General features: G+C 43.6%; 109 protein-coding genes and 3 tRNA genes (2 of these 112 only partly in view). 58 read left to right on the top strand and 54 right to left on the bottom strand.

The window, feature by feature from the left end:
* The 4 genes from nhaD (MN199_RS02180) to MN199_RS02195 all read left to right on the top strand — a co-directional run.
* Positions 1-1,193 carry the 3' portion of a sodium:proton antiporter NhaD gene (gene nhaD / locus MN199_RS02180; protein ID WP_132581895.1) on the top strand. Its footprint begins 262 nt before the window's first position, so only the last 1,193 of its 1,455 coding nucleotides appear in the window; its start codon lies beyond the left edge, outside the window; the stop codon is at positions 1,191-1,193.
* 82 nt (positions 1,194-1,275) lie between these two features.
* Positions 1,276-2,718 carry a sodium:proton antiporter NhaD gene (gene nhaD / locus MN199_RS02185; RefSeq protein ID WP_418338062.1) on the top strand — a complete coding sequence of 481 codons (1,443 nt, stop codon included), beginning with the start codon at positions 1,276-1,278 and terminating at the stop codon, positions 2,716-2,718.
* Positions 2,719-2,782: 64 nt separating this feature from the next.
* The gene (locus MN199_RS02190; protein WP_335738280.1) at positions 2,783-3,133 is read left to right on the top strand and encodes a putative quinol monooxygenase; all 351 of its coding nucleotides are present in this window, start codon (positions 2,783-2,785) and stop codon (positions 3,131-3,133) included.
* A gap of 80 nt (positions 3,134-3,213) precedes the next feature.
* The gene (locus MN199_RS02195) at positions 3,214-3,621 is read left to right on the top strand and encodes a DCC1-like thiol-disulfide oxidoreductase family protein (protein ID WP_335738281.1); all 408 of its coding nucleotides are present in this window, start codon (positions 3,214-3,216) and stop codon (positions 3,619-3,621) included.
* Between the two features lie 19 nt (positions 3,622-3,640).
* On the opposite strand, the gene MN199_RS02200 is transcribed toward MN199_RS02195, so the two are convergent.
* From MN199_RS02200 to MN199_RS02210, 3 genes are all read right to left on the bottom strand, one after another.
* Positions 3,641-4,366, bottom strand: coding sequence for a DUF3379 family protein (locus tag MN199_RS02200; RefSeq protein ID WP_335738282.1), 726 nt, complete (start codon positions 4,364-4,366; stop codon positions 3,641-3,643).
* On the bottom strand, positions 4,359-5,021 hold the full coding sequence (locus tag MN199_RS02205) for a sigma-70 family RNA polymerase sigma factor (protein WP_335738283.1): 663 nt from the start codon (positions 5,019-5,021) through the stop codon (positions 4,359-4,361). The genes MN199_RS02200 and MN199_RS02205 overlap by 8 nt, the downstream gene beginning before the upstream one ends.
* Positions 5,022-5,117: 96 nt before the next feature.
* Positions 5,118-5,393, bottom strand: a complete 276-nt coding sequence (locus tag MN199_RS02210) for a hypothetical protein (RefSeq protein WP_132581905.1) — start codon at positions 5,391-5,393, stop codon at positions 5,118-5,120.
* Between the two features lie 146 nt (positions 5,394-5,539).
* On the opposite strand from MN199_RS02210, the gene MN199_RS02215 reads away from it, so the two are divergent.
* Entirely contained in the window at positions 5,540-7,933 is a 2,394-nt protein-coding gene (locus MN199_RS02215) for a Lon protease family protein (RefSeq protein WP_132581907.1), read from the top strand.
* A 5-nt stretch (positions 7,934-7,938) separates the two neighbouring features.
* Here the strand turns inward: MN199_RS02215 and MN199_RS02220 are convergent, their stop codons facing one another.
* The 11 genes from MN199_RS02220 to MN199_RS02270 all read right to left on the bottom strand — a co-directional run bounded on the left by MN199_RS02220 (position 7,939) and on the right by MN199_RS02270 (position 22,354).
* Complete coding sequence (locus MN199_RS02220) at positions 7,939-8,517, bottom strand: GNAT family N-acetyltransferase (RefSeq protein ID WP_335738284.1); 579 nt, start codon at positions 8,515-8,517, stop codon at positions 7,939-7,941.
* An 83-nt stretch (positions 8,518-8,600) separates the two neighbouring features.
* Positions 8,601-10,124: an apolipoprotein N-acyltransferase gene (lnt, locus tag MN199_RS02225; RefSeq protein ID WP_335738285.1), complete on the bottom strand. Its 1,524-nt coding sequence runs from the start codon at positions 10,122-10,124 to the stop codon at positions 8,601-8,603.
* A 35-nt stretch (positions 10,125-10,159) separates the two neighbouring features.
* Positions 10,160-11,032: an HlyC/CorC family transporter gene (locus MN199_RS02230; RefSeq protein WP_335738286.1), complete on the bottom strand. Its 873-nt coding sequence runs from the start codon at positions 11,030-11,032 to the stop codon at positions 10,160-10,162.
* Positions 11,033-11,064: 32 nt separating this feature from the next.
* Positions 11,065-11,526, bottom strand: a complete 462-nt coding sequence (gene ybeY / locus MN199_RS02235; RefSeq protein WP_335738287.1) for an rRNA maturation RNase YbeY — start codon at positions 11,524-11,526, stop codon at positions 11,065-11,067.
* Positions 11,526-12,530, bottom strand: coding sequence for a PhoH family protein (locus MN199_RS02240; protein WP_132581915.1), 1,005 nt, complete (start codon positions 12,528-12,530; stop codon positions 11,526-11,528). Before MN199_RS02240 ends, ybeY begins: the two co-directional genes overlap by 1 nt.
* 44 nt (positions 12,531-12,574) lie before the next feature.
* Positions 12,575-14,008: a tRNA (N6-isopentenyl adenosine(37)-C2)-methylthiotransferase MiaB gene (gene miaB / locus MN199_RS02245; protein ID WP_132581917.1), complete on the bottom strand. Its 1,434-nt coding sequence runs from the start codon at positions 14,006-14,008 to the stop codon at positions 12,575-12,577.
* Between the two features lie 92 nt (positions 14,009-14,100).
* Positions 14,101-14,949 carry a DMT family transporter gene (locus MN199_RS02250; protein WP_132581919.1) on the bottom strand — a complete coding sequence of 283 codons (849 nt, stop codon included), beginning with the start codon at positions 14,947-14,949 and terminating at the stop codon, positions 14,101-14,103.
* Positions 14,950-15,058: 109 nt separating this feature from the next.
* A complete protein-coding gene (locus MN199_RS02255; protein ID WP_335738288.1) occupies positions 15,059-19,588 on the bottom strand; it encodes an EAL domain-containing protein in 4,530 nt (1,509 codons plus the stop codon).
* 110 nt (positions 19,589-19,698) lie between these two features.
* On the bottom strand, positions 19,699-20,673 hold the full coding sequence (locus MN199_RS02260; protein ID WP_132581923.1) for a cobalamin biosynthesis protein: 975 nt from the start codon (positions 20,671-20,673) through the stop codon (positions 19,699-19,701).
* A 1-nt stretch (position 20,674) separates the two neighbouring features.
* Positions 20,675-21,385, bottom strand: a complete 711-nt coding sequence (gene mtnN, locus MN199_RS02265) for a 5'-methylthioadenosine/S-adenosylhomocysteine nucleosidase (RefSeq protein WP_132581925.1) — start codon at positions 21,383-21,385, stop codon at positions 20,675-20,677.
* A gap of 81 nt (positions 21,386-21,466) precedes the next feature.
* Complete coding sequence (locus MN199_RS02270; RefSeq protein WP_132581926.1) at positions 21,467-22,354, bottom strand: pirin family protein; 888 nt, start codon at positions 22,352-22,354, stop codon at positions 21,467-21,469.
* 203 nt (positions 22,355-22,557) lie between these two features.
* On the opposite strand from MN199_RS02270, the gene MN199_RS02275 reads away from it, so the two are divergent.
* On the top strand, positions 22,558-23,094 hold the full coding sequence (locus MN199_RS02275) for a hypothetical protein (protein ID WP_132581927.1): 537 nt from the start codon (positions 22,558-22,560) through the stop codon (positions 23,092-23,094).
* Positions 23,095-23,122: 28 nt separating this feature from the next.
* Here the strand turns inward: MN199_RS02275 and MN199_RS02280 are convergent, their stop codons facing one another.
* Positions 23,123-23,575 carry a methylated-DNA--[protein]-cysteine S-methyltransferase gene (locus MN199_RS02280; protein WP_335738289.1) on the bottom strand — a complete coding sequence of 151 codons (453 nt, stop codon included), beginning with the start codon at positions 23,573-23,575 and terminating at the stop codon, positions 23,123-23,125.
* Between the two features lie 160 nt (positions 23,576-23,735).
* Here MN199_RS02280 and MN199_RS02285 point away from each other — a divergent pair, with 160 nt between their 5' ends.
* From MN199_RS02285 to MN199_RS02295, 3 genes are all read left to right on the top strand, one after another.
* Positions 23,736-24,074, top strand: a complete 339-nt coding sequence (locus MN199_RS02285; protein ID WP_335738290.1) for a HopJ type III effector protein — start codon at positions 23,736-23,738, stop codon at positions 24,072-24,074.
* Between the two features lie 128 nt (positions 24,075-24,202).
* Positions 24,203-25,444: a DUF819 family protein gene (locus MN199_RS02290; protein WP_132581932.1), complete on the top strand. Its 1,242-nt coding sequence runs from the start codon at positions 24,203-24,205 to the stop codon at positions 25,442-25,444.
* A 27-nt stretch (positions 25,445-25,471) separates the two neighbouring features.
* Positions 25,472-26,557, top strand: coding sequence for an AI-2E family transporter (locus MN199_RS02295; protein WP_335738291.1), 1,086 nt, complete (start codon positions 25,472-25,474; stop codon positions 26,555-26,557).
* A 72-nt stretch (positions 26,558-26,629) separates the two neighbouring features.
* Here the strand turns inward: MN199_RS02295 and MN199_RS02300 are convergent, their stop codons facing one another.
* Together MN199_RS02300 and MN199_RS02305 are read right to left on the bottom strand one after the other, a co-directional pair.
* On the bottom strand, positions 26,630-26,824 hold the full coding sequence (locus MN199_RS02300; protein ID WP_132581936.1) for a hypothetical protein: 195 nt from the start codon (positions 26,822-26,824) through the stop codon (positions 26,630-26,632).
* Positions 26,825-26,963: 139 nt separating this feature from the next.
* On the bottom strand, positions 26,964-27,614 hold the full coding sequence (locus MN199_RS02305; protein WP_335738292.1) for a DUF2726 domain-containing protein: 651 nt from the start codon (positions 27,612-27,614) through the stop codon (positions 26,964-26,966).
* A gap of 238 nt (positions 27,615-27,852) precedes the next feature.
* Here MN199_RS02305 and aceB point away from each other — a divergent pair, with 238 nt between their 5' ends.
* Positions 27,853-29,457, top strand: a complete 1,605-nt coding sequence (gene aceB, locus MN199_RS02310; RefSeq protein ID WP_335738293.1) for a malate synthase A — start codon at positions 27,853-27,855, stop codon at positions 29,455-29,457.
* 117 nt (positions 29,458-29,574) lie between these two features.
* Here aceB and MN199_RS02315 read toward each other — a convergent pair whose 3' ends face one another.
* Positions 29,575-30,513 carry a LysR family transcriptional regulator gene (locus MN199_RS02315; protein ID WP_132581942.1) on the bottom strand — a complete coding sequence of 313 codons (939 nt, stop codon included), beginning with the start codon at positions 30,511-30,513 and terminating at the stop codon, positions 29,575-29,577.
* A 227-nt stretch (positions 30,514-30,740) separates the two neighbouring features.
* Between MN199_RS02315 and MN199_RS02320 the strand changes: the two genes are divergently transcribed.
* The 9 genes from MN199_RS02320 (at position 30,741) to gpt (ending at position 40,680) form a co-directional block, all read left to right on the top strand.
* Positions 30,741-32,336, top strand: coding sequence for an isocitrate lyase (locus tag MN199_RS02320; protein ID WP_132581944.1), 1,596 nt, complete (start codon positions 30,741-30,743; stop codon positions 32,334-32,336).
* Between the two features lie 178 nt (positions 32,337-32,514).
* Positions 32,515-35,277, top strand: coding sequence for a hybrid sensor histidine kinase/response regulator (locus tag MN199_RS02325; protein ID WP_132581946.1), 2,763 nt, complete (start codon positions 32,515-32,517; stop codon positions 35,275-35,277).
* Between the two features lie 144 nt (positions 35,278-35,421).
* Positions 35,422-35,497: transfer RNA gene (locus MN199_RS02330), tRNA-Phe, on the top strand.
* Positions 35,498-35,558: 61 nt separating this feature from the next.
* Positions 35,559-35,634, top strand: a tRNA-Thr gene (locus MN199_RS02335).
* Positions 35,635-35,652: 18 nt separating this feature from the next.
* Positions 35,653-35,728, top strand: a tRNA-Phe gene (locus tag MN199_RS02340).
* A gap of 143 nt (positions 35,729-35,871) precedes the next feature.
* Complete coding sequence (locus MN199_RS02345) at positions 35,872-38,037, top strand: prolyl oligopeptidase family serine peptidase (protein ID WP_335738294.1); 2,166 nt, start codon at positions 35,872-35,874, stop codon at positions 38,035-38,037.
* A 215-nt stretch (positions 38,038-38,252) separates the two neighbouring features.
* On the top strand, positions 38,253-39,467 hold the full coding sequence (locus tag MN199_RS02350) for a phosphopentomutase (RefSeq protein WP_132581950.1): 1,215 nt from the start codon (positions 38,253-38,255) through the stop codon (positions 39,465-39,467).
* Positions 39,468-39,476: 9 nt separating this feature from the next.
* Positions 39,477-40,178 (top strand): purine-nucleoside phosphorylase, encoded by a 702-nt coding sequence (gene deoD / locus MN199_RS02355; RefSeq protein WP_132581952.1) that lies wholly within the window; start codon positions 39,477-39,479, stop codon positions 40,176-40,178.
* 31 nt (positions 40,179-40,209) lie between these two features.
* Positions 40,210-40,680, top strand: a complete 471-nt coding sequence (gene gpt, locus MN199_RS02360) for a xanthine phosphoribosyltransferase (protein ID WP_132581954.1) — start codon at positions 40,210-40,212, stop codon at positions 40,678-40,680.
* Positions 40,681-40,705: 25 nt separating this feature from the next.
* Here gpt and MN199_RS02365 read toward each other — a convergent pair whose 3' ends face one another.
* From MN199_RS02365 to queF, 8 genes are all read right to left on the bottom strand, one after another.
* Positions 40,706-40,924, bottom strand: coding sequence for a VF530 family protein (locus tag MN199_RS02365; protein ID WP_132581956.1), 219 nt, complete (start codon positions 40,922-40,924; stop codon positions 40,706-40,708).
* Between the two features lie 67 nt (positions 40,925-40,991).
* Positions 40,992-41,999 (bottom strand): isocitrate dehydrogenase, encoded by a 1,008-nt coding sequence (locus MN199_RS02370; RefSeq protein ID WP_132581958.1) that lies wholly within the window; start codon positions 41,997-41,999, stop codon positions 40,992-40,994.
* A 162-nt stretch (positions 42,000-42,161) separates the two neighbouring features.
* Positions 42,162-43,568 (bottom strand): hypothetical protein, encoded by a 1,407-nt coding sequence (locus MN199_RS02375; protein ID WP_335738295.1) that lies wholly within the window; start codon positions 43,566-43,568, stop codon positions 42,162-42,164.
* Positions 43,555-43,986 (bottom strand): DUF3192 domain-containing protein, encoded by a 432-nt coding sequence (locus MN199_RS02380; RefSeq protein WP_335738296.1) that lies wholly within the window; start codon positions 43,984-43,986, stop codon positions 43,555-43,557. The genes MN199_RS02375 and MN199_RS02380 overlap by 14 nt, the downstream gene beginning before the upstream one ends.
* 2 nt (positions 43,987-43,988) lie before the next feature.
* Positions 43,989-44,798, bottom strand: a complete 810-nt coding sequence (xni, locus tag MN199_RS02385) for a flap endonuclease Xni (RefSeq protein WP_335738297.1) — start codon at positions 44,796-44,798, stop codon at positions 43,989-43,991.
* A complete protein-coding gene (gene ppnN / locus MN199_RS02390; RefSeq protein ID WP_335738298.1) occupies positions 44,799-46,157 on the bottom strand; it encodes a nucleotide 5'-monophosphate nucleosidase PpnN in 1,359 nt (452 codons plus the stop codon).
* A gap of 33 nt (positions 46,158-46,190) precedes the next feature.
* Entirely contained in the window at positions 46,191-47,744 is a 1,554-nt protein-coding gene (locus tag MN199_RS02395) for a GGDEF domain-containing protein (RefSeq protein ID WP_165907369.1), read from the bottom strand.
* 176 nt (positions 47,745-47,920) lie between these two features.
* Positions 47,921-48,763: an NADPH-dependent 7-cyano-7-deazaguanine reductase QueF gene (gene queF, locus MN199_RS02400; protein WP_335738299.1), complete on the bottom strand. Its 843-nt coding sequence runs from the start codon at positions 48,761-48,763 to the stop codon at positions 47,921-47,923.
* A 74-nt stretch (positions 48,764-48,837) separates the two neighbouring features.
* Between queF and syd the strand changes: the two genes are divergently transcribed.
* Complete coding sequence (gene syd / locus MN199_RS02405) at positions 48,838-49,389, top strand: SecY-interacting protein (protein ID WP_335738300.1); 552 nt, start codon at positions 48,838-48,840, stop codon at positions 49,387-49,389.
* Here syd and MN199_RS02410 read toward each other — a convergent pair.
* A complete protein-coding gene (locus MN199_RS02410; protein WP_335738301.1) occupies positions 49,374-50,153 on the bottom strand; it encodes a Zn-ribbon-containing protein in 780 nt (259 codons plus the stop codon). The two genes, syd and MN199_RS02410, sit on opposite strands and share 16 nt — an antisense overlap.
* A gap of 2 nt (positions 50,154-50,155) precedes the next feature.
* A complete protein-coding gene (locus tag MN199_RS02415; RefSeq protein ID WP_132581976.1) occupies positions 50,156-50,443 on the bottom strand; it encodes a hypothetical protein in 288 nt (95 codons plus the stop codon).
* A gap of 188 nt (positions 50,444-50,631) precedes the next feature.
* Between MN199_RS02415 and MN199_RS02420 the strand changes: the two genes are divergently transcribed.
* The 3 genes from MN199_RS02420 (at position 50,632) to MN199_RS02430 (ending at position 52,093) form a co-directional block, all read left to right on the top strand.
* Positions 50,632-50,991 (top strand): DUF3192 domain-containing protein, encoded by a 360-nt coding sequence (locus MN199_RS02420; RefSeq protein ID WP_132581978.1) that lies wholly within the window; start codon positions 50,632-50,634, stop codon positions 50,989-50,991.
* A gap of 120 nt (positions 50,992-51,111) precedes the next feature.
* Positions 51,112-51,765 carry a GNAT family N-acetyltransferase gene (locus tag MN199_RS02425; RefSeq protein ID WP_132581980.1) on the top strand — a complete coding sequence of 218 codons (654 nt, stop codon included), beginning with the start codon at positions 51,112-51,114 and terminating at the stop codon, positions 51,763-51,765.
* Positions 51,766-51,778: 13 nt separating this feature from the next.
* On the top strand, positions 51,779-52,093 hold the full coding sequence (locus tag MN199_RS02430; protein WP_335738302.1) for an Mpo1-like protein: 315 nt from the start codon (positions 51,779-51,781) through the stop codon (positions 52,091-52,093).
* Positions 52,094-52,105: 12 nt separating this feature from the next.
* Here MN199_RS02430 and MN199_RS02435 read toward each other — a convergent pair whose 3' ends face one another.
* Positions 52,106-52,405 (bottom strand): DUF3301 domain-containing protein, encoded by a 300-nt coding sequence (locus tag MN199_RS02435; RefSeq protein WP_132581984.1) that lies wholly within the window; start codon positions 52,403-52,405, stop codon positions 52,106-52,108.
* A 109-nt stretch (positions 52,406-52,514) separates the two neighbouring features.
* Here MN199_RS02435 and MN199_RS02440 point away from each other — a divergent pair, with 109 nt between their 5' ends.
* From MN199_RS02440 to MN199_RS02450, 3 genes are read left to right on the top strand one after another with little or no spacing between them, the layout of a single operon-like run.
* A complete protein-coding gene (locus MN199_RS02440) occupies positions 52,515-52,835 on the top strand; it encodes a YqcC family protein (RefSeq protein WP_132581986.1) in 321 nt (106 codons plus the stop codon).
* A complete protein-coding gene (truC, locus tag MN199_RS02445; RefSeq protein WP_335738303.1) occupies positions 52,832-53,644 on the top strand; it encodes a tRNA pseudouridine(65) synthase TruC in 813 nt (270 codons plus the stop codon). The genes MN199_RS02440 and truC overlap by 4 nt, the downstream gene beginning before the upstream one ends.
* Positions 53,626-54,072, top strand: coding sequence for a flavodoxin (locus MN199_RS02450; RefSeq protein ID WP_132581987.1), 447 nt, complete (start codon positions 53,626-53,628; stop codon positions 54,070-54,072). The genes truC and MN199_RS02450 overlap by 19 nt, the downstream gene beginning before the upstream one ends.
* Here the strand turns inward: MN199_RS02450 and cysZ are convergent.
* Positions 54,069-54,830: a sulfate transporter CysZ gene (cysZ, locus tag MN199_RS02455; RefSeq protein ID WP_132581988.1), complete on the bottom strand. Its 762-nt coding sequence runs from the start codon at positions 54,828-54,830 to the stop codon at positions 54,069-54,071. The two genes, MN199_RS02450 and cysZ, sit on opposite strands and share 4 nt — an antisense overlap.
* A gap of 216 nt (positions 54,831-55,046) precedes the next feature.
* Here cysZ and MN199_RS02460 point away from each other — a divergent pair, with 216 nt between their 5' ends.
* Positions 55,047-55,241, top strand: coding sequence for a hypothetical protein (locus MN199_RS02460; RefSeq protein WP_132581990.1), 195 nt, complete (start codon positions 55,047-55,049; stop codon positions 55,239-55,241).
* Between the two features lie 56 nt (positions 55,242-55,297).
* Here the strand turns inward: MN199_RS02460 and panC are convergent, their stop codons facing one another.
* The 6 genes from panC to dksA are packed head-to-tail and all read right to left on the bottom strand — an operon-like array spanning position 55,298 to position 60,408.
* Complete coding sequence (gene panC / locus MN199_RS02465; RefSeq protein WP_132581992.1) at positions 55,298-56,149, bottom strand: pantoate--beta-alanine ligase; 852 nt, start codon at positions 56,147-56,149, stop codon at positions 55,298-55,300.
* A gap of 5 nt (positions 56,150-56,154) precedes the next feature.
* Entirely contained in the window at positions 56,155-56,946 is a 792-nt protein-coding gene (gene panB / locus MN199_RS02470; protein WP_335738304.1) for a 3-methyl-2-oxobutanoate hydroxymethyltransferase, read from the bottom strand.
* Positions 56,947-56,997: 51 nt separating this feature from the next.
* A complete protein-coding gene (folK, locus tag MN199_RS02475) occupies positions 56,998-57,492 on the bottom strand; it encodes a 2-amino-4-hydroxy-6-hydroxymethyldihydropteridine diphosphokinase (protein ID WP_132581996.1) in 495 nt (164 codons plus the stop codon).
* Positions 57,493-57,494: 2 nt separating this feature from the next.
* The gene (gene pcnB, locus MN199_RS02480; protein WP_335738305.1) at positions 57,495-59,003 is read right to left on the bottom strand and encodes a polynucleotide adenylyltransferase PcnB; all 1,509 of its coding nucleotides are present in this window, start codon (positions 59,001-59,003) and stop codon (positions 57,495-57,497) included.
* A gap of 60 nt (positions 59,004-59,063) precedes the next feature.
* Positions 59,064-59,945 carry a tRNA glutamyl-Q(34) synthetase GluQRS gene (gene gluQRS / locus MN199_RS02485; RefSeq protein ID WP_335738306.1) on the bottom strand — a complete coding sequence of 294 codons (882 nt, stop codon included), beginning with the start codon at positions 59,943-59,945 and terminating at the stop codon, positions 59,064-59,066.
* 13 nt (positions 59,946-59,958) lie between these two features.
* Positions 59,959-60,408, bottom strand: a complete 450-nt coding sequence (dksA, locus tag MN199_RS02490) for an RNA polymerase-binding protein DksA (protein ID WP_132582002.1) — start codon at positions 60,406-60,408, stop codon at positions 59,959-59,961.
* A 257-nt stretch (positions 60,409-60,665) separates the two neighbouring features.
* Here dksA and pepB point away from each other — a divergent pair, with 257 nt between their 5' ends.
* The 6 genes from pepB (at position 60,666) to MN199_RS02520 (ending at position 71,449) form a co-directional block, all read left to right on the top strand.
* The gene (gene pepB, locus MN199_RS02495) at positions 60,666-61,958 is read left to right on the top strand and encodes an aminopeptidase PepB (RefSeq protein ID WP_132582004.1); all 1,293 of its coding nucleotides are present in this window, start codon (positions 60,666-60,668) and stop codon (positions 61,956-61,958) included.
* Between the two features lie 65 nt (positions 61,959-62,023).
* Positions 62,024-64,468, top strand: coding sequence for an ATP-dependent helicase HrpB (gene hrpB / locus MN199_RS02500; protein ID WP_132582006.1), 2,445 nt, complete (start codon positions 62,024-62,026; stop codon positions 64,466-64,468).
* Positions 64,465-66,744 (top strand): penicillin-binding protein 1B, encoded by a 2,280-nt coding sequence (gene mrcB, locus MN199_RS02505; RefSeq protein WP_335738307.1) that lies wholly within the window; start codon positions 64,465-64,467, stop codon positions 66,742-66,744. Before hrpB ends, mrcB begins: the two co-directional genes overlap by 4 nt.
* Positions 66,745-66,762: 18 nt before the next feature.
* On the top strand, positions 66,763-68,916 hold the full coding sequence (locus MN199_RS02510) for a winged helix-turn-helix domain-containing protein (protein WP_335738308.1): 2,154 nt from the start codon (positions 66,763-66,765) through the stop codon (positions 68,914-68,916).
* A gap of 120 nt (positions 68,917-69,036) precedes the next feature.
* Positions 69,037-69,264: a hypothetical protein gene (locus tag MN199_RS02515; RefSeq protein WP_335738309.1), complete on the top strand. Its 228-nt coding sequence runs from the start codon at positions 69,037-69,039 to the stop codon at positions 69,262-69,264.
* Positions 69,265-69,370: 106 nt separating this feature from the next.
* A complete protein-coding gene (locus MN199_RS02520) occupies positions 69,371-71,449 on the top strand; it encodes a winged helix-turn-helix domain-containing protein (protein WP_335738310.1) in 2,079 nt (692 codons plus the stop codon).
* 10 nt (positions 71,450-71,459) lie between these two features.
* Here MN199_RS02520 and hemL read toward each other — a convergent pair whose 3' ends face one another.
* The 4 genes from hemL to MN199_RS02540 all read right to left on the bottom strand — a co-directional run bounded on the left by hemL (position 71,460) and on the right by MN199_RS02540 (position 76,028).
* Positions 71,460-72,740, bottom strand: coding sequence for a glutamate-1-semialdehyde 2,1-aminomutase (gene hemL / locus MN199_RS02525; protein WP_335738311.1), 1,281 nt, complete (start codon positions 72,738-72,740; stop codon positions 71,460-71,462).
* 43 nt (positions 72,741-72,783) lie between these two features.
* Positions 72,784-73,797, bottom strand: coding sequence for an aspartate carbamoyltransferase (locus MN199_RS02530; RefSeq protein ID WP_132582015.1), 1,014 nt, complete (start codon positions 73,795-73,797; stop codon positions 72,784-72,786).
* Between the two features lie 93 nt (positions 73,798-73,890).
* A complete protein-coding gene (locus MN199_RS02535; RefSeq protein ID WP_335738312.1) occupies positions 73,891-74,325 on the bottom strand; it encodes a CopD family protein in 435 nt (144 codons plus the stop codon).
* On the bottom strand, positions 74,322-76,028 hold the full coding sequence (locus MN199_RS02540; RefSeq protein WP_132582019.1) for a chloride channel protein: 1,707 nt from the start codon (positions 76,026-76,028) through the stop codon (positions 74,322-74,324). The genes MN199_RS02535 and MN199_RS02540 overlap by 4 nt, the downstream gene beginning before the upstream one ends.
* 165 nt (positions 76,029-76,193) lie before the next feature.
* Between MN199_RS02540 and erpA the strand changes: the two genes are divergently transcribed.
* Positions 76,194-76,535: an iron-sulfur cluster insertion protein ErpA gene (gene erpA / locus MN199_RS02545; protein WP_132582021.1), complete on the top strand. Its 342-nt coding sequence runs from the start codon at positions 76,194-76,196 to the stop codon at positions 76,533-76,535.
* Between the two features lie 46 nt (positions 76,536-76,581).
* Here erpA and MN199_RS02550 read toward each other — a convergent pair whose 3' ends face one another.
* Complete coding sequence (locus tag MN199_RS02550; protein ID WP_165907370.1) at positions 76,582-76,755, bottom strand: hypothetical protein; 174 nt, start codon at positions 76,753-76,755, stop codon at positions 76,582-76,584.
* A 248-nt stretch (positions 76,756-77,003) separates the two neighbouring features.
* Between MN199_RS02550 and MN199_RS02555 the strand changes: the two genes are divergently transcribed.
* Positions 77,004-77,246 (top strand): helix-turn-helix domain-containing protein, encoded by a 243-nt coding sequence (locus MN199_RS02555; RefSeq protein WP_132582023.1) that lies wholly within the window; start codon positions 77,004-77,006, stop codon positions 77,244-77,246.
* A 17-nt stretch (positions 77,247-77,263) separates the two neighbouring features.
* On the opposite strand, the gene MN199_RS02560 is transcribed toward MN199_RS02555, so the two are convergent.
* The 5 genes from MN199_RS02560 to MN199_RS02580 all read right to left on the bottom strand — a co-directional run bounded on the left by MN199_RS02560 (position 77,264) and on the right by MN199_RS02580 (position 81,352).
* On the bottom strand, positions 77,264-78,598 hold the full coding sequence (locus tag MN199_RS02560) for an AmpG family muropeptide MFS transporter (RefSeq protein WP_132582025.1): 1,335 nt from the start codon (positions 78,596-78,598) through the stop codon (positions 77,264-77,266).
* A 66-nt stretch (positions 78,599-78,664) separates the two neighbouring features.
* Positions 78,665-78,985, bottom strand: coding sequence for a hypothetical protein (locus MN199_RS02565; protein ID WP_132582027.1), 321 nt, complete (start codon positions 78,983-78,985; stop codon positions 78,665-78,667).
* Positions 78,986-79,039: 54 nt separating this feature from the next.
* On the bottom strand, positions 79,040-79,630 hold the full coding sequence (locus MN199_RS02570) for a peptidylprolyl isomerase (protein WP_335738313.1): 591 nt from the start codon (positions 79,628-79,630) through the stop codon (positions 79,040-79,042).
* A gap of 1 nt (position 79,631) precedes the next feature.
* Positions 79,632-80,186: a YajG family lipoprotein gene (locus MN199_RS02575; RefSeq protein WP_335738314.1), complete on the bottom strand. Its 555-nt coding sequence runs from the start codon at positions 80,184-80,186 to the stop codon at positions 79,632-79,634.
* A 2-nt stretch (positions 80,187-80,188) separates the two neighbouring features.
* Complete coding sequence (locus MN199_RS02580; RefSeq protein WP_132582033.1) at positions 80,189-81,352, bottom strand: methyltransferase; 1,164 nt, start codon at positions 81,350-81,352, stop codon at positions 80,189-80,191.
* Positions 81,353-81,375: 23 nt separating this feature from the next.
* Here MN199_RS02580 and MN199_RS02585 point away from each other — a divergent pair, with 23 nt between their 5' ends.
* Complete coding sequence (locus MN199_RS02585) at positions 81,376-82,008, top strand: alpha-ketoglutarate-dependent dioxygenase AlkB family protein (protein WP_335738315.1); 633 nt, start codon at positions 81,376-81,378, stop codon at positions 82,006-82,008.
* Between the two features lie 126 nt (positions 82,009-82,134).
* Complete coding sequence (locus MN199_RS02590) at positions 82,135-82,473, top strand: BolA family protein (protein WP_335738316.1); 339 nt, start codon at positions 82,135-82,137, stop codon at positions 82,471-82,473.
* A 21-nt stretch (positions 82,474-82,494) separates the two neighbouring features.
* Here the strand turns inward: MN199_RS02590 and MN199_RS02595 are convergent, their stop codons facing one another.
* Positions 82,495-82,938 (bottom strand): hypothetical protein, encoded by a 444-nt coding sequence (locus MN199_RS02595; protein WP_335738317.1) that lies wholly within the window; start codon positions 82,936-82,938, stop codon positions 82,495-82,497.
* A gap of 263 nt (positions 82,939-83,201) precedes the next feature.
* On the opposite strand from MN199_RS02595, the gene fabV reads away from it, so the two are divergent.
* The 11 genes from fabV to MN199_RS02650 all read left to right on the top strand — a co-directional run bounded on the left by fabV (position 83,202) and on the right by MN199_RS02650 (position 95,469).
* A complete protein-coding gene (gene fabV / locus MN199_RS02600; protein WP_132582039.1) occupies positions 83,202-84,395 on the top strand; it encodes an enoyl-ACP reductase FabV in 1,194 nt (397 codons plus the stop codon).
* 320 nt (positions 84,396-84,715) lie between these two features.
* Complete coding sequence (locus MN199_RS02605) at positions 84,716-86,053, top strand: Na(+)-translocating NADH-quinone reductase subunit A (RefSeq protein WP_132582041.1); 1,338 nt, start codon at positions 84,716-84,718, stop codon at positions 86,051-86,053.
* A gap of 2 nt (positions 86,054-86,055) precedes the next feature.
* The gene (locus MN199_RS02610) at positions 86,056-87,261 is read left to right on the top strand and encodes an NADH:ubiquinone reductase (Na(+)-transporting) subunit B (protein WP_335738318.1); all 1,206 of its coding nucleotides are present in this window, start codon (positions 86,056-86,058) and stop codon (positions 87,259-87,261) included.
* Positions 87,254-88,039, top strand: coding sequence for a Na(+)-translocating NADH-quinone reductase subunit C (locus MN199_RS02615; protein ID WP_132582045.1), 786 nt, complete (start codon positions 87,254-87,256; stop codon positions 88,037-88,039). Before MN199_RS02610 ends, MN199_RS02615 begins: the two co-directional genes overlap by 8 nt.
* Positions 88,032-88,661 carry an NADH:ubiquinone reductase (Na(+)-transporting) subunit D gene (locus MN199_RS02620; protein WP_132582047.1) on the top strand — a complete coding sequence of 210 codons (630 nt, stop codon included), beginning with the start codon at positions 88,032-88,034 and terminating at the stop codon, positions 88,659-88,661. The genes MN199_RS02615 and MN199_RS02620 overlap by 8 nt, the downstream gene beginning before the upstream one ends.
* A 10-nt stretch (positions 88,662-88,671) precedes the next feature.
* Entirely contained in the window at positions 88,672-89,280 is a 609-nt protein-coding gene (nqrE, locus tag MN199_RS02625; RefSeq protein ID WP_335738319.1) for an NADH:ubiquinone reductase (Na(+)-transporting) subunit E, read from the top strand.
* Positions 89,281-89,298: 18 nt separating this feature from the next.
* Positions 89,299-90,531: an NADH:ubiquinone reductase (Na(+)-transporting) subunit F gene (gene nqrF, locus MN199_RS02630; RefSeq protein WP_132582051.1), complete on the top strand. Its 1,233-nt coding sequence runs from the start codon at positions 89,299-89,301 to the stop codon at positions 90,529-90,531.
* Positions 90,532-90,593: 62 nt separating this feature from the next.
* Positions 90,594-91,619, top strand: coding sequence for an FAD:protein FMN transferase (locus MN199_RS02635; RefSeq protein ID WP_132582053.1), 1,026 nt, complete (start codon positions 90,594-90,596; stop codon positions 91,617-91,619).
* A gap of 10 nt (positions 91,620-91,629) precedes the next feature.
* Positions 91,630-91,842, top strand: coding sequence for a (Na+)-NQR maturation NqrM (gene nqrM, locus MN199_RS02640; RefSeq protein WP_132582055.1), 213 nt, complete (start codon positions 91,630-91,632; stop codon positions 91,840-91,842).
* A gap of 109 nt (positions 91,843-91,951) precedes the next feature.
* Positions 91,952-94,585, top strand: coding sequence for a hybrid sensor histidine kinase/response regulator (locus MN199_RS02645; RefSeq protein ID WP_335738320.1), 2,634 nt, complete (start codon positions 91,952-91,954; stop codon positions 94,583-94,585).
* Between the two features lie 41 nt (positions 94,586-94,626).
* Positions 94,627-95,469, top strand: coding sequence for an HDOD domain-containing protein (locus MN199_RS02650; protein ID WP_335738321.1), 843 nt, complete (start codon positions 94,627-94,629; stop codon positions 95,467-95,469).
* A gap of 11 nt (positions 95,470-95,480) precedes the next feature.
* On the opposite strand, the gene MN199_RS02655 is transcribed toward MN199_RS02650, so the two are convergent.
* On the bottom strand, positions 95,481-96,380 hold the full coding sequence (locus tag MN199_RS02655) for a recombination-associated protein RdgC (RefSeq protein WP_132582061.1): 900 nt from the start codon (positions 96,378-96,380) through the stop codon (positions 95,481-95,483).
* Positions 96,381-96,430: 50 nt separating this feature from the next.
* On the bottom strand, positions 96,431-98,173 hold the full coding sequence (locus tag MN199_RS02660) for a sensor histidine kinase (RefSeq protein WP_335738322.1): 1,743 nt from the start codon (positions 98,171-98,173) through the stop codon (positions 96,431-96,433).
* Positions 98,174-98,355: 182 nt separating this feature from the next.
* On the opposite strand from MN199_RS02660, the gene MN199_RS02665 reads away from it, so the two are divergent.
* The 7 genes from MN199_RS02665 (at position 98,356) to ung (ending at position 105,920) form a co-directional block, all read left to right on the top strand.
* Complete coding sequence (locus MN199_RS02665; RefSeq protein WP_132582065.1) at positions 98,356-98,721, top strand: response regulator; 366 nt, start codon at positions 98,356-98,358, stop codon at positions 98,719-98,721.
* The gene (locus MN199_RS02670; RefSeq protein ID WP_132582067.1) at positions 98,718-99,332 is read left to right on the top strand and encodes a chemotaxis protein; all 615 of its coding nucleotides are present in this window, start codon (positions 98,718-98,720) and stop codon (positions 99,330-99,332) included. The genes MN199_RS02665 and MN199_RS02670 overlap by 4 nt, the downstream gene beginning before the upstream one ends.
* On the top strand, positions 99,332-100,267 hold the full coding sequence (locus tag MN199_RS02675) for a sensor domain-containing diguanylate cyclase (protein ID WP_335738323.1): 936 nt from the start codon (positions 99,332-99,334) through the stop codon (positions 100,265-100,267). The genes MN199_RS02670 and MN199_RS02675 overlap by 1 nt, the downstream gene beginning before the upstream one ends.
* A 285-nt stretch (positions 100,268-100,552) precedes the next feature.
* Positions 100,553-103,012, top strand: coding sequence for a bifunctional aspartate kinase/homoserine dehydrogenase I (gene thrA / locus MN199_RS02680; protein ID WP_335738324.1), 2,460 nt, complete (start codon positions 100,553-100,555; stop codon positions 103,010-103,012).
* A 2-nt stretch (positions 103,013-103,014) separates the two neighbouring features.
* Positions 103,015-103,971, top strand: coding sequence for a homoserine kinase (gene thrB / locus MN199_RS02685; protein WP_335738325.1), 957 nt, complete (start codon positions 103,015-103,017; stop codon positions 103,969-103,971).
* Between the two features lie 9 nt (positions 103,972-103,980).
* Positions 103,981-105,264 (top strand): threonine synthase, encoded by a 1,284-nt coding sequence (gene thrC / locus MN199_RS02690; RefSeq protein ID WP_335738326.1) that lies wholly within the window; start codon positions 103,981-103,983, stop codon positions 105,262-105,264.
* Positions 105,264-105,920 (top strand): uracil-DNA glycosylase, encoded by a 657-nt coding sequence (gene ung / locus MN199_RS02695; RefSeq protein ID WP_335738327.1) that lies wholly within the window; start codon positions 105,264-105,266, stop codon positions 105,918-105,920. Before thrC ends, ung begins: the two co-directional genes overlap by 1 nt.
* A gap of 41 nt (positions 105,921-105,961) precedes the next feature.
* Here the strand turns inward: ung and MN199_RS02700 are convergent, their stop codons facing one another.
* The 3 genes from MN199_RS02700 to tal all read right to left on the bottom strand — a co-directional run bounded on the left by MN199_RS02700 (position 105,962) and on the right by tal (position 108,847).
* Positions 105,962-106,135 (bottom strand): DUF3545 family protein, encoded by a 174-nt coding sequence (locus MN199_RS02700; RefSeq protein WP_132582077.1) that lies wholly within the window; start codon positions 106,133-106,135, stop codon positions 105,962-105,964.
* Positions 106,136-106,233: 98 nt separating this feature from the next.
* Positions 106,234-107,868 (bottom strand): glucose-6-phosphate isomerase, encoded by a 1,635-nt coding sequence (gene pgi / locus MN199_RS02705; protein ID WP_335738328.1) that lies wholly within the window; start codon positions 107,866-107,868, stop codon positions 106,234-106,236.
* A 28-nt stretch (positions 107,869-107,896) separates the two neighbouring features.
* Positions 107,897-108,847, bottom strand: a complete 951-nt coding sequence (gene tal / locus MN199_RS02710; protein WP_132582081.1) for a transaldolase — start codon at positions 108,845-108,847, stop codon at positions 107,897-107,899.
* Positions 108,848-109,053: 206 nt separating this feature from the next.
* Here tal and MN199_RS02715 point away from each other — a divergent pair, with 206 nt between their 5' ends.
* The 3 genes from MN199_RS02715 to MN199_RS02725 all read left to right on the top strand — a co-directional run bounded on the left by MN199_RS02715 (position 109,054) and on the right by MN199_RS02725 (position 112,842).
* Positions 109,054-110,670, top strand: coding sequence for a response regulator (locus MN199_RS02715; RefSeq protein ID WP_335738329.1), 1,617 nt, complete (start codon positions 109,054-109,056; stop codon positions 110,668-110,670).
* A 23-nt stretch (positions 110,671-110,693) separates the two neighbouring features.
* A complete protein-coding gene (gene yaaA, locus MN199_RS02720; protein ID WP_132582085.1) occupies positions 110,694-111,470 on the top strand; it encodes a peroxide stress protein YaaA in 777 nt (258 codons plus the stop codon).
* Positions 111,471-111,543: 73 nt separating this feature from the next.
* Positions 111,544-112,842, top strand: coding sequence for an inosine/guanosine kinase (locus MN199_RS02725; protein ID WP_132582087.1), 1,299 nt, complete (start codon positions 111,544-111,546; stop codon positions 112,840-112,842).
* A 4-nt stretch (positions 112,843-112,846) separates the two neighbouring features.
* Here the strand turns inward: MN199_RS02725 and MN199_RS02730 are convergent, their stop codons facing one another.
* Together MN199_RS02730 and MN199_RS02735 are read right to left on the bottom strand one after the other, a co-directional pair.
* On the bottom strand, positions 112,847-114,478 hold the full coding sequence (locus MN199_RS02730; protein WP_335738330.1) for an FMN-binding glutamate synthase family protein: 1,632 nt from the start codon (positions 114,476-114,478) through the stop codon (positions 112,847-112,849).
* A 54-nt stretch (positions 114,479-114,532) separates the two neighbouring features.
* Positions 114,533-115,343: the 3' portion of a S66 peptidase family protein gene (locus tag MN199_RS02735; RefSeq protein ID WP_335738331.1), read on the bottom strand. It continues 245 nt past the right edge of the window; 811 of the gene's 1,056 nt are visible here — the last part of the coding sequence; its start codon lies beyond the right edge, outside the window; the stop codon is at positions 114,533-114,535.

Here is a 115,343-nt window from a genome sequence, read left to right on the forward strand (position 1 = left end):
AATCAGAAGCCGCATTTCGTCACACGTTACTAGAGTTTTCTGAGTTAATGCTGTTTTTGTTGGTAGCCATGACCTACATCAACGCATTAGAAGAACGTCGATTATTCGATGCATTACGCAGTTGGATGGTACGAAAAGGGTTTACTTACCGTCAGTTGTTTTGGTTAACTGGCTGTTTGGCCTTCTTTATTTCACCGGTCGCCGATAACTTAACGACAGCATTACTCATGTGCGCGGTGGTAATGAAGGTTGCAGAGGGCGATAAGAAATTTATTAACTTGTGTTGTATCAATATTGTTGTCGCCGCCAATGCCGGTGGTGCGTTTAGCCCGTTTGGTGATATTACCTCATTAATGGTTTGGCAGGCTGGCTTCTTACACTTTGCTGAGTTTTTTGCGCTATTTATCCCGTCATTAGTTAACTTTTTAGTGCCGGCACTGGTAATGAGTTGGTTTGTTGAAAATCGAAAACCTAGTGCGGTATTAGAAGATGTTGAGCTTAAACGTGGTGCGCTGAGAATCTTAGTTCTGTTTCTATTAACTATTGCCACCGCGGTAACTTGTCATGCCGTATTGCACTTGCCGCCAGTGCTAGGGATGATGACTGGTTTGGGCTATTTACAGTTTTTTGGTTATTTTTTACGGGTGTCTTTACCTGGTTCATTGGCGCGCAAGAAGGCACTGGCTGAGCGCGCTGGTGACGAAGAGCGCATTCGCTCGTTAGGTCAGGTGGTGCCCTTTGATGTGTTTAGTCGGGTAGCTCGCGCAGAATGGGATACCTTATTGTTTTTCTATGGCGTAGTAATGTGTGTTGGTGGGCTGGGCTTTATTGGCTACTTAGCCATGTTATCTGATGTGTTATACACGCAGTGGGATGCAACATCAGCCAACGTGGTGCTGGGCTTAATATCTGCAGTAGTCGACAATATTCCCGTGATGTTTGCCGTACTTACTATGCAGCCCGAAATGTCGCACGGTCATTGGTTATTGATTACCTTAACGGCGGGGGTGGGCGGTAGCTTACTTTCTATTGGTTCTGCCGCTGGTGTCGCACTTATGGGGTCAGCCCGCGGCGCGTACACCTTTATTGGCCATCTAAAATGGGCCCCAGTAATCTTTTTAGGCTATGTCGCCAGTATTTTGGTGCACTTTTGGATAAATAGTACCAGTTTTTCAGTTTTTAGTGCGGGTTGAGTAATTTTTTTATGCAAATTGCTTTATAATGCGCCGCCCGGTATCCACTGGGCGCCATTCTTCCAGAACTGAGGACAAAATTGTGAAGCAGTCTGTGCTGTACCTGTTGATATGCGCGTTATTCTCTCCTGCTGTTTTTGCCACTACCGGCGAATTAAATCTGACTTTAGCTCCCATCGGCATTATTTCGCTGGTGTTATTTGGCCTTGCATACCTGCTGGTAATGGCTGAAGAAAAAATTCATTTGCGTAAATCAAAACCTGTACTGGTAGCCGCAGGTATTATCTGGGCACTTATTGCCTGGAAATATATGCAGGAAGGCATCCCAGGTGTGACATCGGACGCGTTTCGCCATGCCTTGCTTGAGTTTTCTGAGCTGATGCTATTTTTGTTAGTCGCTATGACCTATATCAATGCGCTGGAAGAGCGCCGTTTATTTGATGCATTACGTGCTTGGATGATCCGTCGCGGTTTTAGCTACCGTACATTATTCTGGATAAGCGGTGTGCTCGCCTTTGTTATTTCCTCTTTTGCTAACAACATGACCACCGCAATGCTGATGTGTGCTGTGGTAATGAAAGTAGCAGAAGGCGATAAACGCTTTATTAACCTTACCTGTGTCAATATTGTCATTGCCGCCAATGCCGGTGGTGCCTTTATTCCTTTTGGTGACATAACCACCCTAATGGTGTGGCAAGCGGGTATCGTTACTTTTAACGAATTCTTTACGTTGTTTATACCGGCAGTAGTTAACTATATCGTGCCGGCAATTATTATGAGTTTCTTCGTTGAAAGGCGTTATCCTGCTGCATTACAAGAAGAAGTAGAGTTAAAGCGCGGCGCGCTGCGTATTTTGACTTTATTCCTAATTACTATTGCCATTGCTGTGCTTTACCATTCTTGGTTAGATTTACCGCCGGTACTAGGCATGATGACAGGTTTAGGCTTGCTACAGTTCTTTGGCTTCTTCTTACGTAAAACCTTGCCAGGTTCACTGGCGCGTAAAAAGGCCATGGCTGAACGTAACGGTGATATGGAGCGTATTCGTTCATTAGGTCAAGTTGTACCTTTTGATGTGTTTAACCGTATTGCGCGCGCCGAGTGGGATACCTTACTGTTTTTCTATGGCGTAGTAATGTGTGTTGGCGGTTTAGGTTACATAGGTTATTTAGAAATGTTGTCGGTTAGCTTATACGGTGGTGGTAACCCAACAACAGCCAACGTTATTTTAGGTTTAATGTCGTCAGTGGTTGATAACATTCCTGTTATGTTTGCAGTGTTAACCATGCAGCCTGATATGTCACACGGCCAATGGTTACTTATTACTTTAACGGCAGGTGTTGGTGGTAGCTTACTGTCTATTGGCTCTGCTGCAGGCGTGGCGTTAATGGGCCAAGCCCGTGGATATTATACCTTTGTTGGCCATTTAAAGTGGGCGCCGGTAATATTACTTGGCTACGCCGCAAGTGTGGCAACCCATTTATATTTAAACGCCGACTTATTTGAAATATTTGGTCGCCCTTAGGCAACGAGTATCAGCCCTAAAGTACTGCTAATTGTAGTGCATTAGGGCAAAATGAGGACAAGGTATGTCGAAAAAAGTTTATTGTATTGCGCAGTTTTTACCTAAAGAAGGTAAGGCTGATGAGCTATTTAACGTATTACAAGGCTTAGAACCAAATACTACGCGCGAAGACGGTTGTTTGCAGTATGTTGTAACACGGCAAATCAGTAGCCCGTTTGCTGAGGGTAAAAGTTTCCCTATCGCGTTTAACGAAATTTGGGCCGATATCGCTAGCTTTGAAGCTCACTGTCAGCGTAAAGAAATTACCGAGTTTTTTGCTACCTACTGCACTGCAGAAACCGGTTTAGCGGCAGACTGGAATGTTTGTATTTACAGCGACGAGCCGGTAAATTTTGATGCACCTAAGTTAGCTTAGCTATACTGGTTAATGTTGAACACCGAGGTTATTACAACGTAAAAGCCTTGGTGTAATAAACAATATAACTGGAGCTAAATGTGCCAACACCCGTCGAAATATTACTTATTTATGATAAAGACTGCCCAGTGTGCAATGCGTTTAGTCAAGTCGTGCGTATTCGGCAGAGTGTGGGTGAGCTAACGCTGATAAATGCGCGCGAGAATAGCGATATTTTGGCGCAAGTGACTGCGAAAGGCTTTAATATTGATCAGGCTATGGTGCTTAAAATCGGCGATAGCTGGTACAGCGGCGCCGATGCGATGCATATGCTTGCGCTTATTAGCAGTCAATCTGGTTGGTTTAATCGTTTAAATTATTGGCTATTTAAATCGCCAACTAGGGCAAAGTACCTTTACCCAATGTTGCGCGGATGCCGAAATCTGCTGTTAAAACTACTTGGTAAGAGCAAGATTAATAATCTTGGCAGCGATGATAGCCATCGCTGATGTAGAAAAATTATTAAACTTAAGCAGAAAAAATAAGCTTTTCGTTCAGTTTTTTCGGTAATTGCTGTAAATCATCAATATTACTACTTACTATCACGATATTTGCTTTAGGCATTGCCATGGCCAACCCTAAATACTGTTGATCTGAAAATTGGGCAACAAAATCAAGTTCTGCCTGTTGAGGGACGACAAAAATGGTGGCGTAACCCGTCGCGGTTTTTACGGCGAGATGCAGTGAACGTATACCTTCGAAGGTGCAGTAACGCGCGTATATAATGTCATCTTGCCAATTGTCTAAGTGCGCATCAAAGCTAGCAAGTTTTAAATTTACGTCAGCTAGTGATTGTGTACTCGCCTGTTGTAATAATTTCGCTTCTTCTTTGTGTACATGCGCCAGCGCATGCTCGCCAATATTGCTTATTGTACTGTTGTTATAAAGCTGAATGCCAAGCGTAGCAAATAGCGCGATACTGGCTGCCATGGTTAGTGGTACAAACCAGCTGCGTTGAATTTTAGTTGACGCCTTTGCCAGTTGTGCGTTATTTGCTATCGGTATTTGCAGTAAACGTTCGCTAAGCATAGGCGGAATTGGCACCTGTAATGCATCATCTAAAGCCAAATGTTGCTGTTGTAATTCAAATGCAAACTGCGCTAAATCGGGATCTTGAGCTATTGCTGCTAGTACCTTGGGCTCAGTACTAAACGGGTTCACTAATAATATTTGTTGTAAGGTTAAATTATCCATGACTAGGCTCCCGTTGTGCATTAAGGTTATCACGCAGCATGTTACGGGCGCGAAACAAGCGGGTGTTAACGGTATTAACATTTAGCTGCAATAACTGAGCAATTTCGTCACTGCTAAAACCGCCAAGCGCTTGCAGTACTAAGGGTTCTCTATATTCCTCTGCTAACGCAGCAATATGACGGCGTAATATTAAGTTGTCGTAATTTTGCTCTGCACTTAGCTGTTCGGTGTCAGCTAAACTGTCTTGCTCAGTGGCATCATCATAAGCAAATTGTTTGCGCTCAAAGCGGCGCGCATTTTCACGGCGTAATATAGTAATTAACCAGGCTTTTGCCGCATTGACGTCTAATAGGCTATCGAGGTTTTTCCATGCGCGTAAGAAGGTTTCTTGTGTAAGATCTTGCGCAACTTCGCGATCTTTCGTTAGCCAAAAGCCATAACGAAAAATGTCTGCATGGTAATGTTGCACCAATAGCTCATAGCGCTGCTGCTTATTATCCGTTAATTGAAATACGGCGGCGCTACTGGCAATAGGAGTGTTGCTTTGGCTTGATTTAATAAGTTGCTCACTCATAGATAAAGCGTCATTTGCCGCTGAGTTAGCTGCTAGCCTAACGTTATTTTGCCGTGCTGGCAAAAAATGAACATTGCCCATGATTTAAACTTATATACGCGTTTAATTGAGCTATAAGAACGGAGGATGAAAAGAAATATTTCAGCGGTTCATTAATTTATCCTTCTTGATGATAAATTAATGAACACGATATAAACGACAGAAAAAGTCGATAACGGCATCAGCATCTAGGCTACTGAAACGAACTTTACGTTTAGCCATAATGGCTTGGCCTAATGTTTTTAACGAATGCTCTAATGGTAAACCACAAGGGCGCTCTAGTTCATGATCAGCAAATAAGAAGTTTAACGCTGTGCTCGCATAAGATTTACCCGGTGCGATAGATACCAATTCTAGTTCTTGTAAACGCACACCTAGGTTGCGAATTTTCTCTAAACGGTAAGTCTCATTCATGGCTGGCTCCGTATTCTCTTTGCTCTGTTAAGCAGCGTATCGACCAGATAAGCAGATTCTTTAATTAAACTAAAAAATGACCAGCACAGCAGCACGACTTTTTGCTAGTATAGCCGCCATAAATGCTGGTTTAGCTAAGGTAATACATGACCCAACACCCACACCCATTGGCATTGACGGTACCGCAACTCGGGCCGCAACTGGATAGCAAACTGATTCAACAGGCACTAGATATAAAGCAGTTAACCCCTGCTTTTATCGGTCAAGACCGCGCTAAGTCGGCGCTGGCTTTTGCCATTGGCATGGATATGCCGGGTTATAACCTGTATGTAATGGGTGAGGCAGCACTTGGCCGTTTTACGCTGGTGCAGGACGTGTTGCAGCAAGCGGCTAGCGAAAAGGCAACGCCAGAGGAATGGTGTTATCTAAATAATTTTGATGACGAGCGCGTACCTAATACGCTGCGCTTACTCCCCGGTGAGGGCAAAGTTCTCGTTAAAAAAATGGAAGCATTAATTGATGAGTTGCTAGATACCTTTCCTGCCGCTTTTGATAACCCTGGTTATCAGCGCAAGAAAAAGGCGATTGCTCGCTCGTTTGATGACAAATATGAACAGGCCATTGAGCTGGTAGAGAAAAAGGCACTAGAAAAGAATGTTGTGCTGTATGAAGAAAATGGCGCAGTAAGCTTTTCGCCAATAATTGACGGTAAACCGCTGGATGACCAAGAGTTTTCAAAGATAACTGAAGAACAGCGCCAGTATTTCTATAGCTTAGTCAGCGAGCTTGAAACCATATTAAACGAGCAACTTATTGAGTTGCCGCAATGGAAGCGCGAGCTGTCAGAAAACCTACGTACTTTAAGAAAAGATACGATAGAACAAGCAATTAAACCGCTGCTAAAACAATTAGAGCATGATTATGTTTCTACTCTTGGTGTGCAACGTTATATTCGTGAAATGCGTAGTCATCTGGTAAAAGCCGTACTAGAGCTGATGCCAGATGATTCTGAAAGCGAAAAGCTCGAAGAGTCAGACAATCGTGAGATTTTTATTGAAGAATTTGTACCCAACGTGCTGGTACATTTTGAAACCATGTCTGGCGCGCCAATTATTTTTGAACCCAACCCCAGTTATGGCAATTTATTTGGTCGTGTTGAATATAATTCGGCCAGTGGCAACCAATATACTAACTATCGAATGATCCGGCCAGGTGCGTTGCACCGTGCTAATGGTGGTTACTTAATTCTTGATGCAGACCGTTTACTGCCACAACCCGCGCTGTGGGATGCGTTAAAGTTAGCGCTAAAATCTGGTGAGTTATTGATTGATACTCTGTCGGATCATGCGGTAACTAACTCAACTATTATTACGCCCAAAGCCATACCGTTAAACGTTAAGGTGGTATTGCTAGGGTCGCGCGATCTGTACTACTTGATCCAAGACGTCGATGATGAGTTTAATGAGCTATTTCGCGTATTGGCAGACTTTGAGCATTATTTGCCTTATACCGAGCAAACTGTTAGCTACATGACCATGCAAATTCGTGAGCAAATGCGGGCACTGGATATTGAAGAGCTTAGCGCCGGTGGTTTAACGCAATTGCTCAACTTTAGTTTTCGCCAAGCAGAGCATCAGCGTAAATTGTCAGCCCGATTTGCCGATGTATTAGAGCTAGTGCGTGAGGCTTGCTATTACGCAGTGCAGCAACAGTGCAGCAGTTTAACTGAAGCCCATATTCTGCAAGCATTAAAAGGTAAACAGTATCGTACCGGCCGTATTAGTGAGAGCTTTTTAGAGGATATTCAAGAAGGCCAAATATTAATTGACACCGACGGTTTAGCTGTGGGTAAGGTTAATGGTTTGACGGTACTTGAAATTGGCGATACTGCATTTGGCACACCGGCGCGAATTAGTGCCACTGTGTTTGCTGGCTCTAGCGGCGTGATAGATATAGAGCGTGAAGTCGAGCTAGGTAAGGCGATTCACTCTAAAGGCGTATTATTATTAACGGGCTATTTAGGCGCCAAATATGCGCGGGAATTTCCGCTTACGTTATCGGCAAACATTGCGCTGGAACAAAGCTATGGTCATATTGACGGTGATAGCGCCGCGTTGGCTGAAGTGTGCGCGTTGTTGTCTGCAATAACAGATTTGCCAATTAAGCAAAGTTTGGCCGTTACCGGTTCAATTAACCAACATGGCCAAGTGCAATCTATAGGCGGTGTAAATGAAAAAATAGAAGGTTATTTTCGTCTATGCCAAAGCCGAGGTTTAACCGGTGAACAAGGCGTTATTATTCCCGCGAGTAACCAGCTTAATTTAGTATTAAACGACGAAGTAATTAATGCGGTAGCGCAGCAGAAGTTTCATTTGTATGTGGTAAAAAACGTAGATGAAGCGCTAACCTTGTTAATGGGTGTTGAAGCCGGCGAAAAAAATAGCCGTGGTCAGTATCCCAAAAAATCTGTTAATGGCCGTGCATTAAAGCGTTTAGCTGAGATAGCAGACATTGTTAATGGTGAAGCAGAAGAAGAATAATGGCGTTATAAAGCAGTAAAGGCGTCAAGATATAATACCTTGCCGCCTTTACCCTGTAATGCGGCCTCTACTAGCGGTAACAGCATAAAAGTGTTGCCTAACGCCTGCACTGGGCTGTGAATATTAAAATTAACGGCAGGCACAAAACCAAAACGCGAGTAGTAGCTCGCTGGGCCTAGTACCACAACTGCGGTAATGCTTTGCTGGCGGCAGAGTTCTAAACCGGCGCGCACCAGAGCCGAACCAATGCCATGATGCTGTAACACATTACTCACTGCCATAGTGGCTAGTGCCATTAGCGGGGTATTGCCGGATTGCTCTAGTGTTGCTGGGGCAAATAAAATATGGCCAACAATTTTTCCGTGCTGCTCGGCTACTAGAGATATACAGTTGTTACAGGCCTGGCGCAGTGAGTTAATTACGTTAACGTTAGTATTATTATGAAACACCGTTTGTGTAAGCAGAGCTACCGCATCCGCATCTGCGGCTGTTGTTAGGCGCACACTGGTATCATAACCCATGGCGTGCCAAGTGCTGTTGCGGCGGCGCTGCAAAGCGCGGTTGATGTTGTGCAGCAAGGTCATAACAAATGCCAACAAAGCAAAGCGTGTGTTTAGTCTACCGCACTGAGCGGGGTTCTCAAGTGAAACATGCCATAACCCTAGGTTTAAATACTGCGCTTGTTGCGGCGCCAATGGCCTAACGCAAATAGCATTAACAGTACTAAGCACAGTATCCGTAAAGGCGTATCACCATAGTGTGTGTAAGGTGTAATGCCTTGGGTTAAGCGTAACTGATCTGTCAGTGCAGCTTCACTAAACTGCGGCGCTTGTGCACTGATATTGCCGCCAGCATCTACAGTCGCGGTAACGCCATTGTTTGTCGCCCGAAGCAACGGTCGGCCAAATTCTAATGCTCGCATTTGCGCAATTTGTAAATGTTGATGCGGGCCAATACTGTCACCAAACCAGCCATCATTACTTACCGTTAGTAGCAATTGCGTATCATCAGTCATATTGGCAGCAATTTGCTCTGGAAAGGCAATTTCAAAGCAAATTGCCGGTAATAGGTGGTAGCCATTTGCGACTAAGTTGGGTTGCACATAACTACCTCGAGTAAATGAACTCATGGGTAAGTCAAAAATGGGGGCTAACTTACGTAGCCAGTTTTCAAAGGGTACAAACTCGCCAATAGGCAGTAAATGGTGTTTGCTATAACGATTACCATGGCCATAAAAATAATCGCCATCACTGGAGTCTGAATCGCGCTTACCTAACACAATAAGGTTATTCCACGCCTGCTGGGTTTTAAAGTTGTAATCTAAAATGCCAGTTATTACTGCTGTGTTGGCATAAAGTGCAGCACGATTTAAATTGTTGAGATAGGTTTCTGCTTGCGGTTCTAATTGAGGAATAGCCGCTTCTGGCCAGATCACTAAGTCGGTTTTAAAATGTGGTCGAGTTAAATCAAGGTATTTGAGCATGGTCGGCCACTCTTGCTCTGGCGCCCAACGTAGCTCCTGTTTAACGTTGCCTTGTACCAGCAGAACAGATAGCGTTTTGTCGCTGTATTGCCAGCCGCTAAAGGGCTTAAGTGATGGGCTCAACGCAAAAACAATACCCGCAATAATAACATAGCTATAACGGCTAATAGCACGCTGCGGTTGCAGCAATTGTGCAAGGGCAGCCGCGGCAAACGCTAACACAAAGCTAATGCCGGTTTCGCCAATTAATGGTGCTAAATCTTTTAAGCCGGCTGACGTTTGGCTATAACCCATGGACAACCATGGAAACCCGGTAAGTAATACACTACGCAGCCATTCGGCTAGTGCCCAGCACACGGCAAACAGTAAGGGGGTAAAAGTAATGGAACGCAGTTTATAACTAAGCCAGCTGGCCAATGCCGGAAATAACGCAAGGTAACCAACCAGCAACGCCATAAGCGCTAAACTGCCTATTAGCGGTAGGCCGCCAAACTGGTCAATACTAACATGCACCCAGCTAACACCAACGCCAAACCAGCCTAAACCAAAACTAAAACCCCGCAGCCAAGCTTGCTTTGCATTAGTGGCGTGTTGTAAATAAAATACTAATAGTGCCAGCGTTAACACTGGCAGCCACCATAGCGTAAATGGTGCAAATGCTAGCGTAGTTGCGCCACCTGCTAGTATCAGTAGCAGGTAAGGCAGCATGAGTTTAAATCGAGTATTAATGTTGGCCAAGAGTGTTAGCTTTCTTCAGCCATGGCAGGATCTTTAGCGCGGATGACTTGCAGTTGCACTAAGCGCCGGCTGTTAGCTTTATTCACTTTAAAGGTTAAGCCTTGTAGTTCAATGCTCTCACCTTTAGTCGGCATATGGCCAAAGGCATGCAATACAATACCGCCAATGGTATCCGCGTCCTCTTCGTCAAACTTGGTATTAAATGATTCGTTAAACTCGTCTAGAGGCGTAAGCGCGCTAACTTGGAATACGCGAGAGGCCATTTTTTTAATGTCGTCTTCTTCGTCGTCGTCGTGTTCGTCTTCAATTTCGCCAACAATTTGTTCGAGAATATCCTCAATGGTTACTAAACCCGACACACCACCATATTCGTCAACGACGATGGCCATGTGGTAGCGTTTTTGCCGAAACTCTTTTAATAGCGCATCTACTCGTTTGCTTTCAGGAATAATTACCGCTGGGCGCAGCACATCACGCAGATGCAAATCGGCCGCGTTTGGCATAAGCGCATGTTGCAGTAAATCTTTTACCAGCAGTATACCTTCGATATGGTCTTTATCTTCATTCACCACGGGATAGCGACTGTGGTTATTTTCCATCAAAATGGGCAGCATATCGGCAACGGAATCATCTATGTCGATGGTTGCCATTTGTGAGCGGGGCACCATAATATCGCGTGCCCGCATACTCGATACCTCTAGCACGCCTTTTAACATACTTTTTGTATCGGCATCGATCAGGCTACGTAGTTCAGCCTCGTTTATAATTTCTTGTAAATCTGAAATATCTTGTGGCTCTGCATTAAAGATACTGGCGATACGCTCTAACCAGGACTTACCGGCAGAACCACGACTAGAGTGGGGGTTATCGTCACTCATGGGTGAACTATTACTCCAAAAAATAAAAAAACCTATTCGTCATCCAACAAATAGGGGTTAGTAAAGCCAAGTTGCTGCAATATGGTTACTTCTTCAGTTTCCATTTGTTCAGCATCATCGTCATTTATATGGTCAAAACCTAATAAATGCAAGCTTCCGTGTACGACCATATGTGCCCAGTGGGCAGTTAGCCTTTTGCTTTGTTCTTTCGCTTCGGTCACTACTACGGGGGCACAAATAACTAAATCGCCCAATAATGACAATTCAATACCTGGTGGGCATTGAAACGGAAAGCTTAACACATTAGTGGGTTTGTCTTTACCGCGATAAGCTAAGTTAAGCTGTTGGCTTTCATTGTTATCGACAATACGTACGGTAACTTCAGCCTCTGCTTGAAACGGCAATATAGCAGCTTCTAACCATTGCTGGATCTCTGTCTCTAACGGCAGATTGTCTGCTGTGCTAGCCAATTGTAAATCAAGAATAATGGCCATTATTCACCTTTAATTGCAACAGTAGCGGCAAGTTTGGCTGCTTCGTGGGCTTCATAAGCCATAACAATACGTTGCACTATTGGGTGGCGCACCACGTCCTTGGCATTAAAGTGATTAAAACTAATTTCTTCAACATCACTAAGCACATCAATAGCGTGTTTTAACCCAGAATATTGGCCCCGTGGTAGGTCAACCTGAGTAATATCGCCAGTAATAACTGCTTTAGAACTAAAGCCAATACGGGTTAAAAACATTTTCATCTGTTCTACCGTCGTATTTTGGCTTTCGTCCAGAATTATAAAGGCATCATTTAAGGTACGACCGCGCATGTACGCCAATGGCGCAATTTCAATTACGCCGCGTTCAAGATACTTTTCTACTTTTTCAAAGCCGAGCATTTCAAATAATGCGTCGTATAGTGGCCTTAAATATGGGTCAACCTTTTGTGCTAAGTCACCGGGTAAAAAACCCAACTTTTCGCCAGCTTCTACTGCTGGGCGAGTTAAAATAATTCGTCGCACAAAATTACGCTCTAACGCATCTACCGCACAGGCTACCGCCAAGTAAGTTTTGCCTGTGCCGGCAGGGCCAACACCAAAGCAGACATCGTGACGCAGCACGTTACTTACGTAAGCGGCTTGGTTTGGGTTACGCGGCTTGATCAGACCTTTTTTAGTTTTAAGGCTAAAGTCAGCATGTTCGCCATCTTGCTGCTCGTATTGAATATCGTAGTTCTGACTAATTAATAAATGCACTTGCTCTGGTGTTAGCTCAGCATTGGGCGCTGCTGTAGCTGCATATAACTGTTGCAATACATCTAGCGCTGCGGCGACGTTATCCGCAGGCCCTGAGATTTTCAGCTGGTCATCGCGATGACTAATGTCTACCAATAACCGTCGTTCAATATGACTTATATTGTCGTTAAACGGGCCACATAATAGGGTTAAACGTCTGCTGTCGGCGTTCTCAAGCGTTAAATCTGCGGTATGTAAGGTTGTAGTCAAATGCTTGCCTCAGTGCAAAAAGGGGGCATTAAAGCCCCCAGAAGTTATGGTGTAAAGGTAGCGACGCCAATAGCATTAGCTACCGGTTCGGTTTTTTGTCTGGCTAAAATTTGCTGTGGGCTAATTTCTCGGCGCAGGCCCATATCTTGTTCGGTACGCAGCAAATCGCCACGTAAAGAATTACTAAATACATCGGTAATTTTCACGTCAACAAATTGGCCAATCATCTCGGGCGAGCCTTCAAAATTAACCACGCGATTGTTTTCGGTGCGGCCGGTTAATTCCATAATGTTTTTCTTGGATGGGCCCTCAACCAAGATGCGTTGTTCTGTGCCCAGCATACCGCGAGCAATACGCAGTGCTTGCTGGTTTATACGGTCTTGCAGAATGTATAGCCGTTGCTTTTTTGCATCTTCGCTTACATCGTCAGGTAAATCGGCAGCCGGTGTACCTGGGCGAGCACTGTAAATAAAGCTAAAGCTCATATCAAAATCGATAGCTTGGATCAAATCCATCGTCGCTTGAAAATCGGCATCATCCTCACCAGGAAAACCAATAATAAAGTCTGACGACATGCTTAAGTTTGGCCGAACACGTTTTAATTTACGAATTTGCGATTTGTATTCTAATGCGGTGTGGCCACGCTTCATTAGGTTTAAAATACGGTCTGAACCCGATTGTACCGGTAAATGTAAGTGGTCAACTAATTCAGGCACATCGCGGTACACTTCAATAATGTCATCGGTAAATTCTACTGGGTGTGACGTGGTGTAGCGAACGCGGTCAATACCATCAATAGCCGCCACTAAACGTAATAGCTCAGAGAAATGGCAGATAGTGCCGTCATGTTTTTCGCCACGAAACGCATTTACGTTTTGGCCTAATAGGTTTACTTCCCGCACGCCTTGCTCGGCTAATTGGGCGATTTCAAATAATACGTCGTCTAATGGTCGGCTAACTTCTTCGCCACGTGTATACGGCACTACGCAAAAGGTACAGTATTTAGAACAGCCTTCCATAATGGAAACAAAGGCGGTAGGGCCATCGGCTCTAGGTTCTGGCATACGGTCGAACTTTTCAATTTCTGGAAAAGACACGTCAACTACTGGCGATTTTGAGCCGCGTACTGAGTTGATCATCTCGGGTAAGCGGTGCAAAGTTTGTGGGCCAAAGACGATATCGACATAGGGCGCACGTTCACGAATAGCCGCGCCTTCTTGCGAGGCGACACAGCCACCAACACCGATAATTAAGCTTGGATTTTTTTCCTTTAGCAGACGCCAACGACCTAGTTGGTGAAATACTTTCTCTTGCGCTTTTTCGCGAATAGAGCAGGTATTTAGCAGAATAACATCTGCCTCTGCAGCTTCTTCAGTCAGAGTAAAGCCATGAGTGGCATCTAGCAGGTCAGCCATTTTTGATGAATCGTATTCGTTCATCTGGCAGCCCCAAGTTTTAATGTGCAGCTTTTTGCCCATTGCGTGTAATTACCTGTATCGTCACTTGGAAAAAAGGGAGCATATTTTAGCCTGTTCGCGCCTTCGTTGCCATAGCTTGCGTAAAACAGTCGTCAGAGTAATTTTTGCCTAGTGGTTATGTAGCCCGCATACAGAATAACCAAAACGCCACTAAGCCACGCTAAGGTTACAGGTTCTTGCCAAAATAAATAACCAAATAAGCCGGCGAAAATAACGCTGCTATAGGTCCACATGCCTATATCGCTGGCGGGCGCGATGGCATAGGCACGTGTCATGGCAAGTTGGCCAATAGCCGCCAATATACCCATGGCAACAAAGGCAAACCATACGGTATTGTTAAGCGGTTGCCAATAAAATGGCACCGGAATAGCCGATAATATTGCCGTAAGTAAGGAAAAATAAAATACGATGCGCACCGCAGGTTCAGTATCAGACATATAGCGGATGGTGGTTTTAGTAACTGCAACTAATACCGCAGATAATAAGCCGACTAATAAAATGGCCTCGGCATTGCCGTAATTGGCTGGCATTGCCAATACCACGCCAATAAAACCTAATAAAATACTAAATAGAGTTAAACGGCTAGGGCGCTCTTTTAACCAAAATCGGGCGATTATTGGCACAATAAAAGGTGATAGCAACAATACCAGCATGCCTTGAGCTAGTGGCAAACGCGCTAACACATAGAAGAAACAGTACATGGAGATAATGCCGGTTAATGCTCGGCTAAGATGTAAATACCAGCGGTTTGTTTTTAATAAGCTAAAACCATGCTTATACAAAAAAGGTAGCATCAATATTAAGGCGAAAAAGTTACGAAAAAAGACTACTTGAACTTCTGATGCTGTGCCGCTAGTGAATTTAACAATAGCGCCAATGCCGGCAAAGCAGGCTTCTGCCAATAATAGGAGTAGTGCCCCCTTAACTAACGGCGATAGCATAAATAACCTGAATACAGACTAAGATAACGCAGTATATCAGACCGGTTAGCCTTAGCCGTAGTAGCGGCGTAATTATTGTCGCGTTGCTGTAGCACCCTAACGCAGTGCGTTAGGGTGCTAACGTTTGCTGTTGTAAAAACGCCATTACTTGTGCACTTGGCATAGGTTTGGCAAATAAATACCCTTGAATAAGGTAACATTGTCGGCGGCTGAAAAACGCCAGTTGTTGTTCGGTTTCAACGCCTTCAGCAATGCAGTACATACCTAGGCTGTTAGCCATACTGAGTATGGCTTCTATTATGGTTTCATCGCTGCTATCAATGCCAATGTCTTTGACAAAGCTACGATCGATTTTAATGCCATCGATCGGAAGTTCTTTTAAGTATTTTAACGATGAGTAACCGGTGCCAAAATCGTCAAGGGCAAGTTGTATACCTAACTTACTTAAAGCCAACATGGTTTCTATGGCGCTTTCATGATCGCGCATTAATGCACTTTCGGTAATTTCATAACGTAAGCAGCTAGCAGGTAAATCATATTTTTGTAGCAGTTCTTGGGTATGCTCAGCTAGCGCGGGTTGCTCTAAATGCTGGGTAGATAAGTTAATAGATAAATATATTTTATGGCCGTTGTCATGCCAGTGTTTTAAATCTTGCAGCGCGCGCTCGAGTAACTGCTGCGTCATTTGAATAATTAAACGTAGTTCTTCAGCCAGTGGAATAAAATCTGATGGTGGGATCATACCTTCAGTGCTCTGCCAGCGCAGTAATACTTCAGCACCAACGATTTTTTGACTTTGGCTATTAACGATAGGTTGATAATAATTAATAAACTCATCATGTTGTAGTGCTTTGCGTAAACGAGTTTCCCGAGCAAGGCGCATATGGGCTTTTTCGTTCATTTCTGCAGTGAAAAACTGGAAATTATTACGACCCGCTTCTTTAGCATGATACATAGCAACGTCGGCATGTTTTAGTAATGCCGCCGCTGTTACGGCATCTTCAGGATACACCGCAATACCAATACTGGGTGATACACCAACGTTATGTGTGCCAAGCAACATGGGCTCGCTGATTATGGTCAGCATTTTACGTGCGACGTGGCTAATATTGTCTTGGTTTTTATAGCCTTCAAGTAGGATCACAAATTCATCGCCACCAAGCCTCGCTACCGTGTCGCTGTCGCGTAACGCCAGCGTTAAACGTCGTGCTACTTCTTTTAGCAGTAAATCACCAATATCGTGGCCTAGCGAGTCGTTAATTTGTTTAAACTTATCAAGATCGATAAAACACAGCGCCAAGCTACGCTTGTCTCGCTTTGCTTGGTCAATACCGTGGTAAATTCGATCCATTAACAGCGCTCTATTAGGTAAGCCGGTTAATGCGTCATAGTTAGCAAGATAACGCAACTCGTCTTCTGCTAGTTTTTGTGCGGTGATATCGGTAAAAACTAAAACGAAAAAACTTTGTTGCTGCTCGCCAATTGCACTGATATTAATCAACGTAGGCCGTTCTCGGCCATCAGGTGTAATAACCAACTCTTCACCTTGCCAATGCTCACCGCTTTTTAATGTATTTAACAATTTGGTGTAAAAACGCCGCCGCACCAGGCTGATACCAAGATGGTGGGTACGTGGTTGGTCAATATATTGTTCTAAGTTACCAAAAGCAGTAGCGAACGATTGGTTGGCGGCAATGACGCGTTGTCGGTGATCTAGAATCACTACCCAGTCACGAGTTTGCTGAAACGCTTCACCAAACAAGCGTGCTTTTTCTTGGCTGGCTCTGGTTTCTGTAATGTTACTAAAGGTGCCATGCACACGTAATACATTGGCATTGTCGTCTTGTAATGTCGCCTTACCTATATCGCGAAACCATAACCACTGTCCGTCGTGATGTTGCATCCGGTAAGTGCAATCAAAGTGTTGCTCGGGTTGCTGAATAAAGCGCAACCATTGTGCTTGGTAATTTGCTTTGTCATCAGGATGAATTAATGCTTCATGCTGCGACAAGGTCATCGGATCCATCTTTTCTTGATAGCCAAGCATGTTGTAAATACGTGAAGCATAAAATAAATTATTACTGGCTTGCCATTCCCACGCGCCGCTATCAACGGAGGCTAACGCTTGCCTTAATTGTTGTTCACTTTGCTTAACATTGCGGTAGGCTTGGCGAATAAGTTGTTGTTGTCGGCGTCTTATGTTTAACAGATAAACGCAAATAATTAATATACTTGCGGTGTAACCCGCAATAGCCCAGCTAGACAACCACGGGTTGGCTGAGATACGTAAATATAACCTAGCGGGTTTGCTTTCAAGCCCACTGGTTGGCGATATTGCCGTAACGTTAAAAGTATAATCACCACTGTTTAATTGCGGAAAAACAACTTTGCCGGATGATTGCAGTGGGTACTGAATGTCTTGTCCGCCTTCTAACCAAAAGCGATATTTCATTTTATGTGCATCACGAAAATTCATGCTGCTGAAATTCAGTTCAATGCCGTAATCTTTATAGGATAAGTCGACGTGCCGCTCATTTAGATTACCATTCAGGTTTAATTTATTGCCGGTTTGTGTGCTAATAGCGGTGATAATAATATTGGGTTCTTTCTCTTCGGTGATAAGTGCTGCGGTATTTACCAGCGTAACGCCCCGCATACTGCCAAAGGCTAAAGTGCCGTCGGCTAATTTTACTGATGCTGAGCCATTATACTCGTGGGTTGGTAAACCATCAGCTTTAGTAAATTGTTCAATTTGTAATGAGTTAGGGTTTAATCTTGCTAAACCATGATGAGATGAAAACCAGACATTGCCTTCAACGTCATATTGCAACGCGTAAGCTTTATCAGAGCTTAGCTTGTTGTCGTCAAAGCGATGACGTAATGCTAATGTCTGACTATCAAACCCCAGTATACCAAGGCCAGCGAAGCCAACCCAAAGCGTACCGTTTTTGTCAGTAACCATGGCGTCAGCTTGGCGATTAAGTTCAGGTTGGTAATGTGGATGCTGATAAACTAATTTGACATGGCGTTGTTGGCTATCATAAAGCCAAAGTTGATCGGCAGCACCGAGTAATAATTGTCCCGAGTTATTAGTTGCACCAACAAAGCGACCAAATGCAATACCAGCAAAAGCCATATCTAGCTCGGGCAATGCAACTAATTCACCAGAGCTAGGGGTGTAACGAAAAAAAGCGTTATCGCTAACAAAATAAAAGTGCTGTTTATATTGGTAAACAAGGCTTAAAGGCTTGGCTAAACGCCTCGCGTCATTATCGCTGTTGGTTGGCGGTAAACTAAGCTTGCCAAGTTCAGAGTCGAAATATCTTAAACCCTCTGGCGACTGTATCCATAGTTTGCCCTTAGTATCTGGGTATATATTGACGATAGAACCAGCGTGCCAGTATGATTTTACATCTTCGCTAACCAAATACTGGGTAATGTTATGACTAGCTAAATCTAGTTTATTTAAACCATTGCTGGTGCCGACCCAAAGCGTATTTTTCCCATCAGAAGCCAAGGCAAACACCTTTTCGCTGCTAAGGCTGTTAATTTCGCCCGGTTGTCGGTTTATATTAGTAAACGCTTTGCTGCGTGGGTGCCAATAATATGCGCCATCATCGCGCGAGCCTAACCAGTATCCGCCGTAGTTATCGGCAGCGATATCCATAATATTGTTGTCGAATAAATCAAGCCCGCTTTCAGTAAAACGCAATACTGTAGCGGTGGTATTGTTGTTAACATCAAATTGATACAAACCCATCTCGGTTGCAATAAGGGCTTTATCGTCTTGCCATAATATTTGCCATATATTGTGGTGAGCAATGTGCTGTATTGGGGTATAGGGTGTGTTATCACGCAAATAACGTTGTACATCGGTATAGGCAATACTATATAAGCCTTCGACGGCACCAACCCAGATGCGGTCGTGTTTTAGCGCTAAGTATTTAACGTGTTTTTGGTCGTCATTATTGGCTAATTCAGTGTTTGCCATCTCGGGTGTAAGATGGGGTAAGAAGGTGTGCTGTTTACTGGCATAGTCAAGAAAGTACAAGCCATTAAATGCGGCAATAAAAATATTACCGTCATTGACTAGTAAATCACGCAGCCAGCCGTCTTTAATGCCGTTAGCTGATAAACTGAAAATTTGCTCGGGTATGCCAGTAGCCAGTGATAATTGATATAACGCATCGCCCATAATGAACAAGAGCGTTTTGTCATCGTATTCTTGTAATGAAATTATGCTGTGTTCGTTGGTCAGCTCATTAACAGCGTCTTTGGGACGAGGCATAAAGAGTTCAAATACCGACGATTGACTGTTAAATAAGTAAATACCAGCGTTGTCAGAGGCGGCCCATATTCTGCCTTTTGAATCTTGTAGCAACTTACTAAACGACAGTTCTTTTAGCTGGTAGCCTTCCGCGGTGATGTGACTTATTTTGGTACTACCGTAGCGATTAATTCCGCCATTAGTAGCAATCCAGAGAAAACCGTCGTTATCTATTAGTAAGTCTCGCACTGAGCCTTGAGATAAGCCTTGATCCGGAGTCAGTGGCCGCAATATTGGCGCAGCGGAAAGGCTGCAAGCCGTTAAAGTAAGAAATACGGTTATGCAGCGCAAGAAATGCGGCAAAAAATTCACTTAAACTCCTGACTCATAGCGTTATTAATGGCACTGCGCTACTGTTATCGTATTGGCAAAACATATAACGATAATGTGTAGCTGTCCAGCATTCTAATTTTAACTGTTATTTAGTAAGTTCGGTGCCACACCAGCTGTAATACGCTACTGCAGGCAATAATAATCAGCAAACATAAATGAGAAAACTGTAATAGCTTTACTAGTGCGCTGATATCAGCAGCGTGCGGTTCGTGTTGCTGCACTATTTTACTACGTTGTTGTTTTTGTGCTCCATAGTATACAGGGCCACCTAAACTGCGGCGCGTTGCAACGCTGGCGCAGCACAACAAATAAAAAGAATAACGGTTTATATTTAATCTTGTCTGCCGACACTGACGGTAGCAGCGGATAACACCAAACTGAATAGCTAATAACAATGTTGCACATAACTTGGGTACTGCACTTAATGTATTACCAACAAAAGCCACTGGTGCAGCAAAATAGCGATAAACGCGGAGCTTTGTGTTCCATTGCTGTTGCAACTCTAACACTAAACGGTAGCCAAGAGCGGCAAGACCTCCACCGAGTAAAAACCAAAACAGTACGCCGATAAATTGGCTTGCCGAGCGTAAAGTTAAACTTTCTAATATTGCCTTGCTGATGCCCATTGCGCTTAGCATGCTGGTCTGACGGCATAATAATGTTTGCGCCTGCTCACGCGCTAACGTTAGCTGGCCAGCTTGCAAGCGCTGTTGTATAGCATAGGCCTGTTGCTGCTTAGTATGCCAGTCTAAACTGCAATACAATAACAACGCGTCCAATATTAATGGCAACTCAGAAAACAGATAAAGGCTATATACTAATGCCATAGGCAGTAGCCACGCCAACAACAATGCTAAGCTGCCCGATATCAGTAACTGCTTTGGTGAACGGTTAGGATCTGGGTTAACTTTTATCGCTAGTCTGGTTGCTAGATGACTAAATAGCGTTAGTGGATGATACAACACTGGCAGCGGAAAAATACGCGCTGCCAACACCACAACTAATAGCAAAGCAGGATAGGTTGAAACACCTTCAGGCCAGATTAGGCTATTAAACCAAGGCATCTTATAACGTAACGCTACTTAGGCGACTTAATAACTCAAGCACCATCGCAGAACTGTTTTTCGACGCAACCTCAAGGTAGGCTTCAAATGATTGTGGTGATTCTTTGCCCGCAATATCGCTTAAACTTCTAATTACAACAAAAGGCGTATGTAGCATGTGGCAAACTTGAGCAATAGCTGCGCCTTCCATTTCTACTGCCAACATAGTAGGAAACTGCTGACGAATAACATTAATACGCGCCGGATCGCAAATAAAGCTGTCGCCAGTGGCAATGAGACCTTTTTTTGTTTTACAAAAACCTAAGGCTCGAATGCTTTGTTCAGCCGCATTAATTAATAACGGGTGGGCATTATATGCTGCTGGCATCTGTGGTACCTGGCCAATTTCATAACCAAAAGCGGTAACATCAACGTCATGATGGCGCACTTCGGTGCTTATTACGACATCACCTACGTTAAGATCTGGATCAAAACCGCCAGCTGAACCGGTGTTAATAACCGCGGTAGGTTTGAAATGTTGGATAAGTAAAGCCGTAGCCAGCGCTGACGCTACTTTACCAATGCCTGATTGCACTAACACAATTTGAACATTAGCTAAACTACCACAATAAAAAGTATAACTACCTAGCGTGGTGGTCGTTACGTTGTTAATTTGCTGGCGCAGCAACGCCACTTCTGGCTCCATTGCGCCGATAATGCCAATTAAGTGCATGCTTTATTCTCTTCAGTGACAAAGGCGCTAGTATAAAGCGCCATGAAAAGAAAAGCCCGTTTCTGATGCGTTATCTGCAGTTTATTGTTGTAAGGTAATGCTTTGCATTGTGCTGTCAACGGCAAGTTTACCCTGTTGGTAGTCAAATATTGCCTGTTCAATTTCAGCCGCAGTGTTCATTACAAAAGGGCCATATTGCACTATCGGCTCACCAATGGGTTGTGCGGCTAATATTAGTACTTTAGCGGCGTGCTCGGCGTGTATTAGCAGAGTGTTGCCTAAGCTTAAGATACCCGCCTGATGCAATGGAACTTGCTGCGTGTCGGTTTCAGTTTGTACGCTAACAGTACCAATATAAGGGTAAATAAAAGCATTGTGCTCTGCTGGTAGCGTCAAGCTAAGGCTTTGTCCAGCATTTAAGTGCACGTCATAATATTGTGGTTCGGTAGTTAAGCCTTGAATTGGCCCACTTAACTGTTGGTTATTCGTGTGTAGTGTACCTGCAACAACCTTAATACTGCCCTGCAACAGCTGAAGTGTCGGGATCTGCTCGGGCGTAATATCGACATAGGCTGGTGCCTTCATTTTTTCTTTGGCTGGTAAATTAAGCCAAAGCTGAAAGCCTTGCATTACACCCGCTTCCTGTTGTGGCATTTCAGAATGAATAATACCACGACCGGCCGTCATCCACTGCACGCCACCGCTTTTTAAATGCCCTTGGTTGCCTAAATGATCTTGATGCAGCATATGGCCATCTAACATATAGGTTACGGTTTCAAAACCGCGATGAGGGTGGGGCGGAAAACCTTTAATATAATCGCCGGGTTGATCTGAACCAAAAAAATCCAGCATTAAAAATGGATCTAACCTCGTGTGCTGGTTTTGGCCAAGGCTGCGTTTAATTTTTACACCGGCACCGTCAGACGCGGCAATTGAAGGAATTAGACGCACTAAGGTACGATTTGTCATGATGTACTCCGCAAGGTTTTTTCTATTAAACATCATGGGAAATATAAATAAAACCGCATAATTTGCCATTAATTTATCTATAAAAGCGAATGGTTGCACTGCGAGTAGTTCAGCCAGCGTTAATTCGTGAGCACTAAGCTAACGTCATTAAAACAAAGCAGTACCTAACATCCCTCATCTAGGGGAAAACAAGGAGCAATAAAATGAAAAAGTCATTAGCATTAGCGAGTATTGTAGCATTAGCGTTTGCAGCAGGTGCGCAAGCTAATATCAAATGGGATTATGTAGGCGCTGGTTATACCGACATGGGTTCTGATGGCCCTTATATTGAAGGTTCATTCCGTGTAGATAACAACTGGGTAGTAGACGGTAGTTATACGCGCTTATCAGAAGGGCAATTTGATGCCAACCTAGTTCAAGTGGGCGCAAAGTATTTAACTGGTTTTAAACTAGATTTCTCGCCTACTACACAAACTTACGTTTTAGCCGGTATTGAAAATGCATCTGGCGATGCAGACGATACAGGTGGTTACGGTGGTGTAGGTATGCGTCATCCACTAACTGCACAGGTTGAGTTGTACTCTGAAGCTACCTACCACTCTATTGGCGATAATTACGGTAGTTTAGCCGGTGGTATCGCATTTTATTTAAGCCCAGATTGGGCAATTCGTAGCAATATCGCATTAAATAGCGGCGATACAAAAAATGAATTCCGTTTTGGTATGTCATACCAATTCTAATTTAGATTTAAGCTTTAACGCACAGCGCCTATTGGCGCTGTTCGTGTTTTAGCAACCAAGTTTTTTTATCTAGCCCACCATTGTAACCGGTAAGGGTGCCGTTCGCGCCAATCACTCTGTGGCAAGGTACCACTATTGCAATTGGATTGCGGCCATTAGCACCGCCGACTGCGCGCACGGCTTTGATATTATTAATCTGCTGTGCAATGTCACCATAGCTACGAGTAGTGCCAAAAGGGATGTCGCATAGCGCATGCCAAACTTGTTGTTGAAATACGGTACCTGTAGCGTCAAGTGGTAAATTAAACTGATTAAGTTCACCGGCAAAATAAGCGCTTAACTGCAGCGCTGCCTGCTTGGTTAAGCTTGAGGTGTTGGTAGCCGATAGGGTGCTGCTAACAAAAGCAATTTCAGTGATACCCTTGTCGTTAGCCTGTATTTTAATGGGCCCAAGCGGGCTATCTATATATTGAGTAAACACTGGGTAACCTCCAAATTTATAGCATTGCCGAGCAATAACGTGGTCTAAGCATATTATATGACAATAGTGACTGTTCCTATTGGTTGTATTGCGAAGTTTGCTGGGTGCGCTTAGTATTACCGCTGGAGAGTTTTATGGACGGTATTGCATAGGAATTGCCATGTTAGAACATTTTTTTATCCAACTAAGTACAGAACCGCTAAGTATTAGCTTTATACAAAGTATAACGTTGATCGATGAATTGTATAACTTTACACCGAGTGCATTTAAAAATGGCGAGCTATTTAACGCCGCTGGCGAAAATAATGGTTCGTGTAAAATCTTAGCCTTTGGTGCGCTACATCAATTATCTGCTCCACAAACGTTACATTTGTATGGCGATTATTACCGGCAGGTAATGGCGACACCTAAAGCGCACGATCATCAAAATATCCGAAACTTTATGCGTAGTGGTTGGGCTGGCGTAGTATTTGATAACCAACCTTTAACTGCGAAATGAGCTAATTTATCTCAGCATTAACGTAAATTGGCTACTACTTAGGTTGGTCTACTTTGTTCTGGGCGAGTGCTGTGGTATTTTGGCAGCCGTTTGTCTACATAACAATAACTTAATTTTCAAGGTTCCCAATGCAAGAATCCAGTGTACTTATCACTAATGATGCCGTAGTACTTGGTTTAATGGCGGCTATTTTAGGCGCTGTTTTTTATACCAGTCACAGCGATAATCGTTTTTTTAAAGCGTTCTATAAATATGTACCAGCATTACTGCTGTGTTACTTTATTCCATCACTGTTTAATAGTTTTGGCATTATTGATGGTGAAGGTTCATCATTATATAAAATGGCGTCACGCTATCTACTGCCAGCAAGTTTAGTATTGTTGACGCTTAGTGTTGATTTTAGAGCTATTCTTGGCCTTGGCCCTAAAGCATTAATTATGTTTTTAACCGGTACCGCCGGTATTATTATTGGCGGGCCTATAGCGCTAATTACTATGGGATATTTTTTCCCACAAGAGCTAGGTGGCGATGACGTATGGCGTGGTATGACGACCATTGCTGGCAGTTGGATTGGCGGTGGAGCTAACCAAGCCGCAATGAAAGAAGTATTTAACGTTGATGGCAGCATTTTCTCGGTAATGATTACTGTAGATGTACTGGTGGCAAACGTATGGATGGCGGTGCTGCTATTTATAGCCAGCCGTGCTGAGTTTTTTGACCGTAAAAATGGTGCGGATACCAGCGGTATTATGCACCTGCGCGAAAAAATCGAAAAATACCAAGCTGAAAATGCGCGTATTCCAACATTAACTGACATTATGTTGATTGTTGCAGTGGCCTTTGGTGTAACCGGATTGTCGCATGCACTGGCCGATCTTATCGCGCCTTGGATTGAGCGTGTAGCACCGCAACTTGCAATATACAGTTTAACCAGTAGCTTTTTTTGGTTGGTGGTTATTGCTACTACTTTGGGCTTAATTATGTCGGCAACCAAGGTGCGTAACCTTGAAGCTGCGGGGGCATCCAAAGTAGGCTCAGCATTTTTGTATATTTTGGTTGCTACCATAGGCATGCATATGGATGTTACTGCCATTCTTGATTATCCACTGATGTTTTTAGTAGGTATTGTCTGGATGTCAGTGCATGCCGGTTTATTAATTATTGTCGCAAGACTGATCAAAGCACCGATGTTTTATATGGCAGTTGGTAGCCAGGCTAATGTGGGTGGTGCTGCGTCAGCACCTGTGGTTGCAGCGGCGTTTCATCCGTCACTCGCACCAGTTGGTGTGCTGCTAGCGGTGCTGGGCTATGGCTTAGGGACATACGGTGCTTACATTTGCGGTTTAATTTTACAGCAGGTTGCGCCGTAATAAAGGCATAATTAAAAGGATATATTGATGGCTACAAAGTTTCAAACAGAGTCGCGTCACTATGTGCTAATTATTGCGTTATTACTGGCGCTGTATGCCAGTTATTTACTTGTGGCACCCTATATCGGTGCCATCGTATTGGCTTTTGTGCTGTCATTATTATGCTTTCCAGTACATCAGTATATTGAACGAAAAATTCCCGGTAAGCCTAACCTCGTCGCCAGCCTTTCTTGTTTGTTATTGGTTGTCGTAATTTTGGTGCCCGCTTCATTGGTGTTTATAGCAATAGTGCAGCAAGGTATAGTCTTTACTAAGCAAAGTTATCATTGGTTAAGTACCGGCGGCGCTGAGCAACTAATGCAGCATGGCGCGGTGCAACGGACACTTGATTATGTAAATCAAATATCGCCGGCTGGAGAAATTAGCGGCGAAAGCATTGTGAAACAACTTACCGAGTTTTCATCTGGCTTTGGCAAAGAACTATTAAATTTCAGTACCCAATTGGTTGGTGATATTACTGGTTTGATATTTGGTTTCGTATTGATGCTGTTTATCTTGTTTTTTTTACTACGCGACCATGAAAAAATCGTTAATTCATTGCACTGGATAATTCCGTTATCACGTTCGCAGGAAGAGGCTTTGTTAAGCGAAGCTAAAACTGTAGCGCGTTCGGCAGTCATTGGTTCGTTTTTAACTGCCATTGCCCAAGGTATCGCTGGTGGTATTGCCATTGCTATTGTTGGTTTGCCAGGCTTATTTTGGGGTACGATGATGGCATTTGCCTCGTTTATTCCCGCGGTAGGCACGGCACTAATTTGGATCCCAGCCTGTGTATATTTATTACTAACGGGTGATTGGCCGTGGGCATTGTTTTTAGCGATATGGGGTGTAGTCGTAGTGGGCTCTATTGATAACGTGCTTAGGCCGTTGTTGATGCAGGGCAGTTCAGGCATGAGTACTTTACTTATATTTCTATCGCTGATTGGTGGTATTCAATTGTTCGGTTTAATCGGTGTAATTTACGGGCCAATAATATTTGCCCTAACCATAGTGCTTATTAGGCTGTATACCATAGAGTTTAAAGACTTTTTAGCACAACAAGATAAAAGTTAAGCATTGCGGTGCGTGTCACATAAAATACAAAAGGCCAGTTTTTATACTGGCCTTTTTTCTTAAAAATATTAATTACACCGTAATATTAATATTTTGTCCCAAGTTACCAACTGGGGCAGAAGCTTGTACTTGCTCAACTGATTGCATAGCACTTTGTACTAGCATAGTTGCCATTTTAGCTTCTTGATTTTGCTGCTTATTAGCCATTACAGCTGCCAAAACTTCATAGCCTTGGTTTGATGATGCAGCGCCAACGGATTGACTCATAGTACCTCCTTTGTCAACTCATCTAGACTGTAGCGGCAGACACTAAGATTACTTTAGCTTAATTTTGCATAAAAAAATACCGCCCGTTGCAGCGGGCGGTATTTCAACTTAGCGCGGAGTGACTCATTTCTCCAAAGCGTTAAGAAGCCTGTATAAGCGCAGTTTGCTGCGCCTTAATTTGAGAGTGTGATAAAGCGGGCACTGGCAAAGTATTGCCGCTAACTGCCGGTTTTAGCGAGCGTACCGGACGTGTTGGGCCTTTCTTCACTAAACCTTTAAACATAGGTTCTGGCTTAGTTACTGTTTTACCTAACCGTGCCGCAATAGCCGTTTGAATATCTGCTGCGGTGTAACCTACTTTTATTTTCATGCGCAGATAAGGCACGCCTGCAGCATCTAAAGCGCCATTTACAAACCAGTCAGGTACGGCGTTGTGTCCATCTTTAGTGCTGTTGTTTACCAAATCTAGCACTGCTACTACGCTTAAATCCGTCGGATCGCAGAGTACAAAATCAAGATACTTGGCATTTAGCTTTAATAGCGTGTTATTGCGCGCTTTATCACTGATACCGGTTTTTAAATCCAACACATCTGACAGGCGCACACGATTTAATATTTTATATTCGTTAATTACGGCTTTTTCTAGCAGTTGCATAAAAGAGCGTTCAACTGGGCTAAATAAACTGGTTTTTCTTTGCAGTGGAAACGGATTGCCACTGTCGACAAAGCGGCTAGCCACCAGCGCTACCACTATTACTAACATTAATATTAATAGCAGGACAAATTCCATGCATACCTCCGACAGAAAATTGACAAGGTGTCAGATACACCAATAACTTAAATATTATTAAGCACAAGTTGTGCCATCTTTTTGGTTTAAACCTAAAATTGTGTATTTCAGTAGTGAATGGCTAGCATTGTTGGCATTAATGTATTTTATAGTTAAAAAGCGCTTATAGTTCGTGCTCAATCTGATACCCAGCCGCTAATGCGCCAATATTGGTATCCGTCGATAAAAGGACAGACTTATGACTACAAGCATCAGCCGTGCCGGTTTAACTATAAATGCAGCATTAAATGCAGATTATGACAGTATTCTAACTGAGCAAGCCTGTGCCTTGCTGGTTGAATTGACTCGTAAATTTCGTCCAGAGCTAACTAAATTACTAGCAGCACGTCAAAGCAAACAGCAACGGTATGACGCTGGTGCACTGCCTGACTTTTTGCCAGAGACCGCTAACATTCGCCAGTCTAAATGGCAGATAGCGGCAATACCGGCTGATTTACAAGACCGTCGTGTTGAAATTACCGGCCCAGTAGAGCGCAAGATGATCATCAACGCCTTGAACGCCGATGTAAAAGTGTTTATGGCTGATTTTGAAGATTCGCAAGCACCGAGCTGGAGCGGTGTTATCGAAGGGCAAATAAATTTACGTGATGCCAATTTAGGTCAAATTAGTTATACCGATACGCAAACCGGTAAACATTACGCCTTAAACGCTAACCCAGCGCTGCTGATTGCTCGGGTGCGTGGTTTGCATTTATTTGAAAAGCATCTGCTGGTTGATGGCGAGCAAGTGCCTGGTTCGCTGGTTGATTTCGCGCTGTATTTTTTACACAACTATCAAGTTCGACTTGCCAAGAATACCGGTGTTTATTACTACCTACCTAAATTACAAACTCATGTCGAGGCTAAATGGTGGGCTGACGTATTTAGCTATACCGAACAAAAGTTTAGCCAAAGTATCGGTACTATTCGTGCGACCGTGTTAATTGAAACTCTGCCGGCAGTATTTGAGATGGATGAAATTCTATATATGCTGCGCGATCACATTGTAGCGCTCAATTGTGGCCGCTGGGATTATATCTTTAGTTATATTAAAACCTTAAAAAATCATGCTGATCGCGTCCTACCTGATCGGCAAGTGGTTACCATGAAACAACCCTTTTTAAATGCCTACTCACGCTTGCTGATAAAAACCTGCCATAAAAGAGGGGCGCTAGCCATGGGCGGTATGGCCGCATTTATACCCGCCAAAGATGCGGAACAAAATGCGGCCATTTTAGCTAAAGTGCATGCCGATAAAGAGCTAGAAGCGAGTAATGGGCACGATGGCACCTGGGTTGCGCACCCTGGGTTAGCTGCGACAGCAAATGCGGTGTTTGCTAAATATTTAATAGGTAATAAGCAAAACCAGTTGGATATTAGCCGCCAAAGTGATGCAGAGATTACCGCAGCGCAGCTATTAGCGCCTTGCGAGGGCGAGCGCACCGAAGAAGGTATGCGGACTAATATTCGTGTGGCACTGCAGTATATTGCTGCATGGCTAAGCGGCAAAGGTTGTGTGCCTATTTACGGCTTAATGGAGGATGCTGCAACGGCAGAAATTTCTCGTACCTCGATTTGGCAATGGATAAAACACGGAAAAAGCTTAAGTAATGGCAAGCTGATTACCAAAGCCCTATTTGCCGCGATGCTAGAGCAAGAAGCAAAGATCGTGCGCTCAGAAGTAGGTGAAACTAACTGGGCCGAGCAAAATTTTGTTCGTGCTCAGCAATTATTACTAGATATTACTACTTCTGAACAGCTAGTAGACTTTCTTACCCTGCCAGCCTATCAGTTACTAGATTAAGCTGAGTAAACCAAATGCAAAAGGCGCTGTCAGTCTGACAGCGCCTTTTTCGTGTTTGTTACTTAGCCTTTTAATATAGCGGCTATGGTGTTAGTTACTCTTAGTATATTTGGCGTTTTAATTTAGTTCATCGGCCGTTTCTACTATTAATCGGCGAAACCAAATATGACTAGCATCTTGATGCAGCAAAGGGCTCCAAATCATTTTTAGCTCAATCGAAGGAATGGCAAACGGTGGGTCCATAATGGCCATAGTAGGGTCATTGGCATAAAGCCGAGCCGCATGGCTGGGTAGGGTCGCAATTAAATCTATACCAACCGCGAGGTGCATTGCGACATGATAATTACGGGTAAATACCGAGATGTTGCGTTGTTTACCCAGCTTAGCGAGTGCCTCATCTACCCAGCCTAATTTCTGTACGTCTTTAGGGTCCATACCTACGCCAACACCGAAGCCGGTTTTACTTACCCAGATATGTTGGGCTTTTAAATAGCTGTCTAAATTGAAGTTTTTTAGTACTGGATTTTGTGCATTAATGAGGCAAGAAAAACTATCACGCCAAACGGTTTTTTGATGAAACGATTGCGGTAGTTGGTCAAAGCGGTTAATCGCCATATCTACCTTACCGTTTTCTACGTCGTGAAAGGTAACGTCTGATGGCGTCATGATATCTAAACTGGTGTGTGGTGCTTGTACACGCATTTTCTTCAGCAGCGCAGGGATCAAGGTAGATGCTGCGTAATCACTGGCCATGATACGAAATACGCGCTGGCTAAGAAGCGGTTCAAAGTCTTTGTTAGGTTGCAGAGTTTCTTCTAGAGTTAGCAATACGCCACGTACAATGGGTGCTAACTCACGAGCGCGTTCGGTTGGCACCATACCTTCAGATGTGCGCACAAGTATGGGATCATTAAGTAAATCACGCAGTCGTTTTAAGCCATTACTCATCGCCGGCTGGGTAATATTAAGTTGGTGCGCGGCCCGAGTAACGTTTTTTTCCCGCAGTAATACGTCTAGATAAACCAGCAGGTTTAAATCCATTTTCTTAATATTCATATATTTAATAACCGACTGACTTTGTATAAGTGTAATGAATCATAGCACTGGCTATACGGCAGTCGTCAAGTGCGCTTTTTCATAAGTTGCGTGAATGATAGGCATAACAAAAATCATCTTTATGAATTGTTGAAATCAAACCTATAGTGGAAGCCGTCAGGTTGACTATCAGCTTGAGGAAAATAGCGCCCAGCCTATTGGGCTATAAGCAAAAGAAGGATATCGCGATGTCAGCTTACCAAGATGCAATACAACAGATAGCTCAGTTACGTCAGCAAAATGGTGCGGCATGGGCAGCCATTAATCCTGAATCAGCCGCTAGAATGCGCGCACAAAACCAGTTTCATACTGGGTTAGATATTGCTAAATACACTGCCAAAATTATGCGTGCTGATATGGCAGCATATGATTTAGATAGTAGCCAATATACACAATCACTCGGTTGTTGGCACGGTTTCGTAGGCCAACAAAAACTGATCGCTATTAAAAAACACTTTGGCACCACCAAACGCAAATACCTGTATTTATCCGGTTGGATGATCGCCGCACTGCGTTCAGAATTCGGGCCATTGCCCGATCAGTCAATGCATGAAAAAACGGCAGTGCCCGCACTAATTACTGAGCTTTATACCTTTTTAAAGCAAGCCGATGCGCGTGAACTTGGTGGTTTGTTCCGAGAGCTAGATGCAGCTAAAGCGCAAGCAGATAAAACTGCGGTTGCGGCAATACAATATAAAATTGATAACTTCGAAACTCACGTAGTGCCTATTATTGCTGATATTGATGCTGGTTTTGGTAATGAAGAGGCTACTTATTTGTTAGCGAAGAAAATGATAGAAGCCGGTGCTTGTGCCATTCAAATTGAAAACCAAGTGTCTGACGAAAAACAATGTGGCCATCAAGATGGAAAGGTAACCGTGCCACATGCCGATTTTTTAGCCAAAATTAATGCAGTACGTTATGCCTTTTTAGAACTTGGTGTCGACGACGGTATTATTGTCGCTCGCACAGACTCATTAGGTGCTGGCTTAACTAAACAAATCGCGGTAACCAATAAACCTGGTGATTTAGGCGATTTATACAATAGCTTTTTAGATGGCGACGTTATTAGTGGTGCCGATGATATTGCCAATGGCGACGTTGTAGTAAAAGCGAATGGTAAGTTATTAAAACCAAAACGTTTAGCCAGTGGTTTATTTCAATTTAAGAGTGGCAGTGGCGTTGACCGCGTAGTACTTGATTGTATTACCTCATTGCAGCATGGTGCCGACTTGTTATGGATTGAAACCGAAAAACCGCACGTCGGCCAGATTGCCGAAATGGTAAATCGTATCCGCGAGGTAGTACCTAATGCCAAGCTGGTTTACAACAATAGCCCAAGCTTTAACTGGACACTCAATTTCCGCCAACAAGTATTTGATGCATGGCAAGCCGCGGGTCGGGATCTTAATGCATATAACCGCGCGCAGTTAATGGGGGAGGAATATGATGCCAGCGAATTAGCGTTAGAAGCGGATAATCGGATACGAACCTTCCAAGCCGATGCGGCACGTGAAGCCGGCATATTCCATCATCTTATCACCTTGCCTACTTATCATACGGCGGCATTATCAACCGATAATTTAGCTAAAGAATACTTCGGTGCCGCTGGCATGTTGGGTTATGTTGAGGGTGTGCAACGTAAAGAAATACGCCAAGGTATTGCCTGCGTTAAACATCAGAATATGTCGGGTTCAGATGTAGGCGATGATCATAAAGAATATTTCTCAGGCGAAGCGGCGTTAAAAGCGGGCGGTAAAGATAACACCATGAATCAGTTCTAAATTAGTTATGAAATAAAGCGCAGTCAACGATATCTAACGTTAAACGCCAGCATTAAGCTGGCGTTTTTGTGACAACAAAATCGCGGCGCAATTATACGGTTACGCAAGAGGCTAAAAATTGTTAAACTGCTAAACAAATTACGTAGTGTGCAGTAAAAGCAGAGAAATTGGACAGCTAATGAAAAACACCTCTTTTAGTCGGCCTATCTTTAAGCGCCTTATATTACTCAGCTTATTTACGCTATTAGTGCAAGCTGGCCTGTTTATGGCGTTAAATCAGCCAGATCCTAATTACAATGATAAGCAGTTAGCTCGCCTTAGTGCTGACGCTACGTTAGTACAACGTGCAATAACGCCGTTGCTGCAAAGTAATAATAGTAGCGCTACCGAGCAGGTATTATTTCAAACGCGTAATGGCGATCCAACTAGAGCCTTATATTTATATCGCCAAGCAGAACGTGGTGATGTTGAACTTATTGCTAATACTAATAACGTACAAGGCTTTGTACCCCAACCACTTTGGACTGAGAGCGCTGAGCAAAATAATGAATATTTGGTGGTGCACCAGATTATAAGTTTAAAGCCAGAACAGAAAGCACTACTCATTTATGTACAACAACTCGATATTAAGCCGCAGTGGCCTTATGCCGCAGCTTTTGGCGTAAGTTTAGTGATTGGCTTGATACTAAGTTTGCTTTTTGCGTCAATTATTTCAGGCTTTTTTAGCCGCCGTATAAAACCGCTATTGCTTGGCACACATCAAGCTTTAGACAACGAGCAGTTTGATATCAGTGTCGATAGCCATGCACAAGATAGTTATGGCGTGCTTGGCAGTCATATTAATCAGTTGTTTCGTAAAATTGAGCAAGGTCATGCTGCGCTGGCTGAGTCAGAGCAAAATATTAAAAACCTTAAGCAAGAAGTGGACACGCGGATTAAAGAGCGCACCGATGCTTTAGAAACGGCAAAATTAACCGCTGAAAAAGCGAATGAAGCTAAGTCAACGTTTTTGGCAACGATGAGTCATGAAATCCGAACGCCAATGAATGGCATTATAGGTACTATAGATTTACTGCGTAAAACTCAGTTATCTACGTCACAGTTTCGCATGACAGACACGATACGCGAATCATCATTCTCATTACTGCGCATTTTAGATGATATTTTAGACTTCTCGAAAATTGAAGCTGGTAAGTTACAATTAGAAACGATACCGCTGTCATTGGTCGAAATTATTGAAGCTGTGGGCCGTATCTTAGTGTCGGTTGCGTATCAGCGACAAATCGATTTAAAGCTATTTATTGACCCACGTATTCCTTATGGTTTAGTTGGCGATCCGGTGCGCTTAAGACAGATTTTGTATAATTTGGCGGGTAACGCGATAAAGTTTACCCAAACCACGCCAGAGAAAATTGGTTTAGTCATTATTAAAGCTGATTTGCTAGAAGAGAATATGGATTTTAGCCAGATCCAGTTCAGTATTATTGATAACGGCAAAGGCATGACTCAGCGTCAAATTAGCTATGTTTTCCAACCGTTTAGTCAAGCTGAAGGCTCTATAACGCGCAAGTTTGGTGGCACAGGTTTAGGTTTATCAATTTGTCAGCGCTTAACGTCGTTAATGTATGGCGATATCAACGTTAAAAGCCAGGTTGATCAAGGTACGGAGTTTATTGTTCGCGTGCCTATGCGTCGCTCTGATGAAATTCAGTATCTTGATAAAGAACTATTACGTGATATTCATTTGTGCTTGTTTACTACCGACCCGCACAACCAAACGCATTTGACCGAGTACTTTGAATATGCCGATGCAGAGCTTGAAGTCGCTAATAGCTTTGAGGCTTTGTTGCAGCGCGCAGAGAATACCAAGCCCTTACCGCCAAAACAGGCAGCTGTTTGGGTCTTAGATGCAACTTACGAGCAAATTTCAGCGAACCAGATTGATCAGCTACAACAAATGCCGACTATGGGGCAGGTGCAGTTTGTTATTATTACTAATCAAGTTGAGTTATCTGAACGCAGTACAGACCGTGTCTATTATTTACATAGCTCGCCAATTTGCCGCAGTCATCTTTATGACGCCGTGCTTATCGCGGCCAAGCGTAAAGCTAAACCAGTATATGCTGGCGAAAAAATTACTGCGACTGCAGCACCGTCGATCGAGCAGGCTCGTAAGCAGCGTAAGCTAATACTACTGGCTGAAGATAACTTAATGAATCAGCGCGTTATTGTTGATCAGCTTAATGCCCTAGGTTATGCCGTTGAGGTTGCGGACGACGGTGCTATAGCGCTGGAAAAATGGCGCCAATTTCACTATCCACTTATTTTAACCGACTTGCATATGCCGAATATGAGCGGTTACGATTTAGCCAGTGCTATTCGTAAAGAAAGCCTGCATTTAAGTGAGGGCGCCGAATTTACGCGGATTGTTGCTGTAACAGCGAATGCGCTTAAAGGTGAAGAGCAAAAATGCCTGAGCATTGGTATGGACGGCTATATAACTAAGCCAATAGAGCTTGCCACGCTTGAAATTATGTTAACCCGTTGGTTGCCGCACAAGGCCGATATTAAAAAGCTTGTTAGTCTAAATAGTGAGGTTGCGCAGCAGGCTTCGCCTATTTGCTTTACTACTATAGCTAATTTTCTTGGCAACGATTCCAGTAAGCACGAAGAGCATTTAAACTATTTTGTTAAGCATGCTGCTGATTTACTTGCTACGTTAGCGACGCATTTAGAAAGCAATGATCGCAGCGGAGTTAGGGCTGTGGCACATCAACTAAAATCTGTAGCAAAAAGTATCGGAGCGCTAAGTTTATCAGAGCAAGCTCTCAGTCTTGAAACTGCTGCAGAGAATAGTGACTGGTCGGTAATTAAAGAATACAGCCGAGTAATCCAAGAAAAATATCAAGATGTGGTAAATTACGTCAAGCAGCGTTATTAAGGTAAAATACACATTAAACCGGCATAGCGGTGGCGGTTTAGTGTGTAATTCGCACTTATTGTATAACTAATAAGCTAACAGTACTTACTTGATAAAATATCTGTTGACTTAATATCGTAAAATCCGTTTAATACGACCCGCGTTGCCCAGATAGCTCAGTCGGTAGAGCAGCGGATTGAAAATCCGCGTGTCCCTGGTTCGATTCCGGGTCTGGGCACCATTAATTAGGTGCTAAAGTTGTTAAGTGTAAAATTAGAGCAACTTTTTCTATAACGTAGTTTGCCGCTTTAGCTCAGTTGGTAGAGCAACTGACTTGTAATCAGTAGGTCATCCGTTCGACTCGGATAAGCGGCACCATTTACGTAACACAGTTTTGCCCAGATAGCTCAGTCGGTAGAGCAGCGGATTGAAAATCCGCGTGTCCCTGGTTCGATTCCGGGTCTGGGCACCATTACAGCGAAAGCCAGTCATTTGACTGGCTTTTTTGCTTTTTAATCTTATAGCGCATAAAAACCGATTGCCTGAAATAGGCAAAACGGCACATCTTTGTTAAGCTCAGGCGCGATAAAACAACAAGAAACAGGGAGCTCTTCGATGAAACACGTACTTAGTATTCTAGCGGTATCTTTGCTAGCCGCTTGTGGCGGTGAGCCAAACACGGCTACTGTAACCGAACCGAATAATGTAACTATGACTGAAACTACAAAAAACGCGCTAACTTACCCGCAAACAGCCAAAGGTAAAGTAGTTGATAGCTATTTTGATAATAAAATTGCTGATCCTTACCGCTGGCTTGAAGATGATCGCAGTAAAGAAACTGAAGCTTGGGTTAAAGCACAAAATAAGGTCACTTTTGATTACTTAGCTACTATTCCCTATCGTGAAACAATAAAGCAAAAATTAGCCGCGTCATGGAATTATGAGAAAATCAGTGCGCCGTTTAAAGAAGGCAAATATACCTATTTCTATAAAAATGACGGCTTACAAAACCAGTATGTGCTCTATCGCCAATTAGACGATGGTAGCAGTGAAGTGTTTTTAGACCCGAACACCTTTAGTGCTGATGGCACCACGTCATTAGCTGAAACCAGCTTTTCTAAAGACGGTTCTAAACTTGCCTATTCTATTTCAGAAGGTGGCAGTGACTGGCGCAAGATCATCGTTATTGATGTTGAAACTAAACAGAAATTAGAAACCGAACTGGTTGATGTAAAATTCAGTGGTATTAGCTGGTTTGGTAATGAAGGCTTTTATTACTCGAGTTACGACAAGCCCGATGGCAGTGAGTTGTCAGCTAAAACTGATCAACATAAGTTGTATTATCACCAGTTGGGCACAGCACAGAAAAATGACCCAGTTATTTTTGGCGATACTGACAGCGAAAAGCACCGTTATGTTGGCGCTTCTGTAACTGAAGATGACAAATATTTGCTGATTACAGCAGCGGTTTCAACGTCAGGTAATAAGCTGTTTTTAAAAGATTTAACTAAGCCAGATAGCGCGCTAGTTACTATTTTAGATCACACTGATTCAGATACCCGTTTATTGGATAACGATGGTAGCAAGTTGTATTTAGTTACCAACCTAAACGCACCTAATAAAAAGGTGGTAACGGTAGACGCAGTAAAGCCTCAGCCTGAATATTGGGTTGACTTAATCCCGCATACTGAACATGTGTTAAGTGCATCTACCGGTAGTGGTTTTATTTTTGCTGAGTACATGGTTGATGCTATTGCTAAAGTGCAACAGTACGATTACAGCGGCAAATTGGTGCGTGATGTAGAGCTGCCAGGTGTAGGTAGTGTCGGTGGTTTTAGTGGCAAAAAGCTGGATGCTAATTTGTACTATACCTTTACCAATTACACGACAGCACAGACGATTTATAGTTTTAACCCTGCTTCAGGTGATTCAAAGCTTTATAGTAAATCAGGTGCTAATTTTGACAGCGAAAACTACGTGTCAGAGCAGGTATTTTATAGCTCTAAAGATGGTACTAAAGTGCCTATGATTATCAGCTATAAAAAAGGCTTAAAGCGCGACGGTACTAACCCAACCATATTGTATGGTTATGGCGGCTTTAACGTTAGTTTAACGCCAAGCTTTAGTATTCCTAATGCTGTATGGCTAGATATGGGCGGCGTATATGCGGTGCCTAATCTACGTGGTGGTGGCGAATACGGTAAAGCATGGCATCAGGCTGGTACTCAGTTGCAAAAGCAAAACGTATTTGATGACTTTATTGCTGCCGCTGAATACTTAGAAAAGCAGGGCTATACCTCAAGCAATAAATTGGCTATTCGTGGTGGCTCTAACGGCGGTTTATTAGTTGGTGCAGTGATGACCCAACGGCCAGACCTTGTTAAGGTTGCACTGCCAGCGGTAGGCGTAATGGATATGCTGCGTTACCATACCTTTACCGCGGGCGCTGGCTGGGCCTATGACTATGGTACTAGCGAGCAAAGCCAAGAAATGTTCGATTACTTACGTGGTTATTCACCGGTGCATAATGTTAAAGCCGGGGTTTCGTACCCTGCAACTATGGTAACAACGGCCGATCACGATGACCGCGTAGTACCGGCACATTCATTTAAGTTTGCTGCAGAGTTACAAGCCAAAGATGCCGGTACAAACCCGCAGTTAATACGCATTGAAACTAATGCTGGCCACGGTGCAGGTACGCCGGTATCGAAACAAATTGAGCAAATGGCCGATATATTTAGCTTTACATTATATAACATGGGCTATAAACAACTACCGTAAATAGGTGTTGTTTTAGTTGTTGTTACAATTAAACCCCGCCCTTGTGGCGGGTTTTGTCTTGGTTTTATGCTGTACGGTTATAGCCATAGTGTTGTATTGCGGCTGGCTTAGTTTTACACTGTTTGCCCTTTTTGAAAACTGCGTTGTAGCACTATTGTTTTGCGCTTAACGTAACGTAATTACTCACCCAGTTAACACCACATCGGAGCAGGACTATGACAAAAAAAGTAGTGATCCTAGTACTAGATAGCTTTGGTATTGGTTATGCACCCGATGCGGCTAAATTTGGTGATGTTGGTGCGAATACTTTCGCCAGTATTGCTAAGGTGTTTCATCAGCAAAAAGGCCGGCAGTTAGCCTTGCCTAATTTAGCTCGGTTAGGCTTAGTTAAAGCCGGCACAGCGGCTTCGGGTGGCGTACAGGCTGATATAGCAGACACTGAGCAACTGCTCGGTGGTTATGGTTATGCGCGAGAGCTTAGCAGCGGCAAAGATACCCCTAGTGGGCACTGGGAAATGGCTGGTGTACCTGTGTTATTTGAATGGGGCTATTTTCTTGATAAAACCCAGAGTTTTCCTGCCGCACTGATAGACGAATTATGTCGGCGCACTGGTGTGCCGGGTATTTTAGGTAACTGTCATGCTTCAGGCACCGATATTTTAGTTAAACTGGGCGACGAGCATATTAAAACCGGTAAACCTATTTGCTATACCTCGGCGGACAGCGTATTTCAGGTAGCCGCGCACGAAACGCATTTTGGCTTGGACCGCTTACTCGATTTTTGCTTGGTAGCGCGTGAATTACTAGATAGTTACAACATCGGCCGTGTTATTGCTCGGCCGTTTTTAGGCGACAATGCAACTAATTATGCTCGTACCGGAAACCGACGAGATTACTCGGTACTGCCACCTGCAGCTACAGTATTAGATAAGTTAACTGCTGCTGGCGGTAAGGTAGTTAGCATTGGTAAAATTGCCGACATTTATGCGCACCAAGGCATTAGTAGCAGTATTAAAGCCACCGGTTTAGCCGATTTAATCGACACCACCCTGACGCAAATGGCACAGCAAGTAGACAATAGTATTGTATTTACTAACTTAGTGGATTTTGATCAAAACTTTGGTCATCGCCGCGACCCTATTGGCTATGGCGAAGCTTTAGAATACTTTGATCAACGTTTACCTGAACTGATGGCGGCCTGTGCGCCCGATAGCTTGTTGTTGCTTAGCGCGGATCACGGTTGCGACCCTACTTGGCATGGCACTGAACATACGCGTGAGTATATTCCGGTGCTGGTGTATAAGCCGGGCATGCAGCCAGTAAACTTGGGTGAGCGCATGAGCTTTGCTGATATAGGCCAAACGCTGGCTGACTATTTTGGGCTGGACGCTATGGCGTACGGCGATTCGTTTTTAACTTCGATTAATTAAGAGACTTTTATGGCTACTCCGCATATTAATGCAGCAGCAGATGCTTTTGCGCCAACCGTATTAATGCCAGGCGATCCACTTAGGGCAAAACATATTGCCGAAACCTATTTAACTGACGTGGTATGCGTAAATACGGTGCGTAACATGTTGGGTTACACCGGAACTTATAAAGGTAAACCAGTTAGCGTGCTGGGCTCTGGCATGGGCGTACCGTCTATCTCTATATATGCAACTGAGCTGGTTAAGTTTTTTGGTGTAAAAAACATTATTCGTATTGGTTCTTGTGGTGGTTTGCCGCTAGATGTAAAGGTACGAGATGTCGTCATTGGTATGGGCGCCAGCACCGATTCTAGTGTGAACCGCAACCGTTTAGGCGGCTTAGATTTTGCTGCTATTGCTAGCTTTAATCTGCTAGAAAAAGCCGTCGTTGCCGCCCGAGCCAAGCAGATTGACGTTAAGGTAGGTAATGTTTTTACCTCTGACTTATTTTATAACCCTAACCCAACCTTATTTGACACCTTAGAAAAATATGGCGTGTTGGCAATAGAAATGGAAGCTGCCGGTTTATACGGTGTTGCCGCCGAGTATGGTATTAACGCGTTAGCCATTTTCACCGTGAGCGATCATATTCGTACCGGTGAGTCACTGAGTGCTGAGCTGCGCCAAACCAGTTTTAATGAAATGGTTGAAGTGGCGCTGGGCTGCTTATAATTTTTGCGTTAGCCAATGTGTAGGGCAGGGTATGTCATTATCAACAAATAAAATGTTTTACGTGTCGTGGGAGTCGTTTCACCATGCCACTAAAGAGCTGGCACATCGGCTGCTAGGTAAAAACTATACCGCTATTGTTGCAGTAAGCCGTGGTGGTTTAGTGCCCGCGGCTATTTTAGCTAGAGAGCTGAATATTCGTGTTATTGATAGTATTTGTGTTGCCAGCTACCAGCATGATAAACAAGGTAAGCTAAGTATTTTAAAAGCGGCGAGTTTGCAAGATGATGCTAGTTTGCTGATTGTTGACGATCTGGTTGATACCGGTGAAACTGCCAGGGTCTTGCGTGAGCATTTCCCCAAAGCGAGCTTTGTTACCGTGTATGCTAAACCGCAGGGTAAACCCCTAGTTGATTACTATGTTGCTGATATAGAACAAGATACCTGGATCCAGCTACCTTGGGATATGGAGCTTGCCTATAGCAAGCCACTGGTAGATAAGTAAGCTCGGTTAAGACGCTGTATTAGTGCTACTGATACAGCTTTTCTGCAATATATAACTCTTCAACTTTCTGCCGTGCCCAAGGTGTTCTGCGTAAAAATTTTAGACTGCTTTTAACCGAAGGGTCTAGTTTAAAACAGTTAATATCAATCTGTTTAGCCAGTTCTGTCCAGCCAAAATGCGTAACTAGTGCAGTAACAATTTGCTCTAAGGTTACGCCATGTAATACGTTGTTAGGTTGCGACATACCCAGCTCCTCGTTTATAGGCAAAAAAATAGCCATACAATGATGGCTATTATAACAAAACCAATGCTTATAAGCGCTCTAATACTGCGGCGGTAAAGTCTGTAGTGCCAAAGCTGCCGCCTAGATCGCGAGTAGTGCGATCGCCAGTGGCAATAACATCAGCCAGTGCTGCGCGAATTTTCTCTGCCTTATCTTGCTGGCCTAAATATTCTAACATTTGAATAGAAGCTAAAATAACTGAGCTTGGGTTAGCTAAGTTCTTGCCAGCAATATCGGGAGCACTGCCGTGTACCGCTTCAAAAACTGCGCAGTCAGTACCAATGTTTGCACCCGGCGCCATACCTAAACCGCCAACTAAACCAGCACATAAGTCAGATAAAATATCACCGAATAAGTTAGTCGTGACAATAACGTCAAATTGCTGCGGGTTCATCACTAGTTGCATACAGGCGTTATCGACAATCATTTCTTGGGTTTCAATGTCGGGATAACGGGTTGCCACTTCACGCGCGGTTTTTAAGAATAAACCCGACGTTGATTTTAAGATATTGGCTTTGTGTACTATGGTTACTTTTTTACGTTTTTCACGGCGTGCTGTTTCAAAAGCAAATACCGCAATACGCTCTGCGCCCTCGCGGGTAATAATGCTGGTGGCTTCCGCTACCATGCCATCAGCAGACACCACCTGACCATGGCCAGAGTACATACCTTCGGTATTTTCTCGGATCGTAATAATGTCAATATTCTCGTAGCGAGCTTTAGTGCCCTTAAACGAAATGACTGGGCGCACATTGGAATACAGATTAAATTTTTTCCGTAACGTGACATTAATCGATGTAAAACCATCACCTACTGGCGTCGTTAGTGGACCTTTTAGCGTGATCTTATTACGCGCAATAGCATCTAATGTGGCTTGTGGTAGTAATTCGCCGGTTTTTTCTAGTGCAGTTAAACCCGCGTCAACATATTCATATTCAAATTCACAGCCAACTTTGTCTAGTACCTGAATGGCGGCTTCAACGATGCTTGGGCCAATGCCATCGCCTTTAATGACAGTAATAATTTGCTTGCTCATGGGGATCCTTAGCTGTCGTACTACATAGATACAGAAGGCCCAGAACGGGCCATAAACGGCGCAGAATATAGCATTTTTCGGCTATTCACGCCAGTTTACGGCACTGTTGCCACAGCAGTAACGATTATACTCTGTATAAGTAAGATAAATGGTGTAGTAACGCTATAAGCTAAGTTGTAGCGGACAATAACATTGACAATGGCTAGCTAACTGCATTAACCAGTTTGATAAATTATGGCTAAGTAGCTGGCTTTGTTGTGCACGGCTTATTAGCGGTGGCAATTGTTGCGGTATTTGATTAGTGAGCACGGCTATACCGCTATACCAAGCCAGCTGCAGCGCTAAGCTTTGTTGGCTATTAGGAAGCGTTTTTTCTGCTTGTAGCCAGTGCTGTGCTGCCGGCTGCCATTCACTAAGGTTGTACTGTCGTAGTAAGCCAAAAACCAGTTGCTGTGTGTCTGGCTTTTGGTAGTGGTTATCGGATATACGTATACGAAAATCGGTTTTAGTGCGCACGAGCAAGGCCGATGCATAACTTGTATTGTCCAGCCATAGTGGCGCGCTAATGCACAATGATAAAGCTTGCCAGTAGGCAATGCTGTGTTGTTTAGCTGGCAAGAGCACACTAAGTGCATACGCCACAATAGCGCTAAACTGTTGTAGTATCAGCTGGTTAGGCTGGTGTAATTGCATTAGATTGGCGTGTAGCTCCGCTTCGGTCAAAATATGTGGTAATTGGGTTCGGCCAAGTAAATTTAGCGCTAAATGTAAATCAACAACTTGAGTCTTAAGCCGGTTTAACTGGCTTGCTCTTGCTAATACTGTTGTACCAAGAGCCGCAGACTGACGCAGATAATGTTCAATATCTTTATTATCGGCAGCAAATAGCTGATAAATTTTGGCGTTACTAATTAAGTCTGTATTGTCTGTTAGATGATCATCAGTTACTGCATTATCTAACGCGGCTGGTAAGGTTAAATAGCATAAAATATGCTGCAGCAAACGCAATTCATACTCACTGTTACTTAGTGCGATACGTATACCTATGCGTTGCAGCAACGGTTCTGATCCTTTGCGATTATCGCTTAAGTATTCTGCCTGGGTAAGCACCAAACTTAACGGGTTTTGCAGCCAACTTGCTTGTTTACGCTCGCTTGGGTAGCAGCCGGCTAGTACGGTTAATAACGAGGTGTTTTGACCATCTAATTGTAGCAAGCGCGCAGCCGCTAAGGCAGGAAAAGGCAATAAATTCGGCCATTGTTGCTGTTGTGGCATAGCCCGCACCAAGATACTACAAAAAGCAGCCTGTAATAGTAATCGCCAAATTGGCTTAGGCCATTGATAATGCTGGCATAACAGTAATGTTAGCTCAATTTTCTCTACGCTAGGCGGTAGGTCAGCATGCTCCTTTAGCAAGCTTAGGCTGTTATCAACGAGGCTTAAGCGCAGCGTTGTGAGTTGTTGGCTTAATTTCAGCAGGTTGGTTGTGTCGGCAAGCTTAGCGATATGAGCGGTACTTTGTTGCAGCAAACGTTGATAGCGCAACCAGTCGACGTTATGGTTTTGCACTGGTGGTCGCTGCCTGATACTGCGAAGTTGCAGCATCACCAATCGCAATTAAGCGACGATTTTTAAATAATAATGCGGTGCATTCATCGGCAGTGGTAATACCGTCAGCTTTACTGCGATGGGTACGATAATAAAGTACCTGATATAGCACCTTGCCTTGTTGTTGGGCAAAGGTAATATCCGGAGCGCCTAACCGCGCTAATACTTGCTGCTGTAAAACAGTGTCATTAAGCTGATATTTACTAATTATTTTATGGTTAAACACTTCACGATCGGCCCAATTCATTTGCTCAACATCATCTTGATACCACAACAACACCGCCGCAGTAAGCAATACGTATACAACTAAACCGAACATAATGCCGCTAAATTTGCCAAACCGAAGTTGAGTATGAGTTAAAGCGGTTAGCCATTGCATATCTAATGAGCCTGCGGGTTAATACGCATTTCTTGCAGGTTCAGCCCAAGTTGTACATCGGTTCTTAAGGTTAAAAGCTGCATAAAAATTTTGATTTGCTCTTTGTGTTGTAAAATTTTTTCACGTAGTTTTCTATGGCAATCAGGGTGTTCTAAAGCGTCGGTTAAGGTTGCACCTAATGCCAGTAAATCGTGAGCACCTTTGGGGCCAATACCGTTTACACCAGGAATATGGTTAGTACTATCGCCGACTAAACTCCAATAACGCACCAGTTGTGCTGTGCTAACGCCAAACTTTTGCTGCACACTGTCTTCGTCATGAAATTGGCGTAAAAACGGGTCATAAATATGAATATTGTCAGCAAGTAGCGGTAAAAAACCTTTGTCGGTAGACACTATAGTTACTTGCTGCCCATGTTGTGCCAGTTTAGTCGCGACAGAGGCAATAATATCATCGGCTTCATATTCGTCTTGTTCTACGCTATTAATGCCGATAGTACTGGCGCAATGCTTTAAACCCACAAGAGCATCAGCCAATATCGCTGACATCGGTTTGCGGTTAGCTTTATAGTCAGGATATAGCGCCTTACGCCACTGGCTGCCACGACCATCAAACACCAATAGTGCATGGCTGGGTTTTAGGTCGTGTTGTAGCCGCGTTAGGGCTTGGCGCAACATATTTTCGGTATTATGCACAATTTGTATTTTAGTGCTTTCTGCTACGTCATCTTGCAATGGTAAATACGGCCGCTCTTGAACCGCATATAACCGCCGGATTAAGTTAAGCGCATCAATAAGTAGCAGGTGTACCATTTAACGTACAACCTTATAGCAAGGTTCATATTTACTACCGGGTAGTTTCATTCTGCCTTGATTAACAAAAGCTTGTAATAAGTTATCCATCATTTGCATTAACTTAGGTTCACCGCTTATTTGAAATGGCCCTTGCTGACGAATAGCTTTAATGCCGTCATCTTTTACATTGCCGGCGACAATACCCGAAAATGCGCGCCGCAGATTAGCAGCCAGTGTTGCGCTGTCTTGATCCAAGTGCAAGTCGAGTGCGGCCATATTCTGATGATTTGGGATAAAAGGTTGCTGAAATCCGGCTTCAATTTTCAGCGTCCAGTTAAAATGATAAGCATCGCCTACCGATTTACGGTAGTGTCGCACCGCAATTGTGCCCTGTTTCAGTTTGCGCGCTACTTCTGGTGGGTTATCAATAATAATTTCAAATAGGCTTAATGCTTCTTTACCTAAAGTATTTTCAATAAAGTTAGAGATATCATTAAAGTAGGCTTCGCTTTGTTTAGGGCCAGTTAAAATGATGGGCAGTGCTTGTTGGCGGTTGTCTTTGTGCAACATAATGCCTAACAGATATAGCAGCTCTTCTGCAGTACCTGCGCCACCAGGAAAGATAATAATGCCGTGTGCTACACGAATAAAGGCTTCAAGCCGTTTTTCAATATCCGGTAAAATAACGAGCTCATTAACAATAGGGTTTGGCGGTTCAGCAGCAATAATGCCAGGTTCGGTTAAGCCGAGATAGCGGCCAGTGCTGCGGCGTTGTTTATTATGGCCAATGGTCGCGCCTTTCATTGGACCTTTCATGGCGCCTGGGCCGCAGCCAGTACAAATATCCATGCCGCGTAGGCCAAGTTCGTAGCCCACTTCTTTGGTATATTTATATTCTGCTTCGCTGATGGAGTGGCCACCCCAGCACACGATCATATTAGGTTCATTGCTGGCGTCGATAACTCGGGCATTGCGTAAAATATCAAATACCGTATGGGTAATATGGGCACCGTTGTTTAAATCTAACCAGCTTTTGTCGCTTTGCAAGCGGTTGTGATAAAACAGAATGTCGCGCAAAACGGCAAATAGGTGTTCATGTATACCTTTAATAATCTCGCCGTCAACAAAGGCACTTGCTGGCGGATTAAATAACTCAATTTTAATGCCGCGCTCTCGGCTTATTAAATTAACCGCAAAGTCTTGGTACTGCTCATAAATTTCTGCTGAGCTGTCGGTATGGCTGCCAACGTTAAGTACCGCTAGGCAGCAATTACGAAATAATTTAAATGCTTCGCGCTGGGTATTTTGTTTTAAATGGTCGACTTCTAATTGTGATAATAAGTCCATTGACCCTAGTGGGTTTAGCTGCACATGCATATGTGCTCCTTAATGTATTAACAACACCCGCTGTTACTTAGCGGGTTTAAGTATTACTTTGTCTCGGCCGGATTTTTTCGCTTCATATAAAGCTTCATCGGCGCGGTCAAAAGCACTGCGGCTAGTATCGTTACTGCTAAATTGGGTCGCACCAAATGAAATAGTAATAGGGACACTAACATTTTTAAATTTAAACGGAATTTTACGAATTTTTTCACGAAGCATATTTAACGGCGCTTCTACTTCGCTAAGCTCACTTTCCGGGAATAGAATAATAAATTCTTCGCCGCCGTAGCGGGCAATAAAATCGGTTTCACGCAAATGCAGTTTTAATGCCTTGGCGATAACCTGTAAGGTTTTATCGCCTGCGCTGTGGCCATAGTTATCGTTAATGCTTTTAAAGTGGTCAATGTCGGCTAATGCCACACACAATGGCTTGTTATAGCGCTGAGCCCGTTTAATTTCTAACTGGTAGCGCTCGTCAAAGGCGGCGCGGTTTGCTATACCGGTTAGCGCATCTTGCAAACTACGGAAGTTTTGATCAGAAATACGTTTTTTAAAGGTTAGCGCATCGGCTTCTAGCTCATTTAACCGTGCTTCCATGCTGTCCAGTGTGCTAAGCAAGCTTTGTCTATCTTGTTGCTCTAGCTTATCTTTTGCGCGCATTGAATTAGCAATAGCCGACAATTTGTCACTTACTAAGGCTTTTAATTGTTCTAACGAGGTCGCACGTTGGCTAGCTGCACCTAAATGGGTAATTTGCTGCTCTATTTGCTGGTTTAGCACCAGCATTTTTTCTTGTAGTTCAGAAGAGGTGTTTAGCGATGAAACAACGGCTTGTTGCACACTAGAGAGTGCGTCATTTAGTTTTAGTAAAAAATGCTCCGCTGACTGCCGCTCTTGGTTAATGCTGGTAATGATAATGCTAATGGTTTTAAGGCAAGCTTCTAGCAACACATCAATGGTTAGGTTGCCAAGTAAGCTAACCCGAATTTTATCCATTTCAGTGGCGCAGTCATCGGCAAACGCCAGCTCACTAAGTAAGTTGGTTAGCTCAATGCTTATTTTGCGGCAAGTATGGCTATAGCGATCATCGTCTGCGTTGTCACCAGTGAGTTGTTGCTTCGCCTGTAAAGCCTGCTGATACAGCTCGGTCAGATTATTTATATGTGGTAAGAAGGCGTGAACTGTCGCTGATGGCGTTTCCACCTTAGTTAATAAGTCGCGTAAATCACGGCGTAACTGATCAGGTAAGCCTTTTTGTTTTTGCAGTAATTTACCAGCATCAGTTAAGCCCTGCTGCACTTTTTGCACATCAGTTTGGTGCTTAGCTTCAAACTGCTTTAAGGTTTCACTGGTGCCTTCTATAAATGGCAGTAGTTTTTCTAAGTCAGTACCGCGATTTAGCTCAGTGCGTAATTTAGCCAAACGGTTATCTAGCTCAACATCGACACCTTTACACGCTAATGACAGTCGGGCAACAAACTGCGCCAGTATTTTAAACTGTGCTTCGTAAGTGTCTTCAAGCACTTTACGTGCTTTAAGGGCGTTGCTTAGTTGTTTTTTCGTGTCATCTTGCAAGGGCATCACCTGCCTGCTGTTTATTAAATAGTTGTTTAAACATAAGTATATCGACTATCGCTATAAATGCGATATCTGATTGTCTAGAAATGAAGTTTTTGTTAAAACCGAGCTGGCAAACACGTTACGGTAGGCAAAACGCCTACCGGGTTAGCATTGTATAATAATGCGAATTATCTAGATTACTGGCGGCTTAAACGAATCGCCGGAGGAGTATAAGGTGCGCTAGCACGCCATGGGTTAATATCTAAACCTCCACGCCTAGTATAACGCGCGTAAACGGCCAAAAAGCTTGGTTGGCAACGCGTCCAAATATCACTAAATATACGCTCAACGCATTGTTCGTGAAATTCATTGTGGCCACGAAAGCTGATCAAGTAACGTAGCAAGGCTTCATGATCGATGGCTTTACCACGATAGTGGATATACACACTTGCCCAATCAGGCTGAGAAGTAATTAAGCAGTTTGATTTTAATAAATGCGAGTGTACACGTTCGTCTACAACATCTGCATCCGGCTGTACCTGCAACAAACTTGCGTCATATTGGTATTGATTAACTTCAATATCCAGCTCGTCGATACAACGCCCAGGGATCCAGGTTGGTTGAAACGCCATAATTTCATTAACATTATGTAGGCTTACTTTTACCGGTTTGCCGGCACAAGCTGATAAATCTGTATGTAAATGCTTATAAACCTTACTTAAATCAGTAAATCTGCTTTGGTTAAAGCTATTTAGGTATAACTTAAACGATTTAGACTCAATTAAGTTTTCTGAGTCATACGGCACCACAAAGGTCGCTAAAGCCACCATGGGTTTACCTTTGGCATTAAGCCAAGATAGCTCATAACCGTGCCAAATATCCTGACCAATAAAAGGCAGAACAGTCGTGTTTATGCCTATATCGTCGCGGCCTAAACTACGCGGTACCGCTTGTAATAAACTGGCATCATATTTATCAGCATAGGCGGTTACTTTACCTAAGCTTAGCCCAGCAAGAATATCGGATTGGCTTTGACTCATGTCGGTTACTGTTATCACTGCAAGGTTAACGATACAATGACGCTAGTTTATCATAAAGTATGACGGAAGGTCGCGTGAGTCTGGCAAGCAATTACTCTCAGTTTATTCATCAAGCGTTGCAGTGGCATCAACAGCAACAAAGCGTGCTAACAACTTGGGTTGATACGGCAAGCCCTTCGCCATGTCAGCACGGCGATATTATCGATAACAATGTAGCGTGGCAGCCAGTATTACAGCAACCGAGCGCCGATTTCACTAATGTTGAACAGGCGCTTGAGCTTACACTGCATGATGATATTAAAACCTTCTATAGCCAGCACTATGGTGCTGGCTTAGCGGCTGAACATCAGCGTGGTAAGTTAGCCTTGCTAATGGTGTGGAATAACGATGATTTGAAGCGGCTGCAAGAAAATATTATCGGTCACATTATGATGAAACGGCGGTTAAAACAGCGTGAAACCGTATTCTTTGCCACCACAGAAGATGACGCTGTTTTACTCTCTGTACTAAATAGCAGCGGTGAAGTGTTCGTTGAACATGTTGGCCAAGATGTGTCAGAAAAGCTCGCTGACAACTTGGCTGAGTTTTTTACCCAGTTAACGCCGTGCCATTACGATGAGCTTTGACAATCCCAAGCGATATTGCTCAGCAGCCTACAGCTATCACATTTAAAATCAAAAATGTCATGCATAGGTTTTACTAAACGCCAACTTTCGCCACATCCAGGGCAGGTTTTATCTGCTTCTGCTGAGCAATTAGTGCTGGTGCCGCTATACAACGCATAAAAAACCGGTATGCCGTTTGTGAGCTCCAGTTGCTTTGCCAGCTTTCTACCTTGCTTATTCAGTGTGCTATGCAACTGCTGCAGGCTTCGCTCTGCGGTTTTATCTAGTACACGAGTGTGCTGCATCTGAATTTCATCTAATGCTTGATACTGCAGCTGCCAGCGGATCAACTGTTCATGATCTGGCTCCGATGTCTTTAACTGATACAAGGCTGTAGGCGCAAAATGTTCGCCGCAGCGCAGTGGCGAGCAGGTATCGCTAAATCGAGTATATAAAATATAACTTTTGGCTTTAGCGCAGGGATCGGTATGAGGTGACATTAAATCCATTCCCAATACGTGCAATTGCGGATAGGCCAGCCCTGCGTTGCCAAGCTGCTGTAACGCGGTATTACCTAGTTTGCTGTGATACTTAGCTAATAAGGCGTGCTCATCGGGGATTACAATACGGCTACAAAAACGATCTTGCTGCCAGGCAGTAGGAAACTCGCGGCCTAATATTTGGCCGTTAAAAATCAGCTTTTCAATATAATGGCGAATGGCTGATTCCGCCTGAGCAAAATTGGTATCGGCAATAATTTTAAATTCTAGCTCGGCCACATACATATTTAGTTGTCCAACTTGCTGAGTAATAAATCAAGCTTCGCTTCAATTCTGGCTAAGGTTAGCTCTAGTTCCCTCGATGAGGTTTGAGGTGTTATTTCAGTTTGTGGCACAGCAATGTTTACGTCAGTGGCAATAACAGGGTTAGCTCGCCAGTGTTGATAAGCACTAAACAATTGTTGTGGCGTAATGCGGCCGGCTAAGCGGGCACGAAATAAGGCCAAACTGGGTGTTTTACCTTCGTACTGCAGTTGCGCGGCTATCTGCTGTAGCAATGTTACTGGATCTGTCATTAGTATTGCCGAATTGACTAACAAGTAGCGAAATTTACCATTGTTAGCGCAGCAATAGTAGAGTTAACTTTATAAGTTGCTGTTTTCAAATTAATTAATGTTTGGCATGCGCTTTGCTGTATGTATTTTAACAAATAGTATTAAGCCGCAAAGGCTTAGTTTTTATTAAAATAAACAGGAAAATTATTATGTTAGCTAAATTTTTAGTCGCGGCAACTTTGGCGATAACGTTAACAGGGTGTGTAGTAGCGGTGGGTGGTAAGCACGAATTTGATGATGAGAGCAATTGGCAAAAAACTCAGCGTTATAACCAAGACCAAGTTAATCAGTTGGAACTGGACAGGTCGCTACAAGATATTCGTAACCTAATGGGCGCCCCTGATTTTAGTGAATCGTTTAGCAAAGATGGTGAGACGGTGCAGGTATTGTTTTATCGTACCCATCATGTAAAAAGTGATGGCAAAACTACAAAGGATGAATGTACAGCACTTATTTTTAAACAAAATAAATTAGTAGGTTGGGGCGATAAAGCCTATCAATATTTATAAAGTGATTAGCAATTCGGCAGTGAATAGTGGTGGTGGGACAGCAGTAAGGTGTTGTATTTGTCAACGACTAACCTTGCTGTTATTGTGGATAATATATCGACAATAGAACAAGGGATCGTTATGTTAACTGAATTAAATACGGTAGAGCTAGAACGACTAAAAGCCATATTACTTACTGCTGACGAGCTAAAGCTTGCCGCATCGCTATTGTTTCAGTCTTATCATGATGACCCGTTGTTTATGGAGATTTTTCGCGCAGAAAAGCCAGACTATGAACAGCGCTTACGTGCCGCAATTCGTGAAGAACTAAATGCCTTTTGGCAAGCTAAGCAGCCAATTATTGGCCTATTTCAAGGTGAGCAATTGTATGGTGTGGCCTGTGTTATAACACCAGACTCAGGTATCGGCTCTAATCGGCTTTGGCATTGGCGTTTAAATATGTTGCTAACCGCAGGCTATGTTTCTACCAAGCAATTACTAGAAAAAGAACAAAAAATTCATGCAGCAATTCCCGCTGAGCGCTACCATATGTTGGCATTTATTGCCGTGGCACCGAAACAACAGCAATTAGGATTGGGGCATTACCTGGTACACGCGGTTGACTCTATTGTTGATAAAGACGAAACATCAGAGGGTATTGGCGTGTTTGTTACGCTAGAAAAATATAAAGCTTTCTTTGCGGATGATAAATATCAAACGGTCACTGACTTAGCATTTAATACCGTAAGTGGCACCCTGATGTTTCGGCAAAGACAGCCATTATTGGCGAGATAGCAAGGTAAGTGGTATGCAAAAATTTAATAGTTTCGCTGAATTTTATCCTTATTACCTTAGCGAACACCGCAGCCCTATATGTCGTGCATTACACTACATTGGTAGCAGCTTAGTACTGGGGGCATTGCTATTAATGCTAGTAAGCCAGCAGTGGCGCTATTGGTGGCTATTACCGCTAATGGGTTATGGCTTTGCGTGGGTGGGACATTTAGTATTTGAACACAATAAACCCGCTACCTTTAAATATCCGTTTTATAGCCTAGCCGCCGATTGGGTGATGTTAAAAGATTTCTTAACCGGGCAGTTAAAACATAAGCTACCCCGTTAAATAGGCGGGGTATTAGTTAATGCGATAAGCAGGCAAATTAAAGGCTGCTAATCGCATACCATTAAGTTGTAATTCTGCTTGATAGCGGCTTTCACCATCACCGCTAAAATCGACCTGATAAAAAGTAATAAAGCGCAGCCGGCCATTAATTTTTTTAAAGCTATGGCCTGAGCGGCCGCAATCTAGCATTTGTAATTGCTGTTGCTGGCATAACTGGTTTGCGACCACAATGGCGCGTTCATCTTGCTTGCGCTGTAACCAAAAAGCATAACAAATTGTGCTGATAATCAGCAATAGTAATACTGAACCCATACATCTCTCCATAGGCTAATGTCTGATCATGCTGTTAGTTAGATGAATTTACAAGGGCTGGCTGCGGCTATTGCTTATGGTAAACTACAGCGCATTAAATGAGGTAGTTATGTCAGATGTAGTTGAGTCGTTACTAGCAGCGCTAGAGACCGAGCTTAAACAGTTACAATATTGGAGTGTGTTACCGCCATCGGCAAAGGCTATGGCCAGCAATCTGCCGTTTTGTTATGACACGATGACACTGCAGCAATGGTTGCAACATGTGTTTATTCCACGCATGCGTGCGCTACTAGAGTCAGAACATCCTCTACCGAATAAGATTGGTATATCGCCAATAGCAGAGCAAGCCTTTAACCCTGCAGATAAACGTGTGGTGCCATTACTGACTATTATTGCCAAGCTAGATCAAACTCTTTGTGGTGCAACATGAGTTCAGCTGTACCTTTTGCATTAACCGAACCGCTTAAGATTATTTATCAAGATGAGCATATTGTCGCGGTAGATAAGCCTAGCGGTATGCTAGTGCATCGCTCATTTTTAGATAAGCATGAAACCGTGTTTGTAATGCAAACGTTGCGTAACCAAATTGGCCAGCATGTGTTTCCGGTGCATCGTTTAGATAGACCGACTTCCGGCGTGCTATTGTTTGCCTTATCTAGTGAGGTAGCGCGCTTCCTCGGCGAGCAGCAAGAGAAAAAATTATGGCGCAAGCATTACCTTGCTGTTGTAAGAGGTTTTTTGCCGCAAGGTGGCGAGCTAAATTATGCGCTCAAAGAACAATTAGATAAAATTGCTGACAAATTTAGTCGCGATGATAAGGCCGCGCAAGAGGCTATCACCCGTTATCAACCGCTAGCACAAGTTGAGTTACCTATTGCGGTAAGTAAATACCCAGCCGCGCGTTATTCGTTAGTCGCACTGCAGCCAATAACCGGACGTAAGCATCAATTGCGTCGTCATTTAGCCCATTTACGCTACCCCATTGTTGGCGATACTAGCCATGGCGATGGCAAGCATAATGCGTTGTTCAAAGACCATTTTAATTGTCGCCGCTTAATGCTAATTGCGAAACAGCTACGGTTACCGCACCCGGTTACGGGCGAGTTATTAATACTTAATGCCAGCCTCAATGAGCTAGAGCCTGTGTTTAGCCAGTTTGGCTGGCCAATAGATGATGATTATTACCAACAACAATTCACTACGTTTTTTTCGGAGGATAAATGGCAAAAATCGCCCTAATGGTAGGTACTGTTTATGGTGCTGCCGAATATGTTGCTGAACAGGCACTGCCGTTATTAGCTAGTTTTGACCACGAGGTTAGTTTTTATAATGACGCCAAACTCGATAACGTATTAGCATTTGATGCCGATATTTGGCTGGTTATTACCTCAACTACGGGTGATGGCGATATTCCAGATAACCTGTTTCCATTCTATTTGGAGTTACAAAACCGCTTCCCATTATTAACCGGTAAGCGGTTTGCTGTGGTTGCACTGGGAGATAGCAGTTACGATACATTTTGTGGCGCCGGCGAGCAGTTTAGAAGCTTGCTGCTAGAGCTACAAGGCACCGAGTTAGCACCTATGCTGCGTATCGATGCGGGTGAAACCCTAGAGCCAGAAACGCTAGCTTTACCGTGGTTAGAGCAATGTTTTTCGGCTGTTTAGCAATATTTATCTAGTTTGTTGTAGGCTTTGGCTCCTGGCGCTTTAAGTGCTGGATCATTTTGTGCAGCCAGCTTGTCTACCCACATTGCTGTAGCGCCGCAAACGGCTATTGGCATAACAAATAGGTTAAACAAAGGGACCATGCAGGCAATATTAACGGTAATGCCAAAGGCAAAGCTGGTGCTTGGTTGGCTGCGCAGTTGTTGTCGCATAGTACTAAAACTAATTTTATGGTTGTCGTAAGGGTAATCAACATACTGAATTGCCAGCAACCAGCTGGTAAATAAAAACCATAAAATTGGACCAATAACCGGTAAAAATAAAAATAGAACAAATAGTACAATAGCCCGTGGTGCGGCATAAATAAATTTTTGCCACTCGCGGCCCAACAAACGCGGCACATCTTTTAAAAAGCCCGCTATGCCAATGTCGGGTACGGTTTTACCGCTTAAATGCGCTGCTACTTTTTCACTTAACAAACCATTAAAGGGCGCGGCAATAAAGTTAGCAAGCATAGTAAAGCTATAAGCTAAGCCCAGTACTAAGGTCATTACACCAAGTGGGATCAACAGATATTCAAGCCAGTGTAGCCAGCTTGGCAAATATTGCTGTATAGCGCTAATCAGCAGGTTGACTTGCTGCAGTAAAAAATAAAAGGCAAATGAAAACAACACTAAATTTATGCTTAGCGGTACTAATACAAAACGTTTTAAACCTTTGGTGTGGATCAAACTTAAGCCACGAAAAAAATAGTACATTACAACCTCAATCTGTAATAGCTTGCCAGCTTAGTTGGTAGTATAAGGCACGACCGTGCGAGATAGGTCGCTGAAAAGCGGAATTTTTGGTAACAGAATATAACGCATGTAATGGTAGCTAGCTTTTTAGTAGCAGTTTTATGCTAGAATATAGGCACTTTTTGCCGCAGCGCGGTGTGTTTTAATATTTACAACAACTTCAGATAGGGGTGGGATATGATGATGTTAGGCTCTGCGCTGATATTTGCTATAACGATATTGTGTTTGTTGGCAGGGTTAACCTTTCTGTTTTCAGCATTCTTTGTGCCGGCAACTGTTGGCGCAGAAAAACAATTTGAACAACGTTTAGAATACGGCATGTTTGCTGCGGCAGGCTTAATAGGCTACGCGGTAATGTTGTTTATGGGCTAAGTAGCGTGCATTAAATATAGAAATGGCAGCGTAGGCTGCCATTTCTATCAGTACACTTATACTTCTTCTATTACTATATTGTCTATGATTCGCGTATTACCAAGCCAAGCGGCCGCTAAAACTACTTTTTTCTGCTCTTTGTTGGTGGCTAACGCTAAGTCGCTTTGCGCAGAAATATCGATATAGTCTGGTGTAAAACCGGCATCAATTAACTGCTGCTTCGCTTGCTGTTCTAATTGGCGGTAGTTATGGTTACCGGCTAAAATTTGTGTGCGTAACTGCTTTAGTATTTTAAATAGAGCTGGTGCCTGAGCCCGTTGTTCTGCAGTTAAATACCCGTTACGTGAGCTTAGTGCGAGATCATCTTCGGCACGTTCAGTTTGCACGCCAACGATATCAATCGGCATCGACAAATCTATAACCATCTGACGAATAATGGCGAGTTGCTGATAGTCTTTTAAACCAAAGCAGGCAACATCTGGCTGCACAATATTAAACAACTTACACACAATGGTAGATACACCGCGAAAATGCCCAGCACGGCTGGCGCCACAGTGTAAGTCGCCCAGTATTGGCACTTCAACATAGGTTTGTACATCTAGGCCACGTGGATACATCATTTCGGGCGTGGGTGTAAATACGACGTCGGCGCCATAGTCGCTTAACCCTTGGCAATCGGCTTCTAAGGTACGAGGGTAGCTATGTAAATCTTCGTTTTTACCAAATTGCATTGGGTTAACAAAGATGCTGACTATAACTCTATCAGCTTTAGTTTTCGCAACCTCAACCAAGCGCAAATGTCCTTGATGCAGGTTGCCCATGGTAGGCACAAAAGCAATGGTTTCACCATTTCTACGCCAGATACTAATTTGTGCACGTAGTGCGTCAATCGAGTTAAGTATATTCATCGGCTTTAAAAACTATGTTCGTTACCAGGGAAAGTTTGGTTTTTTACTTCGCTAACGTAAGCACTGATTGCACTTCTTATCTCACCAGTTTGCGCAAGATAGTTCTTAGAAAACTTAGGGATATAGCCGCTGCTGATGCCTAACAAGTCGTGCATAACTAATACTTGGCCGTCGGTGACGTTACCGGCACCAATACCAATAACCGGTATAGTTAATGCGTCGGTAATTTGCTTGGCCAACGCTGTTGGAATGCATTCTAGCACTAGTAGCTGTGCCCCCGCGTCCTGCAAGGCTTTAGCCTGAGCTATCATGGCGGCGGCTGCAGCATCGGTTTTACCTTGTACTTTATAGCCACCAAAAATATTTACTGACTGTGGCGTTAAGCCTAAATGGCCACATACCGGCACACCACGTTCGGTTAGCGCTTTTACCGTAGCTAATAAAAACTCACCACCTTCAAGCTTTACCATGTTGGCACCCGCTTGCATTAGCGGTACTACGCTTTGCATAGTTTGCTCTACCGAGGTGTAGCTCATAAACGGCATATCGGCAATAACAAAGGCGTCGGGAGCACCTGCGCGTACAGCGCGGGTATGGTAGGCAATATCGTTAGTAGTGACGGCTAGGGTGTCATTTTTTCCGTGCAGTACCATGCCTAATGAATCACCTATTAGCAGTGTTTCTACACCTTGTTCGGCAAATAGCTTAGCAAAGCTGGCATCGTAGGCTGTAAGCATGGTGATTTTTTCACCTTGCAGTTTCATTTTTTGTAATACGGCAGTGGTGATTTTAGCCATAATATCTCATCCGACCAATTCGCAGGAGGCGCAAGATCGCACAAAGTGCGATTAGCTGCAACTGCTATCAAGTTTTTGCAGGCCATTACGCGGCAGCTGCCCAAGTATAGACGTTAGCGTTGTGCCATCGGGCAACACCAGCTGCGGTGCAATGTCATGCAGTGGATACAACACAAACTCGCGGCTACGCATACCATAGTGCGGCACAGTTAAACGTGCCGTGTTAATGATGTGGTCGCCATACAGCAAAATATCTAAATCTAGCGTGCGTGGCCCCCAACGCTCGGCTTTACGCTTACGGCCTTGCAGTTGCTCTATTTGTTGCAGTGCATCAAGTAACTGCTCGGCTTCTAGCTTAGTATCTAAAGCGACAACAGCATTAACGTAGTCGGGCTGATCTTGTGGCCCCATAGGTTTAGAGCCATAAAAATCAGACACAGCGATTAGGCTGCAAAGTGGTAAATTACGCAATGCTTCTACCGCTAGTTGCAGTTGCGCTATAGGTTGCTCTAAATTAGCCCCTAAACCAAGATAACAGCGTTGCATGTTTACGACTCTGACGATTTGCGTTTATAGCTGCGTCTGCGGCGTGGACCTTTATCGATGCCTTCTTTACCTAAGTGATTTATTAGTTGTAAGCGGCCTGCTTCGTCAGCAAATTGGAAACGTTCCCACCACAGTGCTAATTCTGGCAAGCCGCTGTCTTGGGCTTCAGCTTTGGCACGCAGCTGTAAAAAGTCATATGCGCCACGAAATTTGGGTTGTTCAAGCAGTTTAAATGCGCGACGGCCAGCCCGTTTTGTTAAACGACTTTGCAATGCCCAGATATCTCGCATCGCCAGTGTAAAGCGTTTCGGAATAGCGATAGTGCGCTGGATATCGTCTAAAACTTCAGTCATAGCAATATTCATGGCATCAATTTCACTTAAACCATCAATAACTAGGGCCTGACTGCGTAGTTCTACTGGATACCATAGTAATGCGGCAAAAATAAACGCCGGCGTCACTGGTTTGTCCGCATCAACGCGTTCATCGGTATTTTGTAGTGCTTTTGTCGCCAATTGAAAAGCTTTACCGGCCGGATCTTGATTGATCAGCTTATCTAGCTGCGGCAGCAGTTGCTTTAATACCTTGGTGTCGCGCATTAGCATAAAGTTATCAAAGGCTTTACCAACTAGCAGTAATTTTACTAGTTCGTCAAATAAACGTGCTGGCGGTATGTTTTTCAGCATTACGGCAAGTTGCGCTATAGGTTCTGCTGTAGCTGGAGCAATTTGCATATTTAATTTAGTGGCAAAGCGAATGGCACGTAAAATACGTACTGGATCTTCACGGTAGCGGGTTTCTGGATCGCCAATCAGCTCAATTTTACGTTCTGCTATAGCCTGCATGCCGTTGGCAAAATCGTATACCGAAAAATCGCTTACTGAGTAATATAAGGCATTAATAGTAAAATCACGCCGTTCGGCATCTTCTTCAATAGTGCCATATACGTTGTCACGTAAAATTTGGCCATGATCGCTTAAACTTGCAGTTTTCTGCTTAGGAGCAACATCAGTTTCATCGTCGGCGCCACTATGGTGACCACGAAAGGTGGCTACTTCAATGATCTCGCGGCCAAAAACCACATGTGCTAAGCGAAAGCGGCGGCCAATTAAACGGCAATTACGAAATACTTGCTTTACTTGCTCGGGGTTGGCGCTAGTAACCACATCGAAATCTTTTGGTTTAATACCTAACAGTAGGTCGCGAATACAGCCGCCAACTAAGTAAGCATCAAAACCTGCATCTTTAAGCCGGTAGAGTACTTTAAGCGCATTAGGGCTGATATCTTTGCGTGATATAGCGTGCTGATCACGTGTTATGCGTTGCACCGCTGGCAGTAAGCTGGCAGCAGCAGGGGCACGAGGCGCACGCACCGGAGTTGGTGTGGTATTTGCTCGGCTAATTTCTTGGGCTTTATTAGCCTTGGACTTACCGCTGATGGTTCTGCGGCAAAAATCTAACACTCGCGAAATAATGGTAATTCTCCTGAGCAATACCGTTTTATACGGCATTTTTAAAAACGGGCTAATAATACCGCAGCTAGGCAGAAAAAAGAATTAATCGGCCGACGCTTAACGAAATTCTGTCATATTTATTTCCAATTGTGCAGGTATTTGCTCCAACTGCCAATTTTTACTCGCCCAGAGCAGCTGTTCTGTTACCGGTGCTTGGTGTAACTCTTGGGGCGGCGTATGCCCTAAGAAGCTTAAAACCTGAGTTAAAACGCTATTTGCCGACCATTGGCTAATTGCCGTGGCGTAGTTTTGCTTGCTGAGTTTAAAGCCTGGCGCTAACACCGCCAGTGGTAGGTGGCCATAGCTGGGTGGCTTTGCTTTTAGTAATTGGCATAAAGCGTGTTGACGCGGCGTCATCGGTAATAAGTCCGCACCACGAATAACTTCAGTAATACCTTGAGCAATATCATCAATAACTACAACCAACTGGTATGAAAATAAACCATCGCGACGTTTAACTATGTAGTCTTCGTTGGCAAGTTTGGTACTTATATGCTGCTCGCCAAAAATACGATCAGTAAAATAGGGTTGTACGTTGTTGCTGCAAAGACGCCAAGCGAGTTTACCGGAATGTAATTGGCGTGGGGCACAATAGTTATTATAAATACCGCCCAGCTCACTTATATGCTTACGGCTACACTGGCAACCATAAACCAGCTGTTGTTGTTGTAATTGTTGAAAAATATCTTGGTAGCGGTCAAGCCGTTGGCTTTGATAAACCACCGTGCTATCCCAGTTTAGGCCATATTGCTCTAGAGTACGCAGAATATCGCTGTCCATACCAGCAACCATGCGTGGAGTATCAATATCTTCCATGCGCACTAGCCATTGGCCATGCTGGCTTTTCGCCTGCAAGTAACTACCAACTGCAGCAATAAGGGAGCCAAAATGAAGAGGGCCGGAAGGCGAGGGCGCAAACCGGCCTATATAAGTAGGCATAACACCGGGCATCTTAGCCGCCCAGTTGTTTTTCCTTAATTTCAGCTAAGGTTTTGCAATCGATACACATATCGGCAGTAGGGCGAGCCTCTAACCGTTTAATACCAATTTCAATACCGCAGGTGTCACAGAATCCGAAATCATCATCTTCGATTTGCTGTAACGTTTTTTCAATTTTCTTCAGTAGCTTACGCTCACGATCACGGGCGCGCAGTTCCAAGCTAAACTCTTCTTCTTGGGCGGCGCGGTCTACTGGATCCGGAAAGTTAGCCGCTTCGTCAGCCATATGATTTTTGGTACGATCTACTTCTTCGCGTAACTGTTGACGCCAAGCGTCCAGAATACGACGGAAATGTTCCAATTGCTTCGGGTTCATGTACTCTTCCCCGACAGCTTCTTGATAAGGTACTACGCCTGCAAGGGCTAGTAAGCCAAGAGTTTTGTTAGTATTGCCCTCTGGCATAATCATCTCCTGTAAAATGCCAAGCCAACATAATGGCGGCTATGGATAGCAGAATATTGCACGCATCGCAATCTGATTTAAAAGACGCGGCAGTATACAGATAGCCTATAGCAACGTCATCTTTTTTCGAACGGCACGGTATAGCATTGTACTTAACTTGTTGCAACTGCAAAATGACGTGTCGGTGTTTTACCAGCAAAGCCTTGTGATACACTCTAGACCATAAATAAGCGATATTTAGTCAACAAGGACAACTTATGTTAGACGTGGTGCAAATTCAATTACAGTCAACTAATGCGGCAGATAAATGGGGCAAAGCATTAATAACACCCGTAGCCGATGGTTTTCAAATTCATTTTAATCAGCAAGATGCCCTACGCAGTGTGCAAAAAGCGGCCCGCAGCTTAGACAACTTTGGCTTAACACAGGTACAGCTAACGGGTGAGCTTTGGAGTGTCGAGCTTCAGTGGGCGTTTTATCAAGGTTTTTGTTCAGCGAAAAAACAAGCTGGAGTAACGTTTTGTGGTGATGCCGCGACACAAACGCAACTTAAGCATTTAGTGCAGTGTTTTGCTTGGGCGAAAAAAGTTATTAATCAAGCACCAGAAGATTTGTACCCTGAACAGCTTGCAAAAGCCGCGATAGCCTTTATTACTGACGTTGCTGCACCTGGTACAGTGCAAAGCCAAATATTACTGGATGAGCAACTATTAGCATCAGGTTGGCATGGCTTGCATGCGGTTGGCCGCGGTAGTGCACGTAAACCAGCAATGTTGGTGTTAGATTTTAATCCAACAGCTAATGCTAATACGCCAGTGAGTGCAGCTTTAGTGGGCAAGGGAATAACGTTTGATAGCGGCGGTTACTCGATTAAAGCTACCGAAGGTATGTTAACTATGAAATGTGATATGGGTGGTGCTGCAACGGTAACTGCTGCATTAGCACTGGCCATATTGCAGGGCTTAACTAAGCGAGTAAAACTTATTTTATGTTGTGCTGAAAACCTGATTAGCAGCAATGCCTACAAATTAGGTGACATTATTACCTATAAAAATGGCACCACGGTTGAGATTGTTAATACCGATGCTGAAGGTCGTTTAGTGTTAGCCGATGGTTTAATGTGTGCAGCAGAAACTGGGGCGAAATTAATTATTGATGCGGCAACGCTTACCGGCGCAGCAGTAACTGCGGTAGGTGCAGAATATAATGCTTTATTCGCACTAGATAAACCACTGGCGCAAAAAGCGCTAGCGTATGCGCAACAGGTACAAGAACCAACCTGGCCATTACCCTTAGAACTTTGGCATCAGCAGCAGTGCCCATCAGCTTATGCTGATACCGCTAATAGCAGGCCGGTAAAAGGCGGTGGTGCCGGCGGTGCCAGTAACGCTGCTGGTTTTTTAAGTCGTTTTGTACCGAACAACGGCGCAGGTTGGCTACATTTTGATTTAGCTGCCGCCTTTAACAACAATAATAGTGGTTATTGGGCCGCTGGCGCTACTGGGCAAGGTATTCGTACCATCAGCGCCACATTATTAGCTGAAGCCTAATTAAATTTGCCGCACCTTAGCAACTAAGGTGCGGCTTACTAACTCTATTTAAGTTGGATTAACCGTTGTTACCTGTTGCTGATGTGCTGCCAGAATTGCTGTTGTTATTGCAGCAACATAATAAAGTTGTATTGTCGGCTCCACCCGGTGCTGGCAAATCGACCTTCCTACCGCTGTATTTATTACAGCATCCAAGTTATGCCAAAAAAACCTTGTTGATGTTAGAACCGCGCCGACTAGCGGCGAAAAATATTGCCGCTTATTTAGCTCAACAGTTAGGGGAAGCTGTTGGCGAAACCGTTGGTTATCAAATTCGCCAAGAACATAAGCATAGTGCTAAAACACGGTTACTTATTGTTACTGAAGGTATATTAACGCGTAAGTTACAGCAAGATCCTGAGCTATCTGACGTTGACCTGCTATTGTTTGACGAATTTCACGAGCGCTCGTTACATGCCGATTTAGCGCTAGCATTGTGCTTAGAGGTGCAACAGCTGCGACCCGAGTTACAGCTGCTTATTATGTCAGCAACATTAGACATGACTCATTTAGGTCAAGCACTACAAGCTCCAACCTTGCAAAGCGAGGGGCGTAGCTATCCGGTCACTATTGATTATGTACTACCCGAACAACAACCTATACCGGCGCAAATTGCGCGTGTGGTGCAGCAAGCTCTGCAGCGGCATTCGGGTAATGTTTTGGTATTTTTACCGGGACAAAGTGAAATTCAGCAGTGCGCGCAGTTATTAGTAAAGCAAGGCTTGCCGGATAATACTCAGCTGCACTTATTACTCGGTAGCTTAACACTAGCACAGCAGCAAGCCGCTATTGCCGCACCACCGGCAGGGCAACGCAAAATAGTATTATCTACTAATTTGGCTGAAACCAGTTTAACCATAGACGGTATTACCGTAGTTATTGATAGTGGACTGTGTCGGCAAAGTCGGTTTAATCCACGCCAGGGTTTAAGCGTGCTAGAAACCGCTGCTATTAGCCAAGCTGCCGCGACACAAAGGGCTGGCCGAGCGGGCCGGTTACTAGCAGGCCATTGTTACCGACTAGATACTGCAGAAAAATGGCAACGTCGGGCGCGGTTTGAAGCACCAGAAATTGATAGTAGCGATCTAACTGCACTGCGTTTAGAGGTGGCAGCTTGGGGCTGTCAGATTAACGATTTACATTGGCTTACACCGCCACCGGTTGCGCATATAGTGGTGGCTGAGCAACTGCTGCAGCAATTAGGTTTTATTGATACCAAAGGCGTTATTACCGCTAAAGGCCGAGCTGCGCACCAACTTGGCACCGAGCCTAGGCTGGCCGCAATGTTATTGCATGCAAAAACGTTAGAGCAGCAAGGCCATGCTGGTGCTATGGCATTAGCTTGTTTGTTAGCGGCATTAATGGAAGATAGCCGCGTATTACAAGATGATATCTACAGCTTGCTGGGTAGAATGAAGCAAACTTTGCCTCAGCAATGGCAACAAGCACAGAGCTTTGCTCGGATCTTAGGTTGTCAGCTTAGTGCGGCAATGCCGACTGAATTAACGCCGATACTTTTATTGCGCGCTGTTCCCGATCGATTAGCCAAACATCGCGGCCAGGGTTATCAGTTATCAAACGGTATTGGTGCAACGTTACAACCGCATCACAGCTTAACCGGGCAAGCTTGGTTAGTGGTTTTATATATACAACAGTTTGGTCGCGAAAATCGTATCTATCATGCGGTGGCTATTACGCCTGAGCAGCTGATGGCAGACTGGCAAGATGAATTATGCTGGCAGACCCAAACCTTTTGGGATGATAAAGTCGGTAGTTTTTATACCGAACAGCAACTTAATTTTGGCCAGTGTCAGCTAGCGGCTAAACCTGCGCTATTACAGTTAAGTGCTGAACAAAAGCAACAGGCGTGGCTAAACTACATTACATCTAAAGGGCTTACTTGCTTAAATTGGAGCGATAGTGCATTGCAACTGCGTAGTCGAGTTTTGCTGTTGCAGCAAAAGCAGCCCAATGTCGGTTGGCCAGATTTTTCTGATAGCACTTTGCTGAGCAGCATAAATAGTTGGTTGGGCGCATATTTAGCTAATATTAGTAAGAGTGCAGCACTGCAGCAACTGCCGGTGTATGAAGCATTAATGCAGTGTTTAAGCTATACGCAGCAGCAACTGTTAAATCAGCTATTACCTACACACTGGCAAGCGCCTACCGGTTCCAATATAAAAATTGATTACTTGCCCGATGCTGGGCCAAGGCTTTCAGTGCGTGTTCAGGAAATGTATGGTCAAATGCAGTCACCGACGTTACTGCAAGGTAGCCAAAATATTACTATCGAGTTGTTATCGCCATCGCGACAGCCATTACAGGTAACACAAAATTTGGCTAGTTTTTGGCAAAACGCTTGGCAAGATGTACGAAAAGAAATGCGCGGGCGTTATCCAAAACACTATTGGCCAGAAAATCCGGCGCAGGCAATGCCAACAACAAAAACAAAAAAGGCGATGCTAAAGTGAGTAAAAGCAACACAACTAACCGAGTAAAGCCAAAAGCTAAATCAACAAAACCTAGACCAAAATTGGTGATTTATATACAGCGCATAGCCATGTTGTTGCTTAAGTTGGCAATATTAGCGCTGTTGGTTATGGTATTTTATCTGGTTTATCTTGATAGCAAAATCAGCAAAAAATTTGCTGGCCAAAAATGGCAAGTGCCGGCACAAATTTATGCCCATAGTATGGAATTAGTACCAGGTAAGTTAATCAGCCAGCAGCAACTTATAGCCCAGTTAGAAAGCCTACAGTATCAGCGCAATGCTGAACTATCTGCGCCCGGACAATATAGCGTATCGCGCAACCATATTACTATTTATCGTCGCCCGTTTACTTACATCGACGGCTACGAAGCCGCACAGTTATTTAGCGTCGAGTTTAATCGCAGTGGCATTAACCGCATCATGCAGCGCCAACAAAAAGAAGGGCTTAATTTTGCTCGGCTTGAACCGCAGTTAATTGAACATTTAGTTGCCGCACAACAAGAAGACCGCGAACTGGTGCGCTTAGAACAGGTACCTGAATTATTCAAAGATACACTGTTGTTAGTCGAAGACCGTGAGTTTTATCACCATCATGGCGTATCTCCGCTGTCAGTACTGCGTGCATTATGGGTAAATATGGTGGCGGGGCGCACGGTACAGGGCGGCTCAACACTTACTCAGCAGTTAGCTAAAAATATGTTTCTTAGTAGTGATCGCACTATTTGGCGTAAAGCTAATGAAGCGCTAATCGCCTTGGTATTAGATTACCGTTTTAACAAAGATCAAATTTTAGAAGCCTACCTAAACGAAGTGTTTGTTGGACAAAACTACGCCAATGCTGTGCATGGTGTTGGCCTTGGTAGCCGGTTTTATTTTGGTAAACCGCTAAGCGAACTGCAACCCGCAGAATATGCCTTACTGATTGGTTTACTAAAAGGCCCGTCTTATTTTGATCCTCGTCGCTCCCCCGAGCGTGCGCAACAGCGCCGAGATTTGGTATTGCGCTTAATGTTTGAACAGCACTTGTTAGACCGACAACAGTACGAACATGCGGTTAAACAAGCGATAACAGTTATATCGCGCAACCAATATCTTAATGTCGGTAATGCAGCGTACATAGATGCGGTTAAAAAGGAATTACGCCAGTTAAGTATTGATGCCAATGATAAAAATCAGGGTATTAAAGTATTTACCTATTTAGACACCCAAGCACAACTTGCTGCTGAACAAGCGACAAAAGCGCAGTTGGCAGGGCTTGATCCTGAACTGCAAGCGGCAGTAATTGTTGCAAATTATCAGCAGGCCGAAATTATTGCTATGGTTGGCAGTAAAGATGCTGTGCAAGGTGGCTTTAATCGAGCTATAGATGCTAAGCGCCAAATAGGTAGCATTATTAAGCCGGTGATCTATTTAGAAGCCTTAGCACAACAAGGGCGTTATTCATTAGCATCGATGCTAGAAGATGTGCCAATAAGGTTGCGCAGCAATGATCAAGATTGGCAGCCACAAAATTTTGATAAGCAACACCGCGGCCCGGTAATGCTAATTGACGCCTTAGCCAACTCGCTAAACGTACCCACAGTGCGTTTAGGATTACAGGTTGGTTTACCGGCAGTAGGTGATGGTTTAAGAAAGTTGGGCTTACGCCGAAAAGTAAAGTTACATCCTGCCGCGCTTCTTGGCGCCATTGAATTAAGCCCACTTGAGGTTACACAACTGTATCAAACCATTGCGAATAATGGCTTGCATCAGCAATTAACCACCATTCAGGCGATAACCGATAGCAGTGGGCATGTATTACATTTACGCGATACTCCGCTAACGCGGCGTTACAAAGAAGAAGAAGTATATTTGTTGCAATATGCATTAATGCAGGCAGCAAAAACCGGTACCGCAAAAGCATTGCAAACAGCGTTTCCAGGGCAAATTCTGGCGGGTAAAACGGGGACGTCGAGTGATTATCGTGACAGCTGGTTTAGTGGTTTTGATCAAGACACACTGACGACGGTTTGGTTGGGGCGGGATGATAACAAAACGATAGGGCTTACCGGCTCAACCGGAGCCTTAGGTGTATTTAGCCGGTTTTACCGTCAGCATGGTGTTAATTCGATGCTGCGCGTTATACCTGACAAGATTTCTTTACAGGCATTTTCGTTAAAAACAGGTTATCCGCAAGGATCTAATTGTTTTAACATATTGTTATTACCAGCGATTTCAGTTGAAATGCCAGTAATGTCTAAATGTATCGCAGAATAACATCGGTTATCGGAACTTATGGCAATAAAACCTGAAAGCCCCTTGCAAGTGGGTGAATGGCAGTATTTACCTGAGCAAGACAAACTGGTGCAGTTTGCTAGCGACGGAAAAATAGCTGTTACCGCAGACTTAGATAACCTGTCACAAAAGGTAGCTAACTATTTTATTGTTAATGCGGGAAGGCTCGTTACCAAAGACGAGTTATTACAGGACGTATGGGGTATTCGCGACGTATCGGACGGTCGCGTTACCCGCGTTATCCGCGTATTACGTGTCGCTTTAGGTGATGATACTCGTGAACCTCGTTATATCGAAACCATTCCCAAGCGCGGCTATCGCTTTATTGCGCCGGTGTCTGTAATTCAGAATGCAGTAAATATATATAATGGCGAACCATCAGACGCTGTTACTAGTAGCGACGAACCGCAAAAGTTAAAGCGTTTAGTAATGTATGTCTTAGTACTACTGCTGCTTGTATCAGCACTTTTTTGGTGGCTATGGCCTGCCGATTCAGGTGCAGTAGAGAAAATGGCAACGGATATCCCAATGCTGCGCTACAAACCTGTCACTTCGATGGATGGTTTAGAGTTTTACCATAACGTTTCTGCTGATGAGCGGTATCTTGCTTTTAGCTATGCTAGTCCGGATGCTGAAAGTGTGACTGTGCTGATGTTACAGGATTTACTGGAGTACAAACAAACACGGATTACAGAACCTAGCTACAGCAGTTTTGGTGCGGCATTTAGCCCAGATAACAAACAAATTGCTTATCACAGGATGTATCCGGATGGTGCTTGTGAGATTCGTGTTATTAAACTTAACTTAGAAAAACTAACAGTTGCTAGCGATGATCTTGTTGTAACTTGTGGTGTTAATTCCATTTCGTCTCGTATCTCATGGTCTCCAGATGGTAATTATCTAATTTATCCAACCATGAGTGCACAAAAGCAAATGGTCATTATGCTTAAACCTGTGCATAGCGGGCTTGCTGAACAGCTTACTGTGCCGCCACCAAATAGCTTTGGTGATTATGCTGCGAGATTTTCACGTAATGGTTCCAAGATACTTTTTTTACGTGATGCAGCTGGAGCGGCTCAGTTATGGATATTAAACTTATCGAGCCGAGAAACAAAAATGCTGACTAACATCACTGATACTATGCCGGGAAATGCTGATTGGGATCTTACTAATAATGCTATTATTTATCCTTCAGGGCCCACGACACTCAGCAAGGTAGATGTTAATAGCGGTGAAGTTAAAGTTATCGCTTACACTGATTCTTCAGCTTCGGAAATTCAAATTGCCAAAAGTGGTAGGGTTTATGCCAGTGTTGGCAATTTTTCGCATATCAATATTACTAAAACACCCAATATGTTGCATAATTCTAAAGTGTCTACACAGACCGTATTTAGCTCTAACCGAAACGAAAGTTTGGTTGAAGTAAGCCCAATAGCGGGTGATCCTATTGCTGTGGTCTCTAGACGCTCGGGTTTGCCACAAGTTTGGTTATTTTACCCCGACGGTAGTCAAAAACAAATTACGTTTTTTAACACTAGAGAGCGCTTTAGAAGCTTAGTATTTTCACCAGATGGTAAAACTTTAGCAGCGCAGGTAAATAACGAAGTATGGTTATTGTCAGCCACTCAGTCACCAAGAAAAGTTGCTACCGGCGGCGATAATTTAATTTCCTCACCAGTATGGAGTAGCGATGGAAGTGCCATCTATTATGCAGAATCAAAAAATGCTCGTTGGAATATTATTCGTTTAATTATCTCTGGCGAAGAGGAAACAGCGAGCATATTTGCTGAAAACCGAGAGCTATATATTGAAAGTTATGATGGCAAATACAGTATATGGCGTGATGCAATTAGCAAAAAGTTTTACGTGCGATGGCATAGCAATAACAAAGTAGAAGAATTGCCGATTCAGCTGCCAGAAAATCAACTTTGGCTGAAGTTTCAGTTGAAAAGTAAAGGTGTGTACTTTACCTATTTACTGAATGATATTAACTATCAGCTGCAATATTATGATTTCACCACCCGCGAACTATCCATTGCTATAGAATCAAATTTATACCACAGCCGCTTCAGCTTATCGCCTGATGAGGAGTCGGTGTATATACTACAATCGGTTCGCGGTGACTTTGATATTGCTCAAATTGATTTGCCCTAAGTGTTTTATAACCACTTTATAATAATTTCGTAGAGATTAAATAAGATTAAAATACTAGCTTGGTCACGATGCATATATAAATACTTCGACGTTATCAACATTTTACTTAGGGCTAAAAATATGAAAGTAAGTATATTAGGGTTGGCAGCCGGAATGGCTTTATTAGCCGTAGCAACCAGTGACACTGTAATTGAATCTAATAATAACTCGGCAGAGCTTATTGCTTGTGGCTGGTTTCCCTTGTGTGGTGATCCAGATATCTATAACCCAATGATAGAACCTAAAGATTCAAAATCAAAAACAGACAGCAAAGATAACAAGAACGATAAAAACGCTAAATTAGCATAAGAAGTTTTTCAGCTGTTTGATGAATGCGTTAGTAAACGGAAGCGCTAAACATTTTGTCGAGTTAATGTATACTCCGCCCAGATAGTTTGCAGTAGGGCGGTTGTTAATGTTGAATATTCACGCTGTGGTACAGTTTGGTGATTGGTACTATCAGGTGATATATGGTCAGTTATGGCCTGTTAATCAGCCAATGACAAGTGAACATATGGTTCGGCTTGAACCGCGGCTGCATAGTCTACTCAATTTTTTTCTACAACATCCCAATACCTTACTAGCAAAAGACATCCTAATAGATAAAGTTTGGCCAGCAAATGAAGGCACAGACGCTGCCGTTATGCGTGCAGTTGGCGCTTTGCGTAAGGTATTAGGCGATGATGCGCGCACTCCGGTTTATATAGCAACAGCATCTAAAAAAGGCTATTGCTGGCTTGCTGAGGTTCAGGCTGCTTCTCCTACTGATACACCAATAATTAATGCCGACGTTGAAATAGACCATGCTACAGTGCCAATTAACGCTGACGTTATCGCTAAACCGTGGCCATGGCGCTTTATGGTTGCCACTACACTCACCGTGATTTTAGGCTGCGCCAGTGTGGCTTTTGTTCTAGCAAAATTTACCGCGACACCTTTAATTCGACTACCAGATAGTATAGTGCCAATTAGCGCATTAAGCGGGCAAGAATATTGGCCGGCACTTAACGCTAACCAAACGCATGTGATTTATCAGCATAAAGCACTTGAGACTACGGCATTAAATTGGAGTATACAAAATCTTACTGATTTGCGCGTGAGGCATACATCCGAGCGTTATCTGCAGTTATCGCAAGCAATTTGGTTAGATGATCAACATATCGTGTTCCGTGGCATTAAAGCTGACACGGACTGTCATTTTTATCGTCAGCAATTGTTACCAAGTATTGGTGCAGCTGAAATGCTATGGCCATGTAACACGGTGTTGGCCCAAGGTCTAACCGCATGGCAAGGTCAGTTGCTGTGGTTAGACCGCGATAGCAACAATAACTCACAACTGTGGCAAGGAACGCCAGATAAACCTGCAAAGATGTTAAGTGTGCTGCCAAATGCGTGGCGTAAGCTTGAGCACCTATTAGTTAGTAATAACAGTGCATATTTACTGGCTGAAGAGACGGTAAATAATAGTATTTTGTTAAAGCTTGACCTACCTAATGGCGCGTTAGAGTTAGTTAAACGTTTTCCGTTTATTGTTAGTCAGTTTTCTTGGTGGGATCAGTCTCAGCTGCTTCTTTCGCCACAAGATCTTGAGCTGGAAATAGTTGACATTCTCAGTTTAACTAGCCAAAAACTTGGGCCGTTATCACGCAACCTAACGCAGGCTATACGCTACCCTGGCCAGGTAATAGCAGTGCAATACCTTAACTATACGACCGATATCTTTGAGGTTTCAACCCGGCCGCAATTGCCTGAAGTTACAACTTATAAACCGTGGCATGTTAGTAACCGCAGTGAGCGTTTGCTGGCAGCAAGTGCAGAAAAAATCGCCTTTGTATCAGAACGTACTGGGAATAATGAAATTTGGTTAGCCCAAGGCGCAGATAGCATCCAACTTGCGCGGCTGCCGGATGATCAGCAGGTGCAACAGTTGTTGTGGCATAAAGGTAATTTGCTCGTGCTGCTCAATAGTCAGTTATATACATTAGATATTGTTAAGCCTGCACTGATACCGCAATTGGCGCAGCCCACTAGCCCTGGACGTTATGCCAGTTGCGAAGATGTGTTGTATTGGACCGAACTGACTAATGATGGTTGGGCGTTGTTTACGCAAACACATGATACGAAGCAACTTGTCCATCGTGGCGTAGTTGATGTGCGCTGTGCACCAGAACAAACGCTAGTATTGCAGTTTGCTGAAAATAACAACTTGATGCTACGGCACAACGATGGCCGCCTTGCGCAGTTACCCGTACAAATTAATTGGCGCCAGCAAAATGCTGAACAGTGGTTTGTTGATAGAAGTGGTATTTATTGGCTAGATCAAGCCAACCATAGAATACAGGCTTATGCATGGCTAGAAGGCGGGGCTCAAAGTTTCGCTTTGCCGCAATCACAGCCACCGGTGGCAATATACAGTAAGGGTAAAGGGGTGGGTTATATCGTGCAGCCAAGGCTGCACGATACCGATATTGTTTGGTTAAAAAACCGTCGCTAAAGCTGTAAGTTTATAATTGTTTAAAACTATGCTCTGCTGCGGCTATGGTTTGTGCTAGGTCGTCATCGCTGTGTGCTAGTGACAAGAAACCCGCTTCATACGCTGACGGCGCTAAATAAATACCTTGATCTAACATAAGATGGAAGAACTGTTTAAAGGCGTTGATATCGCACTGGGTCGCTTGTTGAAAGTTAGTAACAGTGGTTTCTTTGCTAAAGAACATACCGAACATGCCACCAACCTGATTCGTGGCAAAGGGAACGCCGTGCTTAGCTGCTGCTGCGCTAATGCCTTGAATTAATGTCGTGGTTTTTGCGGTTAGCGCTTCATACACGCCAGGTTTGCTAATGGCGGTTAAGGCCGCTAAGCCTGCAGCCATAGCAATAGGGTTACCAGATAGTGTGCCCGCCTGATACACCGCACCTAGCGGCGCTATATGCTGCATAATTTCACGTTTACCACCAAAAGCGCCTACTGGCATGCCGCCGCCAATAATTTTGCCCAGCGTGGTTAGGTCTGGTTTTACGTTATAAAACGCTTGTGCGCCACCTAAGGCTACACGAAAACCTGTCATAACTTCATCAAAAATGAGCACTGCGCCGTATTGATCACACAGTTGGCGTAAGCCTTCAAGAAAACCTGGTGCTGGCGGTATACAGTTCATATTGCCGGCTACTGGCTCAACAATAATACAGGCGATGTCGCTACCGTGCTCGGCAAACAGTTGCTGCAATTGTGCTAAGTTATTAAATTCGCTAGTGAGCGTATATTTAGCAAAATCGGCCGGTACGCCAGGTGAGTTTGGTACGCCTAAAGTTAATGCACCTGATCCCGCTTTAACCAATAATGAGTCGGCATGGCCATGATAGCAGCCTTCAAACTTAACAATGGTATTACGGCCGGTGTAGCCGCGCGCTAAACGTATAGCGCTCATGGTTGCTTCAGTACCAGAGCTCACCATACGTAGCATTTCCATACTTGGCACTAGTTGGCTGACTAATTCAGCCATAGTCACTTCGGCCGGGCAAGGCGCGCCAAAGCTTAAACCTTTAGCTGCCGCATTGATTACCGCATTGCGAATATCTGGATGGTTATGCCCCAGTAACATTGGGCCCCAAGAGCCAATGTAGTCGATATAGCGTTTACCATCGACATCATATAAATAGGCACCATCAGCACGGTCAATAAATACTGGCGTGCCACCGACACTTTTGAAAGCGCGAACCGGTGAGTTTACGCCGCCAGGAATAGTATGCTGAGCACGTTGAAATAATTCTGCAGATAAAGACATTAATTAGGTTCCAGTAAGTAAGGTTAAAAAGATTACGGCACTGTTAGCCACTGTGTTTATTGCTATACCAAGGTACGGCGCATTCATAGTTAGTGAGAATATTTTCAACACCCAAGGTTAAGGCAAATAGTGCCATGCGCACTAAAATACCGTTATCAGCTTGGCGAAAAATAGCTAAATTGGGGTTTAGGTTTAAGTCGTTGTCTAGCTCATTTGCTTCAGCTCTCGAGTCACGCGGTAACGGGTGCATAATTACGGTGTTCGACTTGCAGTACTTGGTATAAATTTCCTGATTAAGGCGGAATTTACCACGGTATAAGTTGGCTTCATCTTTTGATGGGAAACGCTCTTCCTGAATACGAGTTTGATAGACAATATCAGCGTTAACGTTACCTTCAAGCACCTCGGTTATATGCACCTGGTGGCCTGCATTTTCTATGGCACTGATAATATCATCAGGCATCGCTAGCTCTTTGGGTGCAATTAACGTGAAGCGAACATCTTTGTACAGCGCCAGCAGTTTAGATAACGAATGTACAGTACGGCCAAATTTTAAATCACCCACCATCGCGATATGCATGCCATCAATAGTCAAGCCGGAACCGGCAAGTTCGCGTTCAATAGTAAATAAATCTAGTAAGGCTTGGGTTGGGTGCTCATTCGCACCGTCGCCACCGTTGATCACCGGCACTCGGCTACCTAAAGCAAATTCTGCAACAGAGCCAGATTGCGGATGGCGCATAGCGATAACATCGCTGTAGCTACTAATAACCCGAGCGGTATCAAATAACGATTCACCTTTAGACAAGGCTGATGACTCCATACCGGTGGTTTCGCGCACTTCGCCACCTAGCAGGTTAAACGCACAACCAAAACTGACACGGGTGCGAGTACTGGGTTCAAAAAATAAGTTACCAAGAATCGCACCTTCAAGTACCTTGGTGCGTTTTTGCCGACTGGCATAAGGTTGCATGCTGCGTGCTATTTGAAAAACATGTTGAATGTTGTCGCGGTCAAACTGGCTTACAGAAAGAATGTGGTCGCCTTTAAAGCTCATAGTCAGTGCTCTTTTCGCTGAAAATTAACAGAGGCCGGAACCGGCATTATTGCGGCGTATTATAGGCGAATTTAGCTAGTAAAAGCGAATGTGTTACCACATAGGTTTAATGTAAGCGAGTAATACCACAGCAAGCAAAACCAGTACTGGCAGCTCATTAAATATACGATAAAAACGTGGGCTACGCTGGTTGCGGTTATGTTTAAAGTCGGCCAACAATTTAAAACAATAAATATGGTAAACGTACAACAAGCTGACTAACACTAGTTTGATATGTAACCAGTGGCTGGCTGCAAACCAAGCTGTGCCGTAGTGATAAATGACTAAGCTGCCAAATACCAGCGTTAGGATGGCAAAGGGCGTAACAAAATACAGTAACCGGCGTTCCATAATTTTAAATTCGGCATCGCAATCAGGACTTTGCGTGCTAGCGTGATAAACAAACAGTCGGGGTAAATAAAAAATACCGGCAAACCAAGCCACCATAAAAAATACATGCAACGCTTTAAAAACAAGAATAGTGGTCATAATAAGTTATTCTGCTCTACTAGTAAGCTGCGGACTTGGTCCCAGCGAATAATACCAATTAGTTGCGGCATATCTTGCTCGCGATAAATATATACCGCACCTTCGCGCCGGTCTTCGAGAATAGCAAATACTTCTGCCATCGTCGCTTGATGATTAACACCTCGTAGCGGCAGATACTGAATGGCGTTATTGCCCGATAGCGATAGCTGTACGTCATAACTGGCGAGAAAGTACTCCGTAGCGTTATTGTTTGTGCGCTGCACCAATAATTGGTGTGGTGGTTCTAGTTTATCTAAAGCCTGCTGTACTTGTTGCTCGTCAGGGTTGTTGAGTAAATGATATTGATTATCCAATAGGGCTAATACGCCTACTTTTTGCAATACGTCATCAGCCGGTGACAGTTTATAGGGCATTTGCAGAAAATCGAGTTGTAGTAAGAAAATTGACTTAGTATTAAAAAACTGCACGCCGGTAATATAGGCGGTGGTGATCACCAGCATGGCGGGAATAATAATAGTGGGGTTGTGAGCTAGCTCCATTACGGCCACTAGCGCTGCAAGCGGCGCATGCATAGTGGCCGCCATTAAACCCGCCATACCTAAAACGGCGTAGGTGCCGGCAATGCTGCTATCGCCGATCACGGCTGATGGAATAATAGCTAATAGCGTACCTAGTACAATTCCTATACCAAACACTGGGCCAATTACGCCACCGGGCACGCCTAAACCTAAAGCAAATAGCGTAAGCAGCATCTTGCCAATAAATATTGTTAACAGCAGTGTAATATCATCTGGCGCATTAACGGCATAAAAAATGGCGCCAGTTTCAGCACCCATAGCTTGTGGAATAACATAGCCTACTGCGGCTGTAAGCAATGCAGCTAATAGTAAGCGTGCCGTAAATGGCCAGTTTTTAAATAGCTTGATTAAGCGCATCATGTTTTTATTAAACACAAAAGCCAGCGCACCAAACACGATGCCGCAAAGCACTAAGTAGGGCAGATGCCAGCCACTAATAGGAATAATATTAAGCAATGACAGCTCGTTGACGCTATCAAACACGCCTTGAGTTACTAATGCGCCAACTACAGATGACAGCATAATAGGAATAAATACGTGCACGCGATATTCGCGCAGTACTACTTCCATCACAAAAATAACAGCGGCCAACGGCGTATTAAACGAAGCAGAAATACCCGCAGCAATACCGCAGCCAGCGAGAATACGTATGCTGTTATAAGGCAGCTGTAGATATTTACCTAAGGTGCTAGCGGCATAGGCACCAAGATGCACCGATGGGCCTTCTCGGCCTACAGAAAAACCACTGGCCAAGGCTAAAATACCACCAAAAAATTGATTGAGCGTATTACGGGTAGGCATAATACCGTATTTCAATTTAATACGGTGAATAACAAAGGGAATGCCTAGGCGATAATGCTTATAACCGGTAAGCCACGCAAACACGGCAATCAGTAGTGCGCCGCCAATCGGCAGTAGCCAGCGAATATCGGCACTGGCAGTAGAGAAATCATCGGCGCGGTCCAAAAAGAAACTTTGTAGGCCAATAATAGCTAAACGAAACAGGATAATAAGCGTAGCCGCCGCTAAGCCACCGAGCATACCTAAAAGGCACAGTTGTAGCGATGTTTGCGGTAATGCTAACTGACGTTGTAAAGACGGAAGCCAGATTTTCCAGCGTTGCATAAGCCATAACACCCGTATTAGTTAGCTAATAGTTTAACATAAGTTGCTGAGTTAGCAGCGCTAATCTAGGTTTTGTTAATGATTAAGCGACAGTGTTGGCTAATACTTGAATAAAACAGTCAGGTATTAGATAATTCGCATCTTAGCTAAACCTGTGGAGTTGTTATGTCAGAGCCCGCTGTACCAATTGAATTTACTGAAGCCGCAGCGCGAAAAGTAGCGTTGTTGGTAAGTGAAGAGGAAAATCCAGAGCTTAAGTTACGGGTTTATATTACAGGTGGCGGTTGTTCAGGTTTTCAGTACGGTTTTACCTTCGATGAAAAAGTGAATGATGGTGACTTTGTAGTAGAAAAACAGGGCGTATCTATGGTTATTGACCCCATGAGTTTGCAATACTTAATGGGCGGTGTGGTTGATTACATTGATGGGTTGCAGGGTAGCCGTTTTACTGTGCAAAACCCTAACGCTACCACTACCTGTGGTTGTGGCTCGTCGTTTTCCGTTTAAATGTACTTAAGCGTAAACTAAAAAATACACTTGCTGTTGATCTAGCTTAGCGCTGTGTCAGCAGCATGATTACCCATAATGTCGCAGCCAACACAACATTAAAGCCAATAATATAACTAAAGCCTTTCCAGCCCTGCTTTATGCCCCAGCCATACTGCCGTATATAGGCATACCAAGCACCACACATAATCAATGGTAGAAGAAATAGTAGTTTTATCATGATCTTTCTCTCTAGCTGTAATACCTAGTATTTTAACATGTCGTTACACCAAGTTATTCAGGTGCTTGTAAATTATAGTTTTTTAAAGTGTAAAGTTCTTATACAAATTTTAACGCTTGTAGCTGTACGCTTGTCGCATCCTGTGGTTTAATTAACCGATTTATCTTGCTTATTGCATTTGCAATAAGGTTTGGAATGGCAGGAAGTATTATACATATAAAAGCGTTACACGCTGGGAGAAGAGCAACATGAAAGGTACAAAGAGCGTTATTTCTGATGAAAACAAACGTTTATGCGTTTGGTTAAAGCGTCAACGTCAAGAGAAAGGCCATACGATGCGTAGCTTGTCAGAAATATTAGGTACGCCGCATTCCTTTATCGGCAAGGTTGAAAACCAAGAACGCAGATTAGATGTAATAGAATACGTGCGTTATTGCCAAGCACTAGAAGTTGACCCCGGCGAAGGGTTAAACCAAGTGCTATCGGTATAGTTGTTGGCACAACACCGCTAAATGGCGGTGTTGTGGTTTTGTTTACCGTATTTGGCTAGTAGTATAATTAAAATTAATGCTGGAGCGCCTAGCAGCGCAGTAATAATAAAAAATTGATTATAACCCACCTGTTCTACCCAAGCCCCAGAAAAACCGCCAACAAATTTAGGCAGCAGCAACATTAATGAGCTAAACATCGCGTACTGCGTAGCGGTAAATGCCCGGTTCACCAGCGACGATAAATAAGCAATAAACGCACTGGTAGCGATACCAGCACTGAGATTGTCAGCTGAAATAATCAAAGTAAGCCAAGTAATGTCATAACCAATTTGGCTTAGTGCGGCAAATAATAAGTTGGTTAGCGCGCTTAATAACGCGCCAAGAAACAAAATTCGCATAGTGCCAAGCTTGTTAATTAGCACGCCGCCGAGACCTGCGCCGATTAACGTCATTACTACACCATACAGTTTAGATATGCTGGCAACTTCTTCTTTGCTATAGCCCATATCAACGTAAAATGCGTTAGCCATTACGCCCATAACAATGTCGGTTAATCTGTAGCATGCAATTAATGCTAGCATCATTAAGGCTAACCATTTGTAGCGACTGAAAAAATCAATAAAGGGAGCAAGCACCGCCTGTTTTAACCAATGCAAGAAGCGAGTAAATATATTGCCTTCAATGCTAAGGTGTTGCTTTAACTCGCTATCTGGTTCTTTGCTAAGTAGTGTGGTAATAATGCCGGGCAGCATACACAACGCCATAACAACGTAAGCAAATTGCCAGCCTGATAAATCATAATTACTGTCTTTAGAAAACACTGCCGCTAACCAAAGCGTGCCGGCAGAGGCGAGGATCATCGCTAGCCTGTAACCGGTAAGGTACGCCGCCGCTAACGCAGCTTGTAACTGTTCTGGTGCACTTTCAATACGAAAAGCGTCAACATTAATATCTTGGGTGGCTGAAGCGAATGCCAGTATTACCGCAAATATTGCCATTAATGCTAAATCTTGTTGCGGGTCCATGTTCGCCATGCAAAGTATAGCTGCGACAACCAAAAATTGAGATAACACTAGCCAGCTGCGGCGACGGCCTAACTTATGGTGCAAAAAAGGAATTTGCAGATGATCGGCCAGTGGTGACCAGAGCCATTTAATGGCGTACGCCAAAGCTACCCAGCTAAAGTAACCAATGTCGGTGCGCGACACGCCGGCCTCGCGCAGCCAAAACGACAGCACACCAAACACCAACATTAATGGCAAACCACTGGAAAAGCCTAGAATAAAAATAGCGAGTACTCGGCGTTGGCAATAAATGCTTAGGCTGCTAAGCCAAGTTAAATAGTAAGGCAAGAGGGTTACCAGTAAACTGCTGTAATATTCTAGTAGCTTACCTATCAACAACTTGTGGTCAAGTGTTTATGGTCTTATTCCAATACAGTTATTTGGCGCTATGCCACAGCCCTTTAAATAACTAACACAATCTTGAATATTGCGCCTAAGCAGTTTGTTTTCTCGTAAGGTAACGTCGGGCCAAAATTCAAGTTGATGGATCAGGTGCCAGAATACTTGTTCTTGACGAGTGTAAGGTAATTGTAGGGCCTGATTAAGCTGAGCCCATTCTTCTAAGGTATCCCAGACAAACAGGTGTAGCTCGCTATGTTGCAAACGACCAAGAAAATAACGCGAAATGTAGAAAACTAATTGCTTAGATTTCTGCTCGATAAATAGGTTAGTCATATTGGGCTTAACAGTACCTAATAATTAACACTGTTAAGCCAAGTATAGTCGGTTTTATTGCTCTGGCAGTACGATAACGGTTTTTAGCAGTACCTTTTCTACCGGCACATTTGGCCAGCCCAGTTCAACGGAAGTATCCGTTTGAATTGCACTGATTTTCTCAATAACGTCAAGGCCTGAAGTAATATAACCAAATACGGCATAACCCCAACTGCGACCAGGATCAAGGTGGCTGTTATCGGCTAAATTAAAGAAAAACTGGCTAGTGGCACTGTGTGGTTCGGTCAGCCTAGCCATGGCAATAGTGCCCAGTTGGTTTTTCAAGCCGTTACCCGATTCATTAAAAATAGCTTTCAGCTCTGCTATCGGCTTATAGTTGGCATCGTAGCCGCCGCCTTGCAGCACAAACTCAGGCTCTAACCGATGAAATAGCGTATTGTCGTAGGATTTCTGCTTTACATAACTAAGAAAATTATTAACGCTAATTGGTGCTTTGCTGCGATCTAGCTCTACAATTATCTCGCCATATGACGTAATCAGTTTTACCTTTGGGTATAAGTTATTTGGCTGAATAAACTGTCCCGGATTGGCATAAGCGGTTGCGTTGCCAACTAGCAGTAATAAAGCAAAAAAACAGCTGCGCATGCTATTGCTCCTTTATTACCTGTTGCCAAGAGCCATCTTGCAGTAGCTGCACTAACACTTGTTCGGTTAATACACGTAGCTCACGTTCTACCGCCGCAATATCCATTTTAAACGGCGCAGTAAAGCTGCTGTCGCCAGAATAGGTTTTGCTAAGTAAACCCTGAGAACTTTGTACCTGAACCGTCAGTGCCACCTGATTCGTTACTACATGTTCTAGAGTACGTTGCTCAACCAAGGCTTGTAGTTGGGCTATTTTTATCGTCATTTGCGTGCTGCTATTTACATCAAGTCTTGCGCCTTGATCAATAAGCGCTTGAGATAGCGTTTGTTCTAATTGCGCACGCACATCATTGCTAGTAGCAATTTGTTGTACCTTATTGCCATTACGCACCCGTAACGAGTATGCAACACCACGCTCATCCGTCACTGCAAACGCAAATTGAGCTTGTTGTAGTTGATTCGATTGCGACAGAAATACTTGGGGTGCCAGAATAAAGCTAGGTATTGTGCTACTACAACCGGCTAATAGTATTGCTGCTAGTATAATAAAACGCATTATTAACTCCTTTTAACCACTTCTAAAATGACAAATTTTGCATCGGCAGCCAGTTGTCGGCAATTACCAAACAAACGTGTTAAAACATCGCTATAACCTAAATGACGGTTTGCCACTATACGCAGGTGACCACCTTGTTTTAGCACTCTTTTTGCATCAGTAAACATTTGCAATGCAATATGGCTGGTAACTATTTGGTTCTGATGAAACGGTGGATTACATAAAACGTAATCGGCTGTTCTATCTGCTTGCAGGCTTAGGCAATCATCGACCACAAATTGGCAGTATGCTAATTGTTCAGGAAAATTGGCCGCTACTGTCATTTTGGCGGAATCTACAGCCATGTATGATTCATCGCAATAAATTAACTGAATATCTTTGCCCTGAGCCAATATTGGCAAACTCAATACACCATTGCCACAGCCGAGATCAATAACCACATCATTTAGCTTAACTAAGGGTAGATGCTGCAGAAAAAAGCGCGCACCTTGGTCCAATTTTTCTCGTGAGAACACATTCGCATGGTTTATCAGTATATAAGGTGAATTCTCTAGCGGCCAACGTAGCGGAAAGGCTAGGGTTTCTGTATCGCGCAGTGCAGGGTTAAACTGACAGCTAATTAGGCGGCACTTTTTAACCGTTAATGACGCGCTCGCCTCACCTAAACAGTTATTAAACATTGCTAGCACATTACGGTTAATATCTTTGGCTTTGGCACTAGCTAAGATAATACTGTCAGTGGTTACTACCTTTGCCAGTTGCTGCAAAATATAGTGCAGATAACTATGATTATTCGGTAGTTTTAGTAGCACAATATCCGCTGAGTTTGGCAATGGCTCAATACTGCTTTGTTGTTGCAGATTAGCAATGCCTAAAGTGTTTTGCTCTCTATTATACAGGCTGCCACGGGCCGCAAGTACCGAGTCGTTTATTTGTACCTGAGCATACTTTGCTAAAGCACAAGATAACGCGCCAAAACTATCATTAATAATCAGTAAATTTGGTTGGCGATTATGCTGCATAAAAAACTGAACCGCCGCTTGCTGCGTATGCTCTATCAGTAATTCGTCTGCCGCATCCCAAGCTTGTAGGCTGGTATTGGGCTGCTGTAACGGCCAGCGACATAATTGCAAGTTGTTACCCGCATAACTAAAAGTAGTATTCATAGTGCCACTATCGGTGAAATAAGGTGAACATTTTGACACGCCAATCACATAGCGACAACCTGCAACTTACCCTGCAGCAGTTTAATCTGCCGGATGCCAATATTAGTTTGTGGCCTAATTGGTTAACTGAGCCATTTAGTTATAATTTACAGCAGCAATTAGTGTCGCAGTTAAGCTGGGCACAAGATAGTATTATAATGTTTGGTAAACCCGTTAAAATACCTAGACAGCAAGTATGGATGGGGGACAGTCATTGTCGTTATCGATACTCTGGCACTACTTTTATACCACAACCTTGGCACCCAGCAGTGCGCCAATTAGCTGACAATCTTAGTCAGTTTTTACAGCAACCATTTAATTGTGTTTTGCTTAATCTATATGCTGATGGCCAACACCATATGGGCTGGCATGCTGACAATGAGCCCGAACTGGGGCATGATCCGGTTATTGCTTCGGTTAGCCTTGGCGCGGCTAGGCGTTTTGAGCTTAAGCATCGCACTCAACCTTGGCAGTTGACTTTAGACTTGCCGAGCGGCAGTTTGCTACTAATGACCGGCCAGTGTCAGAGGCATTGGCTGCATCGCTTGCCAAAACAAAGTAGAATAAACCATTGCAGGTTAAACCTGACGTTTCGTTATATAGAGGCCGTATCTTAGACAAATTTATTTTTAGTAAGGCCGCCAATTCGTTACTGCAAATTAATTAACTTGACAGCGTTCTTGACTGGTAAGTTTAAGCTTGGCATCTAGAGTTATTAGTGGGAATAAAGAAGGATTAAAACTATGTTGATTCAAACCGCTATTGAACAGAAGTTACTGAGTAAGTTTGATCCTGAATTCCTTGAGGTAGTAAATGAGAGCCACCTACACAACGTACCCCAAGGGTCAGAGTCACATTTTAAGGTTGTGATTGTTACGCCAGCATTTAATGGCTTGCGTCTAATACAGCGCCATCGTGCCGTAAATGCCGAGTTAGCAGAAGAGTTGGCAGAAAAAATTCATGCGCTGGCGCTGCATACTTATACCCCGTCAGAATGGCACGAGTATTATGCTGATAAAACACCTATTTCGCCACGCTGTTATGGCGGCAGTCAAACTGCAAATAATAAAGCGTCGTTCTGATGCTTTATTATTGGAGCAGTCTTACTGCTCCATATTGCCGGCAGGTAGCTTTACAGAAACAGTATGAACATTAACAGATAACAGATTTCCTTGATTATCAAAGGTTAAAGTCGTAATTACAGTGATAATCTCTGTAGTCGTTACATACGTATTAGTTGCTACCGTTGAATATCCGCCGCCGCTCTGTGATGCGTTGTTGTTAGTTGTAGGGAAGGTAGTAGGTTGTGATACAGACTCCGCAACCAGTACGGCATCTTTGGGTACATCGGCTGTAATAACTTTTATTGGAACGCCGTTCGCGCCTTTCCATAGAATAGACACTGAAGCACCAATACGTGATGTTTCAATACAGTGTTCAAAACATTTCGAATCAAGGTTTGAGTTGTTTTCTGTAATAAATGTAGCGGCAGAGATAGGAGCTGATATTAATATTAAGGCAGCGATTGAAAGAAGTTTAAGTTTCATTTTTACATTTCCTTTTTTATTTATTAAAAAATTTAAACGTATACATATATATGTATATATATGCTGCTATTTTGTGTCAAGCATTGTTAGTGACTGATTTTATTTGGTAATTTTATTAAGGCATATCAATATGTCACAAATAGCCCTGTGGGGGGGAGCCGATAATGTTGATTGCTGTTTTCTAAAATATCTGGTCAGATCTGTTTTCTGGCGTAAAGTTTTACACTAGCGTCAATTTTTTCGAGACAACAGCAGGAGCTGTCATGGTTATTCAACCTAAAATACGTGGTTTTATCTGTACTAACGCCCATCCTGTCGGCTGTGCCGCGCATGTGCAAGAACAAATAGATTATATAAAAGCGCAAGGCCCGGTAGCTAACGGCCCTAAAAACGTGCTGATAATTGGTGCTTCAACCGGCTATGGTTTAGCATCGCGCATTACTGCCGCTTTTGGCTCTGGCGCAAAAACACTGGGCATTTTCTTTGAGAAAGAACCTAGCGAAACTAAAACGGCATCAGCAGGTTGGTATAATACTGCTGCGTTTGAACAAGCAGCAGAAGCTGAAGGTTTATGGAACAAGCATATCAATGGTGATGCGTTTACCGATGAGTTAAAAGCACAGACCATTGATATTATTAGCCGCGAAATGGGTAAAATTGATTTAGTAGTATATAGCCTTGCAGCACCGCGCCGTAAAGACCCAGTAACAGGTGAAGTGTTTAGTTCGGTACTTAAGCCTATTGGCCAAGCCTATACCGCTAAAACGCTAAACACGAGTAAGCGCGAAATTGAAGATATTTCAGTTGAGCCGGCTAATGATGATGAAATTTATCAAACCATTAAAGTTATGGGCGGCGAAGATTGGGAGCGCTGGTTAGATCAGTTAAATGCTGCAAATGTGCTGGCAGATAACTGTCAAACGGTTGCCTATACCTATACGGGTAAAGAATTAACTTGGCCAATTTATGGCAAAGCCACTATTGGTAAAGCGAAAGAAGATTTAGACCGCGCCGCCGCTGACATTACTAGCAAGTTAAGTGCTAAAAAAGGTAAGGCTTATGTTGCATCGTTAAAAGCCTTAGTGACACAAGCTAGTTCAGCTATTCCTATTATGCCGCTGTATATCTCTTTACTGTATCGCGTAATGAAAGAAGAAGGCTCACACGAAGGCTGTATTGAACAGATTAATGCACTATTTCGTCAGGGATTATATACAGACAAGCCTATTTTAGATGAAGTAGGGCGTTTACGTATGGATGGTAAAGAGTTAAGTGATCATATTCAGCAAACGGTAAAAGACTTATGGGGCCAGGTAACAACCGACTCTATTGATACGTTGACTGACTATAAAGGCTATCATAATGAATTTCTTAGATTATTTGGTTTTGGTTATAACCAAATAAATTATGATGCTGAGGTATCACCTTTAGTTATGCTAAAAAATATCAGTGCTTAACAGACAAAAGCCGCCTAATGGCGGCTTTTGTTTATACAGAAATGCGCTAAAATTGTCCAAAACTTGTCACAATAAGCCATTAAAAGAGTCAGGCGGCAAGGTTAGACCAATGGTGGAATTGTTTAGGTAGTTTGCTGGAAAATTTACGCATTAGCATAGATAGGTCGTGGTAATAATGATAGAATCCGCGACTTTAAACACGTGTATCTGGTATAAAAATAAACAGTGGGAAACCCTGATAAACAAAACCAGATGCGCTGCGCATTGCGCAGCTGAAAAACAAGGCCCTGTTTCTTCCCAAAATAGTAGTGCAAGTACGTATGATAAAACTCAAGAAAGGCTTGGACATTCCCCTGGCGGGCAGTCCTAAACAAGAGATCAGTACGGGCAATGCCATTACCACTGTCGCTGTATTAGGCGAAGAGTATATTGGTATGCGTCCGACCATGTCGGTTGATGTTGGCGATACAGTAAAAAAAGGTCAGGTACTTTTCGAAGATAAGAAAACACCCGGCGTTAAGTTTACTGCTCCGTTGGCGGGCACTGTTAAAGAAATTAACCGTGGCGCAAAGCGCGTGTTGCAATCTGTAGTTATTGAAGCTGCAGGTAATGATGCGGTGCAATTTGCTAAATATTCTGCAGACCAGCTAAGTGGCTTAAGTCGCGAGCAAGTTACGCAGAATTTGGTTGATTCAGGGCTTTGGGTTGCACTGCGTACCCGCCCGTTTAGCCAAACGCCGGCTATTGACAGCACGCCTCGGGCAATCTTCGTTAACGCAATGGATACCAATCCGGTTGCTGCTGACCCAAGCGTAATAATTGCTGCAAATAGCGATGCTTTCACTCAAGGTTTAACCATACTGGCTACTTTGACCGACGGTAAACTTTACCTAGCAAAGAAAGCTGGTGCTAATGTTCCAAGCGTAAGCAAGGCGCAAGTGGCAGAGTTTTCTGGCCCACATCCAGCAGGTTTAGTTGGCACGCATATTCATGCGCTTGATCCAGTAAGTGCGAAAAAAGTGGTTTGGCATATTGGTTATCAAGACGTTATTGCTATTGGTAAGTTATTCACTACCGGTGAATTACATAGCGAGCGTGTTATTGCTTTAGCTGGCCCAGCGGTTAAGAACCCGCGTTTAGTTAAAACTGTACTTGGCGCTTCAGTTGCTCAGCTTACGGCTGGCGAACTGGTTGAAGGGCAGAACCGTATTATTTCTGGTTCAGTATTATCTGGTGCAACAGCTCATGGCGTGCACGGTTATATTGGCCGGTTCCATACTCAAGTATCGGTATTAGCTGAAGGCTTTGAAAAAGAGTTTTTAGGCTGGATAGCACCAGGTGCAACCAAGTTTTCGGTAACTCGGGCGTATTTGTCACATTTGAATCCAAAGCGGTTATTCAAGATGACGACTACAACCAACGGCTCAGCCCGTGCCATGGTACCTATTGGTAATTATGAGCGCGTAATGCCTTTGGATATTCTGCCCACGTTACTGCTTCGTGACATGGTCTCTGGTGATACCGATGGCGCACAAACGCTGGGTTGCTTAGAGTTAGATGAAGAAGATATGGCGCTGTGTACCTTTGTGTGCCCAGGTAAATACGATTACGGCATCATTTTACGTAATTGCCTGACGACCATTCAGAAGGAAGGCTAATCATGAGTTTGAAGCATTTTTTAGAGCGCATTGAACCGTCATTTGAAAAAGGCGGTAAATATGAAAAGTGGTATGCGCTGTATGAAGCCTTTGCTACTGTGCTTTATACCCCAGGTCTGGTAACAAAAAACGGTACCCACGTACGTGATAGTATCGATTTGAAACGTATCATGATCTTCGTTTGGCTGGCATTATTTCCAGCATTATTTTTCGGTATGTACAACGTTGGCCATCAGGCAGTAATTGCTTTGCAGGCTGGTTTTGCTACGCCGGATACGTGGCAGGTTGCACTTTATCAATTATTTGGTGGTGCATTATCGGCCGATTCTGGCTGGATCAGCAAAATGTGGTACGGCGCGGTATGGTTTATACCTATCTACGCAGTTACTTTTATTGTTGGCGGCTTCTGGGAAGTATTATTTGCTACCGTGCGTAAACATGAAGTAAACGAAGGTTTCTTTGTTAGCTCTATTTTGTTTGCGTTAATTCTGCCAGCAACTATTCCATTATGGCAGGTTGCGCTGGGTATTACCTTTGGTGTTGTTATCGCTAAAGAAGTATTTGGTGGTACTGGCCGTAACTTTTTAAACCCAGCATTAGCTGGCCGTGCGTTTTTGTTCTTTGCTTATCCAGCGAATATTTCTGGTGACGCAGTATGGACAGTGGCTGACGGCTATTCAGGCGCGACTTGGTTAAGTAAAGCCGCTGCCGGTGAGTTAGATTACTCAGCAAACATGCAGGTGTGGTGGGATGCATTCTACGGTTTTATTCCAGGTTCAGTTGGCGAAACCTCAGTATTGGCTTTATTAGTCGGTGGTTTAGCCCTTATTTATTTCCGTATTGCTTCTTGGCGCATTGTGTTGGGTGTCATGGTAGGTATGGTGCTAAGCGCTTATATGTTTAATGCTGTAGGTTCTGAGTCTAATGCCATGTTTGCTATGCCTTGGCATTGGCATTTGGTATTAGGTGGTTTTGCCATTGGTATGTTCTTTATGGCAACCGACCCAGTATCAGCGTCGTTTACTGACAAAGGTAAATGGGCGTACGGTATTTTAATTGGTTTTATGGTGGTAATGATCCGTGTAGCTAACCCTGCATATCCAGAAGGTATGATGTTAGCAATACTGTTTGCAAACCTGTTTGCGCCACTGTTCGATTTCTTCGTGGCACAAGCTAATATCAAACGGAGGCTGGCACGTAATGTCTAGTAATAACGATAGTATCAGCAAAACGCTGATCGTAGTCATTTCTTTATGTCTGATCTGTGCGGTAATCGTATCAACAGCTGCAGTGCAGCTGCGCCCACAACAGATAGCGAATAAACTACTAGATTCACAGAAAAACGTCCTTGCAGTGGTAGGCTTGTTGTCTGGCTCAAATATTAATGAGTTATACAACACGCATATTTCTGAACGTTTTGTTGACTTAGATAGCGGTGAGCTGGTTGAAAAACCAAAAGATTACGACTATCGAAAAGCAATGAAAGACCCGGCAAAAAGCGAGCGTTTGGCAGCTGAAGATGACATGGCTTCAATAAAAAGCCGTGCCAATATTGCGCCAGTATATTTTGCTTATGATAAAGGCATTGAGTCAGGTGAATTATCAGCCATTGTGCTGCCAATTCATGGTTATGGCTTGTGGTCTACTATGCATGCTTTCTTAGCATTAGGGGCTGACGGTACTACTATTAAAGGTCTTAACTACTATGAGCAAGGCGAAACGGCTGGCTTAGGTGGTGAAGTGCAAAACCCGAAATGGGCGGCGCAATTTGATGGTAAAAAATTACTCGATGCATCAGGTAAACCAGCAATTAAAGTGGTTAAACCAGGCAATGCCAGTGCTGATTCAGCATTTGAAGTAGATGGTTTATCGGGCGCAACCTTAACCAGTAAGGGTGTGCAATATACTTTCGATTTCTGGGCTGGTGCTAAGGGTTTTGCCCCGTTTCTGGCTAAAGTTCGCGATGGAGCATTAAACAATGGCTAACGCAAAAGAAATTAAAACCGTTCTGTTTGGGCCGGTATTTGCAAATAACCCTATCGCATTACAAGTACTTGGTATTTGTTCTGCGCTAGCGGTAACCACGAAAATGGATAAAGCCTTGGTAATGTGTATTGCACTTACCCTAGTAACCGCATTTTCTAACTTTTTTATCTCGTTAATTCGTAACCACATTCCATCTAGCGTACGAATTATCGTGCAGATGACTATTATTGCGTCTTTAGTAATTGTTGTTGACCAATTATTGAAAGCCTTTGCTTACGATGTAGCCAAAGAGCTGTCGGTGTTTGTTGGCTTAATTATTACTAACTGTATCGTAATGGGTCGTGCTGAAGCTTATGCCATGAAAAGCCCGCCAGTTATCAGCTTTTTAGATGGTATTGGTAACGGTTTAGGTTATAGCGTTGTGCTTATGGCACTGGCGTTTATTCGTGAACTGGGCGGTTCAGGTACGGTATTTGGCTTTGAGATACTGCCATTGGTTAAAGACGGCGGTTGGTATCAGCCTATGGGCTTACTGTTAATGCCACCAAGTGCATTCATTATCATTGCCGGCTTTATCTGGATTTTACGTACCTTCCGTACCGAACAGGTAGAGAAGGCCTAAGGAGATATTGATGGAACATTATATTAGTCTATTCGTCCGTGCCATCTTTATTGAAAACTTGGCATTATCATTTTTCTTAGGCATGTGTACCTTTATTGCTGTTTCTAAAAAAATCACTACGGCTTTTGGCTTAGGGGTTGCGGTAACAGTGGTATTAGGTATTTCAGTACCAGTAAATAATTTGGTATATCAGAATTTGTTAGCTCCAGGTTCACTTGACTGGGCTGGCTTTCCTGAAGCTGATTTAAGCTTCCTAGGGTTTTTAACCTATATCGGTGTTATTGCGGCACTGGTACAAATTCTAGAGATGATCTTAGATAAGTTTTTCCCAGCTTTATATAACGCTTTAGGCATTTTCTTACCGTTAATCACCGTTAACTGTGCCATTTTTGGTGCAGTAGCCTTTATGGTAGAACGTGATTACAACTTCGGTGAAAGCGTAGTATTTGGCTTAGGTAGCGGTATTGGCTGGATGTTAGCTATTACGTTGCTGGCAGGTATTCGTGAGAAATTAAAGTATGCAGATATTCCACAAGGTTTACGTGGTCTGGGTATTACTTTCTTAATGGTTGGTTTAATGGGGTTAGGCTTTATGTCTTTCTCTGGTGTTTCACTGTAAGGGGTAAAGGCACACAAGATGGAAAATTTAGACATATTTCTTGGCGTTGGCATGTTTACCCTAATGATTTTAGCATTAGTGCTAATTATATTAGCGGCAAAATCTAAGCTAGTTGCTACAGGTGACATTACCATAGGTATTAACGGCGACCCGAAAAAAGCCATAAAGGCGCAAGCGGGCGGTAAATTATTAAGCGTGTTAGCAGGCAAAGGTATTTTCCTATCGTCTGCTTGTGGTGGCGGCGGTTCTTGCGGTCAGTGCAAAGTACACATTAAGTCTGGCGGTGGTGAAATACTACCAACAGAATTAGGCCACATTTCCAAAGGTGAAGCCCGTGAAGGTTGTCGTTTATCTTGTCAGGTAAACGTAAAAACTGACATGGAAATTGAAGTTGAAGAAGAAATCTTCGGTATTAAAAAGTGGGCATGTGAAGTCATTTCTAATGATAACAAGGCTACGTTTATTAAAGAACTGAAGCTGCGGATCCCAGATGGCGAGTCTGTGCCTTTCCGTGCGGGTGGTTATATTCAGATTGAAGCACCAGCGCATCACATTAGGTACAAAGATTTCGATGTTCCAGAGCAATACCGTGGTGATTGGGAGCGCTTTAAATTCTTCACGTTAGAGTCAAAAGTAGACGAAGAAACAATTCGCGCTTACTCAATGGCGAACTATCCTGAAGAGGAAGGCATTATTATGCTGAACGTGCGTATTGCGACGCCGCCACCAAATAACTTGACCTTACCTTGCGGTAAAATGTCATCTTATATTTGGAGCCTAAAAGAAGGTGATAAAGTCACTATTTCTGGCCCATTTGGTGAGTTTTTCGCTAAACAAACCGAAGCAGAAATGGTGTTTATTGGTGGTGGTGCAGGTATGGCACCGATGCGCTCGCATATTTTTGACCAAATGCGTCGTTTAAAAACCACTCGTAAAGTTAGCTTCTGGTACGGTGCTCGCTCTAAGCGTGAAATGTTCTACGTTGAAGATTTTGATATGCTTGCGGCTGAAAACCCGAACTTTGAATGGCACGTTGCTTTATCAGATCCACAACCTGAAGATAACTGGACTGGTTACACAGGGTTTATTCATAACGTAATTTATGAAAACTACCTGAAAAATCATAAAGCGCCAGAAGACTGTGAGTTCTACATGTGCGGCCCACCAATGATGAATAAAGCAGTAATTAGCATGCTTAAAGACCTTGGTGTAGAAGACGACAATATTCTATTAGACGACTTCGGCGGCTAATAGACAACGCAACAACAAAAGGGGCGACCGTAAGGCAGCCCCTTCTGCTTTCTGGATATTATATGCACGCATATTCATTAATAAAAATCTGGTTTATTACTATTTGTCTGTTGGTAATCTCGGGATGCAGCCCTGCAAAGCCAGCGAGCGAGCAGGTACAGCTAAATGGCAATACCATGGGTACCTATTATGTGGTTAAGTATTATGACGATAGCCCTATAGATAGCACCGATTTACAACAGCAACTGGATACCGAACTAGAATTAATTAATGATTTAATGTCCACGTACCGACCTGAATCAGAGCTAATGCGCTTTAACCATCATAACGACGCCAGTGCCTTCGCTATATCGAAGCCGACTAGGCTAGTGGTAGCTGAAGCATTAAGGCTGGCACAGCAGACCGATGGCGTGTTAGATATCACCGTTGGCCCATTAGTTGAACTATGGGGCTTTGGTGCTAAAGGGCGTGTTGAAAAAGCGCCGTCACAAACTGATATTGATCAAGCACGCGCGGTAGTAGGTTATGAAAAATTAACGTTAACCGATAACGGGCTTATAAAAGCAGTACCCGGTTTAGCTGTCGATTTGTCGACCATTGCCAAAGGGTATGGTGTTGACAGGGTTGCAGAAATACTCGAGCAAAATGGCATCTCTAATTATTTAGTCGAAATTGGTGGCGAAATGCGCATCAAGGGCACTAAGCCGTCAGCTCAACCTTGGAAAATTGCGATAGAAAAACCGGTAAATGCTGGACAAACTATGCAGCGCGTTCTACAAACGGGTGATATGGGAGTGGCTACGTCAGGGGATTACCGTAATTACTTTGAAGCTGAGGGGGTTCGCTATTCGCATTTAATTGACCCACGAAGCGGTAAACCTATTCAGCATCATACGGTATCAACTACCGTGTTACATCCATCTTGTATGACAGCAGATGGCTATGCTACAGCACTAAATGTTATGTCATCAGATGAAGCTATTATTTTCGCAAATCGGTATAATATAGCAGCATTGTTAGTGGTTAAAACTGATGATGGCTTTATAGAGCTAGCATCTGATGCGTTTAAACCTTTTTTAACTGAGTAGTGAGGCCGACATGACCCTATTTTTAATGACGTTTGGTTTATTTTTGCTAGTAGTCGTTGCCATGGCACTGGGCTATTTAATGCAACGTAAAACTATTGGCGGCAGTTGTGGTGGCTTAGATGCTCTAGGTATAGACAAAGCCTGTGATTGCGCCGATCCCTGTGAAGCACGCAAAAACCGTTTAGCCAAAGAAAAATTTTGGCAGGAAAATAAGATTGTTTAACGGCCTATTAGTCATGTAGTGCTTGTCGCAAGTTAATGCACTGGTTATGCTGTAGCTCTGGGTATAAGGGTGCAGGGTAACACCACGTGCTAACCACGTCAGGGCAGGGATGAAATTACGTGACACTTTAGTTGCTTACATGCTGCCGTTGCTGGTGCTACCTGTGATGTTGTTCGGCTATATGGCGTATCACTTTAGTAAGCAGTATTTACAACAGCAACTCTATTTTAATGCAGATAAAGCGATAACAACACAGCAAGAGATGCTTAGTCAGTTCTTGCAACAGCAACAAATTCGACTTGGCATGCTGGCGCAAAGCCCGCTGCTGCAACAGTACATTCAGCAACCCAATGCGCTATCACTCAGTGAAGTAGACAAACAATTTCGTCAGTTTGTTGTCGCAGATCCACAAATTCTATCGCTCAAGCTGATTAATTTAAACGGTGATTACGAATTACAATTACCGGCAAAATCCACGTATTCGTCGTTGCCTAACCGGTTTCGTAACGAATATTTTTCTTCACTGCAGGCGCAAGTAGACAAGGCTGGCTATTTTTTAGCAGAAGACGCTGATAGCAAACGGCTACAGCTATTTTTTGCTCACAAGCTTTATGGCAGCTCAGTTACTGAAACTCGTCGTCTTTGGGGTTATCTGGTTGTTGTGGTGAAACCCGATCTGTTTGACGAAGTAGTCAGTTATCGGCACACACCAAATAGTGTTACCTTGCTAATTAATCGGGCAGCAACTATCACCTACGCGAATAATTCAGCACTAATAGGCAGCGCGTTTGCACCGAGTAACTTTCGAGCCATTCAACGCAGCATCGATACTGATGAATTTACGTCCGATATTTTGTTAGGACAACAACGGATTTTATTAGGTAAAAGTTTACCTGGCGCATTTCAGTTACTTTACGGTATTGATGAAACTGAGCTGATGGCCCCGCAACGCACATTATCTTTTTCGCTAATTTTGTTTACTTTAGCGATATCTATTATTTTGCCACTGCTAGTTTACTGGTTGCTGATCCGTAACGTTTTTGAACCTATTAAGCGGCTAACTGCAGCAAAAACGGCTGTCGGTCGCGGTGATTTATCTACGTTGCTTGAAGTAAAAAAGCAAGACGAATTAGGTGACATGTTTGCGGCTTTTAACGTAATGGTGAGGCAGCTTCGCGTATATCGAGAGCGTGAGCGCGCTTATAAACAGCAGTTAGAAGATAAAGTACTGCGCCGAACCCATGACTTAGCTCGTGCTAATGATGAGCTTGAAGCCGCTAACCAAGAGTTAATATTAGCTCGTGAAACTGCTGAGCAAGCTAACCGGTTAAAGAGCGTATTTTTAGCTAATATGAGCCATGAAATACGCACGCCGTTAACGGCGATTATTGGTTTTTCAGAGCAAGCACAGAGCGAAACAGATACCGCCAAATTGCAGAATTATTTACAGCGCGTGCTAAAAAGCGGCGATCATTTACTGCGATTAATTAACGATATTCTTGATTTATCAAAAATTGAAGCGGAAAAGCTAGAGTTAAACTATGAAGCATTTAGTGGCTTAACATTAATTGATGACGTGTTTTTACTTACCCGTAGCCAAGCAGAAGCAAAAGGTGTGCAGTGCCAGCTTAAACTTAATTTTCCTTTACCCGCGCAGCTCTATACCGATGCGTTGCGTTTTCGCCAAGTCTTGCTGAACCTAACCAGCAACGCGGTGAAATTTACGCAAAAAGGTAAAATTGTTATTGAGGTATCTTTTGATGTACTGCTGAAGCAGTTATCGATTAAAGTTAAAGACACCGGCATTGGCATGACGCCAGAAGAATTAAGTAGGATATTTAGACCCTTTGTTCAAGCAGATGCTACCGTAACTCGCCATTATGGCGGAACTGGGCTTGGCTTATGTATTTCAAAGCAATTAATGCTACAAATGGACGGCAATATTTATGTAGAAAGTGTTAAAGGCATAGGTAGCTGTTTTGAATTACAGTTTAATTGTAACGCGATGCCTTTAACATTAATTGATAACTATGTTAAAGCAACAACGAGTCAAATTAATATTCTTTCCGAACCGCAGACTACACATAAGCTGCATATTTTAGTTGCAGAAGACAACCTTGATAACCAGTTGTTGTTGCAGCTGATGTTAGAAAAAGCTAATGTCAGTTGCCAAGTAGTTGATAATGGCCAAAAAGCGGTTGAACGAGCATTAACAGATAATTTTGATCTGATTTTTATGGATATGCAAATGCCATTAATGGGAGGCGAAGAAGCGACCCGTTTAATTAGAGCTGCGGGTGTGCTAACGCCCATTATTGCGGTAACGGCAAATGTAATGTCAGAGGATCTAGAACGTTATCTAGCGTCGGGCTGTCAGGGCTTATTACCTAAGCCGGTAATACAAGCAGAATTAATGGCGATATTGGCCAAATATGGCAACCGAATGGCATCAAATGCCGACAAGTTGACGCAACAATTAGCTTTAGATCCACAAATGCAGGCGTTAAAACAGCAATTTACTGCGCAGTTACCCCTGCTGCTACAAGAGCTGCAGAGTTATTTTACTGACGCTAAGTGGCACGAATTAGCTTACGCGGCGCATAGCCTTAAAGGCAGTGCAGGCAGCATGGGCTATCCAGAGTTAACTGTGTTGGCCGGTGAACTTGAACGAGCTGCTAATAAGCAGCAAAGTGTTATGTGTGACACGCTACTTAACAGTATGACGCAGATTATTATGCGATAACGGCAGCCCATTGGGTAAATGCGGTTAATGAAGGAGATAGTATGACAGCGCAACAACAACTGCTTCAGATCTTGCAGCATAAAATTCAGCACGACCAATTGTTACTGCCGACATTGCCTGATGTTGCATTAAAGGTACGACAGCGCTCTGCAGAGCCTGATATTAGCCTTAATGAAATGGCCGATGTTATTGCCCAAGACCCTGCATTAGCCGCCAGAATGATCAGAGTGGCAAATAGTGCATTTATGGGCCGCTCGATTAAAGTAAGCACACTAAACCAAGCTGTTACTCGAATTGGTTTAAGTCAAATTCGTAACATTGCTATTGCCATGGCACTAGAGCAAATTTTTGTGTCACAACACAAAGAAGTGCAGCGTCAACTTGATGCTTTATGGCAAAACAGCATAGAAGTAGCCAGCATCGCTGCTGCCTGCCTTACTTTTTATAATAGTAAAGTTGGCCGCACCGGTTTAAACAAAGATATTTTAACCTTAATGGCGTTAGTGCATAACATAGGGGCTTTGCCGTTAATTAGTGAGGCAGAGCGGCAGCAAGATCTGTTAGGGGATTCACGGTTTTTATTGTTTTTAGCCAGCAACTTGGCGATCGAAGTCAGTGTGCGAATACTGTTTGCTTGGGGCTTTTCGGAACCCTTTCACGAAGTTGCCAGAACATGGCAGACATTAGCACCTTGTAATCCAGGGCCTGATTATACCGATTTTATTCGTTTGGCGAATATTGCCCGTGATGGTTATAGCGATAAAGAACTACAGCAACGCTTACTTCAACACTACATAAATTTGCAAATGGTGCCCGAGGAAAACTTTATGCTACATCCTGATATACAGACGGTATATCAGGATGTGCGCGCAATCTTTAGCTAGTTAGTGTGATATTACTCTGCAGCGGTTAACTGCTGGCTAATGCTTAGTAAGGCATTATTTAGCGCTGCAGTCATCAGTAATAGATCAGCATCAAGACGAGCGGTTAAATCCTCCCAGCCAAGTTCTTCATTTTGGCCGGTAATTAAATCGTGAAATTTAATCCGTTTTATTGCGCCGTCGTCAGCTATTGCTAAAGATAGGTTGTCATTTTGCTCTAAGCTGATGCTGGTTACTAATTTATCCTGCAAGTGGCTTTGTACTTCATCAGCACTGAGTAAATGATTGCTAAATTTTACCTTAGCGCCTTCTTCGTCCGGTGCTTTAAGCTCAGCTTCGCTACCTAAACTGAAACCTTGGGGCAAGGCCTTGTCTTGCAACCAGAGCTGTAAATGTGTGTTTAGTTTGTGGGTATCAAGCCAAGGTAGCGCGGGCAAAGAGCCTAGTGCTTTACGTAGTAAAGCTAAAATATCTTCGGCTTTGCTAGCACTACTGCTGTTAATCACTAGCCACTGATTTTCTGGATCGTAATAGCCTTGAGTTAGGCTTGAACGGCTAAATGCTCGTGGCAATAAGCTAAGCTGAAGCTCTTCTTTTAAACTTTGTTTTTCTTTTTTACTCAGCGGCCGGCCTTTTTCTTGCTCTAAAGCTTCTAGCTTGGGCTGCATTTCTTCGTTAATCACCGCCGCCGGAAGAATTTTTTCTTGGCGTTTTACGGCGAAAAATATGATCTGACCATTAATGTGACTATAGTGCTTAATACTTGGGTGTAATGGAAAGCTAAAGCCGCTTCTTACCAATTCTTGCGCGCTTAACGGCGCAAATTTAAACTCGGCTAAAGCTTGATCCCATACCGCAACATCAGTACTTAGTGGTGCACTAAGCTTATACACACGAACATTTTTAAACCACATATCTTAACATCCATCAAAAAACATGGCCGGCAGTATAGCGCGGAACCAACCTAGATTTTTAGATTTTTTGGGAAGCAAATATGGTAATGCAGACCTTTTCCGAGTTCGCTACTTACCTGAATGCTGCCACCTAAGGTTTGGCGCACCAAGTTGTAGGCAATATGAGTGCCTAAACCGCTACCCCCTTGGTCGCGTTTAGTGGTAAAAAATGGATAAAATAGCTTGTCTAATTGCTCTGGTGGCAGACCTCGGCCATTATCACTGTATTTAATATCCACGTTTTCGTCTTCATCTAATACGGTAATGCGTACTAAACCATTCTCAATATTTTCAAAACCGTGGATCAACGAATTCATTAGTAAGTTAGTGAATATTTGCGAGATCGCACCGGCAGGGCAGTTTAAGATAATATTATCAGGGCAGTTTACTTCAATCTGATGATGCGTTTTTTTAAAGTTAGGCTGTAATGAGCGAATAATTTCGTTTAGGTAGTCAAACAAGTTAATGGTTCTAATTGCCTCGCTGGCTTGGTCTACCGCAATTTGTTTAAAACTTGCTATTAGCTCAGAGGCACGCATTAAGTTTGATTGCAGCAATTCGGTACTCTGGCCTGCCTCTTCAATAAAGCTTTCCAGCATTTTTGGTGTTAGGGTTTTATCGTTATAAGCTAGGGCTAAAGCTTGTAACTTTTCGTCTAAAAAGCTGGTTGCGGTAACGCCAATGCCTACTGGCGTATTTACTTCATGGGTAATACCCGCCACTAAACCACCTAGTGCGGCCATTTTCTCTGATTGCACTAACCTGTCTTGTGCCTGCTTTAAATCTTCAACAATTTTCTCTAGTTCTGTTTGCTTGCTACGTAGCGCATCTTCAATATGACGACGTCGTTCAATTTCTTCTTTTAAGCTTTGTTGTTTTACTTCAAGCTCTTGTTTTTGCTGCTGTAAATCCATCATGGCTTGGCTTAAACCAGACGTTTTGCGAGCAACATCTTGTTCTAACATCAGATTTTGCTGATCTAGTTTTTCATTAGATAGTAATAGTTGCTTTTGTGTCGTTTCTAGTTGTGTTTTGTAATCTTGTACCCGGCTGATTAAACGGTTAAACGCATCAGCAGTAACACTAAGTTCCGAGCTATCGTCGTGTTGAATTTCAATTCTAGCGCCATCTAACTGGTCTAATTCTATATCTTCTATCTGCTGGGTAAGCTCTGCTAGCGGCACAGTAAGCTGTTTACGAAATGCCATTAAAAATAAAATGATTAAAAATGTGGTTTTTAACATGGCATTGCCAACTAAAAAGTAAATGCCTACTTTTATTCGGTCAATAACCACTGCGCGGCTTGAAAATAGCGTAACGTCGCCTACTTGAGTAGCGCGGCCAGAGAACTCAAAAATAAGCGGGAAAGTATAACCAAAGATGCCGGATTGTTGTTCGGTAAGCCTAACGCCTTCACGGACTAATTGGGTACTAAAGCGCTCTTGTATATTGATATAACGGCCCAGTTGCGTAATTACCGCACCGCTGTCATCACGCACAATAATGCCTTCAATTGCTGGAATAGCTAATAAGCCATCGGCGATGATCATCGCCTGTTGGGTATTTAACTCCCAAATAGCACGCGTTAGGCTGCCAGAAAACGTTTGCTGCAGCGTTTCTAATTCACCATTGATATGTGCTTTAGTATTAAAGTACTCCGCAACAATTTGTCCTAATGTAACAACAAAAGTTAAAATAAAATAAACAGACAATACCTTGGTTAACAGCTTACGAGATAAGCTTTTATGCTGCATGAGAAAACCTTGTGGTAAAGAAAATTAGCATTATTGTACACAATAACGAATAACCAGTGGTTTGCAAATAGCGTATACGGCTATAGGCTATTTATAGCGTATATGTTGCTTTATGATGGCGTAATGTATATATTTTTTCACCAATGGCGCCAATCTTAAGACGACAAAATAGGCAGTAGTAAATGGCTTTAACCGCGTTAATATGTGACGACTCTTTACTCGCTCGCAATCAGCTAAAAAAATCTTTGCCGGCAGACTTTGATGCCAACATTATTACCGCGAGTAATGGCTTGGAAGCCTTGGCTATGTTGCGTACTCAAGAAGTGGGTATCGTGTTTCTTGATTTAACCATGCCAGAACTTGATGGTATTGGCGTACTTGAAGCAATAAAGTCAGAGGGCATGGACTGTTTAGTTATTGTCGTGTCAGCAGATATTCAGCCAGAAATGCAAAAGCGAGTAATGGACTTGGGCGCATTAGCCTTTATTCAAAAACCAGCAAATGCGGCTAAATTGACTGATGTTATGCATAAGTATGGCCTAATATGACAGATTTTAGTTTTAGCGAAGAGCAACGTGATGGTTTGCAAGAGCTAGTAAATATCGCTATGGGCTTAGCCAGCGATAAGCTTGCTCGCTATCTTAATACGCTAGTGCATTTACAAGTGCCAGCGATCAAGCTGGTGAAGACCGACTATTTGCCTACGCATTTTGCTAACCGTTATCCACAACAAAGCATGACTATGATTAGCTTAGGGTTTTTTGGTGATCACGGCTTGCGTGGTGAAACCATTATGCTGTATCAACTAGCCAATGTTGATACTATCGCTAAGCTGCTTGGTTACAATAATGACGATAGCTCTGAAGCAGAAATGCTGACTGATATCAGTTCTATTTTAACGACAACCTTTCTAAATGGTTTGGCCGAACAACTAGAAAACAATTTCTCGTACGCTGCACCACGTATTTTATCAAGCCGTGATCAACATTTTGCGGAAAAGCTAGCATCAACCGCTAAACAGTGGCAGCTAGCATTACAAGTAGATATTCGTTATCAACTGATCGATTATAGTTTTAACTGTGACATGATCTTGCTGATCCCAGGCGAAGCAGTGCTACGTTTGCGTGTTATTTTGGATAAGATTCTGGCAAATTTCTAGTGCAACTTGATTGGTTATTGCAACCACTACTCTCACAGCTAAATACCGGTGTGTTGATTTTAGACAGTCAACATAACGTTGTATTTTTAAATCAGTTTATCACTAGGCGTGCCGATCTGCAGCTGGCTGAAGTTGAAGGCAAACTGGTTTACACTGTTTTTTCTGGTTTACCTGAAGCTTGGCTAAGGCGCAAATTAGACGGCGTGTTGGCGTTGCAGGCTCCCGCGTTTAGTAGTTGGGAGCAGCGGCAATATATTATTAAATTACCTCATCTGCGGCCAGTTAGTAGTGATAGCGAGTATATGGCACAAAACTGCAGTATGCTGCCGTTAACTGCGCCTGATGGCGTATCGCAGTATGTGTGTCTGTTAATAGAAGATGCAACCGATGCTTATGTATATCAGCATCAGTTGCAGCAAAGTATGTCTATGCTAGAGCTGGCGAATCGTACTGACGGTTTAACCGGCGTATATAACCGCAGCTACTGGCAATCGCAATTAGAATACGAGACACAGCGCGCGGCTCGTTACCAACACCCGGTATCTTTATTATTATTTGATCTTGATAAGTTTAAGCAATTGAATGATCGCTATGGCCATCAAGGTGGCGATGCCGTGCTTATTGAGCTGTCAGCAATGATTACTGAGTTATTACGTGATACTGATTTGCTGGGTCGTTATGGCGGTGAAGAGTTTGGTATTATTTTACCAGAAACTAATTTGGCGTGCGCGCAATTGGTTGCAAATCGAGTTTGCGCCGCCGTTGCTGCGCAAAAAATACTGTTTAATGGCCAATCTATCGCGGTTACTATCAGTATTGGCGTTGCCAGTTATACCAACCAAACTGCCGATGAGTTAATACAGCAAGCTGATATGGCACTGTATAATGCAAAGCGATTAGGGCGTAACCAAGTTGCAGTTTGGACCGCGGATTAAAACTGGCATTCATAATTCTTAAAATATAGTCGCTATTAATTATTGACAGAAGTGTTTTAGTCTGTGCATATTAATGACGATGAAAATAACAACGATAGCACTCACCACTATTACCACCACCAACCCTTCGGGGTAGGAGGTCAGCGGTGTGTCGTCTTTAAAAAAGACCCGTGACCTCAAATGTCACGGGTCTTTTTTTTGCTTAACTATTAGCGGCTATTGCTAAGTAATCCAACAATCACGCTAACTGATAATAACTGTAAGTTATGCACAAGGAGTTAAAACATGAAGGTGCTTAAATTTGGCGGGTCGTCGCTAGCGTCGATACAACGTTTTGCGGAGGTGGTAAAAATTGTGCAACAGCAGGCTAGCGTTGAACGTCTATGTTTGGTGTTATCCGCCCCGCAAGGTGTTACCAATACTTTGGTTGAGTTAACCGATTTAGCTTATTTGGGGGCAGACTTTAAACCATTATTGCAGCAACTGCAGCAGCGTTATCAGCAACTGGCCACTGATGCGGTGACTTTGCATCCGCATATAAATTTAGAGCAAGTGCAACAAGTAATAACGTTGCAGCTGGCACAATTAGAGCGACAGCTTAGCGGTATGCAACTGTTGCTGCATTGCCCTGATCATATTAAAGCGCAGATTTTAGGGTTAGGTGAGCAGTTTAGTGTCGCATTAACCACCGCCTTGCTAAGTGCAAATCACATTTCAGCGTTGGCGTTAAATGCTATAGAGTTACTAAAAAGTAGTGGTGACTATTTGAATGCGACGGCTGATATTGCTGCGTCTGAGCTTACGCTTTCGTCAGTAATTACCCAAGAAAATGCGCAAGTGTTAGTTATTGCTGGCTTTGTTTCCAGTAATGCACAGGGTGAAATTTGCTTACTTGGTCGCAATGGTTCTGACTATTCTGGTGCCGTTGTTGCCGCTAGTATTCGCGCCTCAGCCTATGAAATATGGACTGACGTTGACGGGGTTTATAGTGCCGATCCACGTCAGGTGAAAAATGCCAAGTTAATTGACCGATTATCTTATGATGAAGCTATGGAGCTATCGTATTTTGGCGCAAAAGTTTTGCACCCTAAAACTATTGGTCCACTAGCTCGTTACAACATTCCTTGTTATATAAAAAATACCACTAACCCTTCAGCTCCCGGCACCTGTATTGATAATAGCGGCGAGGGCAATGCGTTGGTTAAAGGTATTTCTAGCCTTGAGCATTTAGCCTTAATTACGGTGTCAGGCCCCGGTTTAAAAGGCGTAGTAGGTATGGCAAGCCGAGTGTTTGCTTCTATGGCTCGCGCGCAAATATCGGTTAGCTTAATTACACAGTCATCGTCTGAATTTAGTATCAGTTTTTGTGTGCCGCAGCTGCATTTATCTGCTGCGAAAAAGGCGCTCCAACAAGAATTTGAGCTTGAGTTACAAGCAGGTTTGTTACGACCTTTGTGTATTTTGTCAGACATGGCCATTGTCAGCTTAGTTGGTGATGGCATGCGCCAGCATCGTGGTGTTGCAGCGAAGTTTTTTGCCTCTTTAGCCCAAGCGAGAGTTAACGTAGTGGCAATAGCACAAGACAGCAATGAGCGCTCTATTTCAGCTGTTATTGAACAAGCTGCCTGCAAAAACGCGGTTAAGGTATGCCACGAAAACTTCTTTAGTCACATTCCTAGTATCGATGTGTTTTTAGTCGGTTGCGGCGTAGTGGGCACAGAGTTGCTAGCGCAAATACAGCGTCAACAAGCGTTTTTACACAGCCGGCAGGTTAAAGTCACGGTATATGGTATCGCCAACAGTAAAAAATTACTGCTCAATGGCGAGGGTATAGCTTTACCACAATGGCAGCAGCGACTCGCTGCTAGCTCTTTAGAATTTTCATTAGCAACGCTTAGCCAGTTTGCGCAGCAGCAAAATTTAACTAATCCGGTATTAGTTGATTGCACTAGCTCTGAACGGGTTGCTGCACAGTATGTTGATTTTATGGCTGCGGGCTTTCATGTCGTAACGCCGAACAAAAAAGCTAATACGGCATCGTATGCTTATTATCAGCAACTACGCCAATTAGCGCAGCGGCATCGGCGCCGATTTTTATACGAGACTACCGTTGGTGCTGGCTTACCGGTTATTGATACCTTGCAAGGTTTGCTGAATGCGGGTGATGAACTACTGGCGTTTGAAGGCATTTTATCCGGCTCGTTATCATATATATTTGGTGAATTAGAAGCGGGTGTTGCTTTATCAACCGTAACACAAAAAGCCAAAGCTATAGGTTTTACTGAACCCGATCCGCGAGATGATTTATCCGGCATGGACGTGGCACGTAAGCTACTTATTCTAGCGCGTGAAGCGGGTTTGGAGTTAGAGCTAAGTGATGTTGAGGTAGAGTCTGTATTGCCGCAAGGGTTTGCTGCTGGTGCTAGCACCGAAGAGTTTTTAGCCAAATTACCAGAATTAGATACCAAATTTGCTCAGCGTATTGCCGATGCAAATGCACAAGGTAAGGTGCTGCGTTATATTGGCGAAATAGTCGATGGTAAATGTAAAGTAGCAATTAAGGCTTTGGCGCTAGATCACCCGTTAGCAAAAGTAAAAGACGGTGAAAATGCATTGGCAATACATAGCCGTTATTATCAGCCTATTCCTTTTGTGCTTCGAGGCTATGGCGCAGGCGCGGCAGTAACTTCAGCTGGGGTGTTTAGCGATATTATGCGCACCCTTGGCTGGCAGCAGCAGGTGTAATAATGCAAACCTTAAATATGGCCTATATAAAGCGTTATTATGCGCCGGCTTCAACCGGTAATTTGTCTGTAGGTTTTGACCTGCTAGGTGCCGCATTTGAGCCAGTAAGTGGCGAATTGTTTGGGGACGTACTGGATATTTGCGCCGAGCAAGCTGAAATGACGCTAGCTATAGTAGGGCGCTATGTACACCAATTACCGGCTGATCACAGTGATAATTTGGTGTTAAGCTGCTTCTATGCCTTTGAACGCAAAGTCGGCCAAGCTTTACCTAGATTAGCGCTGCGGCTGCATAAAAACCTGCCAGTAGGCAGTGGGCTTGGCTCTAGTGCTTGCTCTATTGTAGTTGCCTGTTACGCGTTTAACGATTACTTTAATAAACCACTGTCTAATGTTGAATTGCTGCAGCTAATGGCTGAAGCTGAAGGCGGTGTAAGTGGCAGTGTGCATTATGATAATGTTGCGCCCTCATACTTGGGTGGGCTGCAACTGATGCTGCCACAAAGTGAACATATTTGTCGCAGGTTGCCGTGGTTTGAGCATTGGCGAGTGGTACTTAGTTATCCCGGCACAGTACTCTCAACTAAGGCCGCCCGCGCGGTTTTGCCAACAGAGTTAAGTTTAAGTCACAGTATTGAGTTTGCGGGCATGTTAAGCCGCTTTGTTAGTGCACTTTATATTAAAGACGAAGCCGATGCCGCAGCCGCACTACAAGATTTAGTTGCAGAGCAGGCACGTATTGCCTTATTGCCTGAGTTGCCGCAATTGCGAGCTGCTTTATGCGCACGGGGGATATTGCATCTGGGTATTTCTGGTGCAGGGCCTACTTTGTTCGCGCTATGTCAAAACGACAGCCAAGCCGAATTTGCGGCTCATTATTTATCGCGGCATTATGAAAAGAATCAGGACGCGACAACGCAAATTTGTCGCTTGTCATTATCCGGCGCTAGAGCGCTGTAGGAACGAGACATGCAGTTAACCAATCTTAAAGTATCGAATGAACAGGTAAATTTTTTACAAGCAGTGCGTCAGGGGTTAGGCCAACAGCAAGGGCTGTTTTTTCCTACCCATTGGCCTAAGTTAGATATTAATGGCCTGTTGGCCATGCCTCTGGTAGAACGCAGCAGTGCAATATTACACGCGCTTATTGGTGACGAATTAACTGCAGCTGAAATTAAACAAATGGTAACTATGGCGTTTACTTTTATTGCGCCCTTAGTACCGGTAAGTGATGATATTAGCTGTTTAGAACTTTTTCATGGCCCAACCTTAGCCTTTAAGGATTTTGGCGCGCGCTTTATGGCGCAAGCTTTGGTTAAAGCGCAATCGGGCAAAAAGACCACTATTGTTACCGCAACTTCTGGCGATACCGGTGCTGCGGTGGCGCATGCGTTTTATAAACAACCCGGCGTGCAAGTGGTGATTTTATTTCCTAAAGGAAAAATTAGTCCGCTGCAGGAAAAACTATTTACTACCTTAGGTGAAAATATTACTACGCTGGCGGTCGAGGGAGATTTTGATCAATGCCAAGCGTTAGTAAAACAGGTGTTTGATCATAAAGCATTAGTGGAAAAACTGAGTATTACCTCAGCAAACTCAATTAATATTAGTCGGTTGTTCGCGCAAATTTGCTATTACTTTGAGGCGATGGCGCAAGTGCCTGTAGCAAAACGCGAGCAGGTGGTTATTGCCGTACCTAGTGGTAATTTCGGTAATCTTACCGCCGGTTTAATTGCCAAAGCACTTGGCCTGCCGATTAAACGTATGGTTGCAGCAACTAATGCTAACGACACTGTACCGCGCTATTGGCGCAGTGGCCAGTGGCTAGCAAAGCCTACTGTAGCAACACTATCTAACGCTATGGATGTAGCCGCACCTAATAATTGGCCGCGAGTAGAAGCACTGTTAACACAAGGCGTGATAGCGCGTAGTGACATTGAGACGATGAAAGTAGATGAAGATGATACCGTGCTTAGTGTTCGCCAGTTATCGCAATTGGGTTATCTTAGCGAACCTCATGCCGGTGTTGCTTATAAGGCACTAAAACGCAGTTTGCAGCCAGGAGAATACGGTATTTTTCTTGGTACTGCGCACCCAGCTAAGTTTAAAGAACAGGTTGAAAATATCCTCGGTACACTTATTGGCTTACCTGAAACACTAGCGCGCTGCGCTTCAGAACAAGGTTTAAGCAAAGATATTCCTGCCAACTTTTTTGCGCTAGAGCAAGAGTTATTAAAGTTGGAGCAAGTTTAATGTCTTGGCAGCTCTTGCTAGGAGACGAAAAGCAACAGCCATATTTTATTGATCTGTTAGCCAAGGTAGAGCAAGCAAGATTAGCTGGGCAGGTAATATATCCGCCCCAAACTGACATGTTTAATGCATTTAAACTAACCGAGCTTGATAAGCTAAAAGTGGTTATTTTAGGCCAAGATCCTTACCATGGGCCGAATCAAGCACACGGTTTAGCATTTTCAGTGCGTAAAGGGGTAAGAGTACCGCCGTCGTTACAAAATATGTATAAAGAGTTAGCGTTAGAATACCCAGATTTTCAGGTGCCAACGCATGGCCATTTAGCAAGCTGGGCCGAACAAGGTGTATTGTTATTAAATACGGTTTTAACGGTAGTAGCTACTTTGCCTAATTCACATAGTAAGCTTGGTTGGCAGCGCTTTACCGATAAGGTTATTGAGCAAATTAATGCAGAATGTCATGGTGTGGTGTTTTTATTGTGGGGCGCGCATGCGCAGAAAAAAGGCCGTATTCTTGACCGGCAACGGCATTATGTATTAGAAGCCCCACATCCGTCGCCGCTGTCGGCACATCGCGGTTTTCTTGGTTGCAATCATTTTAAACAAACCAACGAGCTGCTAGTTGCCCAAGGAAAACCGCCAATTAATTGGCAAATTTAGCCTAGTTATAATAAAAAACGCCCGTAATAACGGGCGTTTTGCTATAACTCAATATCTTCTAATTCGGGCTCAATCGCCCAGTCTATATCGCTAAGCTCTTTTTTTAAGCGGTGTCGTTCTTTAAGTTGTTCTATTTCGCGCCATTTACGCTTTACTGCACGAGGTTTGGCAGCAGGGCGTTCCAACATATTCAGTAAGTCTTCGAAGCTTTCCATAATTTGGCCTCTCTGATTGTTGTTATTATTGTTATCAACAAATTAATTACCACAATTTGCCTAATAATAAAACAACTAAGTGACACAAATATGACAAACTACGCGTTATTATTGTTGATTTGGTGTGAAAACAGCTTAATTAATGCTTGGGTTGAGCTATCTAGTGTTTCGGTTCTGTTACCGCTTAATGCCTGATAAATTGGTCCAGATAGCTGCTTACCTAGCTCAACTCCCCATTGGTCAAAGGAGTTAATGTGCCACAGCACACCTTGACAAAATACTTTGTGCTCGTACATAGCGATTAAGGCACCAAGGTAATACGGTGATAATTCTGGCAGTAATAACGTATTGCTAGGTTTATTGCCTGGCGATACCTTATGCGGTGCCAGCATGGCAGCATCGGTGTCAGTCATACCGTCAGCTAGGCATTCGTTCATTGCTTCGTCTAAGGTTTTACCCTGCATTAAAGCTTGCGTTTGCGCAAAGCAATGTGCTGCTAAGCGCTGCTGATGATCGCCTAAGTTATGGGCCGGTTTTATGGGTAATATAAAATCAGCCGGTACCACTAAACGGCTTTGATGCAACAGTTGATGATAAGCATGTTGGCCATTTGTGCCGGCATCGCCCCAAATAACAGGTGCTGTTGCCTCTGTTAATATGCGGCCATTTACGTCAACACTTTTGCCATTTGATTCCATGTCCAGCTGTTGTACATAAGAGGGTAACAGCCGCAAGTAGTGGCTGTACGGCAGCAGAGCCTGCGCCTGACAGCCATAAGCATTGATATACCATACGCCCAGCAATGCCAATGTTACTGGTAAGTTTTCGCTAAAAGGTGTGTGAATAAAGTGCTGATCCATAGCCTCAGCACCGGCCAATAACTGGGCAAATTGTTCAGTACCAATCATCAAGGCCACCGGTAAGCCGATGGCTGACCACAACGAGTATCGGCCACCAACCCAGTCCCACATAGGTAAGATATGTTGTTCGATAATACCAAACTCAGCGGCAGCACTAATGTTAGATGAGGCAGCCCAAAAATGTTGAACAATAGCTGCACTATCTGCACCATACTGCTTAAACCACTGGCGAATAGTTAACGCATTTTGAATGGTTTCTTCGGTACCAAAAGATTTTGAAGCAACTATTGTTAGCGTAGTTTCGGGGTTAAGGTGCTTGATAATGTCAGACACTACTGCGCCATCAATATTGCCAGCAAAATGTAATTTCACTGGGCTGCAATGATAAGGCGTTAATGCTTCAACTGCCATCTGTGGGCCAAGTAACGAGCCGCCAATACCTACCCAAATTAAATCCGTTATTGGCTTGCCGCTGTAGCCTAAATATTGGCCTTGGTGCAACTGGTTAATGAGCGCGGTCACTTGTGCGCGACAGGCAAGGATCTGGGCACCCACATCTTCGCCGTCAAGTGTTAAGCCATTAACATCGGCTTTACGTAGCATCATGTGCCAGGCGGCACGGTGTTCGGTATTATTAATGCACTCACCGTTAAGCATGGCATTAAGTGTCGGCTTAATTTGGCTTTGTGCGGCCAGTTGTTGTAAAGCTGACCAACTTTGCGTGTTAATGAGGTTTTTTGAGTAGTCTAGTGTAATACCGCAGGCTGACGCAGAAAAACGAGCGGCACGTACAGGGTCGTTATCAAATGCTTGGCGCAATGAGTCTTGCTGAGCAGCCAACGTTTTTAACGCCGGCCATGGCGAAACTGACATACTCTATTTTCTCCATAAAACGTATTATTTAAAGTGCGAGCTGGATCATCTGCTCTAATTTGCGCTGGTCAACAGCAAATTTACGAATGCCTTCAGCAAGTTTTTCCGTTGCCATGGCATCTTCATTTAATGCCCAACGAAATTCGGCTTCGGTTAGTGTCGCTAAAGCGGGTGCTGCGGCACCTTTATCTTGTAAATGCACAACCAGCTTACCTTGGCGTTGGCTAAGCTCGGCTAACAATGCTGGGCTAATAGTTAGGCGATCGCAGCCGGCTAACGCGAGCACTTCTTCCGCATTACGAAAACTGGCGCCCATAACCACAGTTTTAAAACCATGGTGTTTATAAAAGCGGTAAATTTCTTGTACTGACAGTACGCCTGGGTCGGTTTCTGCGCTGTACTCTAACCCAGTATTGGCTTTATACCAGTCTAAAATTCGGCCCACAAAGGGTGAAATTAAATAAACACCCGCTTCAGCACAAGCGCGGGCTTGTGCCATATGAAATAACAGCGTTAGATTACATTGAATACCTTGCTGCTCTAATAATTTAGCGGCTTGGATACCTTCCCACGTTGACGCTATTTTTACTAAGATCCGATCTTTGCTAACGCCGTTTTCTTGATACAACGCGATGATTTGCAGCGCTTTGGCAACCGTAGCGTCAGTGTTAAATGATAAGCGAGCATCGACTTCAGTTGATACCCGCCCAGGCACTAACTTACTAATTGCTGTGCCAACATCCACCGCAAATTTTACTGATGCTAGGCTAAGTTGTTCGGCCGCTTGTGTCGCTTTGCTTTTAGCATAGCTAACAGCACTGTTTAACATAGGTTTAGCAAAGTCGAGTTGGCTAGCATTCAACAGTAGGCTAGGGTTGGTTGTTGCATCTACTGGGCGAAACTGCTCAATGGCGGTAATGTCGCCACTATCAACCACAACAGTAGTAACGGCTTTAAGCTGGCTAAGTAAGTCACTCATATTGTTCTATTACCCTATTTTTGGTTACATTCTAGTGAGGCTAAAATTAATAAGCAATTAATGTGGCAGGCATAATGGCAAAAACCATTTTTATCGTGATATCACCACAATAGCGTTGCGCATAGGAAGTACGTTACTATGCCAACGGGTTAGTGCTGGGAGTATTTCCCTGCTTAGTATGTAATATAAATTAACACAGGATCTTGATGATTTTTCAAACCAGTTTCTATAAAAGCAAAAATCTTCTGTTAATTGAAGATTGTGAGCCCGTGCGAGCGTCAATTAAAGGTATGTTGCAACAAATTGGCTTTGACAATATTACCACTGTTAGTGATGCCGCACAGGCAATGCAACTGGCAAATAAAGATAACTTTGACTTTATTTTGGCTGATTTTGATTTAGGTGCGGGTAAGAACGCTCTGCAATTTTTTACCGAGTTAAGCCAACAAGCTTTATTACGTATCGGCTGTTGTGTCCTGTTAACCAGTGCTGAACCGCGCCGCTTGCCGGTGTTGGGTGTTATTCACGGCGCGCCTGACGCCTTTATACTAAAACCCTTTTCTTATGTTGAGCTAGAAAAACGTTTAGCCAAAGCATGGAGTAACCGCGTTAAATTCCGTAAGGTTTATCAGGCATTACGCCAGTATAACTATAAAACCGCGCAGCTAGAGCTAGACCCTATTATTAACGCGAAGAACTCAACTTCGTTATTGGCGCTGCGTTTAATGGCCGAAGTGCTCGTGGCTGAAGGCAGTTACAGTGCGGCATTAAAATTATATGAACAGGTAATACAACAGCGCGATTTTAGCTGGGCCAGATTAGGTCAAGCCGTGGCAACCTTACAAATAGAAGGTTTTGCCGCTGCCGAGTTATTGTTGATCCCGTTACTTGAGTTAGATGATATTCGCCCAGAAGCGCTAGAGTGGTTAGCTTGTCTGTATTTACGCCAAAATAACATTGAATTGGCAATAAAACAGTTAGTCGAGCTACTTAAATTAGATAATTCGCATTTAGCTGCGCATAGCGTTATAGCAAGCAGTTGGTTGTGGCAGGGCCAGCCTGATGAAAGCAGTAAATATTGGCAAAAATTAATTCAACAATACCGGTTTTCTGCTTTTGATCAGCCCGATTATTATTTTGCCTTAACTCGTATTCAGCTTGAACAAACACTGCGTAGCAAACAAAGTGATTTTTTGACCATGCTTAAAAAAACGGTTGATGCACTGGCGATGATGCCGCAAAAGTTAATTAACGAACAGACTGAGCCAGTTACTGCCGTGCTTCGCGCTCGGCTTATGTTATTGCAAGGTAATATTGCTCAAGCTAAACAACAGTTTTTACAGCTGTCTGCAGAAAAAGTGGTGGCAGAGCCGGCGGCAATATTAGATATGGCGAGGTTGGCCTTTGCACTGGGTGATATAAAAAATTCAGAAGCCTACCTTAGCCAATTAAAACAATTTACCCCACAAAAGCCTGATCTAACGGGTGAGTATCAACGTTTATCTGCAGAGTTTTTGGTAAAACAAGAGCTGCAACTTCGCACCGAGATCCGCCAGTGGAATCAAGCAGGCATGGAACAGGCACAAGCAGGTAATATACCGCAGGCGATTAGCCAATTACGCCAAGCTTTTATGTTTATGCCTTGTAATACGGCTTTGATCCTTAATTTTCTGCAGACGATAAGCCAGCTTCCGGCCGATAGAACACTAAAAGCACTAGCTAAGTTAGCAATGGTCGCACTTGAATTTAGTAATAAAACCGCGGCTAACCAACAACGTTTAGAGCAGTTATTACCGCAGTTGCCAGAAATGTATTTTGATTAATTACCAATGAGGACGCCTGATTTATGTTGATGTTAGTATCACCGGCCAAAGATCTTGATTTTGAACCTAGCGCCAAGACATTAGCGGTAACCCAGCCTGATATGTTAGCGCAAAGCCAGCAGTTGATTGCTATTTGTAAAACACTGACACCTGCTGATTTATCCTCCTTAATGCATATTAGCGACAAGCTAGCGGGCTTAAACGTTGCTCGGTTTAGCCAGTGGCAAACGCCTTTTACCGAAGATAATGCCAAGGCCGCGCTATTTGCTTTTAATGGCGACGTGTATCAAGGGCTTGATGCCAATAGCTTAAACGACGACGATATTAGCTTTGCCCAACAACATTTGCGTATTTTAAGCGGGCTTTATGGCGTATTACGCCCTCTAGATTTAATGCAGCCGTACCGATTAGAAATGGGCACTAAATTAGCCAATGATAATGGTAAAGATCTCTATGCGTTTTGGCAGGGCAGTATTACAGAGCAGTTAAACCAACAACTGGCAGTATTAAAATCTGATGTGGTTGTTAACCTGGCTTCACAAGAATATTTTAAAGCGGTAAAAACTAAGCAATTAAATGCGCGCTTAATCACGCCGGTATTTAAAGACTTTAAAAATGGCCAATATAAAATTATCAGCTTTTTTGCAAAAAAGGCTCGAGGTTTAATGGCTCGCTATATTATTCAGCAACGTATAACCAGTGCCGGTCAACTAAAAACCTTTGATAGTGCCGGCTACGTGTATAGTGCAGAGCAATCTAGTGCACAAGAGTTAGTGTTTTTACGTCATAGCGCAGAATAAGCGCTGCGCTGGCGCAGGCTTTTTTGTTACAATGCCGCTCTTTGCTCGTAGCGGCTTTGCACTGGTGTAACAGATGAAATTTCCCGGCCTGCGTAAAATTAAACATTACTTCCCCGTATCTCAGCCAAAACCTCAGCTACCAAGCTTTGAAGTACGGCCAGAGCTTGATACCTATATCGTAGGTTTAGACCAAACTATTGTTGACGTTGTCGCAAGCGTGAGTGATGAGTTTTTAACTAAGCACGCTATTCCTAAAGGTTTATCTAATTTGGTTGCGCATGACAAAGCCAATATTATTTACCAAGAACTGATCAACAATCAGGCAATTTCAGATCACTTTGCTGGTGGCACTATCGGCAATACTATTCATAATTATTCAGTACTGGCCGATGACAAATCGGTATTACTTGGTGTTATGTCGGCCAATATCGCTTTAGGCTCACCAGCCTATCATTATGTGCGTCATACCAGCTCTAAAGTGGATATGAATCATCTGCAAGGCGTATCTGGTGATATAGGTCGTGGTATTACCATGATTACGCCAGACGGTGAGCGCACCTTTGTTATTGACCCCAGCGATATGGATGAGCTTTGCCCCGACTATATTCCAAACGATATTATCGCCGGTGCTGCAGCCTTTGTTGTTAGTGCGTACCCACTGCGCGCCACTGATAAACCTATTCAGCAAGCGATGTTAACGGCATTAGAAACAGCGAAGGCGCACAATGTGCCTATTGTTATGAGCTTGGGTACCCGGCATTTGGTAGAAGAAAATCGCGAACTTATTTTATCGACAATAAAAAAATACGTAAACGTAGTGGCAATGAATGAGCTAGAAGCTGAAGCGCTAACGGGGTTGGTTGACCCGCTGCAATCGGCGGCGGCTATTTTAGATTACACCGATATGGTACTTATTACCGCTGGGCCAGAAGGCCTGTATTTATGCGGCCATACTGACGAAAGCGCAAAACGTGAAAGCAGTAACCCGATTAAATCAGCCAGTTTAGCTGATTTTAATCAGTACGAGTTTAGTCGGCCGATGTTGCGCCGTGAATGCACTAATCCGTTAAAAGTATTCTCGCACATTAGCCCCTACTTAGGTGGGCCAGAGCGCATTAAAAACACCAATGGTGCTGGCGATGGCGCGTTATCGGCCATTTTGCATGATATGGCGGCAAACCATTTTCACAAGCAAGTGCAGCCGTTATCGGGCAAACATGAGCAGCCGTATTTAGCTTATTCCTCATTTGCACAAATTTGTAAATATGCAAACCGTGTTAGCTATGAAATTCTTGTCGAAAATGCGTCCAGGTTGTCTAAAGGTTTACCTGAACGCGAAGATGTTTTAGAAGAGGCATATTGGGAGCGCTAAGCGGTTAAATAACCGCTTTTAAACCCTGCTCGGTTTCTGTGATATAGCGCTGTGGCATAAAGCTTTCGGCGCTAGCTTCTTGCATAGCCTGAGCAAATTTGCTTGGTTTATCTTCCTGCAATAAGCAGCCAGGTAGTAAATTAGAGTAAATTTCATCAAAGCGACGTACTTCTGTTTCACTAACCCGACGGTAAATGTGCGAGCGATTTAGCTCTGCGGTGTGGGTTAAGCCGGCAGAGGCGATAATTTCCATTGCCGCGTGTACGGTGCCTTTATGAAAGCGAGCCACACGGTTGCCCTTATCTGGAACATCTAAACCCTTGCTTAGCTTAGGATCTTGCGTGGCCACTCCGGTTGGGCATTTGTTGGTGTTACATACCAGTGATTGCACGCACCCTAAGGCGATCATCATGCCGCGCGCGCTATTGCATATGTCAGCGCCAAGCGCGAGATTTTTCACAATATGAAAACCGTTAAATACCTTGCCGCTGGCAATAACGCGAATATGTTTTTTTAAATCAAAGCCGACTAGTATATCGCAAACAAAAGCTAAGGCTTCGCGCAGAGGCATGCCGACGGAGTTGGAATACTCCAAAGGCGCAGCGCCCGTGCCGCCTTCGCCGCCATCAACAGTAATAAAGTCAGGGTAAATACCGGTATTTACCATGGCTTTACATAGTGCAACAAATTCACTGGTGCGGCCAATAGCAAGTTTAAAGCCCACGGGTTTGCCCTCTGCTAGCTGGCGCAATTGGGCGATAAAATGCATCATCTCCAGCGGCGTACTAAAAGCGCTATGTCCTGGCGGTGAATCTACTTCAGTACCTACTTCCACTAAACGAATGCGGGCAATTTCAGCCGTGTTTTTATCTGCCGGCAAAATACCACCGTGGCCGGGTTTAGCACCTTGTGATAGTTTAATTTCAATCATTTTAATGCTGGGCAGGGTGGCAACTTTGGCAAAAGATACCGGATCAAACTTACCTTGTTGATTACGACAACCAAAATAACCGGTACCAATTTGCCACACTAAATCGCCACCGTGTTCTAGGTGGTAATCACTTACGCTACCTTCACCGGTGTTATGGTAAAAGCCGCCAATTGCAGCACCTTTATTCAGTGCTCTAATCGCATTATTGCTTAGCGCACCAAAGCTCATGGCTGAGACATTAAAAATACTCGCCATATAAGGCTGGGTGCATTGCGGTCCGCCAACTCGAACTCTGGCTTCTGGGTCACTCGCTTTATGATGCAGTGCGGCAATTGAATGGCCAATCCATTCATAGCCAACACGCTGTGTGTCTAATTTGGTGCCATAGGGGGTAGAGTCGCGGCTGCCTTTAGCGCGTTGATAAATAACGTCACGGTGCATCCGGTTAATGGGCGTGCCGTCGGTGTCCGATTCAAAAAAATACTGGCGTAAAAATGGCCGAAAATATTCCATTGTCCAGCGGGCATGACCCACTACTGGAAAATTACGCAGTAAGGTATGCCGTTTTTGCATAATATCGGCAATACCACGAGCAATAATGGGTACGAGTATTATGAGCAGCCACGGTGCCGCTGGCCAAATTAAGCTAAGTAAATAAACCGCAAGTAATGAAAACACGGCAAATAAGGCAAAGGTTAAGCGCATACTAATTCCATAAACAAATGTTACTTGCGCTTACCTTAGCATATTTAGCTGCTATCAGCTTGGCTGGAATGCCTGTTCCAGCATACGGAAACTACCAGCAGTCGCATCAAGTTCAACCTTAGCGCCAACCGGTAAAATAAATTGTTGTTTAATATGGCCAATCATTGCACCACGGTATGCCGGAATATTAAGTGGTTTAATATGGTCATCAAATATTTGGTCCATAGTTAACCAGCCATAGCCACCGCTTGGCCGACAATCGGTACATTCACCAAAAATAAAGCCAGCAATTTTATCCAGAGCACCCATCAGTTTTAGTGTGCTTAACATGCGATCAACGCGATAGGGCGCTTCTTCAACGTCTTCAATAAATAAAATTTTACCAGTAAAATCAGGCAAGTACGACGAGCCGGCTAGTGAGGTTAGTACGGTTAAATTACCGCCAACCAGTTCGCCTTGAACTTTGCCTGGGGTAATAGTAATGGTACGGTTTTGCCTGGGTGCTAGCTCATCTTTAGCATCGAGCACGTTTTGATACTGCATTAGCTCACGTTCGAAAAACACCCGTCTAAATTGGTCAGCGTTAAAGCTATTCCAGCTTCCCGTGCCGTTAGGGCCATGAAAGGTAACTAAACCAGTTTGTGCACCAATAGCGTTATGCAGCGCGGTAATGTCGGAGTAACCGAGTAAAATTTTCGGGTTATTACGAATTAATGGATAATCGAGTAAGGGTAAAACGCGAGCCGCACCAGAACCACCACGTAAGCAAATTATCGCTTTAACCTCTTTATCGGCAAACATAGCATTGATGTCGCTAGCGCGTTCAGCATCGGTGCCGGCTAAATGGCCGCGGCGTGATGCTAAA

The sequence above is a fragment of the Rheinheimera metallidurans genome, from assembly GCF_036983985.1.
GTDB classification, from domain to species: domain Bacteria; phylum Pseudomonadota; class Gammaproteobacteria; order Enterobacterales; family Alteromonadaceae; genus Alishewanella; species Alishewanella metallidurans.

What these genes read in the sequence shown, in the direction of transcription:
- aceB (WP_335738293.1), top strand. Translation starts at nt 27,853, where the DNA reads ATGACTACAAGCATCAGCCGTGCCGGTTTAACTATAAATGCAGCATTA.
- MN199_RS02260 (WP_132581923.1), bottom strand. Translation starts at nt 20,673, where the DNA reads ATGCCTTGGTTTAATAGCCTAATCTGGCCTGAAGGTGTTTCAACCTAT.
- ybeY (WP_335738287.1), bottom strand. Translation starts at nt 11,526, where the DNA reads ATGGCCATTATTCTTGATTTACAATTGGCTAGCACAGCAGACAATCTG.
- fabV (WP_132582039.1), top strand. Translation starts at nt 83,202, where the DNA reads ATGGTTATTCAACCTAAAATACGTGGTTTTATCTGTACTAACGCCCAT.
- thrC (WP_335738326.1), top strand. Translation starts at nt 103,981, where the DNA reads ATGCAGTTAACCAATCTTAAAGTATCGAATGAACAGGTAAATTTTTTA.
- MN199_RS02550 (WP_165907370.1), bottom strand. Translation starts at nt 76,755, where the DNA reads ATGATAAAACTACTATTTCTTCTACCATTGATTATGTGTGGTGCTTGG.
- MN199_RS02670 (WP_132582067.1), top strand. Translation starts at nt 98,718, where the DNA reads ATGACAGATTTTAGTTTTAGCGAAGAGCAACGTGATGGTTTGCAAGAG.
- MN199_RS02275 (WP_132581927.1), top strand. Translation starts at nt 22,558, where the DNA reads ATGAAAAAGTCATTAGCATTAGCGAGTATTGTAGCATTAGCGTTTGCA.
- MN199_RS02660 (WP_335738322.1), bottom strand. Translation starts at nt 98,173, where the DNA reads ATGCAGCATAAAAGCTTATCTCGTAAGCTGTTAACCAAGGTATTGTCT.
- MN199_RS02580 (WP_132582033.1), bottom strand. Translation starts at nt 81,352, where the DNA reads ATGAATACTACTTTTAGTTATGCGGGTAACAACTTGCAATTATGTCGC.
- gpt (WP_132581954.1), top strand. Translation starts at nt 40,210, where the DNA reads ATGTCATTATCAACAAATAAAATGTTTTACGTGTCGTGGGAGTCGTTT.
- MN199_RS02300 (WP_132581936.1), bottom strand. Translation starts at nt 26,824, where the DNA reads ATGAGTCAATCCGTTGGCGCTGCATCATCAAACCAAGGCTATGAAGTT.
- xni (WP_335738297.1), bottom strand. Translation starts at nt 44,798, where the DNA reads ATGGTACACCTGCTACTTATTGATGCGCTTAACTTAATCCGGCGGTTA.
- MN199_RS02270 (WP_132581926.1), bottom strand. Translation starts at nt 22,354, where the DNA reads ATGACAAATCGTACCTTAGTGCGTCTAATTCCTTCAATTGCCGCGTCT.
- MN199_RS02635 (WP_132582053.1), top strand. Translation starts at nt 90,594, where the DNA reads ATGCACGCATATTCATTAATAAAAATCTGGTTTATTACTATTTGTCTG.
- MN199_RS02440 (WP_132581986.1), top strand. Translation starts at nt 52,515, where the DNA reads ATGTCAGATGTAGTTGAGTCGTTACTAGCAGCGCTAGAGACCGAGCTT.
- MN199_RS02555 (WP_132582023.1), top strand. Translation starts at nt 77,004, where the DNA reads ATGAAAGGTACAAAGAGCGTTATTTCTGATGAAAACAAACGTTTATGC.
- thrB (WP_335738325.1), top strand. Translation starts at nt 103,015, where the DNA reads ATGCAAACCTTAAATATGGCCTATATAAAGCGTTATTATGCGCCGGCT.
- folK (WP_132581996.1), bottom strand. Translation starts at nt 57,492, where the DNA reads ATGCAACGCTGTTATCTTGGTTTAGGGGCTAATTTAGAGCAACCTATA.
- MN199_RS02315 (WP_132581942.1), bottom strand. Translation starts at nt 30,513, where the DNA reads ATGAATATTAAGAAAATGGATTTAAACCTGCTGGTTTATCTAGACGTA.
- MN199_RS02210 (WP_132581905.1), bottom strand. Translation starts at nt 5,393, where the DNA reads ATGAATGAGACTTACCGTTTAGAGAAAATTCGCAACCTAGGTGTGCGT.
- MN199_RS02395 (WP_165907369.1), bottom strand. Translation starts at nt 47,744, where the DNA reads ATGCCCTTGCAAGATGACACGAAAAAACAACTAAGCAACGCCCTTAAA.
- MN199_RS02305 (WP_335738292.1), bottom strand. Translation starts at nt 27,614, where the DNA reads ATGGAATTTGTCCTGCTATTAATATTAATGTTAGTAATAGTGGTAGCG.
- MN199_RS02530 (WP_132582015.1), bottom strand. Translation starts at nt 73,797, where the DNA reads ATGAGCTTTAAAGGCGACCACATTCTTTCTGTAAGCCAGTTTGACCGC.
- MN199_RS02615 (WP_132582045.1), top strand. Translation starts at nt 87,254, where the DNA reads ATGTCTAGTAATAACGATAGTATCAGCAAAACGCTGATCGTAGTCATT.
- MN199_RS02510 (WP_335738308.1), top strand. Translation starts at nt 66,763, where the DNA reads ATGGCAATAAAACCTGAAAGCCCCTTGCAAGTGGGTGAATGGCAGTAT.
- MN199_RS02605 (WP_132582041.1), top strand. Translation starts at nt 84,716, where the DNA reads ATGATAAAACTCAAGAAAGGCTTGGACATTCCCCTGGCGGGCAGTCCT.
- tal (WP_132582081.1), bottom strand. Translation starts at nt 108,847, where the DNA reads ATGAGTGACTTACTTAGCCAGCTTAAAGCCGTTACTACTGTTGTGGTT.
- MN199_RS02655 (WP_132582061.1), bottom strand. Translation starts at nt 96,380, where the DNA reads ATGTGGTTTAAAAATGTTCGTGTGTATAAGCTTAGTGCACCACTAAGT.
- deoD (WP_132581952.1), top strand. Translation starts at nt 39,477, where the DNA reads ATGGCTACTCCGCATATTAATGCAGCAGCAGATGCTTTTGCGCCAACC.
- nqrF (WP_132582051.1), top strand. Translation starts at nt 89,299, where the DNA reads ATGGAAAATTTAGACATATTTCTTGGCGTTGGCATGTTTACCCTAATG.
- MN199_RS02570 (WP_335738313.1), bottom strand. Translation starts at nt 79,630, where the DNA reads ATGCGCAGCTGTTTTTTTGCTTTATTACTGCTAGTTGGCAACGCAACC.
- MN199_RS02535 (WP_335738312.1), bottom strand. Translation starts at nt 74,325, where the DNA reads ATGACCACTATTCTTGTTTTTAAAGCGTTGCATGTATTTTTTATGGTG.
- MN199_RS02590 (WP_335738316.1), top strand. Translation starts at nt 82,135, where the DNA reads ATGTTGATTCAAACCGCTATTGAACAGAAGTTACTGAGTAAGTTTGAT.
- truC (WP_335738303.1), top strand. Translation starts at nt 52,832, where the DNA reads ATGAGTTCAGCTGTACCTTTTGCATTAACCGAACCGCTTAAGATTATT.
- pcnB (WP_335738305.1), bottom strand. Translation starts at nt 59,003, where the DNA reads ATGCCGTATAAAACGGTATTGCTCAGGAGAATTACCATTATTTCGCGA.
- mtnN (WP_132581925.1), bottom strand. Translation starts at nt 21,385, where the DNA reads ATGCACTTAATTGGCATTATCGGCGCAATGGAGCCAGAAGTGGCGTTG.
- MN199_RS02725 (WP_132582087.1), top strand. Translation starts at nt 111,544, where the DNA reads ATGAAATTTCCCGGCCTGCGTAAAATTAAACATTACTTCCCCGTATCT.
- MN199_RS02610 (WP_335738318.1), top strand. Translation starts at nt 86,056, where the DNA reads ATGAGTTTGAAGCATTTTTTAGAGCGCATTGAACCGTCATTTGAAAAA.
- MN199_RS02200 (WP_335738282.1), bottom strand. Translation starts at nt 4,366, where the DNA reads ATGGATAATTTAACCTTACAACAAATATTATTAGTGAACCCGTTTAGT.
- erpA (WP_132582021.1), top strand. Translation starts at nt 76,194, where the DNA reads ATGTCAGAGCCCGCTGTACCAATTGAATTTACTGAAGCCGCAGCGCGA.
- gluQRS (WP_335738306.1), bottom strand. Translation starts at nt 59,945, where the DNA reads ATGCCTACTTATATAGGCCGGTTTGCGCCCTCGCCTTCCGGCCCTCTT.
- MN199_RS02285 (WP_335738290.1), top strand. Translation starts at nt 23,736, where the DNA reads ATGTTAGAACATTTTTTTATCCAACTAAGTACAGAACCGCTAAGTATT.
- MN199_RS02730 (WP_335738330.1), bottom strand. Translation starts at nt 114,478, where the DNA reads ATGCGCTTAACCTTTGCCTTATTTGCCGTGTTTTCATTACTTGCGGTT.
- pepB (WP_132582004.1), top strand. Translation starts at nt 60,666, where the DNA reads ATGTTAGACGTGGTGCAAATTCAATTACAGTCAACTAATGCGGCAGAT.
- MN199_RS02565 (WP_132582027.1), bottom strand. Translation starts at nt 78,985, where the DNA reads ATGACTAACCTATTTATCGAGCAGAAATCTAAGCAATTAGTTTTCTAC.
- MN199_RS02410 (WP_335738301.1), bottom strand. Translation starts at nt 50,153, where the DNA reads ATGTATGTGGCCGAGCTAGAATTTAAAATTATTGCCGATACCAATTTT.
- MN199_RS02380 (WP_335738296.1), bottom strand. Translation starts at nt 43,986, where the DNA reads ATGCAATGGCTAACCGCTTTAACTCATACTCAACTTCGGTTTGGCAAA.
- thrA (WP_335738324.1), top strand. Translation starts at nt 100,553, where the DNA reads ATGAAGGTGCTTAAATTTGGCGGGTCGTCGCTAGCGTCGATACAACGT.
- lnt (WP_335738285.1), bottom strand. Translation starts at nt 10,124, where the DNA reads ATGCTGCCTTACCTGCTACTGATACTAGCAGGTGGCGCAACTACGCTA.
- MN199_RS02700 (WP_132582077.1), bottom strand. Translation starts at nt 106,135, where the DNA reads ATGGAAAGCTTCGAAGACTTACTGAATATGTTGGAACGCCCTGCTGCC.
- MN199_RS02435 (WP_132581984.1), bottom strand. Translation starts at nt 52,405, where the DNA reads ATGGGTTCAGTATTACTATTGCTGATTATCAGCACAATTTGTTATGCT.
- MN199_RS02420 (WP_132581978.1), top strand. Translation starts at nt 50,632, where the DNA reads ATGTTAGCTAAATTTTTAGTCGCGGCAACTTTGGCGATAACGTTAACA.
- MN199_RS02220 (WP_335738284.1), bottom strand. Translation starts at nt 8,517, where the DNA reads ATGACCTTGCTGCACAACATCAACCGCGCTTTGCAGCGCCGCCGCAAC.
- MN199_RS02595 (WP_335738317.1), bottom strand. Translation starts at nt 82,938, where the DNA reads ATGAAACTTAAACTTCTTTCAATCGCTGCCTTAATATTAATATCAGCT.
- MN199_RS02345 (WP_335738294.1), top strand. Translation starts at nt 35,872, where the DNA reads ATGAAACACGTACTTAGTATTCTAGCGGTATCTTTGCTAGCCGCTTGT.
- MN199_RS02460 (WP_132581990.1), top strand. Translation starts at nt 55,047, where the DNA reads ATGATGATGTTAGGCTCTGCGCTGATATTTGCTATAACGATATTGTGT.
- dksA (WP_132582002.1), bottom strand. Translation starts at nt 60,408, where the DNA reads ATGCCAGAGGGCAATACTAACAAAACTCTTGGCTTACTAGCCCTTGCA.
- MN199_RS02540 (WP_132582019.1), bottom strand. Translation starts at nt 76,028, where the DNA reads ATGCAACGCTGGAAAATCTGGCTTCCGTCTTTACAACGTCAGTTAGCA.
- MN199_RS02215 (WP_132581907.1), top strand. Translation starts at nt 5,540, where the DNA reads ATGACCCAACACCCACACCCATTGGCATTGACGGTACCGCAACTCGGG.
- MN199_RS02645 (WP_335738320.1), top strand. Translation starts at nt 91,952, where the DNA reads ATGAAATTACGTGACACTTTAGTTGCTTACATGCTGCCGTTGCTGGTG.
- MN199_RS02190 (WP_335738280.1), top strand. Translation starts at nt 2,783, where the DNA reads ATGTCGAAAAAAGTTTATTGTATTGCGCAGTTTTTACCTAAAGAAGGT.
- hemL (WP_335738311.1), bottom strand. Translation starts at nt 72,740, where the DNA reads ATGTCTTTATCTGCAGAATTATTTCAACGTGCTCAGCATACTATTCCT.
- panB (WP_335738304.1), bottom strand. Translation starts at nt 56,946, where the DNA reads ATGGCTAAAATCACCACTGCCGTATTACAAAAAATGAAACTGCAAGGT.
- nqrM (WP_132582055.1), top strand. Translation starts at nt 91,630, where the DNA reads ATGACCCTATTTTTAATGACGTTTGGTTTATTTTTGCTAGTAGTCGTT.
- queF (WP_335738299.1), bottom strand. Translation starts at nt 48,763, where the DNA reads ATGAGTCAAAGCCAATCCGATATTCTTGCTGGGCTAAGCTTAGGTAAA.
- yaaA (WP_132582085.1), top strand. Translation starts at nt 110,694, where the DNA reads ATGTTGATGTTAGTATCACCGGCCAAAGATCTTGATTTTGAACCTAGC.
- MN199_RS02250 (WP_132581919.1), bottom strand. Translation starts at nt 14,949, where the DNA reads ATGCTATCGCCGTTAGTTAAGGGGGCACTACTCCTATTATTGGCAGAA.
- MN199_RS02430 (WP_335738302.1), top strand. Translation starts at nt 51,779, where the DNA reads ATGCAAAAATTTAATAGTTTCGCTGAATTTTATCCTTATTACCTTAGC.
- nqrE (WP_335738319.1), top strand. Translation starts at nt 88,672, where the DNA reads ATGGAACATTATATTAGTCTATTCGTCCGTGCCATCTTTATTGAAAAC.
- MN199_RS02415 (WP_132581976.1), bottom strand. Translation starts at nt 50,443, where the DNA reads ATGACAGATCCAGTAACATTGCTACAGCAGATAGCCGCGCAACTGCAG.
- MN199_RS02515 (WP_335738309.1), top strand. Translation starts at nt 69,037, where the DNA reads ATGAAAGTAAGTATATTAGGGTTGGCAGCCGGAATGGCTTTATTAGCC.
- ppnN (WP_335738298.1), bottom strand. Translation starts at nt 46,157, where the DNA reads ATGCATGTGCAGCTAAACCCACTAGGGTCAATGGACTTATTATCACAA.
- MN199_RS02205 (WP_335738283.1), bottom strand. Translation starts at nt 5,021, where the DNA reads ATGGGCAATGTTCATTTTTTGCCAGCACGGCAAAATAACGTTAGGCTA.
- MN199_RS02230 (WP_335738286.1), bottom strand. Translation starts at nt 11,032, where the DNA reads ATGAGTGACGATAACCCCCACTCTAGTCGTGGTTCTGCCGGTAAGTCC.
- MN199_RS02620 (WP_132582047.1), top strand. Translation starts at nt 88,032, where the DNA reads ATGGCTAACGCAAAAGAAATTAAAACCGTTCTGTTTGGGCCGGTATTT.
- ung (WP_335738327.1), top strand. Translation starts at nt 105,264, where the DNA reads ATGTCTTGGCAGCTCTTGCTAGGAGACGAAAAGCAACAGCCATATTTT.
- miaB (WP_132581917.1), bottom strand. Translation starts at nt 14,008, where the DNA reads ATGGGCAAAAAGCTGCACATTAAAACTTGGGGCTGCCAGATGAACGAA.
- panC (WP_132581992.1), bottom strand. Translation starts at nt 56,149, where the DNA reads ATGAATATACTTAACTCGATTGACGCACTACGTGCACAAATTAGTATC.
- MN199_RS02290 (WP_132581932.1), top strand. Translation starts at nt 24,203, where the DNA reads ATGCAAGAATCCAGTGTACTTATCACTAATGATGCCGTAGTACTTGGT.
- MN199_RS02650 (WP_335738321.1), top strand. Translation starts at nt 94,627, where the DNA reads ATGACAGCGCAACAACAACTGCTTCAGATCTTGCAGCATAAAATTCAG.
- MN199_RS02425 (WP_132581980.1), top strand. Translation starts at nt 51,112, where the DNA reads ATGTTAACTGAATTAAATACGGTAGAGCTAGAACGACTAAAAGCCATA.
- MN199_RS02370 (WP_132581958.1), bottom strand. Translation starts at nt 41,999, where the DNA reads ATGAGCAAGCAAATTATTACTGTCATTAAAGGCGATGGCATTGGCCCA.
- MN199_RS02350 (WP_132581950.1), top strand. Translation starts at nt 38,253, where the DNA reads ATGACAAAAAAAGTAGTGATCCTAGTACTAGATAGCTTTGGTATTGGT.
- MN199_RS02575 (WP_335738314.1), bottom strand. Translation starts at nt 80,186, where the DNA reads ATGCGTTTTATTATACTAGCAGCAATACTATTAGCCGGTTGTAGTAGC.
- MN199_RS02320 (WP_132581944.1), top strand. Translation starts at nt 30,741, where the DNA reads ATGTCAGCTTACCAAGATGCAATACAACAGATAGCTCAGTTACGTCAG.
- MN199_RS02520 (WP_335738310.1), top strand. Translation starts at nt 69,371, where the DNA reads ATGTTGAATATTCACGCTGTGGTACAGTTTGGTGATTGGTACTATCAG.
- MN199_RS02295 (WP_335738291.1), top strand. Translation starts at nt 25,472, where the DNA reads ATGGCTACAAAGTTTCAAACAGAGTCGCGTCACTATGTGCTAATTATT.
- MN199_RS02715 (WP_335738329.1), top strand. Translation starts at nt 109,054, where the DNA reads ATGATTTTTCAAACCAGTTTCTATAAAAGCAAAAATCTTCTGTTAATT.
- MN199_RS02665 (WP_132582065.1), top strand. Translation starts at nt 98,356, where the DNA reads ATGGCTTTAACCGCGTTAATATGTGACGACTCTTTACTCGCTCGCAAT.
- MN199_RS02450 (WP_132581987.1), top strand. Translation starts at nt 53,626, where the DNA reads ATGGCAAAAATCGCCCTAATGGTAGGTACTGTTTATGGTGCTGCCGAA.
- MN199_RS02365 (WP_132581956.1), bottom strand. Translation starts at nt 40,924, where the DNA reads ATGTCGCAACCTAACAACGTATTACATGGCGTAACCTTAGAGCAAATT.
- pgi (WP_335738328.1), bottom strand. Translation starts at nt 107,868, where the DNA reads ATGTCAGTTTCGCCATGGCCGGCGTTAAAAACGTTGGCTGCTCAGCAA.
- MN199_RS02325 (WP_132581946.1), top strand. Translation starts at nt 32,515, where the DNA reads ATGAAAAACACCTCTTTTAGTCGGCCTATCTTTAAGCGCCTTATATTA.
- cysZ (WP_132581988.1), bottom strand. Translation starts at nt 54,830, where the DNA reads ATGTACTATTTTTTTCGTGGCTTAAGTTTGATCCACACCAAAGGTTTA.